A 113554-nucleotide genomic window follows, 5' to 3' on the forward strand; every position below is an offset into this window, starting at 1 on the left:
GGTGTGGATGACTCGGACACAATTTGCCCGTCTATCGTGATCTTGTAGTAATCCAGCGTGGTAGACCAGCCTGCCACCGGCTCCAGTATCAGCCCCAACGTGAACGACTTGGACTTCTCGGGTTCCAGCGTCTTGGAGGTTGTTTGCAGGTAGGTGGGGTTGAAGTTACAGAACGCCGGTACGTTGCCGCCTGATGTCAGGTTAGGCGTGCCATTGGCATTGCTGACGGGGCACAACAAGGGGTCGCGTATGGTGTTGAACGCAAACTGCGAACCCGCGTCACCGTTCTCCGATGGGCCAGGTGCCCGGAATCCCCAGGCGGCGGTTCCCCGCACGGTGAACATTTTGGTGGGCGCAAATTTGAAAGCCACCTTGGGTGTGGTGGAGTTGCCGTAGGTGTCAAATTTGTCGTGGCGCAGGGCCGCACCCAGCTCCAGGTTCTTGGCTACCGGGGCCACCACTTCTACAAACACCGAGTTGGATGTTTCTTTGCCCGCCGAATACGCGCCAGGCAACGCCATGGCGCCGGTCGATGTTTCCGTGGCGTTGGGTGCATAACTCTTCTTGTAGGTGTAGGAGTAGCCCACCCCCACACCCAGAGGGCCACCGTCCAGCTGCGCCAGTTCACGCGAGGCCTTGGCATCCACAAACGTGAGCTCCGACGTGGTGGTGTTGTTCACCTCGGGGGCGACCCGGTTCAGCATGGCCTGGCTGTTGCCACCTGCCAGCAGGAAGGGGTTGCTCAGGTCATTCAAGGCGGCGGCCAGGTTGGCAAAGTGGATGTAGCCCTTGAACTTTTGCGTAGTCTCCACCTTGGAGTAACCCGTGGCGACATCGACATCCCAGCCGGCAACATTGCCATTGAGTTCAGCAGCGGCACGTGATGCAACCGTCTTCACGTCGATGTGGCGTGTGTCGAAATCCGGCATCGCACCGCGGATGTTGGCCGCCACACCCAAGGTGTTACCGGGGTAGTTGGCGGGCACACGGAAGTTGGGATTGGCGCCCACCACAGCGGGTGTCTGGCCCAGGCCAATGGCCGTCACACCCGCGAAGGTGCCGGTTGGAATGGCGGCCTGGGTATTGGCGATCAGCGTGCGGCTCTCAAAACGCGAGCCCGTCAGGCGCAGGTCCCAGTCGTTGCCGAGCTTGCTGTTCCAGCGGCCCACCAGGTTCAGGTTGTCGGTCTCGGGTTGCAGCTGCGACCAGGTGTTTTCGTACTGGCAGGCGCTGGCCCGCCATTGGGCATGGGTGCAACCGGGCAGGAATACAAAGTTGGCAGCATCTGCAGTGGAGGTGCCGGGTGCCTGCAGCATGGGGCGCGAGACGCGGGGGCTGGGCACGGCGTCATTGCGTGCGCCAGGGCGGAGGTCCAGACCACCCTCTGGGCGCCAATCAAAACGTGTCCAGTCGCCCGAGCGCTGGTTCAACTTGACCGCGTCGCCATGGCGCGCTTCCAGCGCGATGTAGCCGCTGTTGCCGCTGTCCATGTCACCAAATCCGTGGGAGAGGCTGACGCTGCGCGTGGAGCCACCGCCGCGCTGGGTGGTGCCCGCTTCGGCCGAGATGTTGGTGCCCGACACATGCTTTTTCAGGATGACGTTGATCACGCCCGCAATCGCGTCCGAGCCATAGACCGCAGACGCGCCGTCCTTTAGCACTTCAATACGCTCCACTGCCGCAAAGGGAATGGACGAGATGTCGACAAAGGAACGCTGGGCGTCGTCTGCCAGCGGGTAGGGCGCCATGCGGTGTCCATCCACCAGGATCAGCGTGCCGCCCAGGGACAGACCGCGCAGCGAGACGCCGCTGGCACCGGATGCAAAGGCACCGGAGAAGCCCTTGCTCAGCGTGCCCTGGCCGTTGGCGGTCAGGTTTTGCAGTACCTCGTTCACCGTGGTGTAGCCCGAACTCTTCAGGTCTTCCGCGGTCAACACCTGCACCACGCTGGGTGTCTCACGGTCGCCGCGCGGGATGTTGGAGCCCGTGACCTCCACCCGCTGCAGGCTATTGGTCGTCTGGGAGAAACTGGTGGTGGGCGCCAGCGCCATCGCTCCGAATGCGAGGGTCAGTGCATGGGCCATCAGGGTCTTGTGCAGGGTGGGGGCTTTAGGGTACTTATTACGTTCCATCTTGTTTCCTTTGAACACAGGTCAGCAGAACGGCGCGTAGGTTGCGCCGCTGAAGTCCCTTGGCACACACGCATTTGTGGCCAAGGTCTGCAACCGAGAAGGCACTCTAGGTTGCGGATACTTAGCACTTACTTAGCGTGGCGCGGCCACGTTGTTGCAAAGGTACTAAGCGCCGGACCGAAAAAGCTAAGCGCTTTCTAAGCTTGGGCTGCGTACACTGGGTGATGAATCTCAGTTTTCCTTTCCTCTCTCTACACCAGGCCCTTGCCATCCTGCGTATCGGCACGGCGCTGCTGTTCATGGCCCACGCGGTCACACGCATTGCCAATGGCACCATCCCCCGGTTCGCGGGCTTTATGACCAACCTCGGTTTTCCGGAGGGGCTGGCGGTGGTCTGGGGTATCACTGCTGTAGAAATCGTGGCCGGTACGCTGCTGATCGTGGGGTATAAAACGCGGTATGCAGCCAGCGCACTGTTTGCCATCGCCCTGGGGGGCGTTTTCCTCATCCACCGGCACAAGGGCTGGTTCGTGGGTGAACATGGATCGGGCGGCTGTGAATACAGTGTCAGCCTGATGATGGCCTTGCTGGTCATTGCCGCGGCAGACCCCACACGGCTTGCAAAAGACAAGGCCTGAGTGATGCATCTCTTGCTGGTGGAAGATGATCTGGAACTGGGCACGGAAATGCTGCACGCCCTGGTGGCGCGTGGCTTTACCAACGAATGGGTGCGCACGGCGCGTGCCGCGCTGGACCTGGTGGACCAGGTGGATACCCTGTTTGCCTGCGCCGTGCTGGACCTGGGCCTGCCCGATAGCGAGGGCCTGGACGTGCTCAAGGAGTGGCGCCGCCGGGGGGTGAAGTTTCCAGTCATTGTGCTGACGGCGCGGGACGCCTTGCAGTCCCGTGTGTCCGGCCTGGATGCCGGGGCCGACGACTACGTGATCAAACCCGTGGAGCCCGAAGAGCTGGTGTCGCGCATCCGCGCCGTGACGCGGCGTGCCGGTGGGCACACCAGTTCGTTGTGGTCGGTCGGCTCGCTGCAAATTGATTTGAATGTGCGTGAGGTCCACCAGCAGGGCCGACCCGTCGACCTGTCGCGGCTGGAGTTTGATGTAGTGGCCGAGCTGGCGCGCCATGCGGGCAAGGTGGTGTCCAAACACCGGCTGGTGCGGGCGCTGGCGCCGCTGGGTGACCCCATGGAGTTCAACGCGCTGGAGGTACACATCCACAACCTGCGCAAAAAAATGGGTGCCAGCAGCATCCTTACCGTACGCGGCGTGGGCTACCGTATAGGCCTATGACCGGCGGCTTTAGCTTCGGCTTTTTCAAACCCTCCCTGCGCCGGCGCATTGCTCTTGTACTGCTGGCTGCCTGCCCGCTGGTCTGGGGTGCGGTGTACTTGCAGGGCATCTACCTCACCCATAGAAACGTGACGGGTGTCTATGAACGGGCGCTGGTGCTGATGGGCGACACGGTGGCCGGTGTGGTTGACCAGTGGCCCGATCCCGAACGGATGCCCGTGGCCCTGGGGGGCCTGGAGGCCTTTGTGGACGCGGACAACCGTGTGGCCGACGTGCCGCATGAGTTCAACCTCTTTTATGTGTGGGATGCCAAGGGCAAACTGGTTCAGGCACGCCGGGGCGCCGATACCAGCCGCAGCCAGATGTTTGGGGTGGTGGGTTTCAGCGACCAGCACTTTGGCGGCAAGGTGTTGCGGGTGTACGGACTGTGGTCACCCAGTTGCCGCTACTTTGTCGAGGTCACCCAATCCACCGAAAGCCGCCGTTCCTTTTTCCACACCATCATGTTGAGCGGCGAGAGTGTCAATATTCTGGTGTTTGCGATGTTATGCCTGTTGCCAGTCCTGCTGGTGGTGCAATCGGGCCTGCGCCCGCTGACTGTGTTGGCCAAGGAGCTGGCCCAGCGCCGCCCCGGCGACCTGAGCCCCATCCGGTCACCCTCGCAGTACCTGGAAATCGCGCCGCTGGTGGACGAATTTAATGCGACGTTGGCCAGGCTGGGGGCCTTGCTGGAGCGGGAGCGCAATTTTCTGGCCGATGCCGCCCATGAGCTGCGCACACCCCTGGCCGTGGTGACGGCCCAGGTGGATACGCTGATCCTGGCCCAGGACCCCGCCGCGCGCGAAGAGGCGGCGCAGCGTCTGCGCCGCGGCCTGACCCGCGCATCACGCCTGGTCAACCAGCTGCTGGCCCTGGCCCGCCTGGAGGCCCGGCTGGAGGCGCAGTCGGGTGAGGTGGATGTGGCCGACGTCATCCGCGATTGCCTGGCCGCCCATGCCCAGGCTGCGGGTGCGCGGCGCATGGAGTTGTCCTACACCGGTGCGGAGCACCTACCGCTGAAGCTGCCCATACAGGCCGTCGAATCCATACTGGACAACCTGATTGGCAATGCCGTGCGGTATGGGCGTGATGGGGGCGTGGTGGAGGTCCGTGCCAGTCGCACCCCAGACGCCTTGCATTTGGCCGTCTTGGATGACGGACCTGGCGTGGGACCAGAGGACCAGGCCAAACTGTTTGAACGATTCCACCGTGGCAACCACCAGAACATTTATGGGTCGGGACTGGGCCTGGCCATCGTCGCCTCTGCGGCCAAGCAGATTGGTGCCCAGATTGCCGTAACCGAAGGGCTGGGTGGGCAGGGCATTGGTTTTTGCATTGATATTCCCTGCTGATTACCCACCGCCTCAAGCAATATAATTGCTATATTTTAGATAGCAATACAGTCATATTTATCGGGGGCTAGAGGCTGTTTTTGCTCATAACGGTCCCGCCAAAAGGGCTTTCCTGTCGGTGCACCCAGGCCAGAAGGGCACACAGTGACACCCCTGCGGCCACCAGCCCGGCCGTGCTCATGGCCCAGTAACCCTGGGCGCCCTGCAGGGCCGGCGGCGCCCAACGGCTGGTGGTGACCCAGTAGCCACCCAGCAGGCCTACGCCCCACAGGGATGTGACGTAAATGACCAGCGGCATCAGCGTGACGCGGTGGGAGCGCAGCACAAAGTTCGCCATGGTCTGCGCGGCATCGGCCACGTGGAACCACCACACCCAAACCAGCAGCGGCAGGGCGCTGGCGATGATGGTGGGGTTGTCGGTGTAGAGGTGGAGTACAGGCTCGCGCAGCAGGTAGACCAGCGCCCCAATCACTGCAGCAATACCCACCCCTATCTCCACCCCATGCCAGCCGAGGCGGCGGGCCTCCGCGTGGTCGTGGGCACCCACCCGTTGCGCCACCAGCGTGGCCGTGCCATTGGCCAAGGCCAGCGGCACCATGAACATCATGGACACCAGGTTGACCGCCAACTGGTGGCCGGCCACGGCTTCACCACTGTGGCGTGCAATCAGAAAGGCCATGGAGCTGAAACCCGTCACCTCGATCATGATGGCCGCCCCCATGGGTATGCCCAATTTGAGCTGCGCCCGGATGGCCGTGAAATTGGGGCGGGAAAAACCCTTGGCATGCAGGCCAAAGGGCGCGTAAAACGGGTCGCGGCGCATGATCACCCAGGCACTCAGGGCCTGTGCCCACATCACCAGCGCCGTGGCCAGCCCACAGCCCACCACCCCCATGGGTGACACCTGCCAGGTTCCCAGACCACCGGGCAGTGGCAGAGTCCAACCGTAGATGAACAAGGCGCTGAGCGGAATCTTCACGGCCAGGCCGCCGATCTGTACGGCCATGACTGCCTTGGGGCGCGACACGGCGGTGTTAAAACCGCGGTACACCGTGAACAGCAGCGAGGCGGGTAGTGAAAACGCCAGCGCCGCCAGGTAGCCACGTACCTTGTCCGAAATCTCGGGGCTGGTCTTGGCCAGAGCCAGAAACGGCCCGGGCAACAGCAGCAGTGTGCTGCCCACCATTGCAAGGCCCAGGGCCAGCCAGATGGCCTGGTGCACCTGCTGTCCCGCTGCCTGCAACTTGCCCGCGCCAAACAGCTGCCCCGCCATGGGGCTGATGGCCAGGACCATGCCCATGAAGCCAATAAAAATCGTGATGTAGGCCGCTATGCCAATGGACAGCGCGGCCAGGTCGCTGGCCGCAAAACGCGCCACCAGTATGGTGTCTACCGTGCTGAAACCCAGCACCGCCAACTGGCCCACCAGCACCGGCCAGGCCATGGGCAGGATGCGCGAAAAACTGTCGCGCAGTGACGCGAAGTAGCTGGCGTGGGTGGGAGGGATTGCGGTGGTGTTTGGCGTGTCAATCATTGACGTGCAAGTATCGCTGATGGGTGACGCTGGCATCAATCGGGTAGCAGGTTTTGCTCCGTGTCCCCCGGCCTTCGGCCTCCTCCTTTACCTACGCAAAACCCACTACCCGATCGATGCCGTGTGGCTTACCGCTTAGTACCCGCGTACTGCAGAAAGTTTTCCGGACTGACCCGCAGCGCCGCACCGGTGGGGCAGGCGCGCACGCAGGCCGGGCCGGCCTTGAGGTCCTTGCACATATCGCACTTGACGGCCTTCTTCTGGCTGGTCTTGTCACTGTGGTCCACGCCGTGGTCGCTGCCGGGCGACTGGCCTATGCCAAACAACAACCAAGCCAGCAGACCCGCACCACCACTGCTCTTTTTCTGGGCCGACAGCGGTGCCATCTGGATCACGTCATAAGGGCAGTTCTTCTCGCAGTTGCCGCAGCCTATACAGGCGTCGCTGATGTAGACCTCGCCATTGGGCGAGCGGTGGATGGCGTCGGGTGGACAGTCCTTCATGCAATGCGGGTGCTCGCAGTGCCGGCAGGACGTGGGCACATGCAGGTTGGCAAAGGTGGGGCCAGCCTCACGGTCCAGGCGGGAGAAACCGTCGTGGGTGCTGGCGCAAGCCCGCTCGCAGTGGTCGCAGCGCACACACAGGGACTCGTCGATCAGCAGCACATCGGTGGCTTCGCCCACACCCTGCTTCAGCAAAAACGAGATCAGGTTGCCCGACTGCGCATCGTCAGCCACGGCCTGGTTGGCCTGGACCCGCTGGTTGTACTGCGCATTGAGTTGATGGCGCATGCCGGTGTTGCGCGCCAGGATCTCCATGAACTGCTTGGGGTCCAGCAGAATGGCCTCGGTGGGCACGGCGGCACGCACCGTGGCCGAGCGGGGTGCGTTCATCATCAGCGCCATTTCGCCCACATAGTTGCCGGCCGACACGTAGGACATCACTACCTCGCGGCCGCCCAGCACGTGGGAGACCATGACCGAGCCGCGGCGTATCAGGTACAGGCCGTCGGCCACATCACCTTCGTTGAACAGGGCCTCGCCGGTTTTGTATTGTTTGATGCTGGCACTGGCAACCATGGCGCTGAGGTCGGCTTCGGTCACGTTGCCCGCCACGTATTTGCGCACGGCACGGCGCAGGGCCACCAGGTCCAGGTTGCGGCGCACCGCATCCACCGTGGCCAGCAGTTTGAGCATGGCGCGCCGCGGGGTCTCTACCAGCATGCAGTCCAGCCCTGCAACCGCGGTGGCGGAGCGCCGCCGCCCGGAGATCAGTCCCATCTCGCCAAAAAACTGCCCGTGTTCCAGCAGGATGTCGTTGGCCTGGGTGTCGCCCAGGATTTTGACGGTGCCGGAGACGATGGAGAAAAACGAGTTGCTGTAGTCGTTGCGTTTGAAAATTTCGGTGCCGGAGCGCAGCAGGCGCAGCTCGCTATCCAGCATCACATCGCGCAGTTGCAGGGCGGTGAGGCCCTCGAACAGGGGCACACTGCGGGCCACCAAATCCAGCACACCGCTGACACCGCCCAGGTCGGGGAACTGCTTCAGGATTTCGGCAAACTTCTGGCGCAACAGGGGTTCGTCGGCCGACTCCACGGCGCGGCCCATGATGGTCTCCACCACCTCGTAGCCCTGGTTCATGGCCTGTTTGATCAGCGGGTAACCGCCCAGCGCACCAATCACATACAGGCCCGGCACACTGGATTCGTAGGTGGTGGACAGCTCGGGCAGTGCCGTGGCCTCGGTGCTGGTAAAACGCACACCAAAACTCTCCACCAGTTTGCGGGGTGGTGTGGCACCCAGGCGCGCAATGACGCGGTGGCACTCCACCCGTTCTTCACCACTGGGGGTGTTCAGCACCACAGAAAGTCGAGGCTTGCTGCGCTTGCCGGCCTGGCGCCGGGACAGGTCCACATGGGAGACCATCATGGTCTTGTTCATGTCGGTATCACCCATGCTTTGCTGCACGGCTTCGATATGGTCGACCTGGGTGCTGAAGCGGCAGCTGACCAACTGGCTGCGTTCGGCGGCCTGGATGGCGGTCAGGTTGCCGTCCTTGCAACGGGTGAACTCTTCGTTGCGGTTGAGCAGGATGACGCGGTTGGACGCCTGGGCCAGGGCCAGCGCGTTTTCAATCGCCGCGTCCCCTGCGCCGACCACCAGTATGGTCTCCTCACGGTATTCCTCAGGGTTGTCCAGTTGGTACTGGATACCCGGCAGGTGTTCGCCGGGTACGCCCAGCGTGCGCAGGTTGCCTTGCAGGCCTATGGCCAGCACCACGTGCGCCGCCGACACAATCTCCGAACTGGCCAGTTCGATCTGGAACAGGCCTTTGGCGCCGGTGATGCTGACCACCTGGGCGTTGTGCTGCACCTGCACGCCGAGCTTGACCACCTCGTCGTTCCATTGGCCCAATATGCTCTCGCGCGAACCGGCCGCAAAACTGACCGGGCTGCGCAGGCCCAGTATGGCGGGCTCGGCCATCACGTGTTTGCCCTTTTGGTATTTGTAGATGGTGTCGGCCAGATGGTCCTGGGCCTCCAGCAGAATGTGGCGTATGCCCAGTGATGCGCAGTGGCCAGCGGCAGAAAGACCGGCGGGGCCGGAGCCGATGATGGCGATGGTGAAGTCAGCTTCCATGGCGCATCCTTGTTAACGTGCGGCAACCAGGCTGCGAAATTCGCGCAAGCGCGACACAAATTCAGCGGGCTTGTAGGCCTCGTCCTTGACCAGCACCGCACGCAGCTGGGCCAGGCCCTTGTTGTAGGCCGCTGGGTTCTTGATGCTGCCAGTTTGCTGCATGGCGCTGCTCAGGCTGCCCAGCGCCATGGTGGCCTGTTCGGCGCCCACATAGTCGGGGTACAGGCCGGCCAGGCCGTCGTCTACCAGTAACAAGGCCATGGCGCGCAGGGTGTTGCCGTCAAAGCTGGACATGTTGATCTTTTCACTAGCGGCCTGTGCCTGTTGGCGCAGTGCCAGGGCTTTGTCGTTCAGCTTGCCACTGCCCGCCAGGGCCTTGTTGAGATCCTGTGCGGCCTGGTTGAAGCGGGTGTACAGGTCGGCATCCAGCTGGCGCAGGATCAGGCGCAGCATCAGTGCATTGGCATCGTTCAGCCGTATCAGACCCGGTGCAATGCTGGTACCAAAGGCCGTGCGGGGTTTCCAGCGCTGGTCAGCCATGGGGTGGTGGCAGGCGTGGCAGTCAAACAGCGTGGGCTCGGGGAACACACCGTCGCGGCCGCGCACCGGGTCCACCAGAATGTCCATCTGGGTACTGACCGCCAGCGCCTGGCCCAGTGCCCAGATCTTGGCATGGTTGCTGGCACCGGCGCCTTTGCGCAGGGTGTAGTCCTTGTCCGCGGTGAAGTGTGCCGGTTGCAAGTTGGTGAAAGTGGTCAGCTCAAAACTCAGGCGCGGGTGGCCGGCGGCCATGGTGCGGTGGTTGACGTACTTTTCAGCCGTGCCGAAGTGGCAGGACATACACAGCTTGGCCCGCGCCTGCGGCGCTGCCGCAGGGTACAGGCCGTGGGCCAGGTTGTCCGCATGTGTGACACCGGGCGCGGTGTGGCTGGCGATCCATTTTTCGGAAGGTCCGTGGCAGCCTTCACACGCCACGCCGTCGGTGATCTTGTGCCGTGCATCCACACGTTCGGGCATCGGGTTGTGGGCATGGCAGCCCAGGCATTCACTGGACTCGTGGGCCGGTTTGGCCAGGCCCAGCTTGCTGGCAATGCTGCGCGAACGTTCGTTCAGCAGCACGTGGTAGGCCCGTGCGTGTTTGTCCAGCCGGGACCAGACCACGTATTCGTTTTGTGCCACCGGCGAGCTAGGCCAGGTATTGACCGAACCGTGGCACAGGGAGCTGGCGCAGTTCACCACGCCCAAGGTCTTGTCGGGCGATTGGTCGGGCAGGGGCTGGCCGTGGCTGGTAGCCGAGATGGCCAGTACCAGGAACAGGGCAAGCCGTCTTGCCAGGGAAGAGATCAGGCCAGTCATCGTGTGGCTCCCAGAGGTGCTGCTGACAGGGCTTTGCTGCCGGGTTGCGGTGTGTCCGCCACGGTCCATACGCTGCCATCCTTGCGCAGGTAGAGCTTGTGCATTTCCGGCAGCGTGAAGGGGCGCGAACCTATGCGCCCGAACACGGCTATCTGACCGCCGGTCTCGTCCACCGCGCGGTCCCGGTCCAGACCCTTGGACAATGCCAGCGCACGTGATGCGGTGGGCCGCCAGGCCACCACCTGCGGTGCGGGGGCTGGCGAAAAGCCGTAGAACTTGGGCTGGGTATCGGGTGCGGTGAGCTGCACCACCTTGAGGCCGTTCACACCGTCAGCCACATAGGCAAACAGCGAGGCATTGGTGGAGCCGACGACCACATCCTGCGTGTCGCTCAACGTGCCGCCCATGTCCGCCTTGCCTGTTGTATCGGTGTTGGTAAAGCGTTGTGCGACCAGTGGTTTTTCGGGCCTTTCTATATCGACCACCACCAGGCCCTCGGCGCCTGCCGCCACATAGGCATAGGTGCGGGCCAGGTAGACCTTGCGGGCGTCGCGCAACCCTACCCGGGCCTCGGGCACCAGGCGCGGTTTGGCGGGGTGGGTGATGTCCACCAACTCCAATCCCGCAGCCGTGGTCACCCACAGATAACGAAATTGCACGGCGCTGGCGCGCGCATCCTGCAGCGGCACGACGGCGGCCACGCTGGGTTTGAGGGGGTCGTCCACGTTGACAACGACAAGCCCTTTGTCGGCTGTGATGTACAGGTAGTGGCCGGCCACCACCACATGGCGCGCACCATCCAGAATGCCGGGTTTGCGGGTGTCGCCGTTCCAGGTCAGCGCACGCTGCAAGAAGTTGTTGCGGAACTCCCCGTCGGCCAGCGTGTCCACGTTCACAACAATCAGACCTTCTTTCGCATCGCTGATGAAGGCGTAGTGGTAGATGGCATGGAAAGGCTGCTCCTGGTTGGTGCTGCGCATCAGCTCACCCTGGTTGCGCAGTGGTGCGATGGGCTGGTTGGTCGGCAGGGCGACGCAAGTGGCGTTGCTGGAGGCGATATGGGTCTGCTGGCCCAGCTTGGAGAAGGGGGCGGAAATGATGCGCTGTGAGACGCCTTTGTTGGCGATGGACGCCACGTCATAGACCCTCATGCCGCCTGCGCCCTCGGCTGCATACAAGTACTCGCCACGCAGGCTGATGCACTGGGCGGCCCCCCCCGTGCCGTGGCTGTGCGCCTCTTGTAGTTTGCCGTCGGCCTTCTGGTGGTTCTGGTACCAGTCCGGGTAGGCGTAGCGGTGCAGGTAGCTGCCGATCACGGCCTGCGGTTCATCCCATTCGGTGACCTGCACGGCCTCCACATGTTCTGCCTCGCCCACCCAGGTGTTGTGGCCTATGAAGTTCACGAAGTTGGTGCCTTGCAATAGCAGCTGCGCCATGATGGCGTTGTTGTCATTGGCCTGGCTGATGTGGCAGTCGGAGCAGGTCTTGGTCTCGGTCTTGCGCTCGGTGTGCGGGTAGTGGGGCGCAAAGGCCTGTGACGAGAATCCGCTGGCCGCCACCGGTGCCTGCTGGATATAAATCTTTTCGCGGTTGGCATTGGTGGACGACAACACCAGCGCGGAGCTGGAGCGTATGGGTGACACCTTGGCACCTTTGACGGGGCCGTGGCGCCCTAGTTGGAACACGTCTTCGCGCACCACCTGCGGGTTGTAGGTGGCGTAATTGCGGGTTTCGCCACCCTCGTAGTGCAGGCGCTCGGTCTTGGCATTGGCCTGTATCGGCAGGTGGCAGCCGGAGCAACTGGTGGTCCACGACAGGTGGCAGCTGTAACAGGTCATGTTGTCGTCACCGTGGGCATACGCCTGGCCGGTGGCGGCGGCGCCCCATTTGCCGTTTTGCCCCGCTTCGCCGGCATGCATCAACTTGGCACGGGCGGCCTTTTCGTTGTACTGCGCGTGACCTGGCGTCACCGAATCCTTGACCAGGGACATTTCCCACTCCAGCGCCGGGTCGACCGCCGAGCGCTGGAACAGCTTGCCCCCGCGCCACTCAAAACGCTTGCGCCCGTCCTGCGTGCGCAGCAGGGCCATGTCCATGCCGCCGGGCCGAGCGGCCGGGCCGGTGGTGAAAAGTTTGGGGTAGGCGTTGGCGCTGCCGTGGCAGTCCTTGCAGTCCACTTCAATGGCGGCGGCCACTTCGCCATAGATATGGCCGTTGCCGTGGTTGTCTTGCGAGAAATGGCAGTCCACACAGTGCATGCCCACGTCCAGATGAACCGAAGTCAGGTGCACGGCCTTTTTGAATTTTTGTGGATCGGTGTCGGCAACGGGCTGGTTGTCGGTATCCAGCAGCGTGCCTTTGCGGTCGCGCTTGAACACCTGGCGAAAATTCCAGCCGTGGCCGTGGTAGTCGGCAAACTGCGTGTCGTTGAGGGTCGGGTTCAGCTCCGACACTTTCTTCGAGAACTCAGGATCGCCCCACAGGCCACGGGTGGCGGCTTCTTCGGGGTTGCGTGCCAGTATCTTGCGGGACTCTTCGGCGGAGGGGTATTTCTGTTGTTTGGGCCACATGCTGGGGGCGTCGGTCTCGTAGTCCCACATGGTGGTGCCGTAGAAAGAGTTCACAAACACATTGGGCTGGTGCATGTGGCAGGTCATGCACTGTGAGGACGGTATGGCACGTGTGAACTGGTGCGAGATCGGGTGGCCGGATTGATCCTTGGGAATGGTGGCGTCGCGTGTGGCCGCTTTGCCCTCGTGGCCAAAACGCGCATACGGTCCCGAATGTTTGGGGTCCCTATCGTTGGCATAGGGGCTGTGGCAGGCAGTGCAACCGGAAGAGCGGTAGTCGCCAGGCTGCTCGTTGGTGCCTAGAAACCACAGGTGAGGGTCATTCAGCCGGGTCTTGGTGATGTTGATCAGCGGCACGGCGATGCGGCTGCCGGTGCCGGGTCCGCGGTTGGATTGTTTGATGTCGGGGCGGCCCGGTTCGTCCAGCTTTTGCAGGCCACCACTCAGGTTGGGCTGGCCGATTTCGGGGAACTGTGTGCCGATGACGCGGCCCCCACGTTCAAACACGCGGAACACATCGGCGGGCGGCACGGTTTCCCAGGCGGGCAGGGGCAGCAGCATGTCCAGGATGCCCATGCCCACCATATGCGGATTGGTGGGCAGGGGGTTCTTCAGCAATGCGGGTTCGCTCAGCGCGGTGTAAGACTCACCCAGCCGGTAACGCTTGTAGGGCAGGATGCCGTTGTTGTACGACGCTCCACCCCACAGCATGGCACTGGTGGCCATCAGGCTGCGTTCACTGGCCTGCACGGTGGCCAGGTGGCAGGCACCGCAGGCCTGGCGCGCTACCCGCATATCGCCGGGGTTGATGAAGCGTATGAAGGCGGGTGACTCGCGGTTGAGCTGGGTGAAGCTGCCCGGCGGATTGGCCGACGACGGGTAGTTCCACTGGATGGGAAAACGTGGCAACACATGGGCTGCCTTTAGTGCGCTTTGGTACGGGGCATCGGCTGCCTTGGTTTGGGCTGGCTTTTGGATGGAGGCATTGCCGCCGTGGCAATCGGTACAGCCCAGCACCACGCCGGGGTTGGCATGCATGCTGCGGTGGTCTTTGGCGGCGCTTGCATTGGTGTCGCCCAGGCCGGTATGGCAGGACTCACAGCCCACCGACTTCTCCAGTGCCTGGGCCAGGGTTTGGCGTGCCGGTGCATCGGGTGCAACCATCGGTGTTTCGCCGCCTTGAACCGCCCACAGCGACGCCGCGACCGTGACCATCAGCAAGCCGCACAACCACAGAGCAGATTTGAAGGGCGTGGTCATTGTGGTCTTGTGCTGTTAGAAGGTGAGCAACAGGTTGACCAGCACCGAGTAGGGCCGCTCGCCGCTATCAAACAATTGCCTGTAGCCCCGACCGGGCTCCAGCGTGGCCACCGACGCGTTTATCACCACGTTTTGTGTGCTGAAGGGGCGGACCTGCACACCCACGGAGAGGTCGGTGCCCAGGTGGCGATCCACCGGCCCTTGGTTGCGCAGGTACTGCAACACGGAGGTGTCGGCAAAGGAAATGCTGGACAGGTTGACGAGCACCCGCACCTGCGGCGTTATGTCCATGTCTGCGCCCACACCCAACAACTGCAGGCCAGGGTTCACAAAATTGGATTGCCCCTGGTCCTTGCTGGAACGCAGGCTGGGCAACACACCATTGCGCCCGGACAGGGCCACACCACCACCGCCGATCAACGGAATAGCCTGGCGTATCCAGTAACTGGTGTCCGCCCCGGCAATTTGCGGGTTCTCGAAGATGGCATCAAAGCCGGTAGCGCGGCCGTCAAACGGGTCTTTGTCACCGGTGGACAGGATGCAAGTGGCGCGCAGGCGCAGCCAGTCAAAGTCGCGTGACAGTTCGGCCGCCGCAAAACCGGCTTCAATGCGCTGGGATTGTTGGGCGATGGGGTCGTAGCTGGCGTTACCCACGGCGGCATACAGCGCGGTCGTCAGGTTCCAGCGGCCAAAGTGGCCATCGCCGTTGGCGCCGAGGTAGGTCACGTCGTAGTCGCGGCCACGTACATCGCCGGTGATGGCCGGGCGCACCTGAAAGCCATTGCGGTCGTAGTAGTCATCGCCACCCTCGCGGTTGCGGTTGTGGGCGATGGTGAGTTGTGTGGTGTGGCCCAGCACCGGCCAGTCCTGCTGGTAGGCATTGGCGACAAACGTGTCGTCGCGGCGCATGCGCTGGGACACATCGTTCAGCCCCGAATTGGTGTCCTTCTCAAAGCGCCGCAACCAGGCCAGGTTGTACTGCAGGCGATTACTGTTGCGGTTGCCAAACAGGCGCGCACCCAGGGCCTGGTCATTGAACAGGAAGCCGCGGAAATCGGTGGTGAAGGGCTGTATGCCAACGCGCAGCGAGTCAAAGTCGTAATGGTCCGACACATTGCGCAGGTGCACATCGGCAAAGGCCTCCTGCACACCAAAGTGCCGGTCCTGGCGCGTGGTGCCTGTGCGTGGATCAACGTTCAAGCCACGCACTTCTTCTAAGCGGGCATCGGTCGCGTTGAAAGCGCCGGTGAACTTGAACTCGTAGTCTGGTGGTTTGAAGGTGGTGTTGCCCTTCACCACCGAGGCGCTAACGATGACGGTTTGTGCGAATACGGTCTGGCGGCCCTGGCCAAACACATCGTTGGCCTGTGGTCGCGCCGCCGACTGCGCGCCTACGGGTGTAGGCAGGTTGCGGGCTTCGACCAGGGTGTCCGACACCACACCCAGGTTCAAAAACCAGTCCGGCCCCCAACGGCGAAACGGTTCAAACGGGCGGTCACCTTTGAGCGTGTTCTGGTTGTACGGGTCCCAGCGACGATCCGGCACGCCCAGCTGTTCCACCAGCCGCCAGCGGTCGGGAATGGGCAGGCTGACGCGTGGGTCCAGCCGCTCGGGTGGGGGTACTTGGCGGGGGTCGATGTCGGGCAGTGTGAAGGTAAGCGGCTCGGACTGGGCACGTTTGAGTTCGATGGCGGGCTCGTTCTCAGATGGTGGTGGTACAGCCTGCGCGCAGGCCCAGGACGCCGTCAGCGCAGAGACCGCCAGCGACAGGGCGGTGCGCCGTGCTGGGCCCGGTTTCAAGAAGGGTGTCACAAGCCGGCGCATACGTTTTGTGCGTCGCTGTTGTTATACGGGGCCTGCGGGCATTGCACATAACGCAGCGGTCCGCCGGGCAGGGCCAGGCTGTCGGCTCGCATGTTGGTGGGGGCGTGGCCCAGCCCTGTACCCAAAATGCGTGATGCGTTGGCAATGCCCAGGAAGGCGACCATATCGTCCTGGTCCACCCCGTCACCCGATACACCGACTGCACCAACCAGCTGTGCCGTACTGCCGCTCACACGGTACAGCGGAAAGCCACCAGGAAAGATCTGCAGCCCATTCTTCAGGTTGGGTAGGCCAGTGCATCCTACGGCGGGCAGGGGTGGTGTGCCGGTAATGGCATTGATGGAGAGGTCCAGCTGCAGGCCGGTGCTGAAGGGGCTCCACGCCGGAAGCGGTTTGGACAGGGGCCCGTTGCCGGTGGCGGTTATGCCGTCAGGGAAGAGTGGGCGGGCTAGGTTGCCCACGCTGCGGGCACTAAAGGCCAGGCCGTCCGACAGCGCAGTGGGTCGGTTCAGAAAGTTGCGCAGCTGGGTCACATAGCTGCCTATGGACGATGTGGCGACAGGATTCAGGTAGCTGGCATCGGGCAATGCCTGCAGTGCAGCGCCACTGCCGGGGTTGGAAAAAAAGGCGGCGCTGCGGGCCTTTTGCACAGATACATCCAAGGAGAAGACCGGTGCATCGGGGGAGCGGGCAATCCCCAGTATGTCGCCATCCACACCCACGACCGAGACGGTAATTTGGGCGGTGGAGCCGGAGGGTTTGCGAATCTGTGCACGGCTGCGGTTGGCCACGTCCAGCGCAGAAGCCAGCAACTGGCGGGCTTCGGTGGCGGTAACCAGGCCGTCGGTGCTTGCACGGGGCGGGTACAGGTTGTTGTTGGCTCCGTCCACCACGATATAGGCGTTGTGTGTGGCAAAGCCTGCGCTGTCCGCACGCAAGCCCGAGTCCACACTGCCAAAGGCCACACCTGGCCGGACGGGTGGATCGAAATAGCCCGCCACCGCCAGCAGGCTGCCCGGCAGTGTGGACAGCCCGGGTGTTGCTGTGCTTGCACCGCCGGCGACTGCATCCACATAACGCAGGCTGCGCCCATCCAGTGTGATGCGGTTGGCGGTGATGTCGGCTGGCGCCTCGAAGCCCCGCACCGCAGCCAGCGCGAGCTGTTCATCGAGGTCGTTGTCGATATTGCGGATGTCCACATCCAGCCCGTACACACCATCGGCCATTACACCCACGCCGCCGACCAGGCGCCCACCCTTGTACACCGGCAGCCCACCAGGATCGGCAGACAGGCCCAGGGGGGCACGCTTGGGTCCCAGGCTGGCGTCGGACTGCTTGCGCATCAGGTCAGAACAACCCAGCTGTGAAAACTGCACACCAAACAAAGGCCCCGACGGCTGGTTGGCCTCCTGCGGGTTGAAGTTTTGCTGCACGATTTGGCTGGCAGTGCGGGTGGAAAAAGCATTGCCCGCGCTGGACAGATAGGCGCCGGTCAGGGCCTTGCTGATAGCGGCCAACGTGCTGGGCAATGTGTCCACCTGCTCCAGCCCGCCGCGCACGCCGCGGCCACCGTTTATGCGAAAGGTACTGGCCGCGCCGGGCATGCTGAACACCGCCAGCACATTGCCCACGCGGTCGGTCACCGCAATGGTGGCGCGTGCACCCAGGGCCTGGGCTTGCACAACGGCCTGGGACACCAGGGTTTCCACCTCGGCAGTACTTAGTGTGTCGGCGGCACAGCTATTGCCGCAGCCGGGCACGACCGCAGGCGCCGCTGCAGGGGCGCTACCACCGCTACCACCGCAGGCCAGCAGCGTCAGGGCCAGTGCCCAAACCAGCCATTTCCCACGTTGGGCCCATGGGGGCTGAGTGATGGGCGTTGTCATGGCGCAGAAGCCGCTGGGCTTGGGCGGGCCTGCCCGGTCTTGGTGGCAGCAAAACTGGCATGTACAACGGGGCTGTGGAAGTCATGGCAGCTGTTGCACTGGCTGATTACCTTGTCCGGCAGGGCCACGTTCAGGTTGAGCCGGTGGGTGCCGATGTGGCAATTGCGGCAGGTGGTGATGGAGGGAATCAGGATATCCGTGCTGGCCTTGGATTGTGCGGCTGCGTGGCAACTGCTGCAGGTGGCGTTGGCGTGTTGTGCATGGGCAAATTTGGATTTGGGCAACCAATGGTCATTGCCCAAAACCGGCTGCACCTGCCAGTCCGGCAGACTATCGGCGCCCGGGCTGGCCCCGCGGGTGATGCTGTGGCAGGTCAGGCAGGTGCCTTTGGGGTTTTCAAACATGTCGGTGGCGGCGGCCAGCGTCTTGTCCTGCACCCAGCGTGCGGCGGTGCTGGAGAGGGCGCGTGTTGCAGGGATCTGTGGGCCCTGCAGCAAGGAGTTGACGGTGACCACCTGGGAGGGCGTTTTTTCCAGCACCAGCGCAGAAAAGCGGTCGCGCAAAGCCTGGGTGACCGGCGCGGGCTTGGCATGCGGCACCTGGCGGGCGGGGCTTTGGGCGTCCATGCCCAATTGGTGGCAACGGATACAGGCCTGCTCCATTCGGACCGGCTGGAAGCGGACCTGGGCGCTATCGAGCAGGTGGCAACTGTTGCACTGCAGGACAACCCGCCCGCCCTTGCCGCTGGGGCCATCAGGGCTTCTGACGCCCAGGATGGACAGGTGGACGTCGTGCGGAAATTTGAGGCCGCTGGCCTCCTGGAGCGTAGGCGTGTGGGCGAAGCGCTGTAGCACATCCGGGTTGGCGCTGACCTTCATGGTCAAGCGAAACTCGGGGTGGGAGGTTGCAAAGTCGCCCACATTGGGCAGGTTGCTGGTGGGGGCCACGGTCTGGACATTGCTGTGGCATTGTTCACAGCCCACCGCATCAACCTTTTTCATGCTGTCCTCGCCCTGGTGCTCCTTGTGGCAGTTGGCGCAGCGCTCAGCGCCAAAAACCTTGGCCTGCAGGCTCCTGTGGGACGGTATGTGTGGCCCCGCAGACTGGTGGCACGAGACACATGCCAGGTCACGCACCCGTTCAAACGGTTTGGTGTGGCAGTTCTGGCATTGGTTGCCAATGGGTTTATGGGCCGAGGAGATGGGGCCAGGGTTCCAGATGGCGTCCAGCTTGACAGGGGCCGGGCCCTCCAGCGTCAACACCATAGGCTCGTAAGCCTGCCAGAGTGGCAGTACCAGCAATACCAGGCCCAGCAGCAGTGCCGCCAACCACGACAGGCTGCGCAGGCCGACCAGCGACCGGCGAAAGCCGCCTTGTGAGGGGGCCGTGTCGGCACGGGTTTGGCGCACCGGTTTGTGGGTGAACTGCAGCTTGAGCAGGGGCTGGGTGATGTCAGGCCCGTGGTCCACTTCCGTGACGACAAACTCAAACGGCCCGATCAGGATCACCTGCCCGGGTGCCAAGCGCACTAGGTCTGCCGCGCGGCCGTCTACCTGTACCGTGCCACCCACACCTTCCAGAATCAGGTAGCCGTCCTCGGCGCGGCGGATACTGGCGTGCTCCAGCCGCACCTGGGGCTCTGGCAGGTAAATCTTGCAGGCGGCGGCGCGCCCCAGGCTCAGGGTCTCAGATACCGTAGCCCGTGCCACCCGGGAGGCGGTTTCTCCGCCCTGCGCCGTGGTTTCTACGATGGTGCAGCGGATCATGCGGTGCTACCAGTAAATGAATACTGACACGATGTGCGCCACCAGCGCCACCAGCAGCCCCATGGACAGCGGAACATGCAGCCACAGCCACAGCCGCAGCTTGGCCGTCAGGCGGTGGGCCTTGCGGATCCGGTCAACCAGGCCTTTGCGCCGCACCATTTCGCCATAGATCTCGCGGCCTGCGCGGGCAGATGCCGCGTCTATGTTCTGGTTCAGCCGCTCCATAACGCTGATGGCGGCCGTCGTCGGACAGCCTTTGGCGACCGTGCCTAGCAGGTTCTCCAGTGCGGTACCCTGCAGCCGGGTGTTGTTGGCGGCGTCCAGTATCAGCGTGTTGTATTGGTCGGGCAGGGTGAGTGCCAGGCGCTGGGCCTGCGCGTCGATGTCCTGCAACTGCAGCATCATGGACGACAGGGTGTCGTCACCCATGGTGGCGGTCAGACGCGAGGGCACACGGCTGAAAACTACCACTCCATAGATGCCGCTGCCAACCACCACCCACATCAACAGGTAGGCTGCGGAGTGGTTGTTCCAGCCCAGCTCAAAACCGCTGTGCAGGGTGGCCACAATGACCACGGCGCATCCCAGGTAGACATGGGCCGACAACCAGCCCTGTGTGTTGGAACTGCTGGTGTAGTGGCGCTTGCGAATCCCCAGCCACGCCAGCCAGACCACCATGCTGGTGGCGACCACTCCGAAAAAATAGCCGGGCCAGGTTCCGCCGTAACTCATCTTTCCCGGTGTGTGGAAGACATACAGGCGGTGCCACACATAAAACAGGGTGCTCAGGGCAACCAGCCACCACGCCAGCTTGAGGTAGCGGAAATGCCGATACTCCAGAAAACCCAGATGTTTCATGCAGGCCCCTGTCAGATCCCGCACGGTGTACGGAGGAAATGGGATTTCAGATCATACGGGCAGACCACCAGCCAGCGGTACATTCGTAACAATTTGATGCACGGACGCGACGGCGCTGCGCGGTTGGGCATTGGGTATAGTGCTGCGGTGTTCAACCGTCCACTGAGGAGCCGACCATGGTCAAGAAAATTGTTGTGGGGCTATTGGCCGCCATTGCGCTGCTGCTCATCTTTGCCGCCACCCGCCCTGACAGCTTTCGCGTAGAGCGCCGCATTGCCCTCCAGGCGGACCCTGCCAAGGTCTATGCCTTGCTCAATGACTTTCACCATTTCCCTAGCTGGTCCCCCTGGCAAAGCCTAGACCCTTCTATGAAGGTCACCTACAGCGGTGCCGCGAGTGGGCAGGGCGCGGTCTACGAGTGGTCGGGCAATGACGCCGTGGGTGCAGGGCGCATGGAAATACTCAAAACCGTGCCCAACACCAGCGTGACCGTCAAGCTTGACTTTCTCAAACCCTTTGAAGCCCGCAACACCGCCGAATACACAGTGGCCGCTGCCGGTGGCACGACAACGGTGACCTGGGCCATGTACGGCCCCAGTCCCTTCATCTCCAAAGTCATGGGCGTGTTTGTTAGCATGGACAGCATGATTGGCAAAGACTTTGAACGCGGTCTGGCCAATCTCAAGGCCGTTGCCGAAAAGCCAGCCGCTGCCCCCTAACCCTTTGGGTTTCCACTTTAGATTTTTCGACCCGAGACCACGATGCAACCCACGGTTAAACCCCAGAACCCCCACTTTTCTTCAGGCCCCTGCAGCAAGCGCCCGGGCTACGATGTTTCCAAGCTGCAACTGGATACGCTGGGCCGTTCACACCGCTCCGCGATAGGCAAGAAGGCGCTGGGTCTGGCCTGTTCCGAGACGGCCCGTATCCTGGGCCTGCCTGCCGGCTACCGGGTGGCGGTGGTGCCCGCATCGGACACCGGTGCGGTGGAGATGGCGTTGTGGTCCCTGCTGGGGCCACGCGGTGTGGATGTGCTGGCCTGGGAAACCTTTGGCGCCACCTGGGTCAACGACATCGTCAACCAGCTCAAGCTGCCCGGTGTGAATGTCATCGACGCGCCCTATGGTGTGCTGCCGGACTTGGGCCGCGTGAACTTTGACAACGATGTGGTCTTTCCCTGGAACGGCACCACCTCGGGTGTGAAAGTGCCCAACGGCGACTGGATTCCGTCAGACCGTGCCGGCCTGAGCATTTGCGACGCCACTTCGGCTGTATTCGCGATGGAACTGCCCTGGGACAAGCTGGACGTCGCCACCTTCTCCTGGCAAAAGGTGTTGGGTGGTGAAGGCGGGCACGGCATGCTGGTGCTGAGCCCACGCGCCGTGGCCCGGCTGGAAAGTTACACACCGCCCTGGCCCCTGCCCAAAATCTTCCGCATGACGGCCAATGGCAAGCTGATGGAAAGCCTGTTCCAGGGTGACACCATCAACACACCGTCCATGTTGTGTGTGGCTGACTACCTGGACGCACTGGCCTGGGTGGACAGCCTGGGGGGTGTGCAAGCCGTCATGGCGCGCAGCCAGGCCAACCTGAAGATCATCGAGGACTTCGTCGCCACCCACGACTGGATTTCCTTTTTGGCCCAGGACCCGGCCACCCGCTCCAACACCAGTGTGTGTTTGACGCTGGCCGTCAGCGATGCGCAGGTCAAGCAAATGGTGGCCCTGATCGAGGCCCAGGGCGTGGCCTATGACATTGGCGCCTACAAAGACGCACCGGCGGGCCTGCGTATCTGGTGCGGCGCCACGGTGGATGCGGCGGACCTGCAGGCCCTGCTGCCCTGGTTGGTCTGGGCCTATGCACAGGTGACTGCAACCTAAGCGGGCCGCTGCAGAGCGGAAAATTGCAAACAGTGTCAACTAATATGCTATAAATAGTATAGCTATTAAGTGAGTGTTCACGGGGGCTGGAGGCATATTTTGCTAACAAGAGCCCGGCCAGTCAGCCTAGCAGGATCTCTACCTCGGTTTTTCCGGCCTGGCTGCTGATATGCAATTGCGCACCGATGGCAATGGCTCGGTCTTCCATGGATGCAAGGCCTTTGCGCGTCACCGTCCGGGTATCAAAACCCAGACCGTTGTCGCAGACACGGATGCTCACGCCACCGGCGCTGTGCAACGCAGGGGTGGCCTCAATACGCAGCACACTGGCCTGTGCATGCTGCATGGCGTTGGACAGGGCCTCGAACAGGATGTACTGCAACTGGCGCATGGCGCTGGCGTCCAGACGTGGTACGGTGGGCAGCGGTACTGTGGCCCACTCCAGCGACAGGCCCATGGCCTTGAAGCGTGGTTCCAGCCGGTAGCGCAGGTTGGCCAGCAAGGCCGTCACGTCGCCCGGTGGCAGGTTCAGGGCATCGATGGACAACTTGAGCTGATCCAAAGAGTCCTGCAAGGTCAGCAATATCTCGTCGGGGTTGGCATGGCCCGACCGCAACTGCCGTATGGCCGACGTGATGTGGGAGCCCACGCCGTCGTGCATGTCCCGCAGGATGCGGGCGCGTTCCTGTACACGTTCTTGCTCGCGCGCAATCGCCTCCATGCGCTGGTAGGTGCGGGACAGTTCCTGCTCCTTGTCCAGCACCCGCACGGCCAGCGAATCCAGCATGTCACGCACCCGCAGGTTGGCGCTGCGAAAACGCTCGATCGCGATAGCCCCCAGCGCCAGACCAAACAGGGTCGCCGTGTAACGCAGATAGGCCTGGTTCCCAAAGGCTTCGCCAATGCGCATCACATAGAAGTCATGCACACCCACTGGGACATTGATGACAAAGGCCAGTGCGACCATGCGCTGCATGCCACCTCTGCCTTTGCGCAGAGCCTGGGTCACAAACAGCAGGCTGGAGGGCACAAAAATCAATGCAAACGCCGCCTGCCACAGTGTCAGCAGCAGCGGCTTGTGCAGGGAAATGGCGAAGTAGGCCACCAGGGGCCCTGCCAGTAACAGCCCACCCAGTATGGCCTGCACCCATTGGCTGGCAGGCCGGCCTGCCCAGCCCGCAATGGTGTGGCAGAACATGAGCAGGGCGCTGAGCCATACGGCGAGCGCCGTATTGATCGTGACGGACCACCAGGCCCAGGGCAAGGGCGGGCGCTCAATCAGCGTATCACCGATGAAGAAGGCCCAGGCAAACTCGGCCAGTGCAGCAAACAGGTACAGCCGGTCCCGCACACCACGGCGCTCCGGCCGTGGGTCTGTTTGTGATACCCAGAGCACAAAGGCAAAAACGCCCACAACCAGGCTGAAGACGGTAAAGACACCAGAGCCCCCCACGCGGATGGCGTACTCTCGCTGGTACAGGGGTTCCAGTTCGTCCTTGGGGCCGACCCAAACCGCGGGTACGCCAGAGCGGCGCCCGCTTTCGGAGCGAATGGTGACCTCCAGCTGGTTGTGCGGCAGCAGCACACCCGCCGGTATGCGAACAAAGCGGGGAACCTTGGCGTAGTCGCTGCCGGTGGCTTCGCTGATGGACCCATTGGCATCCAGCACCACACCATTGAGTTTGACCTGGTAGGCGTTGCCCAGGCGGTGAAAGTACAAGGCCCACGGTGAAGGGACGGTGATAGGACCTTCAAAGGCCATCACAAATCGGCCTACACCGGCCTGACCCTTGTGGTGAAAGTCCCATCCATAGGGCAGTTGTACGTCGACTGACTGGGTCTGCTCGCCTAGCGTGAGCGTAGCCTGGGCTGTACGCAGTTGGAGCACCGCCGCATGCGACACCGTAAGCCAGGCACAACACAAGACCGACAGCAGGCACCGCGACGAACAGGCAATAACGCGCATCGGTTGATCGTACCCGCATGCCATGGGCCTGTCGTTGCAGATTCACGAAAACGTCATCGATTCGACACGGAGACGTCACGGCCGCTCACTATCGTTGGCGATCGCTTAACCAACTACCTTAGGACACGCCCCGTGAGCACACTGAACGACTTCAACAACGAGAATTCCAACACCTCGGACAACCCCACATTTGACAGCGTATTAAAGGCCCGCCTGAGCCGCCGCGGCATGTTGCTGGGCAGCATGGCCTCGGTTGGCACCGCCGTTCTGGGTGGTACTGCGCTGACCGCCTGCGGTGGTGGTGGCACAACAGCCGTGGCAGCTACCACACCGGTTGCCGCAGCCATCACGCTGGGCTTTGGCGCAGTGGCCAAGAGCCTGGCCGACAAAGTAACCGTGCCCGCGGGCTACACCGCAAGTGTGATCTACGCCCTGGGTGACCCCATTTTGAATGGCGCCTCCGCCTTCAAGAACGATGGCAGCGACAGCGACTTCGAGAACCGCGGGGGTGACCACCACGACGGCATGGAGTGGTATGGCCTGAGCGCCACCGGCCAGCCATCGCTGACATCCACCGACCGCGGCCTGCTGGCTATCAACCACGAAGCCACTACGGACGAGACCCGCAGCTCCTTCTTCCTGCACACCAACGGTGGTACATCCACGCTGCCACGGCCTGCCGCCGAAGTGGACAAAGAAGTGGCCGTACACGGGATTGCGGTGGTCGAGGTCAAAAAGACCGGCGACAGCTGGGCCTATGTCAAAGACTCGGCCTTCAATTTCCGCCTGACACCTTTGAGCGATGTGGAAATGGCCGGCCCCGTGCGTGGCAATGCGCTGATGGTGACCAAGTACTCCACCAATGGCACCCGCACCCGTGGCACGTTGAACAACTGCGGGACCGGCAAGACCCCTTGGGGCAGCTTTTTGACCGGTGAAGAAAACTGGGCGGGCTACTTCTTCCGCAACGCCACCGACAACACGGCCCGCGCCAACGACAAGAGCGTGACCGCGCTCAACCGTTATGGCCGCGCACAGGGCGCCGCTTCACGCCACGGTTGGGAGACCGGTGGCAGTGCCGACAAGTACATGCGCTGGGACAACAGCAAGCTGGGCACCAGCACGGACGGCAGTGACGACTGCCGTAACGAGATGAATGGCATGGGCTACATCGTCGAAATTGACCCGTACGACAAGACCCGTACCGCCAAGAAGCGCAGTGCCCTGGGCCGCTTTGCGCATGAAAGCGCGGCCTTCAGCGTGCCCACCGCCGGCAAACCGCTGGGCGTCTACATGGGTGACGATTCCCGCAACGAATACATCTACAAGTTTGTGTCCGCTGCCAACTGGGATGCCGCCGATGCCGCCCCCGCGAACCGCATGGCCGCTGGCGACAAATACCTGGACAACGGCAAGCTTTACGTAGCCAAATTCAACAGCGATGGCACTGGCCAATGGATTGAGTTGTCCATCAGCAACCCGACGATTGCAGCGTACGCCGGCTACAAGTTTGCCGACCAGGCCGATGTGTGTGTGAACGCCCGCCTGGCAGCCGATGCCGTTGGCGCCACCAAGATGGACCGCCCTGAGTGGTGCGCGGTGAACCCCGCCAATGGCGAAATCTACTACACGCTGACCAACAACAGCAACCGTAATGTCAACGCTACCGGCAGCAGCCAGTTGGTGCCCGACAGCACCAACCCCCGTGCCTACACCGACATGAAGGGCAGCAGCGCCCAAAACGGCAACCCCAATGGTCACATCCTGCGTGTGAAGGAAGGTGCCGCCGGTGCCGCCGCCACCACGCTGACATGGGATATTTACGCCTTTGGTGCTGAGTCGGGTGCCGATACCAGCAAGGTCAACCTGTCCAGCCTCACCAGCGACCAGGACTTCTCCAGCCCAGACGGTCTGGTGTTCAGCCCCAGCACCGGCATCATGTGGATTCAGACGGATGACGGCGCCTATACCGATGTGACCAACTGCATGATGCTGGCTGCCCTGCCAGGCCAGGTGGGTGACGGTGGCAAGAAGACCCTGAACTACACCAAGACCGATGGCAGCACATTGGCGGTCGATACGTATGTGGGCAAAACCCCCACCGCGACCACACTGAAGCGCTTTTTGGTGGGCTCGGCCGCCAGCGAAATCACGGGCCTGTGCGAAACGCCAGACGGCAAGGCCATCTTCATCAACATCCAGCATCCGGGCGAAAACACCAAGATGGCGGATATTGCAGACCCCAGCAAATACACCAGCCAGTGGCCCAGCAACGCGGGTTATGGTGCGGGCAAACGCCCCCGCTCCGCCACCATCGTGATCACCAAGAACGACGGCGGCAAGATCGGCACGTGATGTAGGCGTGGGGGCTAACGAGCTTCCACGCGCCCATCGGCATGTTTGGCAAAGCGCCCCTGCTCGCGGGGGTGCACCGGGTCGCTGGCGGGCCAGGGCCAGCCACCGAATTCCGTGCGGCGGTAGTCCAGAAAGGCCTGCTGGATCTCGGCCTGCGTGTTCATGACAAAAGGACCGTACTGCGCGACCGGTTCGCCAATGGGCCGACCCTGCAGTACCAGCACCTCGGTCAGATCGTTGCCGCAGACCAGCTCCGCGTCGGCTCCCGCCCGGAGTTCGACTGCGGACGCCGGCGGCACCGCCTGTCCGGCGATGGTTAGTGCTGAGCCCTTGAAGAAATACAACATGCGCCGCGTGCCCTGGCCCGTGGCGGCGGGCAGCGTCCAGCGGGCGCCAGGCTGCATCTTGATGGTCCAGATGGCGAGGTCGGCGTCGGGCTGGGATGCCCATGAATCCGGCGGTGGTGGCAGGCCCCGGGCATTGCCCAGGCTGCCGGCTACGCAGGCTACATCGGTGGCCTTGCCGTTGGTATCCACGGCGTTGACATGGGCAATGTCTTCGTGCCAGAACATCGTGAAGTGGGGTTGCACCATCTTGCTGCGAGCGGGCAGATTCAGCCAGATCTGAAACAGCTCCGCCGGGTTGGGTTGGTCGGTGTGCACCAGCGGAAACATTTCGCAGTGCACGATGCCCTTGCCGGCCGTGAGCCACTGCACATCTCCGACACCAAACCGTGCGGTAGCGCCTAACGAGTCGCTGTGGTCAATCAAACCTTGGCGGGTGATGGTGACCGTTTCAAACCCGCGGTGCGGGTGGGACGGAAAGCCGGGTATGGTGTCGCCGTGGTACATGCTCCAGCCATCTTTGCCCGCAAAATCCTGGCCGATATTGCGCCCGGCCAACGATGCCGCCGGTCCCATGGCGGCATTGCCCTGCGGGTAGGCGTCGTTGTGGTGCACACAAAAAAGAAATGGGTCCAGGGTCTGCCACGGAAAGCCCAGAGGCTGCATGCTGAGGATGGTGGGTGTAGTCATGCCCATGATTTTCACCGCAAGGTGATTCGCGCATGAGGGGCGGGGCTTTGGCCAGCACCTGCCACTCACCACCTGCCACTAAGATACCGGGGTTCCAACCACCCTGAGCGCCACGAATTGTTTGTATTGACCTTAGTCCAATCTGCCTACTGGCGCCTGTTGTGGGCCGTGGTGGCCGTGGGTGTGGTGCTGGTGGCGGACCTGTGGCAACGCCCCCGCCCGCCGTCTATGGCGCTTGCAGCGCCCCCCCAGTCCACCGCACCTGCTGACAGTGCGCAACTGCAAGTGGTTGCCAAAGGTGAGATTCCCATGCCAGCCGGCATGGCTGCCGCCCATGCCAGCAGTTTGTTGCCCATGCCCGCGGGCCACGCGGCGGCGCTCACCATCTTCTGGTTTTCGGGTGACCGTGAGAGTGGGCCCAATGTGCAGATCGCCGCATCGCAATACCTGCGGGCCACCGGGCAGTGGACCCCGGCACGGTTTGTCGTGAACCGTTTTGTGGCCGGTGAACAGTTGGGCCACGGCCTGCGCCGCCTGGGCAACCCGGTGGCCTGGATGGATGGCAAGGGCCGGGTCAACCTGTTTGTGGTGGCGACGGGTTGGGGGGGCTGGGCCGCGTCACGCATCCTGCACCTGCGCCAGAGCAGTGTGGGTACCAGTTTGGCCGAACTGGCGTTTGAGCCCGTGCGTGTGCTGCCGCTGTCGTGGTTGTGGAACACCAGTTTTTTGGTTCGCAACGCGCCGCTGGGCTTGCAAGACGGGGGCATGGTGTTGCCCGTGCATTTTGAGCTGGGCATCAAATACCCCATGGCTTTGCGTTTTGACCACGAAGGGGGCTACCGGGGCATGGTGCGTATGTCGCGGCGGCCCTATATGCTGCAGCCCAGTGTGGTTGCACAGACGCCCCAGCAGTGGCTGGCCTTTATGCGTGATGGTCGCCCCGATGGCAAGGTTGGCGTGGCACACACGATGGATGGTGGCCAGCACTGGACGGAACTGCCGGACCTGGCGTTGGACAACCCAGACGCAGCCGTGTCCGGCATAGCTGCAGCACCCGGCGAGATGCTGCTGGCCCACAACTCGTCCATTGCATCCCGCGGAACGCTGGACCTGAGCGCCTCCCGCGATGGCCGCAATTGGACCTTGGTCAAGACCCTGGAGCAGGGCGGGTTTGACGACGAGTTTTCCTACCCCGCACTGCTGTGGGCTGAGGGCAGTTTGTGGATCAGCTACACCGTGGACCGCAAGCGTATTGCCTGGCAACGTATGGCGTCGGTTGCTGCACCGGCGGGGGGCAAGCCATGAGTGGGCCTATGAATGACTGGCTGGCACACGTGCTGGCGACCAACACCCCCGCTCTGCCGTCAGCCATGGCCCTGCAGATCTGGTTGCACCTGGGCTGGAGTGTGGTGCTAGCCTGTCTGGGGGCCAACTTGGTAGGCCGGTGGCGGGTCGGCAGGCCGGGCAAGCTGGATGGATTGCAATGGGGCGTGGCACTTGCCCTGGGGCTGTGGGCCTGGCTGCCTGGCCCCTATTCACCCGCCTACTGGTTGGGGCTGGCGTTTCAAGCCCCCAGCATTGCTGTGGTGCTGTTGTGTGATGCCTTGCTGCGCAGCCGGTTTTTCTCCACCCGAACGGGGGCCAGCATCAACGAGCCCACCAACCCCGTAGCCTTGGCGCTCGCGGTAGCGGGCGTGTTGCTGGGTTGGGCGCTGTTGCTGGACAGTTTGGCCTTGCTACCGGTGCAGCTATATGCCTGGGGCTTCAGCCCGGCTGCCTTAGGGCTGGTTCTGTTGGCGGGGCTGGTGCCATGGGTAGTCGGCGCCGGAAAACCTCCCATGGGTCGTTCCCGGATGTGGGTGCTACCGGTTGCCGTGCTGGTGTTTGTGGTCTGGCGCCTACCCTCCGGCAATGTGTGGGATGCCGTGTTGGACCCGTGGTTGTGGTTGGTACTGCATGTTTTTGTGGCACGCGCGTTGCGCCGGGCATGGCGCCGTCACGGGGCCTCAAAGCGGTAAACAGTGCGGGTGCCAAACAGCACCCCACACTCCACAAACGGTTCACTGGCCAGCTCTAGGCGCAAGGTGTCTGTCGCCAATATTTGCCCGCCCTTGGCCATATCTTCCCCCAGCTTGGAGGCCGCGTTGACCTCGGCTCCCCACACCTCGTTGGCGCCTACACGCAGCACGGTGCCATAACCCAGGCCTATGCAGACTTCTATACGGTCCTCGGGTGCCCGCCCGGGGTTGACGGCCGCGGTGGCCGCCACCATGGCCCTTGCAGTGGCCAGCGCCTGGTGCGGGGCGTCGAAAACCACCAGCAGTGAATCCCCCTCGTGTTTGATACACACACCGTCCTGTTGAGCGATCAGTGGCATGAACAGCGTCTCGGACTCCTGGATCAGCTGCAAAAAATGCACGATGCCAAATGCCTCCACCACGCGTGAAAACCCCACCAGGTCGGTGAACATCACCGCCTGCACCCGCCCAAAGCGGGCGAAGATTTCCGCGTCTACAGCGGCACGGTCTGCGCCGGTCTGGCGTCGCCGGGTCAATAGGGATGCAAGTTCTTGTGCGTCAGTCATGTTCTGCATTTTTACACTGCTGCAGGTACACCTCAAGCCTCAGTGCCTACATACAAGGTCTGGCAGTTGCTGTATCCATTTGTTACGAACTATTGGCGATAAAAGGATTAACCTGCCCCATCGGTAAACCGAAGGAGAACCTATGAACACGTGGCAGGGTGACTTGCTGGGCATGGCTGACACGGCCTGTACCGTGGACCAGGTTTTTGAAAAAATCACGCACGCCTCGCAGGCTTTGGGCTTCGAGTACTGTGCCTACGGTCTGCGCTTGCCGACCCCGATTTCCAACCCCCGCACCATGATGCTGAGCAACTACCCGTTGGCTTGGCAGACGCGTTATGCAAGCCAAGGCTACCTGGCAGTGGACCCCACGGTTGCACATGGGCGCCATTCGCAATCTCCACTGGTCTGGTCCCACGCGGTGTTTGCCGCAACCCCTGATTTGTGGGACGAGAGCCAGTCTTTTGGCCTGCGCTTCGGATGGGCCCAGTCCAGCCTGGATGCGGTGGGTGTGGGTGGCATGTTGTCGCTGGCACGCTCAAGCGATGCCTTGTCGGGGGCGGAGTTGGCCACCCAGGAGGTGAAGATGCGTTGGCTGGTCAATATTTCACACCTTGCCCTGTCCCGTCTGTTTGTGTCTGAGCTGGTCAAGGAGGCGCAGCCCGATCTGACCGGCCGGGAGATTGAAGTTCTCAAGTGGACGGCAGATGGCAAATCGTCCAGCGAGATTGCGGACCTGCTGTCCATCTCGGAAAACACCGTGAACTTCCACATCAAAAACTCTGTCATCAAACTGCGCACGGCGAACCGCACCGCCGCAGTGGTGCGCGCTGCCATGCTCGGGCTGCTGAACTAAGGGCACTTGTCCCATGCACCTGTCGCCCGATGGACTGATACGCCTGACCGTTGACCAGTTGTTGTCAACGCCGTTGGAGCACCTGGTTTCGGGCGTGGACCTGGATGCCAATGGCCAGGCTGCAAGCTGCGGTACACAGACGTCGCTTTCGGGTTATACCGAGTGGATCAGTACCCGCGACCCCACGATTTCCATCGGTTGGGACTGGCGCCTGCAAACCCTGGCATCCGGTGTGCGCTGGGTGCGCGTGGGCTTGCCACGCAGCAACCTTATGTTGACGCAAGACACCGGCGCCGACACCTCCTGGCACGGCAACCTGGAAATCCTGGGCACCATCGTCGACGCCCTGGCGTGGCGCGAAATCTTGCCCGATGTGGTGGCCGCCCGTTACGCTTGATTACTTATTTTTTGAGAACCTACCAAATCTGGTAGTTACCCCGTAAAGATAGCCGCGCTTCAATGAATCTCCTCTTGTGAAAAAGGAGATGACGTGAACATCGTGACCGGAACACCCGCAGATCTTTCGGTAGAGATCATGGCCGGCGTTGCACGCTACCGCCACAGAGTCTTTGTAGAAAAACTGGGCTGGCAGCTACGGTGCGAAAACGCATTGGAATACGACCAGTTTGACCGGGATGACACGGTGTATGTTGTGGCCCATAACGCACACCACGAGGTGGTAGGCACTGCACGCCTGCTGCCCACCACACGCCCCTATCTGTTGGACGAGGTTTTCCCCCAGTTGCTGCATGGCATGGCGCCACCCCATTCACCCGACGTTTGGGAGTTGTCGCGGTTTGCGGCGGTGGACTTTAGCGTGCAGGGTAGCTCGGCCCTGGCGCAGTTTTCGTCACCCATTGCGGTTGGGCTGTTGCAGGCCTCTCTGGAGTGTGCCGCACGCCACGGTGCCAAACGTTTTATTACGGTTTCTCCCCTGGGCGTGGAGCGCCTGCTGCGTATTGCGGGTTTTCGGGCCCACCGCCTGGCGCCCCCGATGATCGTGGATGGAAACCCCGTATTTGCTTGCTCGATTGGCTGCGAGACCCACGGTGCCCCTACGGCTGCCAGAGAGTTGGCCTTATGCTGAACCTTGGCAAGTACCGATTGGTCATTCTGCTCACCGGATTGTTTCTGGTGATCTTTGGTGCGGTGATGGTGCTGACGTTTGTGATCTCGCGCCAGATTGCCACCGACGCGGTGTCGCTCAATCTGGCCGGTCAGCAGCGCACCCAGGTGCAGCAGTTGGTGAAGACCGTGCTGTTGCTGGAACAGGGCAACACCCAGGGTGTGATCGACAGCAATGGCGCCACCAGCTTTTCGGAACTGAAAGATCTCTACTCCACGGTAGATGCATTGAACGCCGCGCTGACTGCTTTTCGCGAAGGCGGCATGCAACTGGAGAGCGGAGCGCGGGTAGCGTTGACCCCACAAGACGACGTGCAAGCGGCAGCGTTCTTCAAACTGCTGGATGAGTTGTGGGCGCCCATCAACCAGCAAGTGCAGGCGTTGCGCAAGAAAGAAAACCCCACTTCCGATGATTTTGGCGCCCTGCTGCAGGTGCTGGTGCCCGACAACCTGAACTTGCTGGAGACCTCGAACCTGCTGACCTCGCGTATGGAAGCCTTGTCGGCGGGCAAGGCTGCCACCTTGCGCCAGATTCAGACCGGCGGGATTGCGCTGGCTTTTCTGAACTTTGCGCTCATCGTGTACGTTTTCTTGGGCCGCCTACGTGCCAGTGATAGCGAAGTGGAGCGTATGCAGGTGTAGACCGAGAACATTCTGCGCACCATGCAGGAAGGCCTCTTCCTGCTGGACAACAACTTCCAGATCGGCAGCCAGACCTCCAATGCGCTGAGCCAAGTGATGGGCACCACGGTCAAGCCCGGTGGCGATTTCCTGGCATTGCTCAAACCCATGGTGTCGCAAAAGACGCTGGACACCACCAAGGAGTACATCGAACTGCTGCTGCGCTTTGATGTGAAGGAAAAACTGGTTGCCAGCCTGAACCCGCTGGATGCGCTGGAGATCAACACCACCCGCGAGAACGGAACGGTGGAGACCCGCTACCTGAACTTCCGTTTCAACCGTGTGGTGGACAAGGGCAAGATCACTCACCTGCTGGTTACGGCATCCGACATTACACGCCGCGTCAAGCTGGAGCGTGAGCTGATCAACAGCGAACGCCAAGTGCAGGACCAGATGGCCATGATGGTCTACATCCTGCAGGCCGATCCCGGCCAGATGCGGGACTTTCTGGAAGGGTCGGTGGCCGGCCTCAACCGCATCAATGAGGCACTCAAGGGGGGATCGACGTCCGGCGTCGCCACGGCGGATATTGACCACTTCTTCCGTATTGCGCACCGCATCAAGGGCGACGCCGCGGCCCTCAACCTGCAGGCCATTGCAACATCGCTGCACAGCTTTGAAGACCTGTTGCAGGGCCTGCGCAACAAACCACAACTGCAGAACGAAGACCTGTTGCCGGTGATTGTGCGGGTGCGCTCCATCTATACCGAGCTGCATGCCATCCAGGAGGCGATGGCGCGGATTGCCCAAGTGCGGGGTGTGGTGAATGTGGAGCCACCCAAGCCGGCGCACGACCCGGTGCGGCAAAACTCGCCCTTTGTGGCCCATTGGCGCAACCTCACACAGCAAATTGCCAGCCGCAAAGGCAAGAAGGTGGATCTGACCTATCAGGGCGTAGACCTGGAAAAGATCACCAAAGCCATGCGCGAGACCATAGACACCATCGTCACGCAGTTCATCCGCAATGCGGTCACCCACGGTCTGGAAACCCCCCAAGAGCGGGCACACCAGGGCAAGCAGGAGCAGGGTGCTATTGCCGTGTATTTGTCGGAAGCCGGTGACGGTGCGCTGGAGCTGAGCTTCCGCGATGACGGCGCGGGCATCAATGTCGAGAAGCTGCGCGAGGCCGCGGTACGCATTGGCGCCTTGAACGCCGAGAAGGCCAAGGTGGCAGACGTGCGCCAGTTGACCGAACTCATTTTTAAACCGGGGTTCTCGACGCACGAATCGGTCGATGAGGACGCGGGGCGTGGTGTGGGGCTGGATGTGGTCAGAGACCTGGTGGCGCGGGTGCGGGGGCGCATCCATATCGGGACCGCGCCCGGAAAGTACTGCCACTTCCGGGTGCAGATTCCGTCGCACCTGTTTGCCTCATCCAATCTGGCAACACTGGCATTGCAGGCGGAGGCACATAGCTGATGGAACTCAAACTCATGATCATCGACGACTCCAACGTCATCCGCGGCAAGATCTCGCGCGCCCTGACGCGGCACAACATGCGTGTGGTGGCCACCGCCGCCAATGGAGAGGAAGCTGTGGAGCGTTTCCTGCCGGAGAAGCCCGACATCGTCACCATGGACCTGACCATGCCGCGCATGGACGGTCTGGAGTGCATCCGCAAGCTCAAGAAGATCAAACCGGATATCAAGATATTGGTGGTGTCCGCATTGGCCGACAAAGCCACCGCCATCCAGGCGCTGAAAGAAGGCGCACAGGGTTTCCTGTGCAAACCCTTTTCGGATGACGATTTGACCGAAGCGATGGACGAACTCTTATCAGGGGCTTGACATGGACGAAGACCAGCTACGCATCTTTGTGGGAATCGTTCAGAAGTACTTCGAGAGCGAGACCGGTAAAGGGCCGGACACCGGCAGCCCTTACCTGGGCGACGTGACCGACCTGCCCATGCTCGACTTCACGGGTGTCATTGGCATATCGGGTGTGCGCCAGGGCTGTGTCTACATCACGGCTGGGCCGGACCTGCTGCGCGCCTTGCTGCTGCATGTGGGGGAGACCGATGTGTCGGACCACAACCTGTGTGACCTGGCGGGTGAGATTGCCAACACCATTGCCGGCAATGCCCGTTTGCACTTTGGCCATGAATTCATGATCTCGGTCCCGGTCATTGTGCGGGGTGCCGCCCAGGCCATCCACATGCAGCGCAATTCCAAGGCCTATGTGATTCCGTTCCGGTGGCGTAAGCATCCGGCTTCGCTGGTCGTCAGTCTGCAGTGATGGGAGAGCCCCTTTTATGAATGCCTTGATCGTTATGCGCGCTGCCATAGCAGCGGCCCTGGTCCACGGACTGACGCCCGCTTGGGCAGACACGGTTTTGACCAATGCCTCCTACACCGCAACCAAGGAAATGTTTGCCGCCTACAACCCGGCGTTTGCGCGGTATTGGAAGGCCAAAACAGGCGAGGGGGTGCAGATCAACCAGTCCCACGCCAACTCCAGCACACAGGCCAGTCTCATCAACAGTGGATTCGCTGCGGATGTAGTGACTTTGTCCGTGCCGCTGGATGTGGACGAGATTGCCAGCAACCGCCTGGTGCCCGAGAACTGGAAACAGCGCCTGCCACAAAGCTCTACGCCCTATTACTCCACCATCGTGTTCCTGGTGCACAAGGGCAACCCCAAGGCCATCAAGGACTGGCCTGATCTGGTGCGCTGGGGTGTCCGTGTGGTCATGTCCAACCCCAAGTCGTCGGGCGGGGCGCGTTGGAGCCATCTGGCCGCCTGGGGTTATGCGCTCAAGAAGCCGGGCGGCAGTGAGGCCAGCGCGCGCGACTACCTGAAGCGGCTGTACAACAACAACAAGGTTCTGGAGTACACCGCGCGCGGCGCTTCCAATACCTTCGTGGGTCGCAAGCAGGGGGATGTGATGGTGTCCTGGGAGAACGAGGCCTTCCAGATCGTGGCTCAGTTCCCTGATCTGTTCCAGATTGTGGTCCCCTCCATTTCGGTGATTGCCGAGCCACCGGTTGCCGTCATCGACAAGGTGGTGGACCAGCGCGGATCGCGAAAGGTGGCAGAGGCCTATCTGCAATACCTGTACAGCGCGGAGGGGCAGTCCATTGCCGCCAGCCACTTCTATCGGCCGTCCGACCCGGCTGTGGCCAGCCAGTTCGAGAAGCAGTTCACCCCGCTCAAGCTGTTCAAGGTGGGCGACCTCTACAAAGACTGGCAAACCATAGACCGTGTCCATTTTCAGGACGGCGGAATTTTTGATCAGGTCTATGACCAGTACCGCAATGGATCATGACCGTTGCATAACTTTTGGACCCCGTTGCATGAAGGAGTTTCTATGAAAACCGCAAAGCCCGGCTTCATTAAGTTATTGCCTGTTGCCGCCTGCCCCTTGGTCCTGCTGGCCCACTCTTCGTTGGCAGTTGCGCAGGACCGGGCGGTAGAGGCCGCCATCACGCGTGACGTAGGCTTGATGGCCGCCCGCCTGGCGCAAATGTGCCCCGTTGCAGAGGCCTACAGCCAAGATGCCTTCGATACCTGCCGCAAGGGTCTCTTTGTCAGCCCGCAGGTACAGGCCATGCTAGGCCCCATCACCCTGTGGGGGCGCCAGCGCGAGCAAGGCGCTTTGTTGAAGGAAACCCACCTGACCCAGTTTGCGCCGGAAGTACTCACGGGTATGTATATGCCCTTGTTCATGTTTGATGGCAGCTACTCGGTCAGCTACTCGGTGCCCAATGCCATGTATGTGGCACGGTTGGGTGTTGGGTTCCGTAACAGGCTGCAGCCAGGGCAGTTTCCCTATCCCTTCTGGCATGAGGCCAACAAGTGGAATACCTATGAAAACGCGAAAGCCATGTTGTTTTGGTTTGATGCCAAATCCCTTAAGGCCCGCGTCGTTCAGTTCACGCAGCTGGGGGAGGGGGCGCCCTTGGTGGCGGTACAGCCTGTAGCCACGCCGGCATTCGAAGGCAAATGGATGTGGACCGACGCGCAAGGTAAAACGCAGCCTGCGGTCACGCTGTTTGATGGACTATTCAGTGAATCCAATCCCTATAAGCGCGATCTGGATGCGTCTTACCGTGTGTTGGCGTTGTCACTGCGAGAGAGCCAGTGTCTGCAATGCCATGTGCCCAACAACCCCCAGCGCTCGACCAAACTGGTGTTGTTGCAGTCTCCAGCCCATGCGGCGGCAGAGATCAAACGTTTGCTGAAACAGGTGCAGACCGACCGGATGCCCGTGGATGACTATGGCGTGGAGGAGTCGTTAACCGCAGAGGCCAAGACACTTCTGCTGGAGCGGGGCCGTGTGTTCGAGCAATTTGTTGACAAGGCCCATGCCTGGGAGCGTACACAGCGGCTTTCCAGCACAACAGCGGCCACAGGCAGCGTGCAGTAGTTTCTTATCTGGGGGATGTATGGGATTGAAATTTCCGCTCTCACTGTGTACCGCCTTCGCGGTGGTGGTGCTCGCCGTTCCTGGTGCGTGGTCTGCTGAGGTACTGGGTGCCGGTGCCTCGCTTCCCGCGCCGGTGTATGCCAAGTGGGCCAAGGCCTACAAACAATCGTCCGGTACCAAGGTGGTGTACCAGTCCATAGGTTCCGGCAGCGGCGTGGCGCAGATCACGGCCAAGTCCGTTGACTTTGGTACCTCGGACAGCCCCTTGTCGAGTGCCGTTCTCGAAAAAAATGGTCTGCTGCAGTTCCCCACCATGCTGGGCGGCGTGGTGCCCATCGTTAACCTGCCCAACACCAAGCCGGGTGATGTCAAACTCACCGGCCCTGTTCTAGCGGACATCTACTTGGGGAAGATTGTGGTCTGGGATGACAGTGCCATCACCCAGGTCAACCCGGGTGTTTCATTGCCCAATCTGGCCATTGCAGTGGTACGGCGTTCCGACAGTTCCGGCTCCACCTTGCTCTTCACCGACTACCTGTCCAAAGTCAGCCCTGAGTGGAAGACTCGCCTGGGCCGCGGTGTCACCGTGCCGTGGACGGTGGGGCTGGGTGGCAAGGGAGACGATGGCGTCAGCAAGTTTGTACAGCGGTTGCCGGGTGCGATTGGTTTTGTGGACTATGGCTTTGCCCTGAACAACGCACTGAACTACACACAGCTCAAAAACCAGAGTGGTGTGTTTGTGGCCCCCAACCCCCAAAGCCTGGCTGCAGCTGTCAGCAGCAACTGGGAAAACTCAGGCTTTTCAGACATCCTGACTGAAGAGCGCAGCCAGGGTGCCTGGCCCATCACCGGGGCTACGTTCGCGTTGATCCGCAAGGTGCAGGACAAACCGGAACAGGCCCGTGAAATCATCAAGTTCTTCAATTGGGCTTTCAAGGAAGGCGGCAAGTCGGCCACGGAGGCGAACTACGTGCCGCTGGCCGATAGCACCGCCAAAGCAGTCACGGCCCAGTGGCAGGTGGTGCGCGACGGTACGGGCAAGCCGTTGTATGAGTAGTGCCAACGCTGGGTAACATAAAGAAGGCAGAAGGCGTGCTAGTGGTTTTCCCTCGATTGCTTGACATCTAAAGGTTTAAGCCTAAACTAATTGCAAATCCCACCCCGAGTCGCAAGGCTTCCTGGAGTTGCAATGAATATCGTGTGCATAGGCGGCGGCCCCGCTGGGCTGTATTTCGCACTGCTGATGAAGCAGGCCAACCCGTCACATGACATCACGGTGGTGGAGCGCAACAAGCCTTATGACACCTTCGGCTGGGGTGTGGTGTTCTCCGATGCGACCATGGACAACATGCGTATCTGGGACCCGGCCAGCGCGGCCGAGATCGAACAGGCCTTTAACCATTGGGACGATATCGAACTGGGTATCAAGGGCGAAGTTATACGCTCTGGCGGCCACGGCTTTGTCGGTATTGGTCGCAAAAAGTTGCTCAACATCCTGCAACGCCGTTGTGAGGCGCTGGGCGTCAAACTGGAGTTTGAGGTCGATGCCGAGTCCGACTCGCAGTACCCCGATGCCGACCTGATCATTGCCAGCGACGGCATCAACTCCCGCATTCGCAACCAGCACGAAGACATCTTCAAGCCCGATATCGTGGTGCGGCCCAACCGATTCATCTGGCTGGGCACCCAGAAACTGTACGACGCCTTTACCTTTCTGTTCGAGAAGACCGAGCACGGCTGGTTCCAGGCCCATATCTACAAGTTTGACGAAAACACCACCACTTTTATCGTGGAGTGCCCGGAGCACGTATGGCAGGCCCACCGCCTGGACCTGGCGGACCAAGAAGAATCCATCGCCTTTTGCGAGAAGGTTTTTGCGAAGAACCTGCAGGGCGCCAAGCTGATGACAAACGCGCGCCATCTGCGCGGCTCGGCGTGGTTGAACTTTCAGCGCGTCAAGTGTGAGCAGTGGTCGTTCTTCAACGGCCGCAGTCATGTGGTGCTGATGGGCGATGCGGTGCACACGGCGCACTTCGCCATTGGCTCGGGCACCAAGCTGGCGATTGAAGACGCGATTGAGCTGGCCCGCCAGTTCCGCGACCAGGGTGACACGGCCGAACACATACCCGCCGTGCTGGCGCGTTACCAGGCGCTGCGCCATGTGGACGTGTTGCGCCTGCAAAACGCCGCGTGGAATGCGATGGAGTGGTTTGAGGCCTGTGGCGAGCGTTACTGCGACCAGCTGGAAGGTCCGCAATTCATGTACTCCATGCTGACCCGCAGCCAGCGCATCAGCCACGAGAACCTGCGCTTGCGCGATGCCAAATGGCTGGGCGACTTTGAGGCCTGGTTTGCCCAACGCGCCGGTATGCAACTGGCGCCTGGCCAGACTGCACCACCGCCCATGTTCACACCTTACACCGTGCGCGGTCTCACGCTGAAGAATCGTGTCGTGGTGTCCCCCATGGCCCAATACTCTGCGGTCGATGGCGTCGCTGGTGACTACCACCTGGTGCACCTGGGCGCCCGCGCCATGGGTGGCGCAGGCATGGTGTTTGCCGAGATGACCTGTGTCAGTGCCGAAGGCCGCATCACGCCCGGTTGCCCTGGCCTGTATGCGCCCGAGCACACCACCGCGTGGAAACGTATCGTCGACTGGGTGCATGCGAATAGCGATTGCAAGTTTGCGATGCAGTTGGGCCACGCGGGCGCCAAGGCGTCTACTCGCGTGGCGTGGGAGGGTATAGACCAACCGTTGCCCGCTGGCAATTGGCCCATTGTGTCGGCCTCCGAGCAGCAGTATCTGGAATGCGTGAGCCAGACCGCACGCGCCATGACCCGCGCTGACATGGACGAAGTGACGGCCCAGTTTGTTGCCAGTACACAGGCCGCCGCTGAGATTGGTGTGGATTGGCTGGAGCTGCACTGCGCCCACGGTTATCTGTTGTCCAGTTTTATCTCCCCACTGACCAACCAGCGTGATGACGCTTACGGTGGCAGCCTGGAAAACCGGCTGCGGTATCCGCTGGAGGTATTCACCGCCGTCCGCGCCGCCTGGCCCGCGGACAGGCCCATGTCGGTGCGTATCTCGGCGCACGACTGGGTGGAGGGTGGAATCACGCCCGATGACGCGGTGGAAATTGCCAAGGCCTTCAAGGCTGCGGGTGCCGACCTGATCGACTGTTCATCCGGCCAGGTCAGCAAAAAAGAGAAGCCGGTTTATGGACGCATGTTCCAGACGCCCTTTGCCGACCGCATCCGCCAGGAGGCCGGCATTGCCACCATCGCGGTGGGTGCCATCAGCGAGGCGGACCACGTGAACAGCATTATCTCCGCCGGCCGAGCCGACCTGTGCGCCGTGGCGCGTCCGCATCTGGCAAACCCCGCTTGGACGTTGACCGAGGCCGCAAAGATAGGCTACACCGCACTCGCGTGGCCCAAGCAATACGTTTCGGGAAAGGCCCAGATGGAAGCCAACTTCCAGCGCGAAAAGGCGCAAGCCGCAGCGGCCGCCCAGTCCCCTGCACGTGCGGCCGAGGCGTGAAGACCATGCACGTTGCTGCCAACACTTTGCAGAGCCGCCACGCCGTGGTCACCGGTGGCGGTCAGGGCATAGGCGCGGCCGTAACCCGCCTGCTGGTCGCGCACGGCGCAAACGTCACCGTGCTGGGCCGTAAGTTGGAGACGGTGCAGGCTCTTGCCGCCGAGCAACCCGAGCGTATGCATGCGGTCACCGCCGATGTGTCGGATGCCGATCAGGTACAGGCCGCATTTGCCAGTGCCCGCCAGCGGTTTGGCCCCATCACCATCCTCATCAACAACGCGGGCCAGGCCAGCAGCGCACCATTCCTCAAAACCGATGCCACGCTGTGGAGCCAGATGCTGGCCGTCAACTTGACCGGCACCATGTTGTGCACACAAGCCGCCGCGCCGGACATGCTGGCCGCCCAGTGGGGCAGGGTTGTCAACATCGCCAGCACAGCTGGCCTGACCGGTTACGCCTATGTGGCCGCCTACTGTGCCGCCAAACATGGCGTGGTGGGTTTGACGCGTGCACTGGCTTTGGAATTCGCCAAGAAAGGCCTGACCGTCAACGCAGTCTGCCCCGGTTATACCGAGACCGACATCGTGCGCGACAGCATTGCCAACGTCATGGCCAAGACGGGCCGTACCGAAGAGCAAGCCCGCGCGGAATTCACGGCCGGCAACCCCCAAGGCCGACTGGTGCAGGCCGATGAAGTAGCCGACACCGTGGCCTGGTTGTGCGGCCCCGCGGCCAGCGCCATCACCGGCCAATCCATTGCTGTCTGCGGCGGGGAAGTCATGCAATGAGCAAAACTGATCACAGCCGCACATTACTGAACGACGCCGACGAATTGGGCCACGAAGCCCGCTCCAGCGGTGGTGACCATGCCGCGCTCAAACTCTGGCTGCGCATGCTGGCTTGCACCACACAAATCGAAGACGAAATCCGCAAGCGCCTTCGCACACGCTTCGACATCTCATTGCCACGCTTCGACTACATGGCCCAGCTCTACCGCCAGCCCGAGGGTCTGAAGATGAGCGAGCTGTCGCGCTTCTTGATGGTGACCGGCGGTAATGTGACTGGCGTGACCGATGAGCTGGAGCGCGAAGGCCTAGTCTCGCGCATCAACAACCCACAAGACCGCCGCGCCTGGATCGTGTGTTTGACCGCCAAGGGCCGCGACACCTTTGAGGCCATGGCCCAGGAACACGAGCAGTGGATTCTGGAGTTGTTCGCCGGCTTGCCTGCCAACACCGTGCAGCAGCTCTACAACCAGCTCGGCACCCTGCGTGTGCAGCTGGTGCGCCAACAAGATACCCCCATCAAGGAGAACAACAAATGACATCAGACGCCAACACCTCAGTGCTGGACCCCGCACTCCAAGCCGGCAACCACAAACCCCTGGCGGGCTACCAGCCGCTGCACTTCTTGTGGACGCTCGAAGCCGGAGTAGCCACCATCACGCTGAACCGCCCGGACCGCAAGAACCCGCTGACCTTTGATTCCTACGTGGAGTTGCGCGATTTGTTTGGCCAGTTGAAATACGCCACCGATGTGCATGCCGTGGTTGTCACCGGCGCGGGCAATAACTTTTGCTCAGGTGGCGATGTACATGAAATCATTGGCCCGTTGATCCAGCTGAAGGCGCCCGAGCTGCTGATGTTCACCCGCATGACCGGTGATCTGGTCAAGGCCATGCGCGCCTGCCCGCAGCCTATCATCGCCGCGGTGGACGGTGTGTGTGCTGGCGCCGGCGCCATCATCTCCATGGCATCCGACATGCGCCTGGGCACCGAACGCAGCAAGACAGCCTTTCTGTTCAACCGCGTGGGCCTGGCCGGCTGCGACATGGGTGCCTGCGCCATGTTGCCACGCATCATCGGCCAGGGTCGCGCCAGCGAATGGTTGTACACCGGCCGCTCCATTGGCGGTGCCGAGGCCGAGCGCAGTGGTTTCTTCAACCGCCTGTGCGCGCCCGAAGAGCTGGCTGCTGCAGCGCATGCCTTGGCCAATGATCTGGTTGCCGGCCCCACCTTTGCCAATGGCATGACCAAGACCATGCTGCACCAGGAATGGTCCATGTCCATAGACCAGGCGATTGAAGCTGAGGCCCAGGCCCAGGCCATTTGTATGCTGACGCAGGACTACCACCGTGCGTACGCAGCTTTTGTTGTCAAGCAAAAGCCTGTCTTCCAAGGCAACTAAGAGAAACACGATATGAGCGACACCGCATACCTGGACTGGCCCTTCTTCGCGCCTCAACACGGCGACCTGGCCCGCACGCTGGACGTCTGGGCCACCGAGCACATTTCACAAGCGCATGGCCACGATGTGGATGCCGAATGCAAGGCCTTGGTGCGCACGCTGGGCGCTGCCGGTTGGCTGAAGTATGCTGTGGGCGGAACAGCCTACGGTGGCGTGGCCGATGCTATCGACACCCGCTCGATCTGCCTGATCCGCGAGACGCTGGCCCGCCATTCCGGCCTGGCCGACTTTGCGTTTGCGATGCAGGGCCTGGGCTCTGGCGCCATCAGTCTGGCCGGCACACCGGAGCAGAAACAACGTTACCTGACCAAGGTTGCACGCGGTGAATCCATTGCCGCATTTGCGCTGAGTGAACCCGATGCCGGTTCCGACGTGGCCGCCATGCAATGCAGCGCCCGCATCGAAGGGGACCATGCCGTGCTGAACGGCAGCAAGACCTGGATTTCCAACGGCGGCATTGCCGACTTTTATGTCGTGTTTGCCCGCAGTGGTGAGGCTGCTGGTGCCCGTGGCATCAGCGCCTTTATTGTGGATGCCGACACGCCAGGATTTGAAATCGCCGAACGTATAGACGTGATCGCTCCCCACCCCTTGGCCACATTGCGTTTCACCGAATGCAAGGTGCCGTTGACCCAGCGGGTGGGCGCGGCGGGGGAGGGCTTCAAGGTCGCCATGCGCACGTTGGACGTGTTCCGCACATCGGTGGCAGCCGCCTCCCTGGGTTTTGCCCGCCGCGCTTTGGACGAAGCCCTTACCCGCGCAACCACACGCAAGATGTTCAACCAGACGTTGGCGGACTTTCAGCTGACCCAGGCCAAGCTGGCTCAGATGGCCACCACGGTAGACAGCAGTGCTCTGCTGGTCTACCGCGCCGCGTGGCAGCGGGACCAGGGTCGCAATGTGACACGCGAGGCGGCCATGGCCAAGATGGTGGCCACAGAAGGTGCACAACAGGTCATTGACGCCGCCGTGCAGATCTGGGGCGGCATGGGTGTGGTCAGCGGCCATATTGTCGAGCGCCTGTACCGAGAGATACGCTCATTGCGCATTTACGAAGGTGCTACGGAGGTCCAGCAGTTGATCATTGCCAAAGACTTGCTCAAGGAAAAATCGTCTTAATTCCGAAGGTTTCTGTCCCGCAAGAACGCAGTAAGAGATTCACCATGCCCAGTGCCCACATCGACACCTTCGCCCGCGACAACCTGCCGCCCGTTGAACAACAGCCGCAGTTCATCTTTGACCTGCCGGAGCTGCAGTTCCCGCCCCAGCTGAATTGCGCGTACGAGCTGCTGGACCGGCATATCGCAGAAGGCAACGGTGCCCGCATCTGCATTCTGGCCCCCGGTGGTCTGAGTTGGACCTATGCTGATTTGCAAGACAAGGCCAACCGCATCGCCAACGTGCTGGTGCAAGACATGGGTGTGGTGCCCGGCAACCGTGTGCTTTTGCACGCCCCCAACAACCCGATGATGGTGGCCTGCTGGTTTGCCGTCATCAAGGTGGGCGCTATTGCCGTGGCCACCATGCCGCTGTTGCGCGCCAAGGAGTTGAAACCCGTCATCGACAAGGCGCAGATCCGCCATGCGCTGTGCGACTTCCATCTGGCCGCTGAAGTGCAGAGCGCGGCCCAGCAATGCCCCACATTGCAGAGCATTCGCTACTTCAACGATGGCAGCGCGGACGGGCTGGACGCCGCCATGGCCCGCCACAGCCCGGTGTTTGCCAATGCCAACACGGCGTCGGACGACACCTGCATCATTGCTTTCACCTCGGGCACCACCGGCATCCCCAAGGCCACCATGCACTTCCACCGCGACGTGATGGCCATCTGCGCCTGCTGGCCGCGCCATGTGCTGCGCGCCACGGCCGACGATGTGTTTATGGGCAGCCCGCCGCTGGCATTTACCTTTGGCCTGGGCGGTTTGGTGTTGTTCCCCCTTTCGGTGGGGGCGTCCACCGTGTTGCTGGAGAAGGCCGGTCCACCCCAGTTGCTGGAAGCCATACAGGCCTTTGGCGCCACCGTATTGTTCACCGCCCCCACGTCCTACCGCGCCTTGGCGCCGCAGGGTGAAGGCTTGCGCAATGGCAGTTTGCGCCACTGCGTGTCAGCGGGAGAGGCCCTGCCGGTTTCCACTCGCACCTTGTGGCGTGACGCCACCGGCATCGAGCTGATAGACGGCATTGGTGCCACCGAGCTGTTGCATATCTTTATCTCGGCGGATGAAGAACATGCCCACCCCGGCGCTACCGGCAAGGTCGTGCCCGGCTACCAGGCGCAGGTGCAGGACGATGATGGCAACGCAGTGCCCGTGGGCACGGTGGGCAAGCTGGCTGTGCGCGGCCCCACCGGTTGCCGCTACCTGGCCGACGAGCGTCAGACCAAATACGTGCGCAACGGCTGGAACCTGACCGGCGACGCCTACAAGATGGATGCCGACGGCTACTTTATCTACCAGGCCCGCACCGATGACATGATTGTCTCCAGCGGCTACAACATCGCCGGCCCCGAGGTCGAAGACGCCTTGCTGCTGCACCCGGCCGTGGCCGAGTGCGCGGTGATTGGTTGCCCAGATGACGAGCGTGGCCAGATCGTCAAAGCCTTTGTCACGCTGCGTGCCGGCCATGAAGGCAATGAGGCCATGGTCAAGGCGCTGCAGGACTTCGTGAAAAACACCATTGCCCCCTACAAGTACCCGCGGGCCATCACTTTTGTCAGTATGCTTCCCCGCACCCAGACCGGAAAGCTGCAGCGTTTCAAGCTGCGCGAGCTGGCCTGAGCGGACCAACCCCTTCCCTTGTTCTCGTCCATTTGTTTCACCAAAGGAATCACTGTGAACCGTAAACCCAACTCCTCGAACTTCCTGCGTACCCTGGTCGCTACCGCCGCCGCCGTGACCGCGCTGTCTGCAACGGCGCAGACGTCCGAACCCGTCAAGGTGGGTCTGCTTAGCACCTTGTCTGGCCCGGGTGCCGGGCTGGGTGTGGACATTCGCGATGGCTTCCAACTCGCGGTCAAGCTCGGTGGCGGCAAGCTGGGCGGCCGTGCGGCCGAGGTGGTGATCGCCGATGACCAGGCCAGCCCCGACGTGGGCCGCCAGACGGCAGACCGCCTGATCAAGCGCGACAAGGTCGACTTTTTGACCGGCATCGTGTTCTCCAACGTGATGCTGGCCGTGGGCGCACCCACCTTCCAGTCCAAGACCTTCTACATCAGCGCCAATGCCGGTCCCTCGCAATATGCGGGTGAGCAGTGCAACCCCTACTTCTTCAGCGCATCCTGGCAGAACGACAACCTGCACGAAGCCGTGGGCAAGACCGTGGCGGACAAGGGCTTCAAAAACGTGGCGCTGATCGCCCCCAACTACCCCGCAGGCAAGGACGCGCTGACAGGCTTCAAGCGCTTCTACAAGGGAGCCATCGCGTCCGAGAGCTTCACCCAGCTCAACCAGTTGGACTACGGCGCGGAGATCTCGCAACTGCGCGCCACCAAGCCCGATGCGGTCTATATCTTCCTGCCCGGCGGCATGGGCATCAACTTCATCAAGCAGTTTGTTGGTGCGGGCCTGTCCAAAGACATGACACTGTTTGGCCCCGGCTTCTCGGCCGATGAAGATGTCATCAAGGCCGTGGGTGAACCCATGCTGGGCATGTTCAACAGTTCGCAATGGGCGCACGACCTGGACAACGCGGCCAACAAGACCTTCGTGGCTGCGTTTGAGAAAGAATACGGCCGCATCCCATCGCTGTACGCAGCGCAGGGTTATGACGCGGCCAAGCTGATAGACGCCGCCGTGCGCGACAGCAAAGGCATGCTTTCTGACAAGGCCGCCGTGCGCAAAGCCCTGGAAGCGGCCAAGTTTGACTCGGTGCGTGGCGCCTTTAAGTTCAACACCAACCACTTCCCCATCCAGGACTACTACCTGCGCGTGGTCACCAAAAACGCCCAGGGCAAGGTCACCAACCGCACGCTGGGCACGGTGTTCAAGAACCAGCCCGACGCCTACGTTGGCAGCTGCAAGATGGCTTCGTAAACACAGGAGTAGCCGCGCGCCATGAACACCATCCTGATCCTGGAGCAAATGCTCAACGGCCTGCAGTTCGGCTTGATGCTGTTCCTGCTGGCCGCTGGGCTCACCTTGGTGTTCGGCATCATGGACATGATCAACCTGGCCCACGGTTCGCTGTACATGGTGGGCGCGTATCTGATCGCGTCCATCGCCCAGGCCACCGGTTCATTCTGGCTGGGTTTAGGCTTTGGCATTGTGGGTGCTGCTGTCTTTGGCATGCTGCTGGAGATGACGGTGTTGCGCCGCCTATACCAGCGGGACCATGTGTCCCAGGTACTGGGCACGTTTGCCATTTTGCTGATGTGCAATGAAGGCGTACGCATGATCTGGGGCTCGCAACCCCTCTCGCTCAACCCTCCAGCGGCCTTGTCCGGTCCGGTGGAGTTGATGGCTGGTTTCTACTATCCCGCCTACCGCCTGTTCATCATTGGGGTGGGCCTGCTGGTGGCGGGCTTGCTCTACCTGCTGATTGCCCACACCCGTGTTGGCATGCAGGTGCGCGCTGGGGCCGCCAACCGCGAGATGGCCATGGCCATGGGCACGAATGTCAAGACACTGTTCACGGCCGTGTTTGGCTTGGGTGCCGCGCTGTGCGCCGTTGCCGGTGGCATGCTGGGGCCGCTGCTGGCGGTGCAGGTGGGCATGGGTGAAAGCATCTTGATCCTGGCCTTTGTTGTCATCGTCATTGGCGGCATTGGCTCCATACGCGGCGCTCTGCTGGGTGCTTTGCTGGTGGGCATTGTGGACACGGCAGGCCGCACGCTGATACCGCCTTCGCTGGGTTATCTGGTCGGGCCCGAGGCTGCTTCCAATGCCGGCCCGGCGGTCGCCTCCATATTGATCTATGTGCTGATGGCCGCCGTGTTGTTCTTCAAACCCCGGGGCCTGTTCCCCACCCACGGCTAAGCCCTACGACCGCATGCAGACCCAGAACCCCTCTGTGCCCAGCCTGCTGGACCATTCGCTGCAACTGCGCTGGTCTGTGCCTGTGCTGGCCTTGTTGGCCGCGCTGCCGGTATTGGCGTCACTGGCTGGTGACACGTTTTACGTGGGCCTGGCCACCCGCATCCTGATCTTCGCCCTGGCCGCCACCAGCCTGAATCTGATTTTGGGTTTTGGTGGCATGGTCAGTTTTGGCCACGCCGCCTTTGTGGGCCTGGGTGCCTACACGGTGGCCATACTGATGCAAGGCGGCACGGTGTCGGCCTGGGCGGCTTGGCCCATTGCCATGCTGGTCAGCGCCGTGGCCGCACTGCTGATTGGCTGGGTCAGCTTGCGCACGCAGGGTGTGTACTTCATCATGATCACGCTGGCCTTTGCGCAGATGTTGTACTACCTGGTGGTGTCGCTGAAGGCCTATGGGGGTGAAGATGGCATGTCGCTGGCCGGCCGCTCCAGCGTGGGTGCGGGTGTTGACTTAAGCAACGACACCCATTTCTACTACGCCACCTTGGCGCTGCTGGTGGCCGCCATCGTGCTGATCACCCGTTTGCTGAACGCTCGTTTTGGCCATGTGCTGCAGGCCATTCGCGAGAACGAGGTCCGCATGACGGCCATCGGCTTCCCCGTGTTCCGTTACAAGCTGGTGGCCTTTGTGCTGGCCGGTGCGCTGGCGGGCCTGGCCGGTGCGTTGTTGGCCAACCAGGGCAGTTTTGTCAGCCCGGCGCTGATGCAGTGGAGCCAGTCTGGCATGCTGATGATCATGGTCATTCTGGGTGGTGTGGGCCATCTGTATGGCGGTGTGCTGGGTGCCATTGTTTTCCTGCTGCTGGAAGAATTTTTAAGCCACTACACCATCCACTGGCAACTGGGCCTGGGGGCTGTGCTACTGGGTGTGGTGCTGCTGGCGCCCAATGGCCTGACCAGCCTGCTGCGGCGCAAAGGAGCATCAGCATGAGCGGGGCTGCGAGTGAACTGATGTTGCAGGTGCAAGACCTGGTCAAACGCTTCGGCGGGTTGACCGCCACCGACCACGCTAGCCTGGACGTGCGCAAAGGCGAAATCCACGCATTGATTGGCCCCAATGGTGCCGGCAAGACCACGCTGATCCACCAGATATCTGGCGCGCTGCAGTCCGACAGCGGCCGCATTGTTTTTGCAGGTGCCGACATGGCCGGTTTGCCCATGCACCAGCGCGCACTCAAAGGCCTGGTGCGCTCCTACCAGATCACCAGCATCTTCAAAAAGTTGTCCGTGCTGGACAACATCGCGCTGGCCGTGCAGGCAGTGGACGGTAGCAGCATGTACTTCTGGCGCGCCGCGCGCAGTGAGCAGGCGCGTTATGCAGCCGCCGCTGCAGTGGCTGAGCGTGTGGGCCTGGGCGCGCATGGGAATCGCCTGGCAGGCGCCCTGTCACACGGCGAGCAGCGCCAATTGGAAGTAGGCCTAGCGTTGGCCACCAAACCCCAATTGCTGCTGCTGGACGAACCCATGGCCGGCATGGGTCCGGATGAATCCGAACGCATGGTGACGCTGCTGCAAAGCCTGCGCGGCGAGACCACGATATTGCTGGTGGAGCACGACATGGACGCGGTCTTCCGCCTGGCAGACACGATTTCGGTTCTGGTGTTTGGCAAGGTCATCGCCAGCGGCCACGCACAGGCCATACGCGATAACGCCGAGGTGCGCAAAGCCTACCTGGGTGATGAAGTGGAGGCTTCTGCATGACCGCCTTGCTGGAAATCGACGACCTGCAAACAGCCTACGGCCCCAGCCAGGTGTTATTTGGCATCAGCCTGCGCATAGAGCAGGGCGGTGTGTCCACGCTGCTGGGCCGCAACGGCATGGGCAAGACCACCACCGTGCGCTCCCTGCTGGGCCTGACGCCCAGCTTGAGCGGCACGGTGCGCTTCCGCGGTGAACGCATCGAGCGGCTCAGCGCCGACCGCATCGCGCGTATGGGCATGGCCGTGGTGCCCGAAGGCCGCATGATCTTCCCGACACTCAGCGTGGCCGAGAACCTGAGCGCCTTTGCCGGCAACCGCAACGCATCGAGCAACCCGTGGACGCTGGACCGCGTCTATGCGCTGTTCCCCCGCCTGGCCGAGCGTGCGCGCAACATGGGCAACCAGTTGTCGGGTGGTGAACAGCAAATGCTGGCCATAGGCCGCGCGCTGATGACCAACCCGCACTTGCTGGTGCTGGACGAAGCCACCGAAGGCTTGGCCCCGCTGATACGCGAAGACATCTGGCGCTGCCTGGCCACGCTGCGCGCCCAAGGCCAGAGCATTCTGGTCATCGACAAATACGTGCAGCGCCTGGTGCAACTGGCCGACCAGCACACCATCATCGAGCGCGGCCGCGTGGTGTGGGCGGGCAATTCGCAGCAACTGGGGGCGGACCCTAGCCTGTGGCACCGCTACATCGGCGTCTAGGCCCATTCAAAAGACAGAGAGCGAGACCACCATGACTACAACATCAACAACAAACAAGGTACTGCAGCCCGCCGACTGGGCCCGCCCCCGCGGCTATGCGAACGGCGTCATGGCCCGCGGCCAGACCGTGTACGTGGCCGGCATGATCGGTTGGGACGCGCAGTGCCAGTTCCACACCGACGATTTTGCCGGCCAGGTGCGCCAGGCGCTGCTGAATGTGGTGGCCGTGCTGAACGAGGCTGGCGCCAAGCCCGAGCACATCGTGCGCATGACCTGGTACGTGACCGACAAGCGCGAGTACCTGGCCGCCGGGCGTGAGATCGGTGTGGCGTTCAGAGAGATCATCGGCAGCTTCAACGCGGCGATGACAGCGGTGCAGGTGTCGGCGCTGATCGAGGACCGGGCCAAGGTGGAGATTGAGGTGACGGCGGTTATTCCGGAGTGAGTGCTGGTCAAATGTGCCTCTAGCCCCCGTGGAATATAGGTTGTTCGCTATACATTTTGTATTTTCGGTGAGTACCCTTGTTTTGGTCCCAATTTGGGACTATCATCCAAGTGATGCGAGTCATTGCCGTATCAACCCTCAAAGCCTTTTGGGAACAGCCCATCTACCGAGACGCTGAGCAGCCCCTCAAGGCATGGTTTGAAGAGGTCAGCCACGCGAACTGGCAGCAGCCTTCGGACATCAAGGCGCAATACGGCAATGCCAGTATCTTGAAAAACCGCCGGGTGGTATTCAATATCAAAGGGAACGATTACCGCTTGGTAGTGGCTGTGTCGTACAAGATGCAGTTGGTTTTTGTGAAGTTCATTGGCACCCATCGGGCGTATGACGCCATTGATGCCGAAACGATTGAGTTGGCCTAAATCGGCCTAAGGAGTCATCACCATGGAAATTAGTCCTATCCACACCGAGGCAGATTACAAGGCCGCCCTGCGCGAGATTTCCGCGTTGATGGACACAGACCCGGACCATGGAACTCCCGATGGGGATCGGCTGGATGTGCTGGCCATCTTGGTACAAGCCTATGAGGCAAAACACTATCCCATATCGGCTCCCGACCCCATTGAAGCGATCAAGTTTCGCTTGGAACAAGGCGGTTTGAGCATCAAAGACCTGGAGCCCATGATTGGCCGCAGCAACCGGGTGTACGAGGTGTTGGGCCGCAAACGCCCGTTGACGCTGGGCATGATCCGTCGCTTGCACAAAGGGCTGGGCATTCCGGCTGAAGTGTTGATAGCCGAAGCGGATGGCAAGTTCGCGTTGGCTGCTTGATGCACCACCGTGCGGAAGGTATGTGGAATCAGGATCTTTGCGCAGAGCGTTCAGCCTGAAGCTTTAAGCAAAATGAGCCTATAGCCCCCGTGCATATTGCCTGAATAGCTATCTATTTAGTAGCGTGTTTCTTGCCTTCCCCCGAGAACACATCCCCAATCGCACCCCCAATCCGCGCACCAATAGCCGTGCCAATACCCGGCAACAGCACCGTACCAATAGCAGCCCCGGCGTAGAAGCCGGGCGGCACCGATACCTTGGGCTTTTGCACCGGCCCACTTAACGTGATGGGCACGCCTACTGCACCCTCAATCCAGTCCAGGTTGCCGCTGGCTTCGATCTGGCCGTGGTAGACCATGGCCTTGCCGGTGGCGGTGAACTTGCCTGCGCGGGCGCGGATGTTGGTTACGGTCACGCGCATGCCCTCCGCACCGTTTTGTGTATCCAGCTGGCCGGTCAGCTCCTGCAACGCGGTTTGGCCATCGTGTTCTTTGCCGCGGGTGCGTATAGCCTTGTCCAGGTCAAAACGCAGCACCGTGGCCGGGTTCACCGTGAAGCGGGTTTGGGTGTGCAGGGATCGGGTCAACAGGCCCACAGACTTGCCGCTGGCAGACAACACGGTCTGGCCGGTGGCTTTGCCGGATACGGGGGAGCGCCGGTTGAAGGTCTTCAGTGCGCTGGCCACCTCAACATCACGCGGGGCCAGTTGGCCGCTCAGCTGCATGGTGCCGTCCTTGGTTGTCTTTAGCAGCACGTTGCCATGCGCAGTGCCACCGCCCACCACGATCTGTGTCTGCCAGCGGTCTGCGTCACCTTCGCGCACAAGGGTCAAGGTAAAGGGCGGGGTATGGCCAGGGCGGCGCAGTGTGGCATGGCGTGGCCGCCACTGCGGGTCAAAGCTGATGTCGCCATCAAAGGCCACCGCGATGCCGCTGTACGAGATCCAGGTCAGGTTGCGAAACGCCAGGTGATCCAACGACGGCATACCAACAGCAGCACCGTTTTGCACGGCACCCGGTTTGGCCAGCAGCGCATGCACCGAATTGCGTGGAATAGTGGCGTCATCCACCTGGATGCGGTCCAGTACCAGCTGGCGCTGCAACAGCTTGCGGATATTGGGGTATGCGCTCAGCGTGCCAATGACCACCGGCTGCGCCTGCTGCGTGCGAAAGTCATGGACGGTGATGGCAGGCGCGGGCAGCAGTGACCAGTGCACCGCACCCATGTTCACCTGCACGCCAAGCATGTTGCTCGCTTCGGTGGTGAGCCGCCGGGCAAGCTCTTCGTCAGAAGGCAGCCACCAGGTGAGGGCAAGCATGGCGGTGCCCAGCACCACAAGGGTGGCAATGCTGAACCTGAGTGCCCACTGTTTCCAAACTTGCATAGGGGGCCTCAGGTGGGGAAGGGTGTGGTAGCTACGAGGGCACTGTAACGGTCAGACGGTCCATGTCGTGGATTTCGCGCCCCGCTTTCGGGGCGCCTTGCAGCGCTATGGTCTGCCTGCCATCGTCATAGTCTACCGACGTAAATTGACGGCCAGGCAAATGCCCGTCGGTCGACGCAAACAACGCAAACACCTGGTCGCCCGCCAGCACGGCGGCCACGGCGTCCGCAACCGGTGCCACGGATTCGGCGCCTATCCACAGGTTGGTGGTCGTGTCCACCCGGCCCCACTGCACGTGGGTGACGCGGCCGTCTGCATCCAGCCCGACCTTGGACACGGCGATCACGCTGCGCGCGCGTCGGCGCGACGAATAGCTCGATATGGATTTTCTGGGTTTGGCGCGGGTGTCCAGAGTGGCGATGTCGTGCAGGCTTGCCTGCGGTGCACCCGCCAGCCCTGGCCGCTTGGCCAGTGCCACCGTGTCGCTGCCGTCGGCGCGGCCAATGACCTCCAATGTCTGGTCCGGCAGCGGGGTGTGTGCAGGCGCAAACACCACACGCACCTGAGCGCCATCACGCAGGGCGTCCACCACATCGCTGATGGGCACCATGACGGGCTCGCCCACGTCCAGGTTGGTGCGGGAGTCGACCTCGCTCCATAAAACATGGGTTGCAAACCCATCGGCGTCCAGCCGGATTTTGGAAACAGAGAAGAACCGATTTGTCTCGCTCTCAAGTGGGCGAGACCGTGCGCCTTGGTATGTCATGGCGCCATCGTGGCGGCGGCGCAGGGCTTTGTATGTGCGCAATCGCACATTGCACAGGCATAGCCGCCTCTGTACAAATGAAACATCCCCTTACCAAAAACGGAGCCCTTTTGGCACCGGGCCAAGTCAGAATCGCCCAGGTTTGAAAAGAGCCTCACACCTTGCAACTTTTAGGAAACACCCATGCTTACAAAGATCGCAGTCGCATCCCTGATCGCACTACCCATGCTGATGGCCTGTGGCACCACATCGCAAGCCCCCGTGAATGACAGCACTGCACAGAAGGCGCCTTCGCCAGATGCCAACGTGGCGGTTCGGCAATTCGTCAGCGCCCACGCCGAAGTGATGGGTGGCCTGGCAGACATCAAGACGGCCAACCAGGGCATGAAGGCTGACCTGGATGTGATCAAGACCACCAGTCAGAAGTCTCTGGAGACGGCGCAGAACTCGCTCAAGATCATTGAGGAAATGTCCAAGCTGCAGGGTACCGGTGAACTCTCGGTCTTCTTCCCCAATGGGTCGGCCAACCTGGCACGTGGCAGCCTGGAGCATGACCGCCTGGTCCGCTTTGCCGATTTTCTGGCTCGCGAGAGCAAGGGACGCAAGGTGATCCTGCTGTCCATCGGCAGCGCGTCGGCCTATGGCAAACAAAAGACCAACACCGACCTGGCCAAGAAGCGCTCTGAAGTGCCGCTGGACATCATGGACAAGTACCTGGTCAACGTGCCCCACGAGTTCCACAAGGTGTTTGGCAATGGTGATCTGAACAGCCCCAAAGACGTGAAGATGAAAGAGCACCAGCGTTACCAGCACACCCGCATCATTGCCGTGTTCGACAAGGAGCGGGTGGCCAATATCAACCAGGTAGCGAGCCAGTAGTAAACAACGCGTTCATCGCGTCGTACCCCACCGCGTTGTTAAACAGACCGGCAACACGGTGGTCCACCACCAGCGCCTGCGCCAGTGTGCGTGCATGGCCATACGCCGTTTGAAAGTTCGCGGGCCCGGCGGTCAAACGGCGGGCACCCGCAGTGAACAGGTCCGAGATGGTGGGCATGCTGGGCAACAGCATCAGGTTCAACGGCAGTGGTGTCTGGAGGGCCACGCGCGCCGTGTCTTCAACACTCGACATGCCCGGCACAAACAGGCCGTCTGCTCCGGCGGCGTGGTACAGCGCGGCACGCTCCAGTGCCATGGTTACAGCGTCATCGCCCGTGGCCATGCCGCGCAGGTAGACGTCGGTTCTGACGTTGATGAACAGGGGCGTGTTGCCCAGCGCCTGGCGCGATGCGGCAATCTTGTCTGCCAGCAGGGCGGGGGCCTGCGCTCCATCCTCCAGATTGATACCGGCCACACCCAGTGCGGCCACGTCTGCCACCAGGGTGGCGACGGCCTGTGGGTCCTTGCTGTAACCGTCTTCCAGGTCAATGGTGAGCGGGATATGGATGACGCGCTGGATGCGCCGAATGGCGGCCAGCAGCTCGTCGCGCGGCAAGGTGCCACCATCGGCATACCCCAGCGACCACGCCAGTGACGCACTGGACGTGGCAACGGCGCTGGCGCCTGCGTTCGCAAACAGGGCTGCGCTGGCTGCGTCCCAGGCGTTGGGGATGACGAGTGGCTGGGGCGCAGTGTGCAGGCTGGCGAACAGCGTGTGCAGAGTGGTGGTCTGTGGCATGGGAAACGGTCGTGATTAAAGACCCGCATGGTACGCAGACCAACTCGCCGTTTTCGGACCTATGCCCCTGATTGCTATATAATTTGTAGCTATATAGTGAATAATCGCGGGGGCTACAGCCCCATTTCGTTCAAGTCATTCCGTTTCAGGCAGCGTCCTTGCTGAGAAAGTCCACCAACGCGCCATTGACCCGGCGCAGGCGCTGGCTCAGCAGCCGCGTCACCCGCAGCAGCAGCTTGATGCCCAGGGCCTCGTTGACCATCAAAATGCGTTCAAACTGGGCCTTGGGCAGCAGGGCCAGCACACAGGCTTCGGTGGCGGAGCAAGAGGCAGATCGCTTCTCACCGTCAATAGCGGCCATTTCACCAAAGGTGCGCCCTGCCACGATATGGGTCACAAACTGGGCAACCCCTGCGGCATCCTGCTTGCGCACTTCGATCTGGCCGGACAGCAGCAGACCCATGGCATCACCGTCGTCGCCTTCTTCAAACAAGAGGTCGCCCGCTTTGGCGCGGTAACCGGCCATGTGGGAGCTGAGCGTGTCGAGCTCTTCCCACGACCAGTCCTTGAACAGCGGTGAACGCGACAGCGATTCGCAAACCTCAATGCGAAACGCGCGGGACTTGGGGATGGCTTCGAGTGTGTGGGTGTGCATGGGGGAGCAGTTTATCGGGTTGATCCGCTAGGGGGAAATTTTGCGGATGCGCTTGTTGCCCGAGTCCGCCAAGTAGATGTAACCCGCCCCGTCTACCGTTATGCCAGACAGTTTTCCGAAACGGGCGCCGTCGGCCGGTCCGTCGGTGTTGCCGAACTTGTTGAAACCGGTCAGGCTAAAGGAAGTACCCGTGCTGTCTACCGCGCGCACATAAGCCCATTGATCCAGATTGTTCCATCGCACACTGCCTGAAACGGCATATTCAGCCGCATACACATTGCCATCGCGGTCGACTGCCACATGGAATGGGCCTCCCATTCCCCGCCCAGGATCCAGGTAGAGGCTGTCCAAAGTGCTGACCAAGCCCTGCGAAGTGATCTTGCGAAGCCGTGATGCCTGTAGATCGGCCACATACACGTTGCCGCTGGCGTCCACGGTCAGCCCCTGTGGAAAATAGAAACCGGCTTGTGTGCCCTGGCCGTCGGCAAAACCGGACATGTCACTACCAGCGAAGGTGGACAGCACACCCGCCGGTGACATCTTGAGCACCTTGTGGCCCACAACAAAGTACAGGGCGCCCGCGTTATCGGCCGCAAAGCCCGCGATGAAGTCGTTGAACTTGGTGAGGGTGGTGACCACGCCCGCGGGCGAGATTTTTCGAATGTAGTACGTGCCAGTGCCTGGGATGTAGTCCGCCACATAGACGTTACCGGCTTTGTCGGTGCTTAGAAATGAGAGCACCTGGAAGCGCGCAGCCGCCCCTGTGGCGTCTACATAACCCGCCTCACCGCCCCCCGCCAGCAATGTGATGGCTCCCGAGGGTGCAATCTTGCGCACGGTGCGATCACCATTGTCGGCAACGTATAGGTTGCCGGAATTGTCAGCGCCAATGCCGACCAGTTCCTTGAACTCCCAGGGCATGGTGCTGACGGTGTAGCGGCCTTTGTACTGGCCTGCGAAGGGGCGCGGCGCGCAGTTCACCGCGACCGAGAGAATGTTGGACTGCGCCACGGTGCCTTGGGGATTGTTGACTGTGCAGGCCAGCTTGCCGGCTGGCTGCTCCCCCACTGTGACGTTGTAGCTGGCGCCTTCGGCTGCCGCAGCGGCAAAGGCGAAGCTGGTGGCGTTGGCCGCAATAGCCAATACCTCAGACCCATTGACCAGTGTGAGGCCGGTGCTGTTGTCCAGGCCGGTAATGCTGCCACCGACGCTGAGCCCCGTCGGCGTAGGCGGGGGCGCTGGTGTGGGTGTTGGTATGGGGTTTGGAGTTGATGTTGGAGCAGTGCCGGTGCTGCCACCGCCACCACACCCCGCCAGTAGCAGTAATGTCCCGCACACAACCATAGCTGCGCGCGCAAATAGTGAGATTCGCATAGTAATTTTGACTTGTGTCCCTGTGTGTTATTCACACGCAGTCCTCCCTGGATTGCGTCGCAGTAGTCTACCGTTACTCCGTTGCTGGAAGGGTAGACACCATGTAACCGAAACCCTGTGCGTGGGCGATGGAGTGGGCCTTGTCCCGCAACACCTGTGCGATAACCCGGTCCGTGCACGCTCGCGCTTGCAGCAGCAGAGCATCGGCAAGCATCTCCAGCAGGCCCGCGCCGTCCGCGATACGGGCCTGGCGCTGCGCCGCATGTTCCGCTGCCGTGTGGTCGCCATCCTGCAGCGCGATCTCGGCCTCTATGCCCGCCAGGCGCAGGTGCAGCAGTGGGTGGGCGCTGCGCTGGGTTATGTCGCGCAGTTGTTTTACAAATCCGCGGTCCACCGTTTGGCCCAGTTCAATCTGGGCTCGCACACGCAACCAGGCGTACAGCGATACACGCATGGGGTCGGCGCTGCCCCGCAGCATCGGCTCCGCGTAGTCTAGGTCATCACCGGCCAACGCGCCGTTGCCGCATTGCAGGTGCAGTCGCGCGCGGCGAACCAGGGCCTCTGCCTCAAACAGCGGGGAGGCCTGGGCCCGGCCGAGAAGTAGCGCGTTATCAAACGCCGCCAGTGCCTCGTCATGTCGGCCCGCGCTGGTCAGTATGGTGCCCAACACCAGCCAGGACAGTGTTTCGGTGTGTGCCACACCGGCCCAGCTTGCCAGGCTGCGCCGTGCCATCAGCTCGGCGCGCGGCAACTGGCCCAGTGCCTGCAGCATCACGGCCAGATCGTTTTCTATCGTCAACCCGCTGCAGTAATCCGGGTGCGCAGACAACAAGGCTTCAAACGCAGCACAGGCGGCTCGTGCATCACCCGCAAACCAGTGGATCTGTGCCGCAAAACTCAGTGTGGAGGGGCGGGCCGGGGCCAGGCGCTGCATTTGTTCCAGCAAGGCCCAGGCCGCCGGGATGTCGGGTTCACGCATGGCCAGTTCGATCAGCACCTCGCAGGCGTGCACGCGGTCATCCACGCGCAGGCGCGGCAGCAACGGGCGCAGGCGCTCGGCCGCGTCGCGCGCGGCAGCCAGGTCTCCCGAGAACACGGCGTTGTCCACCAGGCCAGCCAGTGTTTGCCCCTCAATCTGGTCGCGCTGGGCGGGTTCGGCCACTGCTGATACCTGGGCCAGTACCTCCAGCAGGGCGGTGCGGCCGCGCGCCAGGTCGGTCAGCAGTTCACACTCGGCCAGGGCCAGGCGCGCCTGCAGGGCCTGGGTGGCGTCCAGCGATTCGTCGGCCACCCGCGTCCACAGCGCACGGGCCTCGTCAAAGCGGCCCCGCATCTTGAGCTGCACGGCGCCGCGCTGCATCCAGGCCAGTGCGGTTTGTGGTTCCTGGGCCGCACTCCAGTGGGCGGCGACGGCCAGTGGTTCGGCGTTGCCTTCGGGGCGCCCGCCCAGGGCCAACGCGGCGCGCCGGTGCAGGGTTTGCCGGGCCGTTACGGTCAGGCCTGCCTCTACGGCCTGGCGCACCAGGTCGTGGCGGCACTGCAGGCCGTCGCGTTCTTCGCGCAGCATTTCGGCGTGCAAGGCGGTTTGCACCGCATCCAGCAGCGTGGTGTCGGGCCAAGCCGAAGCGCCATCCGCCAGCTGGGTCAGCACGTTCAGCGGCAGGGGGCGCACCGCCACGGACGCGGCTTCCACCAGTGCGCGCGCCGCGGCGGGCAGGGCGCGCAGCCGGCGCTGCAGCAGCTCCCGCACACTGCGGGGCAGGCTCAGCGTCTGCGCACCACCATCCGGCTCCGCCGGTGCGTCTGGCAGGGCCAACAGCAGCTCGTTCAGCACAAAGGGGTTGCCGGTGCAGGCGGTGTGCAGGCGTTTCAGCTCGGCATCGCTCCAGGCCTGCTGGGGGCGGCGCTGGCGGCAGCACTGTGCCACCGCGTCCAGGCCCAGGCCCTCCAGTGGCAGCAGCGTGAGGTGGCCGGTTTGCTCCAACTGCTGCGCCCACTGGCGCTGTGCATCACTGAGTTCGTGGCCGCGCGCAGCCGCACGCCAGCGCAACACGCCGCGGTGGGTGAGCAGGCTCAAAAGCTCCAGGGTGGAGCTGTCGCACCACTGCAGATCGTCCACCAGCAGCCAGTCGCCCAGGGATTCGAACACGCGCGCCAGTCCCTCCAGCAGGCGCGACTTGGCGGTCATCATGTCCAGCGGCGGCAGGGGGTCGTCAGGCGCCAGGTCGGGTAGCAGGCGGGCCAGGTCCAGTCGGTACGCGCCCAGGCTGTTGCCTCCCCGCTGCAGTAATGCGCGCAGGGTGCCCATGTGCGACAACAGGTACTCCGCCACGGGGCGGTAAGGGATTTGCTGCAGCCCCTCGCGCCCCTTGAGCAGCGGGGCTTGCGCCAGCGCCGCATGCAGCAGCGAGCTTTTGCCCATGCCGGCTTCACCCACCAGCACCATGGCGCGCACGGCGGGTCGGCGCAGGGTTTGCAGCGTGGCCTGCCGGCCAAACAGCGGTATGGCCGAGGCCGGTGGATGGGCCAGATGGTCATCAGCCCCGTCGCCCATCCCGTCGCCCATCCCGTCGTTATGGTCCACCGCGCCATGGAGCAGGTTGTGCAGCGGCACCAGCCAATGCGGTGCGGGCTGTGTGGCGCCGTGGGTGACAAGGGCGCGCTCGCCGGCTGCACGCCATTGCGATTGCAGCTGGGTGCTCAGTGCACGTGACCAGTCCCAAAATGCATCAAACCCGCCCAGCTGAAACCCCTCCAGCCAGCGCGCCGGCTGCAGGCGCAACAGCGCGGCGCCGTCGGCCTTGCTGATGGCGGCGCGCAGAGCATCGAGGTCCAGCGGCAACTGCAGGCACACACGGGAGCGTTCGCTCTGCAGTGTGTGGCCTTGTGCAAAAGCGTCCAGCAGCTGGCGCACGCGGTGCAGGTTGACGCGCAGGTTGTGCCGGGCCTCGTCGCGCGGGCGCTGGGGCCAGAACACATCCGCCAGCACTTCGCGCTCCACCCAGCGGCCCTGGCAGGCCAGGTACACCAGCAGGCAGGCGGGCAGGCTCACGGGTATCCGGTGGTCCGGCGCGCCGGCCAGTTGCCATGTGGGTACACCAAGCAGATTCAGCATGGGGCGCAGTGTGCCAGAGCACGCGCACCGCCCCGGGGCCGTGAGAGACGGTTCAGAGACGCTGCGTTTTTAGCATCCGTTCACGTTTGGAGGCAAAGGCTTTGACCGTGATCCAGGCGTATCTGTCCACATCCATTTCATACCAAGGGGAAATCACATGAACATCATCAGCACCAACGACAAAGACCTGCCAGACGACCTGCAGGGCGTTGCCAATGAAGCGGCACGCATCACCATTGCGGCCATTGAAGCGGCCGCCGCCCATATGGGTGACCCAGCCAAATTTGCGCTGCCAGCCAGCGGTGCGCTGGAGGCGGCGTCGCTGGCATTGCTCAAACAGCGCCAGACCGCCAAGCCGCGGCAGATGCGTGCCTTGCAGCTGCGCTCCATCGCCAAGCTGGGCGCGGCCAGGGCACCAGCAGTGTCTGCGGCACCCTCGCTGCTGACACACCTGCGCGCGCAACCCACCTTGCTCAGTCGTGGCATGCTGGCCGAACTCAAAGCCCTGAAACCTGCGGTGGGCGCCCTCAAGCTCAATGCGGCCACTTCGGCAGCGATCAAGGACGCCGTGGCCAGCAAGGATTCGGAGAAGATGCTCGATGCACTGGGCCTGTCCTACGCCATCGTTCCTGGCGCGACCGCCACGGCTCTGGCCACCACGGCGGCTGCACCGCGCCCCGGCTTTACCAAGCTGGTGCTCAACATCGACCGGGTGAAATGCCAGGACGACGTGGGCCTGGAGTTCACCGACTTCCTGGAGGACAACATCCGTCTCGGCGGCCTGGGCGCGGATTCCACGGGGCAGCAGCGCAATGTTGCTCCGTTCAAGGTGGGTGACTTCCGCAACGGCGAAACCAAGCGTTTCACCCCCAACCGCAAGTTTGTGGAGTTTGACCTGACCCGCTCCGGCAACTGGCCGCGCGCCTTCAGTACCACCTTTCTGATGGCCGAGTCGGATGGCTCTGGTGCCTTTATGGACGCGCTGCGTGCGCTGTGGGAGGCCGTGGGTGAAGTGGTGGAAGAGTTGGTGGTGGCGGCCGTGGTGGCAGGGGCCGGGCTGGTCGGCATTACGGTGGGCGCACCGGGCGGCCCGGTGGGCATGATCATTGGCGCCGTGGTCGGCGCCGCGGTGGGCCTGATTGCGCACTACCTGTTCACGTCGCTGGAAGACGATGTGTTCGAGCCCACCACCGTCAGCCTGCTGCTGCCCGATGCCCACACGCTGTTTTCGTCCGGCCAGCGCAAGAGCGGCAAACGCACCGAGAACCTGACCCACCCCTCGGCCAGCTACACGCTGAAATACGAGTGGGAACTGGTGCAATAGTCTGACGACAGACTGCTATAAATATAGTAGCTCCCCAGGTAATACCGACGAGGGCTACAGGCCAATTTGGCTTAAGACGTTGGTGCCGCAATGGCCGGCGTGGCCTGCCCGGCCAGGTGCAGGGACTTCTTCTGCATGATGGCCGACAGCGCATCGCCGTGTGCATCCACGATCCCCTGGTAGGCCTCGGCCGCCAGGGCGTACTCCTTCGCCGCATACAGCCGGTAGGCCGCTGTGGTGCGCTGACACAGGTCCAGCTCCTGCGCCGTGGGTTGTGTGTCCGGGTCGTCGCCAAAGACGGCTAACAACTCATAAATCTGCAACTCGCCCTTGCGCCCCTTCACGGTGGTCACGTCCATGGGCCGGGTCAGCAACCGTTCACCGGCTTCCTTGTATGTGGCATGGCTGATACAGATGGACGTGCCATATTCCTTGTTGATACCCTCCAGGCGCGCCGCCACGTTCACGCCGTCGCCCATCACCGTGTAGCTCATGCGTTCTTCGCTTCCGATATTGCCCACCAGCACCGCGTCGGAATGGATGCCGATGCGCACCGTCAGCGCCGGTAGCCCTTCGCCGACCTGCTTAGTGTTGAGCCCGGCCATTCTGCGCTGCGACTTCACCGCCGTGGCACAGGCGTGAAAAGCATGGTCCTGGTCCAGCAGGGGGGCGCCCCAAAAGGCCATCACCGCGTCGCCGATGAATTTGTCAACGGTGCCACGCTCCTCCTTGACCGCCAGCGACACCAGCGCAAGATAGGCCGACACACACCGCAGCAGCGCACGCGACGGGGTCACCTCTGAAATGGACGAAAAGTCCTTCAGGTCGGTGAACATCACCGTCAGGTAGCGGCTCTCGCCACCGGGCTGTATGGCTTGCCCGGACTTCAGCAGGTCATTGACCAGGTCGCGCGGCACATAGCTGGTAAACGCACGCAAGGTTGACCGCAGTTTGCTGACGGCATCTCCGAGGATTTTGATCTCGTAGATGTTGGAGCGCAGGTTGTGTTTGGAGGTTTCAAACTCCAGCAAATCGCGGATGATTTCGGTCAGGTACTCGATCGGCCGTGAGATGGACCGCGACAACACATAGGTCAACAACACCAGCAGCAGGCAGGCCAGGCCACCATAGATGATCAGCCGCTGGTTGATGGCCTTGAGGCCCACCAGAAAGTCGTTCACGGGTGCCAGCGTCAGCACCACCCAGTCCTTGTGGAAGGCATTGGGAAAGGGCGTGATCTGTGCCAGGTAGATTTCCGAGGTGCCCGCGCCGGTAAATTCAAACCGAACCTCTTTGGAGTCTTTGAACCGGCTGAACGCCTGTTTGGCGGGTGTGCCGTCAGACGCCTGGATGTTCTGCTTGACCAGGACATTGTTCTCCAGCTTGTAGCCACTGTTGGGGCCGGTGCTGACGATGATCTTGCCCTCGCTGTCCACAATATAGGTCTCGCAGTTCTGGCTGATCTGGATGGACTTCAGGTAGTTGGAGATGGCCTCCAGCTCAAACGACTCGCCCACCATGCCCTTGAACTTGCTGCCGATCATCACCGGTGTCGAAAGATTCATCGTCAGGCGCTGTGTGCTGGCCGCCGTGTAGACCTCTCCCACATACACATGCCGTGCCAGCTCTGCGGGGCTCAGCTTCTCCACACTTTTGGCCAGGTCCTTGTAAAACGGCCGCTCCCGGGGCTCGTAGTTGTTGGGGACCACAAAGGTCTCCAGTACGGTGTCCCGGTTTTTGAAGAAGGTGAAGGTGGAGTTGACCGTGCCCGCCTTGGCCGTTGCGGGTGGTGCACCCGCCCGGTCCACCACCCAGAAATTGAACTTGGCATCGGCCGGTGGTATGCGGTTGGCAATCACCATGTTGTCCCGCGTGCTTTGCGCCTGGTGGAAGGAGCCGCGGTCTGAAGCGACAAACACACTGGCCAACGTGGGGTTGTTTTCCAGGTGCAGCAGCAGGGTGTCCAGAATGGCCGTGCTCTCCAGCAGCTTCGGGTCATCCCGGACTTGTTTGGCCAGCGTCAGCAGCGAGTCGCTAATGGGGTCGAACAGCGCAATGAGCTTGTCCCGCGTTTGTGCATTGTGGGTTGTGATCAGCTCGGCCGCGTTGTGTTTGTAGATCGCGTAATTCGTGCGGTAGATGTAAACCACAAAGGTCACGAACGACGGCAGGATCAGGAACAGGAACAGTGTGCTGATGCTCAAACGCAGGCGCACCGCAAAGCGGGTCGCCTGGGGTGGGGGCTTGGGTGCCGAGGCGTCTTCGTGCAGAGCGATGTTCGCGGGGGTGTGGTCTGTCATCGTGTACCTCGGCGTGTTCAGGGGGCTGTTGGAGCGGGGGCGCTCAAAGACCATTTGGTGTCTATGTGTTGTGGCAGGGCGCGTATGGTTTCAGAATGTCTGAGCCGCTTCATCAAGGCCATCCAGGCCAGGCAGGCCACCACAAAAAAGCTGGCGCAGTAGATATAGACCGGAAACAGCGCATCGGTCCCGGTTGCGGCGATGATGGCGTTGCCCCTGCCCACCAGCTCGCTCACGCCCACCAGCGATGCCGTGCTGGAGGCGATGAAAGAAATCATCACGCTGGAGCCCCAGGTGGGCAGAAACAGCAGGCTTGCCGCGTAGTCCTTGCGGCGCAGGTTTTGGTAGGCAACCAGCAAACTCTCGGCCGTGAAACCAATCACCGAGGCCGACATACCCAAGGCGGCCTTGAGCCATAACGGAAACGCAATGCCGACACCCCACACGGTGAGCTCACGGGGAATGGCCATGGCGGCAAAAAACAGGAATGCCAGGGTAGGGACATTCCTGAAAATTCTGGAGAGCACATCACCCACCCTGGATGCAAGCCCGGTCTGCTTCACCCGCATGGCGGCCAGGCCTGCGCCCACCACGGTGCCGATCACCACCGCCAACAGGGTGACCAGCACATTCCACATAAAGCCGGTCAGCAGGAATGGCGTCCAGGTGTAAAGCAGGGTGAAGGTTTCGCTCATGGCTGCACCCTGCTGGGGTAAAGGCGGTGTTCCAGCCAGGTCAGTGAACGGATCCAGAAGCTGGTGACCATGTAGTAGACCGTTATCAGGGTCAGCATCATGACCACCAGGTTGCCCTTTTCGGCAATGATGAGGTTGATCTGGCTCAGCAGCTCGGGAATGGCAATGGCGGACGCGATCATGGACATCTTGCTCACGTTGATCAGGGCCTGCCGCACCGGCCAGCGGGCATGCTCCATCGACACCCGCAAGGTGCTGAGCCGCAGGCGGTACGCCGGGTTCTCGCGGCGCAGGTGCTGTGCGGCTTCGTCAAACGCATTCATCACGATGGCGCCGCTGTAGTAGCCAATACACAGCACGGTGACCAGCAGCGCCGGCAGGTGGATGGCAAACTCCCGCAAGAGGATGCCGCCGATCCCGAAGTAGACGCCATACATCATCAGCAGGGGTGGCACCAGCCGGCCAAAACCCATCACACCCGACACCGCGCGGCTCAGGTAAGGGACTTTGGACTCGGTGATGGTGGAGGCGACCACGCCAAATGCCAGGCTGGCGAAGATGCTCAAGGCGGTGACCAGCATGGTGTACAGCAGGCCTTTCAGAAACAGCTTGCGGTCATACGCGTCGTAGACATAACTGAGGTCTACGCCCGAACGCTCCTTGATCGCAATGCCCAGCGACTGCAGGCCGCTGACATCAACGGACCGCACAAACTCGATGTGCCGGCATTCCGGCGGCCACAGGCCCTTGGCATTGCGCAGGCAGGTGTAGGCGCCGCCGGCCTCCTTGCGGTTCCACAGTTCCAGTTCATCGGCGGGCCAGCTGGTGCTGCTGACCTTCCAGGCCTGGGCCGTGCGGGTGATCAGGCCATTGCGGTACCAGTCGGCGGCGGTATCGCCCAGAAACGCTTCCAGCTGTGTGCCAGCCTCTGCCTTCTTGATGAACATGGCCCAGGGCGTGACCAGTGCCTCATGGAACGGGGCGCTGTAGGCGCGGAAGTCTTCCCGCTTCAGGATATTGCGGATGGCCGGCCCGTTGTACAGAAAACCTTCGCAATACCCGCCTTCCACCGCCAGCAGTGCGTCACGCACGGTCTTGTAGGTTTGCAGGTTCAGGATGTAGCGTTCTGCGGTGGGCCGGTTGAAGTAGGCGCCTTGTAATGCACAAATGTCCTTGCCGCGCAGCGCATTCCAGTCCTTGGCGCTTTGGCCCGGGCGCAGCATCACCGTGACGCCCGCCTCAAAATACCCCGGCTCAATGGCCGTGGCAATGGCGCGGCGCTCCAGCGAGTCGGCCACGGTGGCCAGCAGCAGGTCAACCTCACCCAGCTCCAGTTTCTGGAAGCGGTTCTCGGTGCTGACCGGGATTTTTTGAAGCCGCACCCCCAGGCGCTTCGCAATGTCCTCTGCTAGATCGATCTCAAACCCGACCACCTCGCCTGCACTGTTGACGTGCCCAAACGGCTGCACATCTGTTTTCACGCCGATGCGTACCGTCCCCGCCTGCTGGATCGCCTGGAGCACGGGGCTGGGACGGGCCTCCAGGCTGTGCGCAAGACCCGTGCAGCACAGCCAGGCCAGCACCAGGCACCAACGCTTCAGGGCCGTGCAGCAATCAGGCATGGCGGGGCTGGCCTGTGGTGATGATTCTGCGCAACTCCCGGCTGGCCAGCTGGGCCGCAGGGTAGGCGGTGATCTTGTGCATGTCGGTAACGGTGGTTTCGTCCGGCAGTTCTATCCTGCCGGTGCGCGCCACAAAGGGCCCGGTGTCGAAGCCCTCGTCGATGGCGTGCATCACCACGCAGGCGTAAGGGCTGCCGTCCTGCATCAAGGCCTCAAACGGATTGCCGCCAATGTATTTGGAGGGCCATGCATCGTCGATGCAGGGGTGCAGGTTGTAGAACCCCAGGCTGGGGCCATCTATGAGCCGCTTGCCGATGCGCTGGCCAAACGTTCCCATCACGCAGAGGTCTGGCTTCCAGGTGTTCTCGAAGACGCCGTAAAACGGCTCAGCGTTCACCCGCCCGCGGTACACATCGATGCCGTGTTGGCGCGCGCGGGCCGCCACCATGTCTTCTTCGTAGGCGGTGTGCGGATACTGCCAAACGCGTTTGTCGGCGGAGATGAAGTTCTCTGCCGGGTTGTCCGTTGCCACACCCACCACGGTTACCAGCTCGCTGATGGGGCCTAGCAAGAGTTCGTTGAGCAGATAGAAGCCCCTGTAAAAACTGCCGAAGACAGCTACCCGCGTTTTGGTTTGGCTAAGCTTCACGGTCGGCGAAGTGGTGGGCACGGGGTATCCAAGGGTAGGTGGCCAAATGCAAGTGAACGCAGGAGACCAGGGCCGTGCCGTCTGGTGGGCTCTCCTTACAAATAGTAAGGAAATGTACAGGGCGTGTCAACGCGGAACATGCGGCTGGATGCTCAGAACATCACCGACTGGTGTGCACCGGCCCCATGGAAGGGGCGGGCGAAGTGGCACCCTAGAATAGGCGCACCCTCCGTCCTGTCTATCAAAACCATCACATGCACATCATCGTCGTCGGGACAGGAAAGCTGGCCACTGAGCTGCTCAGTTCGCTCAAAGTGGACAGTGAGAGTCTGGTCACATCGTGGGACAACAGAACCCAACGCGCGGAAAAGTCAGTGGTCATCCATGCTGGCTCTGGTAGAGAGCTCCGTGCGGTTACCGCCTTCTGTGCGGCCTCGCAGTCGCCGCTCGTCGAGCTGTCCACGGGTTCTGAGTTGGAGTCCACGCAGCACACTTTTCCGGTCGTCGTGTGTCCCAACACCAACATCCTGATGCTGAAGGTCATGGGTATGTTGGCAAAAAGTGGGCACCAGTTTCGCAGCTACGACATCCAGCTCACAGAGTCACACCAGGCGAGTAAATCGTCGGTGCCAGGCACAGCCGTCAGCATGGCGCGTGCGCTGGGTATGAACGACAGTGACGTTCGCTCCGTACGAGAGGTAGATGTCCAACGCGCGGAGCTGCAGATTCCTGAAATCCACCTGGCGCGCCACGCGTACCACCAGATTCGCATCAGAGACGGTGCGTGCAGCCTGCTGCTGGAAACACGGGTGTACGGTGAGTCAGCCTACGCAGACGGTGTGGCCCGCATCGTTGCTGCTGTGAAGGCCCACACGCTGGAGAACCGCACCTATTCCGTCATGGAGTTTGTGGACCTGGGCTGGCTCTGAATTCCTGCTACTCCGTTTTATTCTTTACAAACAACCTGCCACGCCCATGTCCTCTACTGATCACATTTCCACCCGCGCCACCTCCGAAGCCCAAGCCTGGCAGGCGCTCAAAACCCTGGGCGATGCCGCACTGGCGCAGGGTGGCCTACAAGCGGTGTTGCAGATGTTTGTGGGCACGCTCACCGGTGCCGAAGAAGTGGCACGCGTGAGTGAAGAGGCAGGCCACCCCGAGACGTTGACACCCGAGGTGGTTGCACAGTGGATCAGCACCGACTACGTGCCCGGCATGCAGCAGGCCCTGGCCCAGACCCCAGGTGGCGCAGAGCAGCAGGGCACATGACAGGCTACACCCTGCCACCCACCACCGCACAAGACTACGCGCGCCAGGGCGCCGTGGTGCTGCGCGGTGTGCTCACAGCCGATGAAGTGGTCACTCTGGCGCGTGGCATAGAGCACAACCTGGCCCACCTGAGCCCGCTGGCCCTGGTGGCCAGCCAGCCGGACGACCCGGGCCGGTTCGTCGAAGACTTTTGCACCTGGCAGCACAACCCCGACTACGCCACGGTCATGCAACACAGCGCCTTGCCCCGCGTGGCCGCGCAGCTGATGCACAGCGACAGCGTGCGCATCTACCACGACCACCTGTTGGTCAAAGAACCCGGCACCCGCCAGGCCACACCCTGGCACCAGGACCAGCCTTACTACAACGTGACCGGGCGGCAGAACGTGAGCTTCTGGATTCCGGTGGACGCTGTGCCGCTGGTGAGCACGCTGCGTTTTGTGGCCGGCTCCCATGCCAACGGCACCTGGTACATGCCACGCACCTTCCGCGACCAGCAGGCCAGGTGGTTCCCGGAAGGCGCCTTGGCTGAACTGCCGCAGATAGACGCGCACCCGGAGCAGTTTGAACAACTGGGCTGGGCGCTGCAACCGGGTGACGCGGTGGCTTTCCACATGCTGACGCTGCATGCCAGCAGTGGCGTGGGGCCCACCAGCCGGAGGCGCGTGTTCTCCGCCCGCTACCTGGGCGACGACGCCCGCCACGCGGTGCGCAGCTGGCGCACATCACCCCCCTTCACCGGCCTGGCCGAGCGTCTGCAGGATGGGGCGGTGATGGGGGATGCTTTGTTCCCGCTGGTTACTATCAAATAGATAGCGTGTTTGTCAGTAATCGCGGGGGCTAGAGGCTAGTTTTGCTTAAGGCCTTTCCTGTACAGCTCAGAAACGGGCCGTCAGCGTCAAGCGCAGGCTGCGCGGCTCCACCGGGTGAAAGTGGCGGTCGGCCACACCCTCGGCCGCTTCTCCGGGCAGGCGCGAGGCATAGTAGTAGTCAATGTCGCTGGCTTTGCGGTCAAAGAGGTTAAACACGTCCAGGGCCAGTTTGGTTTTGGGGTTGATCTGGTAACCCACACGCAGATAGGCCAAGGTGGTGCCGTCAGAACGCTGGCTGTTGTCCTCAATCAACGGGCGCGGGCCAAAGTAGCGCAGCTGGAACTGGCCCGACCACGGGCCCCGGTCGCTGATGACCGCGCCCAGCGAGACCACGGTTTCGACTGATCCAGGAACGTGGCGTCCGGCGTTGGGTGCATCGCCCTGAACCGTGGTGAACTCTGCGTGTGAGACGGCAATGTCGGCATCCAGCAGCAGCCAAGGTGTGGCGCGGTAGTGGTTGTTGAACTCCACACCCCAGCGTCGGCTGGCGCCGCTGGCACCGGTGTCGCCGGCGTCACCCGCAAACACCAGTTCCGAGCCCATGTCGAGCTGCCACAGGGCCAAAGAGCTTTGCAGCCCGGTGATGGCTTCGGTGCGCAGGCCCAGCTCGCTGCCGGTGGTGCGCACCAGGGCGGGGGAGGGGTCTATGGGTGTGCCTTCTTTAGGTGCCAGCCGGGCGGTTACGCCACGGGCGTCGTTACTGTGGAAGCCGCTGCCGATGTTGACGAAGTATTCGGTCTTGTTCCATGGGCCCAGGATCAACGACAGCTTGGGGCTGGTGAGGTCGGCCGTGTGCTGGCCCGTGTTGTCGGTTATGGAGCTGCGCACATCCACCGCCATACGGTCGTAGCGCGCCCCCAGCAGGGTGCGAAACGTGGGGGTCCAAGCGGTGGTGTTTTCGGCGTACAGGCCCACCAGGCTTTGGCTGACCTGACTCTCTTGCAGGGTGGCGGTGCGCTGCCCGCCCAGACCGCGGTACAGGCCCACCGGCTCCAGACGGTCCATGCGTATGCTGGTACCCACGGTGGTGCTGCTGTCGAATCCGCCAAACGGGGTGGCAAAGGATTGGCTTACTCCGCCACCAAACACCTGGCGGCTCTCGGCCTGCACAAACTGGTCACCATTGACCGGGGGTTCTGCTTGCTCCAGGTTGTAGGTGAAGTTGGACACCAGGTTCAGCTTGGAGGTGATGGCGTAGGCATTGGCTTTGAAGTTGCGTGTGTCTGCCTTGCGCTCGGTCTGCCAAGACAGGCTGTAGCGTTCAGTGTGGCCCCCATCCGTCGGGTCCAGGGTGCCGAAGCGGCCCACCAGGCCCTGGTCCACCGCACGCTGCGGAATTTGGTCGGTGGAGCGCCACGCGGCGCTGTAGGCCATGGCGGTGAGGCTGGTGCGGGCGTTGTCACTGGCAGTGCTGTAGCGCAGCACACCGTTGGCGCGGTGGAAGCGCTCGGGTTGCTCCCACGGGCCGTTGTTGTGCGCGGTCTCCACGGCGTACAACACCGTTGCCCCTTGCCAGGGCACAGATTGGGTCAACAAACCCCGTGCGTAACCGTTGTCACCCAGCGTGAGGGATGCAATGCCCTGCGGCAATGTGTCGAACAGGCCCAGACGCGCCACGCCGGCGGAGCTGAAGTCGCCCTCGTCGGCAAAGTAGGGCCCTTTTTTGTAGCTGATGCGGCTGACCAACTCAGGTATCAACCAGTTCAAGTCGCTGTAGCCATGTCCGTGGGCATGGGTGGGCATGTTGACCGGCATGCCGTCGACAAAGGTGGCGAAGTCGGTGCCATGGTCCAAGTTGAAGCCGCGCAGAAAGTACTGGTTGGCTTTGCCGTCGCCACTGTGCTGGGTGACGATGACACCGGGCACAAACTCCAACACCTCGGCCGGGCGCAGGGTGGGGCGGTTTTCGATCAGCTTGGCGGTGACCACGCCCTGGCTGGCCGCGTTGGAGGTGCCGACCGCGTTGTCGTAGGTGCCCTGTACCACCACGGGTGGCAGCGCTTCGGCGGGGTTGGGGGTGGTGTTTGCGGTGCTGGCCGACGCCATGCAAATAAGGCAGGCCACCGAGAGGGCGTTGCGCGTGGGTGCCACCGGGCGGCGCGCGCGCTGTGTGAACGGGGAGTAAGTTCCCATAGGTATTCCTGAAGATGATTGGAAGGGCGGTCGTGGAGCCGACCGCGGCGGGGCGCCTAACGCGCCGCCATGCAGAAAAGACGCTTGCTCTAGAAGGCAGCCGGAGGACGCAGCGGCGGGGCGATGCTGCGGGATACAAAAGCTACGGCGTGCCCGACTGGCCAGGGGCCGCGGTGCGCAGCAATCACCCGCCAGGACAACCCGCTGCCCGTTGCACCCAGGACCGGGAGCAACACCGACGCTCCGCCGGCCGGACTATCGGCAGCGTCTGCCGCCACTGCCGCACCATCCAGCGCCACAACGTTTGCAGCGTGGGGCGCGTGGTGGTGCCGCTCCAGCGTGTGGTGGTCATGGGCATGGGAGGGCGAAGGGGCGGGGGCGGGGAAATGGGCAGCAGCCAACAACAACTGCCCGTGCCCACGCACTTTTTGCTGTTGCCAACGGACAGTCCAGTCACTGACCAGGCTGGAGAAGGTGGCGGTTACTGCAGAGGGCATGTGCAGGCTGTGGTCGGTATGCCGGTGCAAGGACCCCAGGGCCTGCTGGCGCGTGATGGTCAGCCCCATGAGTGCAACCGCGATCAGCAGCAGCCATGCCAGGCACTTTTGGCCGACAGTGTGTGCTGCGCGTGGTGGGGTCATGGTGTTGTTTCCGGGCCTGATAGTAGATCTATCCAGGCAATACGTACACCGAGACGTTTTGGATTCAGGTCTTGCCGTTGTTACGCCAGCGGCATCAAGCCCGAGGTTTTGCAGGTGTACATGGCCTGGTCGGCCACTTCCAGCACGTCTTGCAGGTTGTCGCCATCTCTGGGGTACCAGGCATACCCCACACTGGCACCCACAGCCACGGTTTCGCCAGAGTCCAGCACCAGGCTTTGCGCCACCACGTCCATCAGTTTTTGGCCCAGTGCCTCCAACTGTGCCCGTTCGTTGATGGACTCTACGATCAGCACAAACTCGTCCCCGCCCAGGCGCGCCACCGTGTCGGACTCGCGCACGATGGACACCAGCCGTTGCGCCACGGTGACCAGCACCCTGTCGCCCGCCGCGTGGCCATAGGTGTCGTTGATGGCCTTGAACTTGTTCAGGTCCAGCATCAGCACAGCAAACTTCTTGCGGCTGCGCTTGGCATGGCGCATGGCCACTTCAAAACGGTCCATCAGCAGGAGCCGGTTGGCCAGCCCGGTCAAGGGGTCCAGGAATGCGCTCTTTCGCAGGGCACGCTCGGCATCCTTCAGCTTCAACAGGTATTTTTTCAGCCGCGCCTGTTTTGACAACGTTCGCTGCAGCCGCATACCCAAATACACCGCCAGCAGTGCTAACAGAATCGATAGCGCTGTGAAGAAATTGGGGGAGAAAAAGTGCTGCATGGTGTGCAAGCATTCTGGGTGCGACGCTTTGCGTTATCTCTAGCGTAAACACTCTTTTACAAATCGCTTGACTTAGTGTAATTACTACACCGATACTTAGCGTATGAATTACACCTACGAATACGCCCGAGCAGCCCTTACCGTCGATTGCGTCATCTTCGGCTTTGACGGCGAGCGTATGCAGTTGTTATTTATCAAGCGTGCGCTCGCCCCGTACCAGGGGACCTGGGCGCTGCCCGGTGGTTTTGTCCATGTGGATGAGTCGCTGGACGACGCTGCGAAGCGCGAACTGCAGGAAGAGACGGGACTGACCGACGTCTTCCTGGAGCAGCTCTACACTTTCGGCCAACTGGGGCGTGACCCGCGTGAACGGGTGGTGAGCGTGGCCTACTTTGCACTGGTCAATCGCTTTTCCCACACGCTGCAGGCGGCCACGGACGCGGCAGATGCCCGGTGGTTTGCAATGCAAGAGTTGCCCGTGCTGGCGTTTGACCACGCACATATTGTGGAAGTGGCTCTGGCGCGCTTGCGTGGCAAGTTGCGGTATGAACCGATTGGCTTCGAGCTGCTGCCCAAGAAGTTTCGCCTGTCGCAGCTGCAGGCGCTGTATGAAGCGGTCTTAGGGCAGACATTGGACAAGCGGAACTTTCGCAAGAAGGTCTTGGGCTACGACCTGCTGATCCCTCTGGAAGAAACCCAGCGCGACGGCGCCCACAGGCCCGCGCAGCTTTTTCGGTTTGACACCAAACGCTACCAGCAACTCAAAAAGAAAGGCTTCAGCTTCGAGTTATGAACACAGCACAAAGCTTGGAGCGTGCACTGGTTGGCTCAATGCTCGGAACGGCTGTGGGCGACGCACTGGGCTTGGCGTGTGAAGGGCTGAGCCCGCAACGGCAGTTGAAGATGTTCCCGTCGCTGGACCGTTACGGGCTTTTGTTCGGCACGGGCATGGTCTCCGACGATACGGAGCATACGGTGATGGTGGCGCAGTCGCTGATCGTGTCGGGCGGTGATGCAACACGTTTTGCGCGCAACTTCGCATGGCGTCTCAGGGCTTGGTTGGCAGCGCTACCTGCTGGTGTTGGCATGGCAACCGGGCGTGCCATCCTCAAGCTCTGGTTGTTTTTTCCACCGTCGTACAGCGGCGTGCGCTCCGCGGGTAATGGCCCTGCGATGCGGGCTGCGGTGATGGGGGTTGCATTTGGCAATGACCGGGCCGCGTTACTGGCGTTGAACCGTGTATCGGCCCGTATCACCCACAGGGATGAGCGGGCAGAAGAGGGTGCATTGACAGTGGCCATTGCCGCCCACCTGGCGGCCACGTCCCCCTCCACATTGTCCGGAAAGGAGTTTGTGGCGGTGATGGCAGAGCGGTTACCTGCGCATAGTGCAACTCTGGCGTCTATCCGTGCGGTGGCGGCCAGCTTGGCCGCGGGTGAATCTGCTACCGACTTTGTGGCTGGCCTGGGCTCCAAAAATGGCGTCAGCGGCTACATGCTGCACACCTTGCCAGCCGTGTTGCATGTCTGGCTGCGCCACCAGGATGACTACATTGGTGGTGTGACGGAGATGATCCGCCTGGGGGGTGATTCGGACTCCACCGCCGCCATTTTGGGCGGCATCATCGGCGCCCGGGTAGGGCGCGACGGCATACCTCCTCACCTGTTGCGCAACCTGCGCGACTGGCCACGGTCGCCGCGGTTCATAGAGCGGGTCGCACGGCGGTTGGCGCAAAGCCGCGTTGCAAGTACCCGCATGCCCGCGGTGTTCTCGTTGGTTATCGCCACGCCGCTGCGCAACCTGCTCTTCTTAGGGGTTGTGTTGTTGCACGGTTTTCGGCGCCTGCTGCCACCCTATTGACCACAACATCCATACCGAAGTATCCCGCCGATGAAAGCCATACTCCAAAGCGCCTATGGCGAACCCGCGCAGGTTTTGTCACTGGGTGAAGCTGATAAACCGATTCCGAACAAAGGCGAAGTGCTCGTGCGCGTGAAAGCCGCATCCGTGCATGCCGACGTATGGCACGTCGTCAAAGGTTGGCCCTATGTGTTGCGTGCGATGGGCAGCGGCCTGGCCAGACCCAAGAACCCCATCCCTGGCACTGACATGGCGGGTGTTGTGGAGGCTTTGGGCGAGGGGGTGACCCGGTTTCAGGTGGGTGACGCTGTGTTCGGCGAGTGTGCCAAGGGCTTTCAGTGGGCCAATGGTGGTGCGTATGCGGAGTATGTGGCGGTAACCCAAGATGCTCTGGCGCACAAACCGGACACCGTCTCTTTTGAGCAGGCGGCCAGCGTGCCAACACCGGGCCTGATTGCCTGGCACAACCTGATGGGCCCCCGGCCCTGGCGTGCCGGCCAACATGTGCTGATCAATGGTGCCGGTGGCGGAGTAGGCGCCGTTGCGCTACAACTGGCCAAGGCCCATGGCGCTACCGTTACGGCCGTGGAACACACCAGCAAACTGGCTATGGTGCGTGCGCTGGGTGCAGACCATGTGCTGGATTACACCCGGGACGATCCGACACAAGGCGGCCCGCGTTACGACTTCATACTGGACGTGGCGTCCAATCTGAACATCCGCGACTGCGCCCGCGTCTTCAACCCCGGGGGTGTCTACATTCTCATTGGCCATGACCACTACGGTGCATCGGGTTCTAAGTGGCTGGGCAGCGGCATCCCTTCATTCGTGAAGCTGCTACTGCGCACCGCCTTTGACCCGCACCTGGTCAAACCCAATATGGCCGCGCCGGACCGACTCGCAGGCATGGCGCTGTTTGCTGACCTGATGGACAAGGGGCAGTTGACACCGGTGGTGGACCGGGTCTTTCCCATGGCCCAAGTTGTTGACGCTATGGCCTACCTGGCTTCTGGGCGGGCCATGGGGCGTATTGTTGTGGTTCCGTAAACTTGGCACCCCAGAAATCCCTATAGAAAGTCTTGCATGGATATTGTTGCGCTGTTGACCACCAGCTTTCAGCTAGGGCCCGCCCAACTCACCGTGGGGGATGCACTGGGCTTTGCCACGGGGCTGTTGTGTGTGTGGCTCACAGCCAAAGCCAGCATCTGGAATTTTGGCTGGGGCATTCTCAACAGCATGATTCTGGGTGTTGTGTTCCTCGACCAGCGACTGTTTGCAGAGTCGGCCCTGCAAGTGATGTTCATCGTGTTGTCTGTGCAGGGCTGGGTGTATTGGGCCAGCGGTCGGCGTGCGGTGGCGCCGGCCTTCAGGGCCACCAGCCTGCGCGAACAGGCGGTGTTGTTGTTTGCGGCGGCGGTCATGTCGCTGTTGCTGTGGCAGGTGCTGCTGCAACTGCGCGGCAGTGCACCACCCATTGATGCGGCCATCACGGCACTGAGCCTGTGTGCGCAATGGCAGCTCAACCGGCGGCAGGCCTCCAGCTGGTACTGGTGGATCGGGGTCGATGTGGTCTCCATACCGCTGTACTGGAGCCGCGGCCTGTACCTGATTGCCGGGTTGTACGTCATCTTTTTGGTGATCTGCGTGTACGGTCTGTACAACTGGCGGCGGGCGCAGAGCCAAGCAGTCAGCGGCCCGCAAGAGGCCAGCACATGACACGCCAGCCGTTTCGGCATGGCTTGGTGATCGGCAAGTTCTACCCGCCGCACTTGGGGCATGAATACCTGATCCGAAGCGCGGCCCTGCATAGCCGCGCGGTGACGGTGGCCGTACTCGGTTCCAGTGCAGAAAGTCTCAGCATCGCGCGGCGTGTGCAGTGGCTGCAAAGTGCTTTTGCGGACAGTCCCCATGTGCGCGTCATAGGCGCGGTCGATGATGTGCCGGTGAACTATGGGGACGAGGGCATATGGCGGGCCCATGTCAACATCATGCGGGAGGCTGTTGCGTTGGCTGATAAAACTTGCGCGCCGCTGCCTCCGGTGGATGCCGTCTTCACCTCAGAGCCATATGGCGACCGCTTGGCCAGTTACTTCCAGTGTGCACACGTTTGCCTGGACCATAGCCGCGCGCTTTACCCCACATCGGGCACTGCCGTGCGCAGCAGTGTGCCGGGCCAATGGCACATGTTGTCGCCCACCGTGCAAGCGGGCTTGGCGATGCGTGTGGTGGTGTTGGGGGCAGAGTCCACCGGCACCACCACCCTCAGCCAAGACCTGGCCCAAGCATTGCGGGCGCGTGGTGGGGTCTGGGCGAATACCCAGTGGGTGGCAGAGTACGGGCGGGAATACAGTGCCAACCTGCTGGCACTGGCCAAAGCTGCCGCGCCTGGGGCCACGGCCCAAAACATCGCATGGCACACGACCGACTTCACACATGTGGCACACGAACAATGCCGCAGAGAAAATGCGGCTGCGGCCCGCGGAAGCCCGGTGCTGGTCTGTGACACCGACGCCTGGACTACCCGCATCTGGCATGTGCGCTATATGGGCAGCGCCAGCGCAGCGGTGGATGCGACCGCCGCCAGCATGCCACCGCGTGCACTCTACATTCTCACCAGCGCGCGCGGCGTCCCCTTTGAGGACGATGGCCTGCGCGACGGGGAGCACCTGCGCAGCTGGATGGAACAGCGCTTCCGCGACGAGCTGCGTGCCCAAGACGTGCCCTGGATCGAAGTCCACGGCACACCGCAAGCGCGTTGCCAAACCGCGTTGGACAGCTTGGACGCGCTGGCGGCACGGCACTGGCGTTTTGCCCCACCATTGCCGACGGTGGCTGCCGAATGACTACTCGCTCCTTCAAGCTGCTTGTCGGGCTGAGTGTGGCCATTCTGGTGGGGTGTGCAACACCCCTGCCCACACCCGAGCCACCGCCCGCAAGCCGTGCGCCGGCGCCCCTTGTCGACACTCCACCGGCCGCATCGACAGCTCCGGTGCAGCCCATAACACCCGAGGCCAGCGACACCACCGTGCTACCGGACGATCCGACGCAAACACCTCTGGTGGCCGATGTGCCATGGAAGCAGCGGGGGCTGGCGTCCTGGTACGGCAAAAGATTCAATGGCCGGCGCACGGCCAGTGGCGAGCGTTTCAGCGCTGGGGGCTTTACCGCGGCGCACCGCACCCTGCCCATTCCCAGCTACGTGCGGGTGCGGCGGGTGGCCAACGGCGATGAGGTGATTGTGCGTATCAATGACCGAGGCCCGTTTCATCGCGGGCGCGTGCTGGATCTCAGTTACGCGGCAGCCAACAAACTGGGCATGGTAGCAGTGGGCAGTGCCGAGGTGGAGATGGAGCTGTTGACCGAGGAAGAGTGGCGCGCCTCGGGCAAATAATCTACCGGCACCGGACTACAGCGGGCGAGCTGGAAAGCGGGCAAGGGTGCAAGGGGGATCATCAACGCAATGTCGCAAACCCGACATTGGCCTGCAAAACACCCTTCGCAGGGCGACTGAAAGTGCAGAAAATAGGCGCAAGCCCACTAGCCCGAACGCTCCGACCGGGGCGTCATTTTTGTCGAGGTTCCCCATGCAACAATCCGCTGCCGAACGCCCAGACCCCACCGTCCAACGCAAGGCCGCCATCGCCCGTGGCGCCGCCCTGGAGCACACCGGCAAGGTCCAGATCAAGCCGATCCGAAATTTTGACCTGGACCGCACAATCTTCAAGACCCTGGAGGGCCGTGCCGCACGGTATGTGATGACCACCCGAGTGGGCAAGGAGGCCCACTTTGACCCCGCTGCGGCTCAGGCCGTGCAGGCCGACTATGCCGCCGCCCGCGCGGCGCACCCGCTGCCCGCGGTAAACCCCGAGCTGATGAATTTTCTGGTGCGCGAGTGTGATTTCAATGTGGAGCACGCCGACGGCTCGTTCCTGGACCATCTGTACTTTTGCTTCGAATACAGCGCGCAGCACTACCCCCAGCACTCCGCGCTGGTGATGCTGCTGCACTCCATCCTCGGCACCGGCACCAACACCTTTGCGATGACCGCCGACAAGATTCCGGCGCTGCGCCCGCTGATGACGCCCTGGGAGTGGACGCAGGTGGAGGCCTTTCCGTCGGTACTGCGGCTGCTCTACGCAGGGCCCTTGCGCAAAGAGCTGAGAGAAAACGCACACCGCGCCGATGCCATCGCATCGATCACATTCCACCGGGTGATCGACAACGCGCCCATCACCCTGAGCGGCGCGGACTTGTGGATCGCGCTGAACTACCAGCTCATCCATTTGGTGGACTTTCTCCCGGCGGCCAACTGGTCTTCGCACCAGAACGACACCTCGTTCATTTTGTTCCGCGATCTGTATGACCTGCTAGGCCTGGCCGGCAAGCGCGAGGCGGTCGTGGGCTACACATCCAGCGCCGGCCCGCGCACGTCCGAGGGTGAGCCCCAGGGCGTGGGCGAATGGCTCACCACCTTGATACCGGTGCCCGTCAGCGAACGGATGGCGGCCAAGTCGGTTGCACGCTTCTCCGAGCGCATAGGGCACGCGCTGGACTACCAGATCACCTGGGCCTGAGCCGGCGATGCGGTACACCCGATGGTTGCTACCAAAGTGATAGCTTCTTAGTGAGTATTGACGGGGGCTAGAGGCACATTTCGCTTGCAGATGCTGCCCGCAGCGACCAGACCTAGAGCCAGGGCTATCGGTAACGGTCCGGCTTATTTGGCAGCAGAGACCGCGCCGAATATGCGGCGGTAAGTACCGTCTACACGCATCTTTTTGAAAGTCTGGTCTAGCCGGGAAATCAACTCAGCCCGGTTTCCGTGCATGGAAAACGCGACAAAGGCTGCCCCTTCTGAAAGGTCCGAATACAGCAGCTTGATAGAGGCGGCTTCGTTGATACGATGGGCGGCGTCTTGCACCAACAGACGTGGGCCGACCACGATGTCAAGGTGCTTCGCTACCAGCTTGCGTACGTTCTGTTCCTGGTCTTTGGTTTCTTCGATCTTCAGTTGATAGGTCTGTATGGCCTGCATAAAAGCGTCGCCCTGGTAGGTACCGCGTGGCATACCAATGCTGAAACTGGCGAGCTTGGCAAAGTCGCCGTCAAACGTGAGGGTTGAGTCTGCGCGCACAAACAACGCCCCGGGGTCGGACAGTAGTTTCTCCGTGGTGTAGTTGAACAATTGCTTCCGCTCCGGCCGCAGCGCAAAAGGGAAAATGGCGTCCGCCTGGCCGGTTCGCACCATGTCGATGGCGCGTGCAAACGGGACAAATACGATGGTGATGTCTTGCTGCATACGGGAAAAAGCCTCCTTCACCAGCTCTACCGCAACACCTTTGGCTTGGCCACCCTCTTCCATGCAGTAAGGCGGATAGTGGGATGTGACAAGGGTCAGCGGCGCGGCGCCAGCCACTGGCAGCGCCAGACCCAGCGTCAGGGTTACCAACAGCCTACAAAGCGCAGCTTTCATCCGGGAGGCCTCATGCAGATTGGGGGGCCTGCAGAGCTTGCCACCATTTGCTGGATTACTCAAGCCCGCAACACCAGACTCAAAGTTACAAGCATGTATGCGGCGTGTGCACCAAGATGCGGCACCACGGCACCGATTGCGCTGTTCTCGCTATTTGCTACCAAATATATAGCTCAGCAATCAATAATGACGGGGGCTGGAGGCACTTTTCGATTACAACTACCGTCCGTAGCGACCATATCTCCGGGAACAGCACCACACCCAGCATCTTGCGCAAGTAATTCGCGCCACCCGTGCCACCCGTGCCGCGCTCGAAGCCTATGACGCGCGCCATGGTAGTCACATGGCGGAAGTGCAAGAGGCGCAAGGCGTCCTCCGGGTCGACAAGTTCTTCGCCCAGTAGGTCAGGTTCCCAAGCACATTGGGGTGCGGTAGGCTTGTAACGAGGTTTACATCTGAACCCAGGTGGTCATCGCACCGTACGCTGCGGCACAGACGGCATAGCTACCGCTGGAATACCGTCCTCCAACAGTTGAAAGCCCGAGCCTTCTGCTCATTTTTTTCTTCAACTGCACTGGAGCAGCCAATGAATCGATCGACCACCCCATTGTCAAATGCCCTGCCGGCCGACGCAGACATGACAGAGCAGGCTAACCCCGGCCATGGCATTCCGTCGCAAGACCCCGATGCAGCGGCGCAGACTCCGCTGGAACCCCACGATGTCGACCGCGAGGCCAACTCCGTGCTGGTTGGTGGCGGCGTGATGGCGGGTGCGGCCACGGGCGCCGCCATCGGTGTTGCGGTGGCCGGACCGGTTGGCATACTGGCTGGAGCCTCGTTGGGTGCCGTTGTTGGTGCATTGGGGGGCGCCGCCGTTGGCGCCTCCGTGAACGCAGAGGAAGCCAGTAGCGATGACATTGCATCAGCGGCCAACGTGCACCTGCACATCCACGACAGTGGTGGCAAGGGCCCAGCCGTGGTGCTCATCCATGGTTGGCCGCTGTCGGCTCAGGCTTGGGAGCCGCAGGTATCTGTGCTGGAAGCCGCCGGCTATCGCGTAGTGGCGTACGACCGACGGGGCTTCGGGCGTTCTGACAAACCGGAGACTGGCTATAGCTTTGACTCACTCGCCGACGACCTGCATCGCGTCATGGATCAGTGTGGACTGCAGGATGTGACCCTTGTGGGCTTCTCCATGGGCGGGGGCGAGGTGGCAAGGTATGTCGCCCGCCACGGCCAAGCTCGTCTGCGCAGTGTGGTGTTTGCTGCGGCCGTGCCTCCCTGCCTTATGAAGACGGCAGACAACCCCGAGGGTCCACTTACACCCGAGAAGGCGCAACAAAAGAAACTTGCACTTGAGCAAGACCGAAACGCCTACTTCGACGCGTTCACCACAAATTTTTTCTCGGCCAACGGAGTGCTCCAGGTCACCGAGTCCCAGCGCGGCGAGGCGGTGGCTATCTGTCGTCAATCAGCACAGCATGCAGCGCTGGCGTGTATGGACTCGTTCAGTACCACCGATTTCCGCGAAGACCTGAAGAAGCTGACGGTGCCAACGCTGGTGATCCATGGCGATGCCGACGCGATCGTGCCTATTGAGGGCTCGGGTCTGCGCACCCATCTCGCAGTGCCCCACAGCCAATTGGTGACGGTAGCCGGTGCACCACACGGACTGAACGTGTCGCACGCAAAGCAGTTCAACAACGCACTGTTGTCGTTCCTGCGGGCGCATCCCTAGAAGACATTCCTCAATCAAATCAGTTGCCTAGATCGACGAGATACTCTGACGATACCCACGAACGCCGGATGGGTGGCTGAATTAGCCGTCTTGGGAAAGAACCTGGCTTGCAGCGGACCGGATGCGCCGGGTAACCAGCTTTTCCGCGCCAAGAGCCACCAAGAAGCCGCCTCCTACGCAGACGATTGCCTCGGTGCTCCAGTTCAGCATCACTAGCCCAACCGCACTTGAGACGACGCCAAGTAGCACGTACCCCCAGAGCAACCAAACGGGTTGGAGTCGGAGGTCTTTGAGAAGTAGCTGATCGTGTTCAGAGAGCATATTGCGCCATTTGCTATTTAATAGATAGCGTAGTATTCAATAACAACGGGGGCTAGAGGCACATTTTGCTTAGAGCTCTGTCCGCAGGGACCATATCTCCGGGAACAGCACCACATCCAGCATCTTGCGCAGGTAACTCACGCCACCCGTGCCACCGGTGCCGCGCTTGAAGCCTATGACACGCTCCACCGTGGTCACATGGCGGAAGCGCCACAGGCGGAAGGCGTCTTCCAGATCGGTGAGTTCTTCGCCCAGTTGGTACAGGTCCCAATGGGCCTTGGGGTCGCGGTAGACCTGCAGCCAGGCCTGCTCGACTTCTTTGTTGGCCACGTAGGGTTGTGACCAGTCGCGCTGCGTGTGCGATGCCGGCACGTTTATGCCGCGGCGCGCCAGCAGGCGCAGGGATTCGTCATACAGCGACGGCGCCACGTAGGCTGCCTGCACCAGCGCCAGGCGTTCGGGCGCGTGGGCGTGAGGCTGCAGCATGGCGGCGTTCTTGTTGCCCAGCGCGAATTCGATACAGCGGTACTGGAAGCTCTGGAAGCCGCTGCTCTGGCCCAGGTAGGGTCGCATGGCGGAATACTCGGGCGGCGTCATCGTGGCCAGCACGTCCCAGGCGTGGACGAGCTGCTCCATGATCTTGCTGACGCGGGCCAGCATCTTGAAGGCAGCGCCCAGTTCATCGTTGGAAATGCTTTTGATAGCGGCGGTCAGCTCGTGCAGCATCAGCTTCATCCACAGCTCGCTGGTCTGGTGCTGGATGATGAACAACATCTCGTCGTGTGTGGGCGAGAGCGGTTTCTGCGCCGAGAGGATGGTGTCGATGTTCAGGTAGTCGCCGTAGCTCATGCTTTTGCTGAAGTCGAGCTGGGCTTTTTCTTCGGCGACGATGGATTCGCCTACGGATGCAGGTGCTGCTGCGTGCATGGGGCAACCGGAGGGGGGAGAGGCTTGTGTCATATAGGTGGTTCCAAACGGGGCGTGTTCAACAGTGCTGGCAGACGCAGTGGGGGCAGAGGGGGCGGCCGATTTGTGCGCATTTGGCACCATGAGGTCGCCGCCTCTGCCCCCATTGCGTCCTACGTAACCGCGTGCTTTTGGTTGAACTCCGGCTTCTTCCACTCTGCGGTCTCCAGCACCTGGCGCAGATGTTCCACCGCATTCCACACGTCTTCAAAACCGATGTACAGCGGCGTAAAGCCAAAACGCAGAATGTCTTTGTGGATGCCACCATCACCCGCGCGGAAGTCACCAATCACCCCACGGGCGATCAGGGCCTGCACGATAGCAAAGGCACCCGATCCCGTTGCGGAGTGTTCGCGGGTCAGGCAAACTTGCGAGCCGCGTTTGGCGTGCTCGCGCGGTGTAGCCAGGCCCAGGCCGTAGCCCTGGCAACGCTCCTCCACCAACTGGATATACAAGTCCGTCAGCGCCAGTGACTTGGCCCGCAGCGCCGCCATGCCACCCAAGGCTTCGGCTGCCTTGAAGCCATCCAGCCCACACTCCAGCAACGACATGCTGACGATGGGTTGCGTGCCGCAGAGGTAACGGGTGATACCGGCGGCGGGTTGGTAGTCGGCCGTGAATTCAAACGGCTTGGCATGTCCCCACCAGCCGGACAGCGGTTGCCAGAAACGGTCCGCATGTTTGGGGTTGACCCATACAAAGGACGGTGCGCCCGGCCCGCCGTTCAAATATTTGTAGCCGCAGCCAATGGAGAAGTCGGCTTTGGCGCCGGTCAGGTCCACCGGCACGGCACCGGCGCTGTGCGCCAGGTCCCACACCACCAGCGCGCCGGCTGCGTGGGCTGCATCCGTAACGGCAGCCATGTCGTGCATGGCGCCGGTGCGGTAGTTCACGTGGGTCAGCATCAGCACGGCCACGTCGGCGGTCAGCGCGGCGGCGATTTCTTCGGGCTCCACCAGTTGCAGCGTGTAGCCGCGCTCCTTGCACAGGCCTTCGGCGATGTACAGGTCGGTGGGGAAGTTGCTGCGTTCGCTGACGATGACTTTTCGCTGTGGTGCGTCCTGCGCAGCGATGGACAACGCGGCGGACAGCACCTTGAACAGGTTGATGGATGTGGTGTCGGTGGTTACCACCTCGTCTTTGCCTGCGCCTATCAGCGGCGCGATCATATTGCCCAGGCGCTGTGGCAGGTCGAACCAGCCGGCCGTGTTCCACGAGCGGATCAGGCCCGTGCCCCACTCTTGCGTGATGACCTCGGCAGCGCGTGCGGCGGCGGCTTTGGGCATGACGCCCAGTGAGTTGCCGTCCAGGTAAATAACCCCGGCTGGGATGGAGAACAAATCGCGCAGGCCGCGCAGAGGGTCGGCCGCGTCGCGCTGTTGGCAGTCTTGCAAGGTGATTGTCATGGTGTTTCTCAGTGTGTCGGGCACAGGATTGCGGGGGAGGACGCAAAGTTAACACCGGGCAAAAAGCCGTGGTGTCGGTTATTTCCAACAATCACGAAATACTTTAGACCTAAAACATATCCTTGTCTAGGAGCTGCCTGGGCGGCGGCACGTTCTGCTCCGTGTCCCCGCCCTGGCGGGCTCCTCCTTTACCTGCGCAGAACGCACCACCGCCCAGGCAGCTCCTAGACCGTGCGCACGTACTCCTCGTCATCCACCGGCTCACCGCGCAGTACGTCGTTCTCAGGAATGATGCGGGTAAAGGCAAAGCCCGCCTTCTTCAGCACCTGGGCCGATGCGAGGTTGCCCACGGTGACGGTAGCCACCAGGCGGTGAATACCCTTCTGGATCAAAAAGTCCGCAATGGCGCGAATGGCTTCGCTTGCATAACCTTGGCCCCAAAAGTCTGGATAGAAGAAGTAGCCCAAGTTGGTACACACCAGCGCGTCATCAACAGACGCATCCACCTGGCCAATCAGTGTGCCGTCCACTCGCGTGGTCACCGCCCATACCGGCCAGGCCTCGGTGCCGTCGTTAGACAGGCGTGACTCGATGCGCGTCCAGTGCGCCCGCATGGCGTTCAGGTCAGTGGGTTTGTCCAACGAGATCCATTCGTAAATGGCGTCGTCTTGTAAGGGTCCGAACGCGGCATCGGCGTGGACACCCATGCGTGGTGTCAGCAGCAGTCGTGGAGTTTCGATGGGAGCGCAAAGTTGGTGGGCAAAGTCGGCTTGCATGGCCGCATGGTAGCGGGCTCTTTCAAGCTCTGTTTTCTGGTGCCGATGTTTGTGGGCTCTGCAAACGCGCAAGTGCGGCCTCCAGCTCCTGGATGCGCGCATCCCGCATGTCCAACGCACGCTGCACGTCTCTGGCTTCCAGCCGCACCGGTATGTGCTGCGGGCAGTTGGCGTCCCAAGCCTTGACAGTGAAAACGATGACCTGTTCTGCACGGGCCGCGTAGTCCTGGGGCATCAGTTGCGCGGTCAACGCCGCATCGCCTTCCACCACCTGCGCCTCGCCCCAGATCTTGATGCGCTGGCGGTGGGCGTAGTCCATCAGAAAGAGATGAGCCTTGGGGTTCTCGGCCAGGTTGCCGCTGCTGATGTATTGGCGGTTGCCGGCAAAGTCCACAAACGCGATGCGCTGGGCATCCAGCACCCGTAGAAACCCGGCCGGGCCACCGCGGTGCTGGATATAGGGCTGGCCGTCCGCCGAGGCCGTAGCCAGGTAGAAGCTGGTTTGTTGGGCGATGAAGCTTTCCAGTTCCGGCGTGATCTCTGTTTGCCAGCCGCAGCCTTGTTCCATGCGGGCATACCCATTGCGTGAGCCCTTGCGGGACTGGATGGCTTTGACGGTAGGCGTAAAAGCGATGTCGCTGGTGTAGTGGCGCTCAGGCATGGTCAGTGGCCTTTCGCAATTGCAGAAACGCCACGCTCAGCGCACTGGATGCCTTGGCATATGGCGTTGCTGCGCCCAGCAGGCCTTCGGCATGGGCATAGCGCTTGGCATTGACGGCAGCCGCCACCTTGGCCACTTCGTTGTGGAAGGCCTGGTGTTTGTGCACGCAGTCGGTGTGCGCGGTGAGCATGCCATAGCGCGCCTTGGCGTCGCCATGCAGCCACTGGCCCAGCTCACAGCAGTCGTCGCGCGCAAGCGTGACTACATCCATCTGTGTTTGCTTGGCAATGGCAGAACGGAGCTTGGTTTTCCATTCGGCGTGTTTTTGTACGGCGGTGTTGAGGTCCATAGCTGCGTCCTGCTTGGTGTGTGTAGAGCGGGTTGGATCAGGCGGCTAAACGTGCGCTGACCTTGGGAAAATCAATGTCGGTCTGGGCCACGTTGTTGACGTAGTTGGTCAGCACGTTCAGTGACACATTGACCACGATCTCCAGCACACTCGCTTCGTCAAACCCGGCCAGGCGCACGGCGGCCAGGGCGGCGTCGGACACATGGCCGCGGGTCTGCAGCACCTGCAGCGCAAAGTGCAGGGCGGCCTGGGTGCGGGCATCTTCCGATTGGCCGTCGCGGGCGGCGTTCAACTCGGCATCGCTGATCTTGGCCAGGTTGCGGCCCAGGTAGTCGTGGACCGACAGGCAGTAATCGCAGCCGTTGAATTCGGCCACCGCCAGGGCAATGCGTTCACGCAGTTGCACGGACAGCTTGCCTTTGCCGGTGGCACCGCTGAGCGCCAGGTAGCCGTCCAGCGATGAGGGGCTGTGGCTGACCAGTTTCATCAGGTTGGGCGTGACACCCAATTGCTTGTGCACGGCAGCCAACAGGGGCTTGGCGGCGTCCAGGGTTTGGTCGGCGGTAGGGATGCTGATACGGGACATGGTGGTTTTCCTTTGGGTTTGACGTTTGGTTTCTTTCCGGTATTCGCCGGGTTGGCAGCGAATGGATGAACTGTATTGATGTTGTTAAAAATATAGAATCACAGAAAAAGTTAATTAACTATTCCAGTTAAAGGAATAATGTGGACCGCTTTCACCTGATCAATGTTTTTGTGGCCGTGGTCGACACCCAGGGCTTTGCCGGTGCCGCGCGCAAGCTGGCCATCTCGCCACCGGCGGTCACGCGGGCCATCAACGAGCTGGAGGCGCACTTGGGCCTGCGGCTGTTGACCCGCACTACGCGCACGGTGCGGGTCACAGACGCTGGCGAACGCTATGCGCAGGACTGCCGCCGCATCCTGGCAGAGCTGGCAGAGGCAGACGAGTCAGTCAGCGGTCAGCATGGCGCGCCGCGCGGTCGCATCACGCTGACGGCGCCCGTGCTGTTTGGAGGCATGGTGGTCACCCCCATCGTTACCGGGTATTTGCAGCGCTACCCCGAGGTCAGCGCGTCCTGCCTGTTTTTGGACCGTGTGGTGAACCTGGTGGATGAAGGGGTGGATGTGGCCATCCGTATCGGCGAGTTGCCAGACTCCACCATGCAAGCGATTCGCGTGGGGCAGGTGCGGCAACTGATTTGCGCCGCGCCCGACTATCTGACGGCCCACGGGATTCCATTGACCCCCGACGACTTGTACCGGCATACCATCGTGTCGGCCAACAGTGTTACCCCCAACCCGGAGTGGCGCCTTGTGCACAACGGCGAGCCGCGCAGCGTGCGCTTGCAGGCCCGCATGACCACCAGTACCAACGACTCGGCCGTGGCCGCCGTGGTGGGCGGCTTTGGCATAACGCGGCTACTGTCGTATCAGGTGGCCGCACACCTGCGCGACGGTCGGTTGAAAACCGTGCTGACCGAGTACGAGGCACCGCCATTGCCGGTGCATGTGGTCCACCGCGAAGGCAGGCAGGCGCCGCAGCGGGTACGGGCCTTTATTGATATGGCAGTGGAGAGGCTGCGGGCGGAGGTGGCTGTGCAGTGAGGGGGCTACAGCCCATTTCTCTGCTGCTGCAAGTACCGCCGCACCGCCGGGTCCAGTTCCAGACCAATGGCTTGTGCATAAGCCGCATCGGCCGCTTCTCGCGCGCCACTGCGCTGTAGCAGATGGGCGCGTGCGGCCCAGTAGGGTTGGTAGTTGGCGACGCGCGGATCGTCGGCAACACTGTCCAAAATCTCAAGCCCACGCGCCGCGCCTTCACATTCGGCGACAGCCACCGCGCGGTTGATTTCCACCACTGGCGAGCCGGTCAACTCGGCCAGGGCGCCGTAGAGCTGGGCTACGGCGGGCCAGTCGGTGTGGCCGGTGAAGCGGCGGATGACGTGGGCGGACTGCACGGCGGCCTCCAGCTGGAAGCGGCCTATGACGCGTAAGGCGCTGGCCTGGTGCAACAGGCGTTCTGCTGCGTCGATCAGGGTCGTGTCCCAAAGCCTGGGGTCTTGTTGGCCCAGGGGCACATAAGCACCGCTGGCGTCGCGCCTCGCCGCGCGCCTGGCGTGGGCATGCAGCATCAGCGCTAGCATGCCCAGGGCTTCGGGCTCGTTCGGCAGCAGGGCTGCAACCAGCTGGCCGAGCCATATGCCTTCATCACTTAGATTGTGGTGGCGTGGGTCCAGGCCGGCGGGGTCGGACCAGCCCTGGGTGAAGGCGGCGTAGATGGCCTCCAGCACGGTGTCCAGGCGCTCGGGCAGGTCTTCGCGTTCGGGTAGCTTGAACGGAATGCCAGCCTGTTTGATCTTGGCCTTGGCGCGCGACAGGCGCTGGCCCATGGTGGTGGGTGGCACCAGAAAGGCGGAGGCTATTGATCCGGCGTCCAAGCCCAACACGGTTTGCAACATCAGCGGTGCGCGCACGCTGCGTTCGATGGCCGGGTGGGCGCAGGCGAACAGCAGGGCCAGACGGTCGTCGGGGATTGCCCGGTCTGCGTCTTCCCTGTCTTCGGTCGATGCGGGGGTGAGCAGCAGCAGGTCGTCCGTGGCCGCGTCGCTGGTGGCGGTGCGGCGCTGGGCGTCTATGGCCTGGCGCTTGGCCACGGCCATCAACCAGGCTTCGGGGCTGGCGGGCACACCCTGCACGGGCCACTGCTGCAGCGCGGCCTCAAACGCGGCCGACAACGCGTCCTGCGCCGCCGCCACATCGCGCGTGCGCCGGCTCAGGAACGCGACCAGCTTGCCGTAGCTGTGGCGGGCAGCGGTCTCAGCCGCCCATCGTGCGGCATCTGCGCTAGCAGTTACATCTCCCAAATCGGCCGAACCTCAATCGTGCCGTAGGACGAGCTGGGGCAGCGCGCGGCCCAGACCAGGGCGGCGTCCAGGTCGGGTACGTCGATGATGTAGTAGCCGCCCAGTTGCTCTTGCGTATCGGCATAGGGGCCATTGAGTACTTCGGATTTGCCATTGCGCACACGCACCGAGGTGGCGTCGGTGACCGGGCGCAGGCGCTCGCCGGCCTGCAGCGCGCCGGCCTTGACCAGGGCATCGGTGTAGGCGCCGTAGGCTTGCATGATGGCGCCCATTTCGGCAGGGGGCATGGCGTTTTCAGCGGCTTCACTGGCGTAGATCATCAGCATGTATTTCATGGGAACTCCTTGAATGCGGTTGTGATGTGGCAAATGCCCCATCTCCACCATGACGTTTGAGTCTTGCAGATTTCGACAAGCAGGGCAAAAATATTTATGCGGGGCTGGCCATTGCCCTGGTGTCCGCGCGATGATGCGGCTTCAAACCAAACAAGGGTCGCAGCCACGGCGTGCGTACGATCAGGCCCGAAGTCAGTATCCAGCAGCCCAGCACGGTGCCCACGCCCACCAGCAGAGGTTCGGCCACCGGCCCGATGTGCAGTGGCACCAGCCAGTAGGCCAGCAGCACGGTCAGGCTCTGGTGCAGCACGTACCAGGGGTAAACCGCTTCAGTAGCCCAGGGCAACCAGCGAAACGGGCGATTCAGCAGCGCATAACTCCAGCCCAGAATGGAGCAGAGTGTGGTCCATACATAAACGTTGCGCAACGTCCAGATCAGCCACTGGGTGGCGGTGGAGACCTCTTCATCACCCTTGAACCGCAGCACCAGGGCCAGGTAGATGGCCCCCATGCCCAGCGCCAAGCCCAGCGCCGGTTTGCGCAGGCGCAGCAGTTCGGCCCACAGGGCGTCCGAGCGTGCCAGGCACCAGCCGTAGGCAAAGACGGTGAAGTACACGGCGTGCATGTACCAGTCGTGGATCAGATCGTTGGTGCCGGGAAAGTGCGGTTGCAGCACCACGGTGTACAACAACAGCGGCAGCGCAGGCAGCAGCAAGAGCTTGGTGCCGCGCAGGCCGGTGAAGGCCGCCTGCAGGCGCTGGCCGGCACGTGTTGCCAGCGCGGGCTGCAACAGCGCCATCAGCAGGGTGTAACACCACAGGTAGGCCAGGTACCACAGGTGGTTCCAGGTGTAGCCGTGCTGCCAGCCGGCAAAGGCGTTCTCGGGCCAGGGGGCGGCGGTGTAGTAGCGCGCCAGGAAATCCACAAAACCGGGCTGCACCACGCCATTGACCACACCCTCGCAATAGGGTTGGATGGGCACCACGACCACGATGCCAAACGCCAGCGGCAACAGCAGGCGCCAGTTGCGCTGACGCAGAAAGTCGCCGATGCGGGTGTTGTGCATCAAAAAGGCCGTGGAGATGCCGGATATCAAAAAGATCAGGTCCATGCGCCAGCGGTTCAGCATCAGCATCGGGATTTGCAAGGCCTCGGACAGGTAGCTGCTTTTGACATGCCAGGACCATTCGGTGACGTAGAGCATGGACAGGTGGTACAGGATCAGCAGGCCAAAGGCCAGGGCGCGCAGGGCGTCGATATCGTGGCGGCGGTTCATGGGTGGATGGAGGTTGAGGTGGAAAAGGACGCGAGATTAGGGGCGGCTGGACCCTGGCGGGGCCAAATGTGACGGTTTGGGGGCTCAAAGGGACCAGTGGAGGGCGCTGGGGGACGAATTTCGGCGCTTGCGGGCTAGTCGTCGCTACCATCGCCCGCATGGCAAACCATTCAAATCCTCCACCCGCAGACGCCCAGGCTTGGCTGGCGCGTTATCGGCCTTGGCAACATGTTGTCGAACCGGCGCTTTGGGTCCTGCTGTTTTGCGGCCAGGCCACGCTGAACAGCCTGACCGTCTGGCTGGACATTTCCCGCATCGGCCTGGGCTTTGCGCGCTGGGAGCCGGTGGTTTGGGAGTGGAGCAGCAACCTGGTGTTGTTGGCTCTGGTGCCGGCGGTCATCGCTTTTGAGCGGCGTTTCCCCTTCCAGTGGGAGAGCTGGCGGGCCAATTGGCGCTGGCATGTGATGGCCAGTGTGGTTTTCAGCGTTGTCCACGTGCTGGCCATGGTGGGCCTGCGCAAGCTGGCTTATGCCAGTCAGGGTGCGGACTATGGGTTTGGTAACTGGCCGCTAGAGCTGTTTTACGAGTACCTGAAAGACGCCCGCAGCTACAGCTCCATATTGATACTAGTGGCCCTGTACCGTCTGCTGCTGCTGCGTCTGCAGGGAGAGGCCAGCTTGCTCGATGCTCCAGACGACGGTCCTGCGGTGGAGCCGGTGGAGCGGCCGGAGCGTTTTCTGGTGCGCAAGCTGGGCAAGGAATACCTGCTGCCCGCCGCCGAGGTGGAGTGGCTGCAGGCCTGGGGCAATTACGTCAACCTGCGGGTGCGGTCCCATGACTACCCGTTGCGTGCCACGATGGCCGCCATCGAGGCGCGGCTGGACCCGGCGCGTTTTGTGCGCGTGCACCGCAGCTACATCGTCAACCTGGACTACGTGCAGGAGATCGAGCCGCTGGATTCGGGGGATGCCCGCGCCTGTATGCGCGATGGGGGGCAGGTGCCGGTGAGCCGGCGCTACCGGGACAGTTTGCGCAAGCTGGCGCAGACGGGGAGTGTTTGACCGACCGCGTTCGTCATTTGCTTTCGGCTGCGCAGCTGCAGGTCGTCCGCAATGCCCCTGGATGGCAAGTAACAATCAACACCAGAATTCCGGCATTGTCAAAGCCAACGTTGCGCCACATGCACATAGAGTGGTATGCCGACCAGGATGTTGAACGGAAACGTCAAGCCCAACGACAGCCCGAAGTACAGCGTGGGATTGGCCTCTGGAATGGCATGGCGAATGACTGCTGGTACAGCGATGTAGGACGCACTGGCCGACAGCACCATCAGCAGCGCTACGTTGCCACTCGACATGTCCAACGCCCATCCCAGGCACAGTGCAATGCCCGCATGCACCAGGGGTGCGGCAATGGCGTACACCAGCAGCCAGGCAGACTGCTCTTTGAGTTTGCCCATGTTGCGCGCGGCCAGCAGGCCCATGTCCAGCAGGAAGAAGGCCAGCATGCCCTTGAACAGGTCAACCGAGAAAGGCTTCATCGCGGCTTGGCCCGCTTCGCCGGTCAGCATGCCGATTAGCATTGCGCCGAGCAGCAAGAGTTGGGCCCCGTCAGTCAGTGCTTCGTGGAGGACGCGTCCAAGCGGTGGAGGGTTGGCGCCGAGCACGCCGATGGAAGTTGCTGAGGCATTTCTTTGGCGTGCATGGTTGGCCAGCACTACAGCCAATACGATTGCAGGGGACTCCATGAGTGCCATGGCCGCCGCCATGTGGCCGCCAAACTGGATGCCATGGTTGTCAAGGTACTGTACGGCGGTGATAAACGTAACCGCACTGACAGATCCGTAGGTGGCTGCGATGGCTGCGGCGTCAAAGCCGCTCAAGAATCTGCGCAACACCATGTACCCCAACAAGGGCACCGCAATGGCCATACCCAGTGCAGCGCCCAGGCTTATGAGCACGTCCGCCGTCAAACCGGACTGCGCCAGGGCAAAACCACCTTTGAGCCCCAACGCCATGAGTAGGTACAAAGAGAGGAAACGCGATATCTGCGGCGGTATTTCCAGATTGGATCTCAACGAGCCGGCCAGAATGCCAAAGACAAAGAACAGAATGGCGGGATCGAAAAAGCTTTGCACCTACGTTCTCAGTCAGTCAAAGATCTCGCTCAACCACGACTTTTTGCGATCCCGCGGGTGGCGTTGAATCCCCCGGTAGTCTGAATCTTCAAAGTCGGGTTGGTGGGTGCGCCGCGTCGTGTGCACTGCCGCTGCGGCGGGGGCAGGCGCGGAGGCTGCTCTATCCAAGAGCTTGTCGAGTTCTCCGCGGTCAAGCCAGATGCCCCTGCACGTGGGGCAGTAGTCAATTTCAACGCCTTGCCGATCGGTCATTACCAATGTGGAGTCGGCGCAGTGAGGACATTTCATGTGTTGTACCTTCTGTCAAATCAAAGGCGCAACGGTATTCTGTAAATCAATTCCTAAAAAGCAGATAATTTCTTATCGTTAATCCCAAAAAAACTGACCATGAGTGCCCCTTTCAATTACAAGCATCTGTACTACTTCTGGGTAGTCGCCAAGGAAGGTGGCATCTCGCGCGCGGCGGAAAAGCTGGACATGGCGGTGCAAACCGTAAGTGCACAGGTGCGTGAGCTGGAGCGATCACTGGGGTATGCCCTGCTGAAGCCGGCCGGGCGTGGGTTGGTGCTGACAGATGCAGGGCGGGCGGCCATGCAGCAAGCGGACCACATCTTTCAGTTGGGCGAAAACCTGCCCGCACGGATACGTGACGCGGTCAGCGCGCCCTCTGTGCGTCTGTCTGTTGGCATTTGTGATGGACTGCCCAAGCTGGTGGTGCGTCGCCTGATCCAGCCCGTGGTAGCGGAGCCCCATTTACATCTGTTATGCCACGAGGGGAATTTTGGCGATCTATTGGGTGACCTGGCCCTGCATCGGCTGGACGTCGTTTTGTCAGACCGTCCCGCGCCCGCCAACCCCAACATCAAGCTATACAGCCACGCACTGGGGTCCTCCACCATCGCGTGGTACGGAACGCCGACCATTGCCACTTTGGCGCGGAAAGACTTTCCGGCCTGCCTTGCTGAAGTGCCGCTGTTATTGCCCACGGCCCATACCGCATTGCGTGACCGGCTGGACCTTTGGTTTGAACAGCGTGCGTTACGGCCGCGCGTAGTGGGTGAATTTGCCGACAGTGCCCTGCTCAAGACCTTTGGGGCCAGTGGCATGGGCGTATTTCCGGCGGCCGAATGGGCCCACGACGATCTGCTGACCCACTACGCCGTGCAACGTATTGGACCGTGCGACGGTGTCATCGAGCACTTTTTCGCCATCGGCACAGAAAAGAAGGTGCAACACCCGCTGGTGCAGCGGTTGTTGCAGCCCGCGCTGTAGCCCCGTTTCAGGCCTTGGTACTGGACTTGGCACTGCGTACGCTCAGCACCATAGTCAGCGCCAGGATACCGACCACAACTCCCAGTGAGACCAGTACCGGTATTTTGTAAAAGTCGACGATACACATCTTGGTACCAATGAACACCAGGATCACCGCCAGGCCGTAGTTCAACAGGTGGAACTTGTTGGCTACGGCTGCCAGCAGAAAGTACATTGCGCGCAGGCCCAAGATGGCGAATATATTGCTGGTCAGCACAATAAACGGATCACTGGTGATGGCAAAAATCGCCGGGATTGAATCCACCGCAAAAATGACATCGGTCAATGCAACCATGCAGATCACCATGAAGAGTGGCGTGGCAACTTTCTTGCCGTTTTCTACCGTCCAGAACTTTTCGCCATCGTAGTTTTTGCTCACATGCATGAATTTGCGCAGCAGCTTGAGCGCCGGGTTGTCGTCCAATTCTGCTTCGTGGTCAGCCGCCAGCCACATCTTCACGCCGGTCAGTATCAGGAAGGCGCCAAACACGTACAAAATCCAATGAAACTGGGCCAGCAGCCATCCACCGACCAGAATCATGATGGACCGCAGAACGATGGCTCCGACGATGCCGATCATCAGCACGCGCTTCTGGTACTGCGTGGGCACCGCAAAGTAGGTGAAGATCATCAGGAACAAAAAGATGTTGTCCACGGCCAATGATTTTTCAATCAGATAGCCGGTCAAAAATTCCAGCGACTTGGTGTTGGCTATTTCGGTTGAGCCCGTACTGTCCTTCACCGCCCACCAGAAAAGGCCGTTGAACAGGAAACTGAGTGCGATCCAGACCATGGACCAGTTCAGCGCCTCTTTGACACCAATGTCGTGCGAGCCCTGCTTCTTGAGCACGACAAAGTCGATAAACAGCGACACCAGCACAATGCCACCAAAAGTGGCCCACAGCCAGAGGGGGGCGATCGTTTGCATATAGGACCTTTGAAGTTAGAGATTTGCCACCCAAACAGGGCGACCTACAGGCTGCGTCTGCAAAGTGCGAGCGCGCAGCATGGGCAAAGTCTAGTGTGGTCTCGCCATGTTTACGCTGATGAAATCGTCTAAATACTTCGCAAAAACAAGAATGTTTAGGCGAGTTTTCCTGATGTGCAGGAGTGTCCGGGCGCAGTGTTTACGGCTGGGTGCGGGTGATCAGCCATTCGCGCCGGAACAGCCATTCATTGGGTTGCCACAGATTCTGCAGCGTGACTTCGCCGGCCTTGTGCCGGCTTTTGACATGCCAGCGCGAACCCAGCAGCGTGCAGCGCGGCAGACAGCTCGGTTGGGGCTGGTCCAGGCCTTCTTGAATCCAAACCACGGCGTCAAACTGGTTCAGCAAAAAGTCGAGCCGCTCCACGGGTGGCATCTCGGGTCGGAAGGCCCCGGTGTTGCGGCCCTCTGCGTCATACGGTGTGATATGCGCGCCGGGCAGGACGAAGTGGAAGCGTTCAAACTGTCCGGTAAAACCGTTGGGCACGGCCACGCGTTTGTTTTTGACCAGGTCCTTGACCGCCGCAGCGTAGCCCGCGGTACCGGTGCCCAGGGGTTGCACCATCAGGCCAAAGCTGGCGTACACGGCCAGTACCACCAGCAAAGTAGCCGGTTTGGACCAGCGGCTTATGAGAAATCCGGCGCTAGCCCCCGCCAAACCTATACCTAACGCTATCAAAGTCATAGTAACTTGTTGGCCGGTGGCGATCTGCAGGTCCCCCATGACCCAGGCCACACGCGCAAGCATCACCAGTGCCGGTACCGCAAAGGCTAGTGTGATCCAGAACCAGGCTTTGGCCAACCGGTCCCAGGCCAGTGCCATCGCAATGGCGATGGCGGGCATGGCGGGAATCAGGTAACGCTCGGAGCGCTGGCTGGGGATTGTGAACACGATGAGCCACACCACCAGCCAGGCCAGCAGTACACGCGCGGTGGGTGTCAGTTGCACATAGGTCTGGCGTTGGAAGGCCACCTTGAGCGCCACCCAGCCCAGGCCTAGCACGGTGAAAAACAGCAGACCGGCGTTGACCGGGTAGGCCAGCAACTGCGTCCACATGGGGTAGGCGCCAAACAGCGCAGCGTGCCAGTAGCCCTGGGTGTTCGACATCTTGCCGGCGTTTTCGGCCAGCACAAACTCCTGCCACACCGAGGCCGGGTCCGGGTCCAGCACAAACCACAGCGCAAAAATGCCCAGCGCCAGCGCCGTGCTCCAGGCCAGGCCCACCGTGGCGCGTATGACGAGTGGCCAGGTCAACCGTGGCGCACTGGCCAGCCAAGCGCACCACACGGCCGCGGCGGCAGGTGCTACCAGCGCGAAGGATTTGTAGGCCGAGCCTAGGCCCATGGCAATACCGATCAGCGTGAAGGCGCGCCAGTTGAGGTCGAGGGTCAGGAGTGTGTGCGCCAGAGTGTTCTGCGCAGGTAAAGGAGGAGCCCGCACAGCGGGCGGGGGACACGGAGCAGAACACTCTGGCGCACACACTCCCGTGGGGGAGCCGCGCACGCGCAGCCACAACACCCACCACATGGGCAGGGCCAGCCAGAAAGTCTCGGGCGCTGAGGTCAGGTAGGCGCGGCCGTAACGGAAGGTGGAGAAGAAAAAAAGGTACAGCGCCGCCGCAATACAGGCCGTGCGCAGCTGGCCACTGATGCGGTGGGCAAAGAATGCCAGCAGCGCAGCCGTGGCAAAGGTATAGGCCACACTGGGCAGGCGCAACGCGAACAGGCTCCAACTTTGGCCCCAGTTGCCGGCCACCATGGCCTGCCAGAACAGCAGCGGCGGTTTGGTGTTGCGCGTGTCAATGATCTCGGACTGCAGCGGCAGCCAATGGCCACTCTCCGCCGTCATGCGGGCGATGTGGATGTAGACCATCTCATCACCATTGGTGGGCACATAAGCGCCACCCAGGCCCAACAGGTATGTCAGCGCCGCCGCTGCCACAAGGGCCAGCCAGAGCCAGGGGAGGTGGGCGCCGGGTCGTTGCACGACCTACTCCTTATGGCGCTTGAAGGTCCAGCGGTCGTTCGCCAAAAAGTTGCTGACGCTGGCGGCCAGGATGGCAATGATGTTGGCCACGCGGTAGTCCATGGAGCCCGACAGCAGCAGCGTCAACACATACTGCAGGCCGCTGCCAAAAGCGGATGCCGTGGCGTATTGGCCGAATTCGGTGGCCAGCAGGCGCAGGCTGACGGGGCCGGGGCTTTCTTCCTGCTCCAGCGTCTTGACCCGGTCCGACCAGGTCCACAGGCGGTTCCAGGTGAAGTTATTCAGCGTGGCCAGGCTGATGGCAACGGCCAGCGAGATGTAGGGCTTGTTGTAGGCCGCTTCGATGTGGTTGAAGATGTACTCGTGCCCAATGTGCAGCATCGTCAAATTGACCACCGTGCCGCTGGCACCGACGATGCCGAACTTGATATAGCGGTAACGCTCCAGCAAACCCAGTGCCCACAGTACGGCGCGTTGCAGCGCCGTTGCCTTGCCTGCGCCGCTCATGCCAGGGCGGCTGCGTCGGTGTTGCCGCGCAGAAAGGCCAACGCATCAGCCAGCACGGGGTCTGGTTTGATCCGCTTGAGGCATTGGTTGTCGCCATCGCAGAAAGTCAGGCGGTGGTTGTAGGCTGACAGGCACGGCGAGCAGGCAATGCCGCTTTCCAGTACCGTGTTGCGCGAGCCCAGCGGGCCGTATAACTTGCCGGTCTCGGGACCAAAGAAGACCATGGTTTGTATCGGGGTCAACGTCGCAAAGTGGCCGGGGCCGCCGTCGTTGGTGATCAGCAGGTCGGCGGCGTGCATCAGCATCAGCAGTTCACGGATGCTGCGGGTGTAGCCGGTCAGGTCTATGCAGGCGTCGTTGCGGATTTTGGAAATGAGGTCTTTGGCGAGTTGGGCATCGTCCTTCAGACCGATCAGGCCTACGGCGAATCCTGCAGCACACAGGCCTTGGGCGACGCGTGCGTAATGTTCGGCGGGCCAGGCCCGCTCGGGCAGGATGCCACCGCCAGCGTACATCAGCACCAGTTTTTTGCCGGACTTCACGGGATGGTCGGTGACCAGCTTGGCAGCGTAGGCGGCCAGTTCGTCTTGCGTGAAGGCCACGGACAGTTCGGTGTCCCTGGGCAGGCTGCGAATGGGCGCCGCCTTGTTGCGCGGCATGCTGCCGGCCGAATCCAGCGCGTCCACCAGCGACAAAAACTGCTTGCTGATGTGCTGGTAGGGGTTGTACGGAATGGCGTGGTTGATGAAACTGCCGCGGTACAGGCCCTCTTGGGTGTGCGGCGTAAAGCCCACCCGCACCGGCGCGCCGGTCGTGAAGGACAGCAGGGCGCTGACGCGGGAAAACAGTTCGCAGTCGATCACCGCATCCAGGCCCAGGCGGCGCATGGCCAGGCTGACTTTGATGATGTCGCCGATCAGTGATCCACCCGAACTGTCGTCCAGGCTGTGCATGTACTGTGGCTGGGTCAGCTGCAGCAGCTTGGTCACTTCCTGGTTTTTCTTCAGCTGCAGGATGTGGATGGCCGCGCCCGGGTACTGCCGGCGCAGTTGCGCAAACATGGGTCCGGCCAGCACGATGCTGCCCATCTCGGACAGCAGGATCACCAGGATGTTCTTGGGTGAAATCGCCAGTTGGGGCGGCGCACTGAAGAGCCCCGTGAAGCGCACCCAGGCAGACACCGCACCGCACAGAAGCTGGCCTACCCAGCGATCAATGAAGCGTTGTGTCTGGAGTTTCATGGGTGCGTGAGTGCCCGTCAATGGCCGATTACAAGCCAGCGGCTGCACGCAGCGCTGCGGCCTTGTCCGTACGTTCCCACGTGAAATCAGGCTCTTCACGGCCAAAGTGGCCGTAGGCCGCGGTCTTTTCGTAGATGGGGCGCAGCAGGTCCAGCATCTGGATGATGCCCTTGGGGCGCAGGTCGAAGTGTTCGTTGACCAGGGCGGCGATCTTGTCATCGGAGATCACGCCGGTGCCTTCGGTGTACACGGTCACGTTCATGGGCTTGGCCACGCCGATGGCATACGCCACCTGGATCTGGCACTGGCGTGCCAGGCCTGCCGCCACGATGTTCTTGGCCACATAACGTGCAGCGTAGGCGGCCGAGCGGTCCACCTTGGAGGGGTCCTTGCCAGAGAATGCACCACCGCCGTGGGGGCAGGCGCCGCCGTAGGTGTCCACAATGATCTTGCGCCCGGTCAGGCCGCAATCACCCTGCGGGCCGCCGATGACAAAACGGCCGGTGGGGTTGATCAGGTATTTGGTGTCCTTGAGCCACTCTTTGGGCAGCACGGGCTTGATGATTTCTTCGATGATGGCTTCGGTGAACGAGGCCTTCATCTTGTGCATGGTCTCCGACTGGTCCGGGCTGTGCTGGGTGGACAGCACCACGGTGTCAATGCTGTGGGGCTTGCCGTCCACATAACGCATCGTGACCTGGCTCTTGGCGTCCGGACGCAGAAAGGGCAGACGGCCATCTTTGCGCAATTGGGCCTGGCGCTCCATCAGGCGGTGGGCGTAATAGATAGGCGCTGGCATCAGCTCGGGGGTCTCGTTGCAGGCGTAGCCAAACATCAGGCCTTGGTCACCGGCGCCGGTGTTCAGGTGGTCGTCGGACGCGTGGTCCACGCCCTGGGCGATGTCGTTGGATTGTTTGTCATAGGCCACCAGCACGGCGCAGCCTTTGTAGTCGATGCCGTAGTCGGTGTTGTCGTAACCGATGCGCTTGATGGTGTCGCGCGCCACCTGGATGTAGTCCACATGGGCATTGGTGGTGATCTCACCAGCCAGCACGACCAGACCGGTGTTGGTCAGGGTCTCGGCGGCCACACGGGACTTGGGGTCCTGTTTAAAAATCGCGTCCAGGATCGCGTCAGAAATTTGGTCCGCGACTTTGTCGGGGTGGCCTTCAGAAACAGACTCGGAGGTAAAGAGGAAATCGTTCGCCATGGTTGCTTGCTCCAAAAAAACATCAAGTCGCGTTGCTTGGGCTTTGGGGCTTCGGCGAACGCTTTAGCAGAATTGTCGATATTGACAAGGCACAATGGCAACCCAATCCAGAATCACCACCGTGTGTGTCGCCCTGCAAGTAGTTCCGTAACTCAGCGACCGCGCGATTTTATCCCAGTCCGATTGCCCTGTAAAAAATGCTGTCCTTCTTTTGTATGCCAGTGATAACCCTGAGTAGGGGTGCGCGCACGTGTTGACCCGTGCTGTCTTGCGGCTGGTGGTCTGGATGGGTTATCTGCCGCTGTTTGTGCTGCGTGCCCTGGGAACTGCGCTGGGCTTGTTGCTGTATGTGCTGGTTACATCCCGGCGGCGGGTGGTGGTGACCAATTTGCATTTGTGTTTCCCTCAGTGGTCCGCGGCCGAAGTGCGCGCCCAGACCCTGCGGGTATTCATCCATTTCACGCAAAGTTGGCTGGACCGTGGTTGGCTGTGGTACGGCCCGGCACGGTACACACGCAAGCGCTTGAAGCTAACCGGTGCGATTGAAGAACTGGACGGCAATGCGCCAACGGTCATCTTTTTGCCCCACTTTGTTGGGCTCGATGCGGTGGGCATGGCATTGACCCAGCAAACGGCGCGCCGGTACACAACGATCTACACCAACCAGGCCAACGTGATTTCTGACGCCTGGATTCTGCACGGCCGCAAACGTTTTGGTTCCATGCGACTGTTTGGCCGTGTGGACGGCGTCAAACCCATCGTGGAGGCGCTGCGCAAGGGCGAACCCTTGATCCTGCTGCCTGACATGAGTTTTGGGACCGAGGACTCGCTGTTTGTGCCGTTTTATGGCGTGCCAACGGCCACGGTTCCGTCCTTGTCCCGGTTTGCAAAACTGGGGCGGGCCAAGGTGGTGCCCATCCTTTCCAGGATGACCTCTTACGGTTATGAGATTCAGGTCTTGCCGGCGTGGACCGATTTTCCGTCGGGTGACCTGTTGGCCGATACCGCATTGATGAATGCGCGGCTGCAAGACTACATCGACACCATGCCGTCCCAGTATTACTGGGTGCACAAGCGCTTCAAGGACAGGCCGAATGGGGAAAAGCCGCCGTATTAAACGTTGCCCAAGAAGTCCTGCAGCAACCGGGTCACCAAAGCCGGTTGTTCATGGATGATCCAGTGTGTGGCATCGGGGATTTTGTGCAGCGTCAGATCGGGCACATATTCCTCCAGTCCCTCGATCAACACGGGCGGCAGAGCTGTATCGTCCATGCCCCAGACCACCAGGGTTGGCAGTGTGATGGTCAACATGCTCTGTGGCAGGTCAACGGCCGCAGCGGCCGGGTCTTCGGGCCGGGGTGGCCGCAGAGGGGATGACCGGTAGTAGTTGCAACCGCCGCGCAGGCCATGTGACCACACCCCGCGGTATTGGTCTTTGACCGCTTCCGTCAACCACGGCGTTGCCCGGTTACCTGCAAATTCGTGGGTTAGGAAGTTGAACAAACGGGCGAAGTCGTTTTCTGTCAGCGAGGCTTCTGCATCGTCGCGCACCAGGAAGTTCATGTAGGCGCTGGCCGCTTGCTGCGCCGTATTGTTCTTGAGCTCGCGCAAAAAAGTGCCGGGGTGCGGCGAATTGATGATGGCGAGTTTGCAGGTCAATTCTGGAAGTTGGTTGGCAAAGTTCCATGCCACCGCACCGCCCCAGTCGTGGGCGACAAGACATGCCAAGGCTTGTGTGCCGCCGGTCTCTGCCGCCACCAGGGCCGCTATGTCCTGTACCAGGAATTTGGGGCGGTAGGCGCTGACCTCGGTTGGGCTAGACGACTTTTCAAAGCCGCGCATGTTGGGCGCCACGCAACGGTAGCCGCCGTTCTCAGTTTTGGAGAAATGTTCCAGCAGTGCGTCCCAGACAAAGGCGCCTTCGGGAAAACCATGCAGAAAAATCAGCACCGGCCGCCCGGGCGTTCCGGCAGCCCGGCAACTCAAGGTGATGCCGTGGGGCAATGCCTGCTGGTAGGTTTCAATCATTCGTCCGTGTCGGCTGCGGCTTCTGGAATTTCAGCTTTGGGTGCCTTTTCGGCCTTGGCCACCGGATGCGCCCATTTCCACAACAACTGGGCCACTTCGTCTATGCCCTTGCGTTTTGGGGCAGAGAACAGCATCACCTCACCCCCACCGGCCTGCAGCTTGGTGATCGACAGGATCTTGGTGGCTTCACTGCGGGTCAGCTTGTCGGATTTGGTCAGGATGATCAAAAATTTGAGTCCTTCCTGCACGCGGGGTCGGATCACGTCGAGCAGGATCTCGTCCAACTCGGTCAGGCCGTGGCGTGGATCACACATCAGCACAATGCCGGTCAGGTTCTTGCGGGTGATCAGGTAATTGGCCATGACCTGCTGCCAGCGGATCTTGTCCTGTTTGGGCACGGCTGCGTAGCCGTAGCCGGGTAAGTCGGTCAGGATGGCGTCGGTCACACCCTGCTTGCCCAGGGCAAACAGGTTGATGTGCTGGGTGCGCCCCGGCTTTTTGGAGGCAAAGGCCAGCTGCTTTTGTTGCGTCAGCGTATTAATACAGGTGGATTTGCCCGCGTTGGAGCGGCCCACGAAGGCGATTTCGGGCAGGTCCAACGGTGGCAGAAAATGCAGTTCTGGAGCAGTGGTCAGAAATTTGGCGGTGTGCAGCCAGCCCAAGGCGATGGCCGCAGGGGTCTTTTCACCATCCCCAGCCTTGGGTGCGGGGGGGGTAAAGCTAGTGGAGTTTGTGTTGGTAGTCATGGAATAAGGCGAGAGACCCGAGCCGCATTGTAGAATGCCCCCTGTTTTGCCCACTAGACCTACAGCAGCACCATGAAGTTGATCGCCCAATTGCTCATCGCCGCCACTGCGGCAGCCTCGCCCATTTTTGCCTTCGCTTCTACAGCCGCTGCGCCCGCATCGGCACCCGCTGCACAGGCTGCAGCGCCGGTGGTGAAGCCAGACCTGGCCAAAGGTGAAGCGGCTTTCGGAACGGTCTGCGCGTCCTGCCATGGTGCGGATGGCAATTCCGGCACCCCGGCCAACCCCAAGCTGGCGCAACAGCACCCTGAGTACCTGGTCAAGCAACTGCAAGAATTCAAATCGGACAAGCGCAGCAACCCCATCATGAAGGGTTTTGCCGCTACGCTGTCCGACCAGGACATGAAAAACATCTCCTACTGGCTGGCCAGCAAGCCTGCCAAGAATGGCGCTGCCACCGACAAGACCATGGTGCAACTTGGTGAGCGTATCTACCGCGGTGGCATTGCCGACCGCCAGGTGCCTGCCTGCGCTGGCTGCCATAGCCCCAATGGCGCCGGTATTCCTTCCCAATACCCCCGTGTGAGCGGTCAACATGCGGACTACGCTGTAGCGCAGTTGATTGCCTTCCGCGACGGTGGCCGCAAGAACAGCCTGCAGATGAGCCAGATCGCTGCCAAGATGAACGACCGTGAAATCAAGGCGGTGTCTGACTACATCGCCGGTTTGCGTTAAGACCATCGGTTGATACGGCTGCGCGGGGTTCTTTGCGGAACCAAACGCCAGCAACCATCCCTAAAGGGGCAGATGCATCGCAGGATGGGTCTGCCCCTTTTGCTTAGGTGTAAGAAATGGGGCCTTCAGTCGACTAAGTTTTAGCCGACCAAGTTCTAAACGAGGAAATACCCCATCATGCTGATCAAAACCCAAGGCAACGGTTTCAACCACCCACTCTCCAGCGAAATCACCGCGCAATCCCACTACGAGAAACGGCGCGACATCCTGAAACTGATGGCTACGGGTGTGGCTGGCGGCGCAATGGCTACCTGGGCGTCCCGCCAAGCATTGGCACAGGCTGCATCACCGATACCGCGACCCGGCAAACACGCTGTTTTGAGCGCACGGGCTTCTACGGTAGCGGGGGCCACAACCATGGAAAAGGCCACGGCCTACAAAGACGCCAGCAGCTATAACAATTTCTACGAGTTTGGCACGGACAAGTCAGACCCCGCGGCCAATGCGCACACGCTGAAGACCAGTCCCTGGTCTGTGGAGATCGAAGGTCTGGTCAAGAAGCCCGGCAAGCTGGCGCTGGAAGATTTGCTCAAGCTCAGCCCGATGGAAGACCGTCTGTACCGCCTGCGCTGTGTGGAGGGTTGGTCCATGGTTATCCCCTGGGTGGGGTATTCGATGGCCGATCTGATCAAACACGTTGAACCATTGGGCAGTGCCAAGTATGTGGAGTTTGTGACACTGGCCGACCCCAAGACCATGCCTTTTGTCGGTTCCCGCGTGCTGGACTGGCCCTATGTGGAAGCCCTGCGTTTGGATGAGGCCCTGCACCCACTCACCTTGTTGACCTTTGGCATGTACGGCGAGGTGTTGCCCAACCAGAGTGGTGCACCGGTGCGCCTGGTCGTGCCCTGGAAGTACGGTTTCAAGAGTGGCAAGAGCATTGTCAAGATCCGCTTCACCGACAAACAACCGGGCACAGCGTGGAACAAGGCTGCCGCCAACGAATACGGCTTCTACTCCAACGTCAACCCCAATGTGGACCACCCCCGCTGGAGCCAGGCCACTGAGCGACGCATCGGCGAAGACGGCTTGTTCGCCAAGAAGCGCAAGACGCTGATGTTCAACGGCTACGAAGCCCAGGTTGGCCAGCTGTATGCGGGCATGGACCTGAAGAAGTTTTTCTGATCTGCACCGTGTCCATGCGCGCACGCATCAACCACTACTTGTCCAGCCGGTTTGCCAAGCCATTGGCATTTGTTTTGGGGTTGCTGCCGTTGGTCTGGCTGGTGATAGCGGCAGTTTTTGACTGGCTGGGCGCCAATCCGGCCGAGGCCCTGGAGCGGTCCACGGGGGACTGGACCTTGCGTATGCTGTGTGTGGTATTGGCGATCACGCCCCTGCGCACCGTGGCGGGTTTACCGCCGTTGGCAAAGTTCAGGCGCATGGCGGGCCTGTTTGTGTACTTCTATGCGGTGCTGCACCTGTTGGCGTACAGCTGGTTTGATATGGGGTTTGAGGTGGCCGAGATCGCCAAGGACATCGTCAAACGGCCCTTTATTCTGGTGGGCTTCACCGCAGTGGTACTGCTGACACCGCTGGCGTTGACTTCCTTCAACCGGGCGATCAAGGCCTTGGGGGGACGCCGCTGGCAGATGCTGCACCGGCTCGTGTATGCGGTTGCAGTGCTGGCCGTGGTGCACTTCTTCTGGATGCGGGCCGGCAAGAACGATTTTGCGGAGGTGGCCGTTTACGCCGTCATCCTGGGCAGCCTACTGGCCTGGCGGGTGGCGCAATCCATAAAGAAAAAAGGCCTTAAGCCCCCGTCAGTACTACGTAGTCAGCTATAAAATATATAGCTAATGCCAGTGGTGGCCAATGGCGCACTCGCCGCCGGTTTGGCGGGCTTTGGCGGTGGGGGCAAATACAGCGATCCCGTCTGGCCACAACCCGTCAGCGTTGACATACAGGCACCAAGGACAAGCGCACTGACTAGAATTTGCTTTGCGATCAACATGGTGAAAATTGTACGTAATGACTGATTCTGAATACATGGACCGCGCCGAAGCATTGCTCAAGGCGGTGGAAACGGGTTGTGATCGCATCAACGACGAAACCGATGCGGATCTGGACAACCAGCGGGTAGGCGGCATGGTAACCATTACCTTCGCCAACCGCAGCCAGATTGTCATCAACCAGCAAAAGCCCTTGCACGAAATCTGGATGGCCACCAAGGCCGGTGGCTTCCACTACCGTTGGCTGGATGGCGCCTGGCAAGACACCAAGGGGCAGGGCGAGTTCTTTGCGGCGCTCACCCAGCACGCAAGTGGTCAGGCTGGCCAAAGCTTGCGGTTTGCAGCCTGATCAATTGCGAAACAGATCCAGAATCCTGCTCTTTTCTTCTGCCGGTGGCAGTGGAACCGTCAAGGGTTCAGTTTTCTCATCCATGCCCACGCCTGAAACACCAGAACTTCTGGCGTATTCCTCGTAAAACCACTCATTGCCCACATGGATCACACCTTCTGGTGCAGTGGGCTCGCTGACCGGAACGCCCTTGAGTGCGGTTTCCATGAAAGAAATCCATACCGGCAAACTCAATCCCCCTCCCGTTTCCCGATCGCCCAGTTTTCTTGGGGTGTCGTAGCCGATCCAGGTGACTGCGGTGAGTGTGGGGTTGTAGCCTGCAAACCAGGCGTCCATGGAGTCATTGGTGGTGCCGGTCTTTCCATACACGTCGGGGCGCTTGAGCGTGGCTTGCGCGCGCGCAGCGGTGCCTGAGCGGGTGACTTCCTGCAGCAAGCTGGTCATCAGAAAAGCATTGCGGGCATCAATGACCCGCTCAGAATCCGCCAGGCTTGGCGGTTTGGACTCAACCAGGACTTTGCCGCGCTGCTCAGTTACTTTGGAGACCAGCCATGGGTTCACGCGGTAACCTCCATTGGCAAAAGTGGAGTAGCCGACCACCATTTGCATGGGCGTGACCGAGCCGGCGCCCAAGGCCATTGTCAAATAGGCGGGATGTTTCTCTGCATCGAAACCGAAACGTGTCACCCACTCTTGGGCGTACTGGGTACCGATGGAGCGCAGGATCTGGATGGAGATCATGTTTTTTGACTTGGCTAGGCCTCGGCGCAGGCTCATTGGTCCTTCAAATGTACCGTCGTAGTTCTTGGGCTCCCAGGGTTGGCCGCCGGTCACGCCGGCATCAAAAAACAAGGGCGCGTCATTAACAACGGTTGCGGGCGTAAAGCCCTTCTCTAGCGCGGCAGAGTAGATGAACGGCTTGAAGCTGGAGCCGGGTTGGCGCCAGGCTTGCGTCACGTGGTTGAACTTGTTTTTGCGGAAATCAAAACCGCCCACCAGGGCCTTGATCGAACCATCGCGTGGATCAAGGGCGACAAATGCGCCTTCTACTTCGGGAAGTTGCGTGATTTCCCAGGTGTCTTTGACGGTCTTGGCGACACGGATGACGGCGCCTCTGCGCAGTTTGATGTTCGGAGGCGCTTTTTCCGAGAGGCCGGACTGTGCGGGTTTGAGGCCGTCGCCCACTATTTCCACCAAAGCGCCACCCTGGCGCATGGCCTTTATTTTTTTGCTATCAGCCTCCAGTACAACAGCCGCCATGACATCGCCATTGTCCGGGTGGTCTTCCAGCACCTCGTCTATGGTCTCTTCCATTTCGGTTGGCTTGCTCGGCAAGACCACAAATTTTTCCGGTCCCCGGTAAATCTGCCGGCGCTCGAAGTCCATGATGCCGCGGCGCAGTGCTTTGTAAGCGGCATTCTGGTCGGCGGTGCGCACCGTGGTGCGTACATCCAGGCCCCGTGTGTAGGTTTCGTCGCCATACTGGTTGTACATGAGCTGACGCACCATCTCGGCGACATAGTCCGCATGGACATGGGTATTGCCGTTGCCGGACTTGATCTTCAACTCCTGCTCTTTGGCGGTCTCCGCTTCTTTGGCACTGATGAAACCGTTCTCCAGCATTCTGTCGATGATGTGGCGCTGCCGTATACGCGCCCGTTGCGGGTTGCTGATAGGGTTGTACGCGGAAGGTGCCTTGGGTAGGCCCGCCAGCATGGCGGCTTCTGCAACCGTGATCTCTTTCAGCGGTTTGCCGTAATAGGCTTCGGACGCCGCTGCAAAGCCATAGGCTCGGTTGCCTAGGAAGATCTGGTTCATGTAGATTTCCAGAATCTGGTCCTTGCTCAGCATGTGCTCCAGCTTGAAGGTCAGCAGAATCTCGTAAATCTTTCGGGTAAATGTCTTCTCAGAGGACAGGTAGACATTGCGCGCCACCTGCATGGTGATGGTCGATGCACCCTGACTCTTGGCCTTGCCAACGTTTGCCAGCCCGGCGCGTATGACACCCAGATAGTCCACACCACCGTGTTGGTAAAACCGGGCATCTTCAATGGCCAACACCGCATTGGTCATCACCTTGGGAATTTCAGCAATCGGCGTCAGGTTGCGCCGCTCTTCACCAAATTCCCCCATCAAATCTCCCTCTGCAGAATAAACACGCAATGGAAGCTTGGGGCGGTAATCGGACAGGTCGGTGATGTCCGGCAGATTGGGGAATGCCACGGCCAGCGCAATGGCAATCATCGCCAGCACAGAAAACGCGCCCGCAAGCATGACGCCCAGGGCCCACAACACCGAACGAACGAGCCAGTGCGTGGAGCCCTTTTGTTTATGTGGGGTCGATGGGTCTTTGTCAGATTGGCTGGAAGTGGAGGGCATAAGGGGCGGGTAGGGGTTGCCGTTGCATTATAAAAATCCGGTCCTGGACAGTCCGGCGTACGGGCCATACGCATTGTTGCCCGTTCCAGTCCTGGCTGGAAAATCTGCGGTCAGATTTTGGTAACGGGTAAAAACCGTCTGCTTTTGGCAACGCTTGAAACAGCTTAAAACAGAAAAAACCTTTGCGGGACAAGGTGCTTACTGATAGCATTGAAGTGATTTCTTAAGTCTGTCCGGTGCTTGACCGGTATGTTTCAGGGGACCGTTTTGATCTCATTGGGGTCGTTTTTCAGTCGCCAACCGGCTTCCATGTTCGGGTTGGATATCAGTTCCTCCAGTGTAAAGCTGGTGGAGTTGGGGCGTGACAAAGCCGGTAATCTGGTGTTGTTGTGTTGTGCCATCGAGCCGCTGGAGCGCGGATGGATCACGGACGGCAATATTGAAAAGTTCGAAGAAGTGGCCAATGCGCTGAAGCGGCTGGTCAAAAAGAGCGGTACCAAGACCAAGAATGTGGCGATGGCCTTGCCACCTTCTGCCGTCATCACGAAGAAGATCGTGTTGCCCGGCGGCATGTCCGACCAAGAATTAGAGCAGCAGGTTGAAAACGAAGCGAATCAATACATCCCCTTTCCCTTGGACGAGGTGAGTCTGGACTTTTGTGTCATTGGCCCCAGCGCTACCTCCGCAGGCGATGTCGAGGTGCTGATCGCAGCCTCCCGCAAGGAAAAAGTTCAGGACATCCAGGGCTTGGCAGAGGCTGCCGGGTTGACCCCCGTGGTTGTAGATGTCGAGTCTTATGCGTCTCGCCTCGCGGCAGGGCGTCTTATTGAAAATTTGCCCAACAAGGGCGCCGGTTTGATCGTCGCCCTGTTCGAAGTGGGCGCGCTGACCACCAGCATGCAAGTGCTGCGGGACGACGAGGTCTTGTACGACCGGGACCAGGCCTTTGGTGGTGCACAGCTCACGCAATTGATCGTGCGCCAATACGGCTTTTCCCAGGAAGAAGCCGAAAGCAAAAAGCGCAGTGGTGAGTTGCCAGAAGACTACGAGGCGGCTGTTCTGCGTCCATTTATCGAGACCATGGTCCAGGAATTGGGTCGCGCACTGCAGTTCTTCTTCACCAGTACACCGCACAACAAAGTGGACTACATCATGCTGGCGGGTGGGTCCGCAGCCTTGCCGGGACTGACCGCGGCAGTGACACAACACACGACATTCCCTTGCAGTCTGCTCAATCCTTTTGACGGGATGGAAGTAGGGGATGGTGTGCGCTTGAAGAAAATGACCCGTGAGGCGCCGTCGTATTTGACGTCGTGCGGTTTGGCTCTTCGGAGGTTTGCGCAGTGATACTGATTAACCTCTTGCCGCACCGCGAGGCGGCACGCAAACGGCGTAGTGATGTTTTTAATGCTTCGCTGGCGGCGTCTGCACTTTTTGGTGGTTTGATTGCGGGTGCGGTGTTTTTGTGGTACCAAGCAGCCATTTCTGCCCAGCAGGGTACCAATTTGACGCTGGAAACCGAGATCAAACGCTTGGAAGGTCAAATTAAGGATATCAGTGGACTAGAAGCTGAAATTGCCGCCTTGCGTGCGCGCCAACAGGCCGTTGAGGATCTGCAGTCGGATCGCAATTTGCCAGTGCATTTATTGACAGAAATGGTCAATCAATTGCCAGATGGTGTGTACATCTCCAAATTGGTGCAGGTCGACCAAGTTGTGACACTCAATGGCGTAGCGCAGTCCAATGAAAGGGTGGCGGAGTTGTTTCGCAATCTATCCTCCAACACGCCTTGGTTTACCAAGCCTGAATTGGTCGAGATCGTCACGGGAACTGTTGCGCTGGCGCCTAAAGACCAGCGTCGAGTGTCCAATTTTACGATCCGGGTTCGTTTGGTCCGGGCAAGTGATGCAGCAAAGGCAGCCAAGGCTGCTGCAGCCTCTGCTCCTTTTGCTGGTGCGTCCGGTCCAGTACAGGCTGCCTCAGCCACGGCAAAGAATTTGTAGGAATCTAAATGGCTACCAAAACATTAGGTTCAATTGATTTTGCGGAAATTCAGCGAACGCTGGCCGCTCAGTTTAGCGGGTTGGATCCCAAGGACCCTACTTCTTGGCCCTCAATACCACGCTACGCACTGTTTCTTGCGGTTGCAGTGTTAATTGTTGTTGCACTCTGGTTCGTCTGGTTGACGGGTGAAGATGACATCCTGAAGCAAGAAGAGGCCAAGGAGGTCAAACTTCGTGCGGATTACAAGGTAAAGCTTACCAAGGCCGTCAACCTGGAGGTGCTCAAGAAGCAGCGTGAGCAGGTTCTCCAGTATGTGACGCAGCTCGAAAAACAGTTGCCCAGTAAGGCGGAAATGGATGCTTTGCTCTCCGACATTAACCAAGCTGGTTTGGGGCGTAGTCTGCAGTTTGACATTTTTCGCCCGGGCCAGGTTGCGGTAAGGGACTATTACGCTGAACTTCCTATCTCGATCCGTGTTACTGGTAAATACCACGACATTGGTGCGTTTGCATCGGATATTGCAAATCTGTCCCGGATTGTCACGCTCAACAATCTGGCAATAGCGCCCAGAACAGATGGTGTGCTAGTTTTGGATTCCACTGCGAAGACCTTTCGCTATCTGGACAAGGACGAGGTTGCAGCGCAGAGCAAAGCTACCAAGGGGGCCAAGAAATGAAACGGTTGCCCTATTTTTTCATGGCTGTGTGTGTGTCGTCGGCGTTGATGAGTGGATGTGGCGCGTCAAAGGATGACGATATTCGACAGTGGATGGTTGATGAGAGAAATAAGACGCGCCCCAAAGTAGATCCTATTCCTGCGCCCAAGCAGTTCAAGCCAGAATCTTATACAAACGCAGCCACGACAGAGCCATTCAGTAAGGAAAAGTTGACGCAGGCGCTGAAACGGGACTCTGCGCAGGTCGTTGCCAACGGGGCGTTGGTAGCTCCGGAGTTGGCTCGCCGAAAGGAGCCGCTGGAGGCATTTCCCGTGGACTCAATGAGCCTGGTGGGGAGCATCGTAAAAGAAGGTCAACCGGTCGCGTTGGTCAAGGTCGATAACTTGTTGTACCAGGTCAAGCAGGGTAACTATTTGGGGCAGAACTTTGGCAAGGTCGTGAAAATCAATGAGACCGAGGTGACGCTGCGTGAAATCGTGCAGGATGCAGTGGGCGAGTGGATAGAACGCGTGGCGACATTGCAGTTGCAAGAGAGGTCTAAATGAAAAATCAAAATCAGCGATTGGGTTTGCACATGTTGCATAGGTTTGTATTTTTGGCCGCACTGGCATTGGGTGTTAACGCCCAAGCGCAGACCGTGATTGAGTCTGTGACAGCATCCGTTCAAGGCGGCACCGAGGTCGTTCGTATTGACCTAAGTAAAGCCCTAGCAGCAGTGCCGACCGGGTTTTCCATACAGTCTCCTGCGCGAATTGCCCTGGATTTTCCAGGTGTTACAAGCGCAGTAGGGCGCTCCAATATTGACATTAATCAGGGCAATTTGAAGTCCGCTAGTGTGGTGCAGGCTGGCGAGCGCACGCGTGTTGTCCTGAATTTGAAGTACCCCACGGCCTACACGGCTGAGATTCAAGGCAAGTCTCTCTTAGTGGTGCTGGAGACTGTCTCTCCAAGCACGCCTGCTGCGACAGTTGCGTCAACCTTTGCAGAAAGCAGAAGTCGAGATTCGGCGCCATTGAAAGATCTGGACTTCCGTCGTACAACCGATGGGGCAGGGCGTGTCGTCGTTACGCTGCCAAATAATCAAGTAGGTGTTGATATCCGTCAACAAGGTCAAACTCTTGTGGTGGACTTTATGAAGTCGACGTTGCCCGAGGGAATGCGTAGACGGTTAGACGTTACTGACTTTGGTACGCCTATCAAGTCCGTAACAACAACACAGACTGGCGATAGGGTGCGCATGGTCATTGAACCGGCGGGTCAATGGGAGCACAGTGCCTACCAGAGTGATGAGCAGTTCGTTATTGAGGTCAAAGAAATCAAAATCGACCCCAAGAAGTTGACGCAGGGCGTAGGCTACACCGGACAAAAGCTGTCTTTGAATTTTCAGAACATTGAAGTACGCTCACTGTTGCAGGTTATTGCAGATTTCACGAATTTCAATATTGTCACATCAGACTCTGTTTCGGGATCGGTCACGCTGCGTTTGCAGGATGTTCCCTGGGATCAAGCGCTTGACATCATATTGCAGGCCAAGGGATTAGGATTGCGCAAGAGCGGGAATGTACTGTGGGTAGCACCAAAGGACGAAATTGCGGCTAAAGAAAAACTGGATTTGGAGTCAGTTGTTGCTGTTCAAGGTTTAGAACCATTGCGGACACAGTCTTTCCAGATTAACTATGCAAAGGCTGAAGAAATCGCAGCCTACTTCCGTGCAGATGGTGGCGGTGAGAAGGGCGCTGCGCGCATCTTGAGTACCCGCGGTAGTGTGATTGCAGAGAAGCGTACCAATCAGCTGTTTGTGACCGACATTCCCAGCAAGCTGGAACAGATTCAGGTGCTGATTGCCAAACTGGATATTGCTGTCCGTCAAGTATTGATTGAGGCTCGTATCGTGGAAGCGACCGATACATTTGGTAAGTCATTAGGCGTCAAGCTTGGCGGGTATGACGCACGGGCAAAGTCAGGAGGCGATGGTGGATATCAGATCAACGGGGACAACCGAGTGGCGTTTGGCGCTAGCTATGCTAACGTCACCAAAACTTCTGATGGCTTAGTGGAGGGAAGAATTGTGTCATCGGGGCCGGGTGGTGAGTTCCTGACAATGCCCGCGGTGGTTAA

General features: G+C 61.3%; 104 protein-coding genes and 1 pseudogene (2 of these 105 only partly in view). 58 read left to right on the forward strand and 47 right to left on the reverse strand.

Annotation, left to right across the window (positions count from 1 at the left end; translation table 11 throughout):
- Positions 1 to 2132: the 5' portion of a TonB-dependent receptor domain-containing protein gene (locus tag HZ993_RS20310; RefSeq protein ID WP_209394512.1), read on the reverse strand. It extends 736 nt beyond the left edge of the window; 2132 of the gene's 2868 nt are visible here — the first part of the coding sequence; it begins with the start codon at positions 2130 to 2132; the stop codon falls past the left edge of the window.
- 224 nt (positions 2133 to 2356) lie between these two features.
- On the opposite strand from HZ993_RS20310, the gene HZ993_RS20315 reads away from it, so the two are divergent.
- Genes HZ993_RS20315 through HZ993_RS20325 form a run of 3 tightly spaced genes read left to right on the forward strand, consistent with a single transcriptional unit; the run spans position 2357 to position 4827 of the window.
- Positions 2357 to 2770 (forward strand): DoxX family protein, encoded by a 414-nt coding sequence (locus HZ993_RS20315; RefSeq protein ID WP_209394513.1) that lies wholly within the window; start codon positions 2357 to 2359, stop codon positions 2768 to 2770.
- A gap of 3 nt (positions 2771 to 2773) precedes the next feature.
- Complete coding sequence (locus HZ993_RS20320; protein ID WP_209394514.1) at positions 2774 to 3436, forward strand: response regulator; 663 nt, start codon at positions 2774 to 2776, stop codon at positions 3434 to 3436.
- The gene (locus HZ993_RS20325; RefSeq protein WP_209394515.1) at positions 3433 to 4827 is read left to right on the forward strand and encodes a HAMP domain-containing sensor histidine kinase; all 1395 of its coding nucleotides are present in this window, start codon (positions 3433 to 3435) and stop codon (positions 4825 to 4827) included. Before HZ993_RS20320 ends, HZ993_RS20325 begins: the two co-directional genes overlap by 4 nt.
- A gap of 67 nt (positions 4828 to 4894) precedes the next feature.
- On the opposite strand, the gene HZ993_RS20330 is transcribed toward HZ993_RS20325, so the two are convergent.
- The 8 genes from HZ993_RS20330 to HZ993_RS20365 all read right to left on the reverse strand — a co-directional run bounded on the left by HZ993_RS20330 (position 4895) and on the right by HZ993_RS20365 (position 20520).
- On the reverse strand, positions 4895 to 6361 hold the full coding sequence (locus HZ993_RS20330) for an MATE family efflux transporter (protein WP_209394516.1): 1467 nt from the start codon (positions 6359 to 6361) through the stop codon (positions 4895 to 4897).
- A 128-nt stretch (positions 6362 to 6489) separates the two neighbouring features.
- Positions 6490 to 9000, reverse strand: a complete 2511-nt coding sequence (locus HZ993_RS20335; protein ID WP_209394517.1) for a cyclic nucleotide-binding domain-containing protein — start codon at positions 8998 to 9000, stop codon at positions 6490 to 6492.
- 12 nt (positions 9001 to 9012) lie between these two features.
- Complete coding sequence (locus HZ993_RS20340; RefSeq protein ID WP_209394518.1) at positions 9013 to 10356, reverse strand: multiheme c-type cytochrome; 1344 nt, start codon at positions 10354 to 10356, stop codon at positions 9013 to 9015.
- Positions 10353 to 14186 carry a hypothetical protein gene (locus HZ993_RS20345; protein WP_209394519.1) on the reverse strand — a complete coding sequence of 1278 codons (3834 nt, stop codon included), beginning with the start codon at positions 14184 to 14186 and terminating at the stop codon, positions 10353 to 10355. Before HZ993_RS20345 ends, HZ993_RS20340 begins: the two co-directional genes overlap by 4 nt.
- Before the next feature lie 15 nt (positions 14187 to 14201).
- Positions 14202 to 15998, reverse strand: coding sequence for a hypothetical protein (locus HZ993_RS20350; RefSeq protein WP_209394520.1), 1797 nt, complete (start codon positions 15996 to 15998; stop codon positions 14202 to 14204).
- Positions 15995 to 17896 (reverse strand): heme-binding protein, encoded by a 1902-nt coding sequence (locus tag HZ993_RS20355; RefSeq protein ID WP_209394521.1) that lies wholly within the window; start codon positions 17894 to 17896, stop codon positions 15995 to 15997. Before HZ993_RS20355 ends, HZ993_RS20350 begins: the two co-directional genes overlap by 4 nt.
- Complete coding sequence (locus tag HZ993_RS20360; RefSeq protein WP_209394522.1) at positions 17893 to 19662, reverse strand: cytochrome c3 family protein; 1770 nt, start codon at positions 19660 to 19662, stop codon at positions 17893 to 17895. Before HZ993_RS20360 ends, HZ993_RS20355 begins: the two co-directional genes overlap by 4 nt.
- 6 nt (positions 19663 to 19668) lie before the next feature.
- Complete coding sequence (locus HZ993_RS20365; RefSeq protein ID WP_209394523.1) at positions 19669 to 20520, reverse strand: hypothetical protein; 852 nt, start codon at positions 20518 to 20520, stop codon at positions 19669 to 19671.
- A 176-nt stretch (positions 20521 to 20696) separates the two neighbouring features.
- Here HZ993_RS20365 and HZ993_RS20370 point away from each other — a divergent pair, with 176 nt between their 5' ends.
- Entirely contained in the window at positions 20697 to 21239 is a 543-nt protein-coding gene (locus HZ993_RS20370) for an SRPBCC family protein (protein WP_209394524.1), read from the forward strand.
- 42 nt (positions 21240 to 21281) lie between these two features.
- Positions 21282 to 22400: a phosphoserine transaminase gene (locus HZ993_RS20375; RefSeq protein WP_209394525.1), complete on the forward strand. Its 1119-nt coding sequence runs from the start codon at positions 21282 to 21284 to the stop codon at positions 22398 to 22400.
- Positions 22401 to 22521: 121 nt separating this feature from the next.
- Here HZ993_RS20375 and HZ993_RS20380 read toward each other — a convergent pair whose 3' ends face one another.
- A complete protein-coding gene (locus HZ993_RS20380) occupies positions 22522 to 24366 on the reverse strand; it encodes a histidine kinase (RefSeq protein WP_245213710.1) in 1845 nt (614 codons plus the stop codon).
- 132 nt (positions 24367 to 24498) lie between these two features.
- Between HZ993_RS20380 and HZ993_RS20385 the strand changes: the two genes are divergently transcribed.
- A complete protein-coding gene (locus HZ993_RS20385) occupies positions 24499 to 26721 on the forward strand; it encodes a PhoX family phosphatase (RefSeq protein WP_245213711.1) in 2223 nt (740 codons plus the stop codon).
- Between the two features lie 14 nt (positions 26722 to 26735).
- On the opposite strand, the gene HZ993_RS20390 is transcribed toward HZ993_RS20385, so the two are convergent.
- Entirely contained in the window at positions 26736 to 27755 is a 1020-nt protein-coding gene (locus HZ993_RS20390; RefSeq protein WP_209394528.1) for a pirin family protein, read from the reverse strand.
- A 126-nt stretch (positions 27756 to 27881) separates the two neighbouring features.
- Between HZ993_RS20390 and HZ993_RS20395 the strand changes: the two genes are divergently transcribed.
- Together HZ993_RS20395 and HZ993_RS20400 are read left to right on the forward strand one after the other, a co-directional pair.
- Entirely contained in the window at positions 27882 to 29060 is a 1179-nt protein-coding gene (locus tag HZ993_RS20395) for a sialidase family protein (RefSeq protein ID WP_209394529.1), read from the forward strand.
- Positions 29061 to 29068: 8 nt separating this feature from the next.
- Positions 29069 to 29773, forward strand: a complete 705-nt coding sequence (locus HZ993_RS20400) for a hypothetical protein (protein ID WP_209394530.1) — start codon at positions 29069 to 29071, stop codon at positions 29771 to 29773.
- Here HZ993_RS20400 and HZ993_RS20405 read toward each other — a convergent pair.
- On the reverse strand, positions 29752 to 30339 hold the full coding sequence (locus tag HZ993_RS20405) for an adenylate/guanylate cyclase domain-containing protein (RefSeq protein ID WP_209394531.1): 588 nt from the start codon (positions 30337 to 30339) through the stop codon (positions 29752 to 29754). The genes HZ993_RS20400 and HZ993_RS20405 overlap by 22 nt on opposite strands.
- A 142-nt stretch (positions 30340 to 30481) precedes the next feature.
- On the opposite strand from HZ993_RS20405, the gene HZ993_RS20410 reads away from it, so the two are divergent.
- The 24 genes from HZ993_RS20410 (at position 30482) to HZ993_RS20525 (ending at position 51875) form a co-directional block, all read left to right on the forward strand.
- A complete protein-coding gene (locus tag HZ993_RS20410; protein WP_209394532.1) occupies positions 30482 to 31195 on the forward strand; it encodes an autoinducer binding domain-containing protein in 714 nt (237 codons plus the stop codon).
- Positions 31196 to 31208: 13 nt separating this feature from the next.
- Entirely contained in the window at positions 31209 to 31592 is a 384-nt protein-coding gene (locus HZ993_RS20415) for a DUF4902 domain-containing protein (RefSeq protein ID WP_209394533.1), read from the forward strand.
- A 93-nt stretch (positions 31593 to 31685) separates the two neighbouring features.
- Entirely contained in the window at positions 31686 to 32282 is a 597-nt protein-coding gene (locus tag HZ993_RS20420; RefSeq protein ID WP_305847090.1) for an acyl-homoserine-lactone synthase, read from the forward strand.
- Positions 32276 to 32962 carry a type IV pili methyl-accepting chemotaxis transducer N-terminal domain-containing protein gene (locus HZ993_RS20425; protein WP_209394534.1) on the forward strand — a complete coding sequence of 229 codons (687 nt, stop codon included), beginning with the start codon at positions 32276 to 32278 and terminating at the stop codon, positions 32960 to 32962. The genes HZ993_RS20420 and HZ993_RS20425 overlap by 7 nt, the downstream gene beginning before the upstream one ends.
- 21 nt (positions 32963 to 32983) lie before the next feature.
- The gene (locus tag HZ993_RS20430) at positions 32984 to 34420 is read left to right on the forward strand and encodes an ATP-binding protein (protein ID WP_209394535.1); all 1437 of its coding nucleotides are present in this window, start codon (positions 32984 to 32986) and stop codon (positions 34418 to 34420) included.
- Positions 34420 to 34788 (forward strand): response regulator, encoded by a 369-nt coding sequence (locus HZ993_RS20435; RefSeq protein ID WP_209394536.1) that lies wholly within the window; start codon positions 34420 to 34422, stop codon positions 34786 to 34788. Before HZ993_RS20430 ends, HZ993_RS20435 begins: the two co-directional genes overlap by 1 nt.
- Before the next feature lies 1 nt (position 34789).
- Positions 34790 to 35236, forward strand: coding sequence for a chemotaxis protein CheX (locus tag HZ993_RS20440; RefSeq protein WP_209394537.1), 447 nt, complete (start codon positions 34790 to 34792; stop codon positions 35234 to 35236).
- Positions 35237 to 35252: 16 nt separating this feature from the next.
- Positions 35253 to 36266: a sulfate ABC transporter substrate-binding protein gene (locus HZ993_RS20445; RefSeq protein WP_209394538.1), complete on the forward strand. Its 1014-nt coding sequence runs from the start codon at positions 35253 to 35255 to the stop codon at positions 36264 to 36266.
- 42 nt (positions 36267 to 36308) lie between these two features.
- Positions 36309 to 37367 carry a hypothetical protein gene (locus HZ993_RS20450; RefSeq protein ID WP_209394539.1) on the forward strand — a complete coding sequence of 353 codons (1059 nt, stop codon included), beginning with the start codon at positions 36309 to 36311 and terminating at the stop codon, positions 37365 to 37367.
- Between the two features lie 19 nt (positions 37368 to 37386).
- The gene (gene pstS / locus HZ993_RS20455; protein WP_209394540.1) at positions 37387 to 38424 is read left to right on the forward strand and encodes a phosphate ABC transporter substrate-binding protein PstS; all 1038 of its coding nucleotides are present in this window, start codon (positions 37387 to 37389) and stop codon (positions 38422 to 38424) included.
- 132 nt (positions 38425 to 38556) lie between these two features.
- A complete protein-coding gene (locus HZ993_RS20460) occupies positions 38557 to 40911 on the forward strand; it encodes a bifunctional salicylyl-CoA 5-hydroxylase/oxidoreductase (RefSeq protein WP_209394541.1) in 2355 nt (784 codons plus the stop codon).
- A 5-nt stretch (positions 40912 to 40916) separates the two neighbouring features.
- Positions 40917 to 41699, forward strand: a complete 783-nt coding sequence (locus HZ993_RS20465; RefSeq protein ID WP_209394542.1) for an SDR family NAD(P)-dependent oxidoreductase — start codon at positions 40917 to 40919, stop codon at positions 41697 to 41699.
- On the forward strand, positions 41696 to 42235 hold the full coding sequence (locus tag HZ993_RS20470; protein ID WP_209394543.1) for a MarR family winged helix-turn-helix transcriptional regulator: 540 nt from the start codon (positions 41696 to 41698) through the stop codon (positions 42233 to 42235). The genes HZ993_RS20465 and HZ993_RS20470 overlap by 4 nt, the downstream gene beginning before the upstream one ends.
- Positions 42232 to 43098 (forward strand): enoyl-CoA hydratase family protein, encoded by an 867-nt coding sequence (locus HZ993_RS20475; RefSeq protein WP_209394544.1) that lies wholly within the window; start codon positions 42232 to 42234, stop codon positions 43096 to 43098. The genes HZ993_RS20470 and HZ993_RS20475 overlap by 4 nt, the downstream gene beginning before the upstream one ends.
- A gap of 12 nt (positions 43099 to 43110) precedes the next feature.
- Positions 43111 to 44277, forward strand: coding sequence for an acyl-CoA dehydrogenase family protein (locus HZ993_RS20480; RefSeq protein WP_209394545.1), 1167 nt, complete (start codon positions 43111 to 43113; stop codon positions 44275 to 44277).
- 44 nt (positions 44278 to 44321) lie between these two features.
- Entirely contained in the window at positions 44322 to 45935 is a 1614-nt protein-coding gene (locus tag HZ993_RS20485; protein ID WP_209394546.1) for an AMP-binding protein, read from the forward strand.
- Between the two features lie 93 nt (positions 45936 to 46028).
- Positions 46029 to 47189, forward strand: a complete 1161-nt coding sequence (locus HZ993_RS20490; RefSeq protein WP_371817008.1) for an ABC transporter substrate-binding protein — start codon at positions 46029 to 46031, stop codon at positions 47187 to 47189.
- A 21-nt stretch (positions 47190 to 47210) separates the two neighbouring features.
- Positions 47211 to 48131, forward strand: a complete 921-nt coding sequence (locus HZ993_RS20495; RefSeq protein WP_209394547.1) for a branched-chain amino acid ABC transporter permease — start codon at positions 47211 to 47213, stop codon at positions 48129 to 48131.
- 13 nt (positions 48132 to 48144) lie between these two features.
- On the forward strand, positions 48145 to 49122 hold the full coding sequence (locus tag HZ993_RS20500) for a branched-chain amino acid ABC transporter permease (protein WP_209394548.1): 978 nt from the start codon (positions 48145 to 48147) through the stop codon (positions 49120 to 49122).
- Positions 49119 to 49892 (forward strand): ABC transporter ATP-binding protein, encoded by a 774-nt coding sequence (locus HZ993_RS20505; RefSeq protein ID WP_209394549.1) that lies wholly within the window; start codon positions 49119 to 49121, stop codon positions 49890 to 49892. Before HZ993_RS20500 ends, HZ993_RS20505 begins: the two co-directional genes overlap by 4 nt.
- Positions 49889 to 50599 carry an ABC transporter ATP-binding protein gene (locus tag HZ993_RS20510; RefSeq protein WP_209394550.1) on the forward strand — a complete coding sequence of 237 codons (711 nt, stop codon included), beginning with the start codon at positions 49889 to 49891 and terminating at the stop codon, positions 50597 to 50599. Before HZ993_RS20505 ends, HZ993_RS20510 begins: the two co-directional genes overlap by 4 nt.
- 31 nt (positions 50600 to 50630) lie before the next feature.
- Positions 50631 to 51044: a RidA family protein gene (locus HZ993_RS20515; protein WP_209394551.1), complete on the forward strand. Its 414-nt coding sequence runs from the start codon at positions 50631 to 50633 to the stop codon at positions 51042 to 51044.
- A 113-nt stretch (positions 51045 to 51157) separates the two neighbouring features.
- Positions 51158 to 51466, forward strand: a complete 309-nt coding sequence (locus tag HZ993_RS20520) for a type II toxin-antitoxin system HigB family toxin (protein ID WP_209394552.1) — start codon at positions 51158 to 51160, stop codon at positions 51464 to 51466.
- Positions 51467 to 51488: 22 nt separating this feature from the next.
- Positions 51489 to 51875 carry a type II toxin-antitoxin system HigA family antitoxin gene (locus HZ993_RS20525; protein ID WP_209394553.1) on the forward strand — a complete coding sequence of 129 codons (387 nt, stop codon included), beginning with the start codon at positions 51489 to 51491 and terminating at the stop codon, positions 51873 to 51875.
- 112 nt (positions 51876 to 51987) lie between these two features.
- Here HZ993_RS20525 and HZ993_RS20530 read toward each other — a convergent pair whose 3' ends face one another.
- Both HZ993_RS20530 and HZ993_RS20535 read right to left on the reverse strand, forming a co-directional pair.
- Positions 51988 to 53259 (reverse strand): AsmA-like C-terminal region-containing protein, encoded by a 1272-nt coding sequence (locus HZ993_RS20530; protein ID WP_209394554.1) that lies wholly within the window; start codon positions 53257 to 53259, stop codon positions 51988 to 51990.
- A 31-nt stretch (positions 53260 to 53290) separates the two neighbouring features.
- Positions 53291 to 54067 carry a hypothetical protein gene (locus HZ993_RS20535; RefSeq protein ID WP_209394555.1) on the reverse strand — a complete coding sequence of 259 codons (777 nt, stop codon included), beginning with the start codon at positions 54065 to 54067 and terminating at the stop codon, positions 53291 to 53293.
- Between the two features lie 141 nt (positions 54068 to 54208).
- Between HZ993_RS20535 and HZ993_RS20540 the strand changes: the two genes are divergently transcribed.
- Positions 54209 to 54904 (forward strand): hypothetical protein, encoded by a 696-nt coding sequence (locus HZ993_RS20540; protein WP_209394556.1) that lies wholly within the window; start codon positions 54209 to 54211, stop codon positions 54902 to 54904.
- Here HZ993_RS20540 and HZ993_RS20545 read toward each other — a convergent pair.
- The 4 genes from HZ993_RS20545 to HZ993_RS20560 form a co-directional block, all read right to left on the reverse strand.
- Positions 54882 to 55703, reverse strand: coding sequence for an isocitrate lyase/phosphoenolpyruvate mutase family protein (locus HZ993_RS20545; protein WP_209394557.1), 822 nt, complete (start codon positions 55701 to 55703; stop codon positions 54882 to 54884). The two genes, HZ993_RS20540 and HZ993_RS20545, sit on opposite strands and share 23 nt — an antisense overlap.
- 145 nt (positions 55704 to 55848) lie before the next feature.
- Positions 55849 to 56358, reverse strand: a complete 510-nt coding sequence (locus HZ993_RS20550; RefSeq protein WP_209394558.1) for a Crp/Fnr family transcriptional regulator — start codon at positions 56356 to 56358, stop codon at positions 55849 to 55851.
- Positions 56359 to 56385: 27 nt separating this feature from the next.
- A complete protein-coding gene (locus HZ993_RS20555; protein WP_209394559.1) occupies positions 56386 to 57732 on the reverse strand; it encodes a hypothetical protein in 1347 nt (448 codons plus the stop codon).
- Positions 57733 to 57805: 73 nt separating this feature from the next.
- Positions 57806 to 60847: an AAA family ATPase gene (locus tag HZ993_RS20560; protein WP_209394560.1), complete on the reverse strand. Its 3042-nt coding sequence runs from the start codon at positions 60845 to 60847 to the stop codon at positions 57806 to 57808.
- Positions 60848 to 61004: 157 nt separating this feature from the next.
- Here HZ993_RS20560 and HZ993_RS20565 point away from each other — a divergent pair, with 157 nt between their 5' ends.
- Positions 61005 to 62171 (forward strand): hypothetical protein, encoded by a 1167-nt coding sequence (locus HZ993_RS20565; protein WP_209394561.1) that lies wholly within the window; start codon positions 61005 to 61007, stop codon positions 62169 to 62171.
- A gap of 71 nt (positions 62172 to 62242) precedes the next feature.
- On the opposite strand, the gene HZ993_RS20570 is transcribed toward HZ993_RS20565, so the two are convergent.
- From HZ993_RS20570 to HZ993_RS20585, 4 genes are read right to left on the reverse strand one after another with little or no spacing between them, the layout of a single operon-like run.
- Positions 62243 to 64471 (reverse strand): adenylate/guanylate cyclase domain-containing protein, encoded by a 2229-nt coding sequence (locus HZ993_RS20570; protein WP_209394562.1) that lies wholly within the window; start codon positions 64469 to 64471, stop codon positions 62243 to 62245.
- A 17-nt stretch (positions 64472 to 64488) separates the two neighbouring features.
- Positions 64489 to 65166: a polar amino acid ABC transporter permease gene (locus tag HZ993_RS20575; protein ID WP_209394563.1), complete on the reverse strand. Its 678-nt coding sequence runs from the start codon at positions 65164 to 65166 to the stop codon at positions 64489 to 64491.
- Entirely contained in the window at positions 65163 to 66788 is a 1626-nt protein-coding gene (locus tag HZ993_RS20580) for a transporter substrate-binding domain-containing protein (protein ID WP_209394564.1), read from the reverse strand. Before HZ993_RS20580 ends, HZ993_RS20575 begins: the two co-directional genes overlap by 4 nt.
- A complete protein-coding gene (locus HZ993_RS20585) occupies positions 66781 to 67437 on the reverse strand; it encodes a formyltransferase family protein (RefSeq protein ID WP_209394565.1) in 657 nt (218 codons plus the stop codon). The genes HZ993_RS20580 and HZ993_RS20585 overlap by 8 nt, the downstream gene beginning before the upstream one ends.
- 254 nt (positions 67438 to 67691) lie before the next feature.
- Between HZ993_RS20585 and HZ993_RS20590 the strand changes: the two genes are divergently transcribed.
- The 3 genes from HZ993_RS20590 to HZ993_RS20600 are packed head-to-tail and all read left to right on the forward strand — an operon-like array spanning position 67692 to position 69518.
- Entirely contained in the window at positions 67692 to 68366 is a 675-nt protein-coding gene (locus HZ993_RS20590) for a dihydrodipicolinate reductase C-terminal domain-containing protein (RefSeq protein ID WP_209394566.1), read from the forward strand.
- Between the two features lie 46 nt (positions 68367 to 68412).
- Positions 68413 to 68706 carry a hypothetical protein gene (locus HZ993_RS20595; protein ID WP_209394567.1) on the forward strand — a complete coding sequence of 98 codons (294 nt, stop codon included), beginning with the start codon at positions 68413 to 68415 and terminating at the stop codon, positions 68704 to 68706.
- The gene (locus HZ993_RS20600) at positions 68703 to 69518 is read left to right on the forward strand and encodes a phytanoyl-CoA dioxygenase family protein (protein ID WP_209394568.1); all 816 of its coding nucleotides are present in this window, start codon (positions 68703 to 68705) and stop codon (positions 69516 to 69518) included. The genes HZ993_RS20595 and HZ993_RS20600 overlap by 4 nt, the downstream gene beginning before the upstream one ends.
- A gap of 66 nt (positions 69519 to 69584) precedes the next feature.
- Here HZ993_RS20600 and HZ993_RS20605 read toward each other — a convergent pair whose 3' ends face one another.
- The 3 genes from HZ993_RS20605 to HZ993_RS20615 all read right to left on the reverse strand — a co-directional run bounded on the left by HZ993_RS20605 (position 69585) and on the right by HZ993_RS20615 (position 73083).
- Complete coding sequence (locus HZ993_RS20605) at positions 69585 to 71711, reverse strand: TonB-dependent receptor (RefSeq protein WP_209394569.1); 2127 nt, start codon at positions 71709 to 71711, stop codon at positions 69585 to 69587.
- 89 nt (positions 71712 to 71800) lie between these two features.
- On the reverse strand, positions 71801 to 72352 hold the full coding sequence (locus HZ993_RS20610; protein ID WP_209394570.1) for a hypothetical protein: 552 nt from the start codon (positions 72350 to 72352) through the stop codon (positions 71801 to 71803).
- Between the two features lie 80 nt (positions 72353 to 72432).
- Positions 72433 to 73083, reverse strand: coding sequence for a GGDEF domain-containing protein (locus HZ993_RS20615; RefSeq protein WP_209394571.1), 651 nt, complete (start codon positions 73081 to 73083; stop codon positions 72433 to 72435).
- A 103-nt stretch (positions 73084 to 73186) separates the two neighbouring features.
- Here HZ993_RS20615 and HZ993_RS20620 point away from each other — a divergent pair, with 103 nt between their 5' ends.
- From HZ993_RS20620 to HZ993_RS20650, 7 genes are all read left to right on the forward strand, one after another.
- Entirely contained in the window at positions 73187 to 73876 is a 690-nt protein-coding gene (locus tag HZ993_RS20620) for an NUDIX domain-containing protein (RefSeq protein WP_209394572.1), read from the forward strand.
- Complete coding sequence (locus HZ993_RS20625; protein ID WP_209394573.1) at positions 73873 to 74943, forward strand: ADP-ribosylglycohydrolase family protein; 1071 nt, start codon at positions 73873 to 73875, stop codon at positions 74941 to 74943. The genes HZ993_RS20620 and HZ993_RS20625 overlap by 4 nt, the downstream gene beginning before the upstream one ends.
- A 30-nt stretch (positions 74944 to 74973) precedes the next feature.
- Positions 74974 to 75990 (forward strand): NAD(P)-dependent alcohol dehydrogenase, encoded by a 1017-nt coding sequence (locus HZ993_RS20630; RefSeq protein ID WP_209394574.1) that lies wholly within the window; start codon positions 74974 to 74976, stop codon positions 75988 to 75990.
- Positions 75991 to 76026: 36 nt separating this feature from the next.
- A complete protein-coding gene (gene pnuC / locus HZ993_RS20635) occupies positions 76027 to 76659 on the forward strand; it encodes a nicotinamide riboside transporter PnuC (protein ID WP_209394575.1) in 633 nt (210 codons plus the stop codon).
- Positions 76656 to 77786 (forward strand): AAA family ATPase, encoded by a 1131-nt coding sequence (locus HZ993_RS20640; RefSeq protein ID WP_209394576.1) that lies wholly within the window; start codon positions 76656 to 76658, stop codon positions 77784 to 77786. Before pnuC ends, HZ993_RS20640 begins: the two co-directional genes overlap by 4 nt.
- Positions 77783 to 78334 (forward strand): septal ring lytic transglycosylase RlpA family protein, encoded by a 552-nt coding sequence (locus tag HZ993_RS20645; protein WP_209394577.1) that lies wholly within the window; start codon positions 77783 to 77785, stop codon positions 78332 to 78334. The genes HZ993_RS20640 and HZ993_RS20645 overlap by 4 nt, the downstream gene beginning before the upstream one ends.
- A 193-nt stretch (positions 78335 to 78527) precedes the next feature.
- Positions 78528 to 79517 (forward strand): hypothetical protein, encoded by a 990-nt coding sequence (locus tag HZ993_RS20650; protein WP_209394578.1) that lies wholly within the window; start codon positions 78528 to 78530, stop codon positions 79515 to 79517.
- Positions 79518 to 79660: 143 nt separating this feature from the next.
- Here HZ993_RS20650 and HZ993_RS20655 read toward each other — a convergent pair whose 3' ends face one another.
- A complete protein-coding gene (locus HZ993_RS20655; RefSeq protein WP_209394579.1) occupies positions 79661 to 80416 on the reverse strand; it encodes an ABC transporter substrate-binding protein in 756 nt (251 codons plus the stop codon).
- 223 nt (positions 80417 to 80639) lie between these two features.
- A pseudogene (locus tag HZ993_RS20660) lies at positions 80640 to 80822 on the reverse strand (tryptophan 2,3-dioxygenase family protein); the annotation flags it as partial.
- Positions 80823 to 81002: 180 nt separating this feature from the next.
- Here HZ993_RS20660 and HZ993_RS20665 point away from each other — a divergent pair.
- Complete coding sequence (locus HZ993_RS20665; protein WP_245213712.1) at positions 81003 to 82154, forward strand: alpha/beta fold hydrolase; 1152 nt, start codon at positions 81003 to 81005, stop codon at positions 82152 to 82154.
- Between the two features lie 390 nt (positions 82155 to 82544).
- On the opposite strand, the gene kynA is transcribed toward HZ993_RS20665, so the two are convergent.
- The 6 genes from kynA to HZ993_RS20695 all read right to left on the reverse strand — a co-directional run bounded on the left by kynA (position 82545) and on the right by HZ993_RS20695 (position 87219).
- Positions 82545 to 83402, reverse strand: a complete 858-nt coding sequence (gene kynA / locus HZ993_RS20670) for a tryptophan 2,3-dioxygenase (RefSeq protein WP_245213713.1) — start codon at positions 83400 to 83402, stop codon at positions 82545 to 82547.
- A 152-nt stretch (positions 83403 to 83554) separates the two neighbouring features.
- The gene (kynU, locus tag HZ993_RS20675) at positions 83555 to 84847 is read right to left on the reverse strand and encodes a kynureninase (protein WP_209394581.1); all 1293 of its coding nucleotides are present in this window, start codon (positions 84845 to 84847) and stop codon (positions 83555 to 83557) included.
- 224 nt (positions 84848 to 85071) lie between these two features.
- Positions 85072 to 85623, reverse strand: a complete 552-nt coding sequence (locus tag HZ993_RS20680) for a GNAT family N-acetyltransferase (protein WP_209394582.1) — start codon at positions 85621 to 85623, stop codon at positions 85072 to 85074.
- 22 nt (positions 85624 to 85645) lie between these two features.
- Positions 85646 to 86284 carry a pyridoxamine 5'-phosphate oxidase family protein gene (locus tag HZ993_RS20685; protein WP_209394583.1) on the reverse strand — a complete coding sequence of 213 codons (639 nt, stop codon included), beginning with the start codon at positions 86282 to 86284 and terminating at the stop codon, positions 85646 to 85648.
- A complete protein-coding gene (locus HZ993_RS20690; RefSeq protein WP_209394584.1) occupies positions 86277 to 86633 on the reverse strand; it encodes a CZB domain-containing protein in 357 nt (118 codons plus the stop codon). The genes HZ993_RS20685 and HZ993_RS20690 overlap by 8 nt, the downstream gene beginning before the upstream one ends.
- A 37-nt stretch (positions 86634 to 86670) precedes the next feature.
- A complete protein-coding gene (locus tag HZ993_RS20695) occupies positions 86671 to 87219 on the reverse strand; it encodes a carboxymuconolactone decarboxylase family protein (protein WP_209394585.1) in 549 nt (182 codons plus the stop codon).
- A 140-nt stretch (positions 87220 to 87359) separates the two neighbouring features.
- Here HZ993_RS20695 and HZ993_RS20700 point away from each other — a divergent pair, with 140 nt between their 5' ends.
- On the forward strand, positions 87360 to 88259 hold the full coding sequence (locus tag HZ993_RS20700; RefSeq protein WP_209394586.1) for a LysR substrate-binding domain-containing protein: 900 nt from the start codon (positions 87360 to 87362) through the stop codon (positions 88257 to 88259).
- Positions 88260 to 88264: 5 nt separating this feature from the next.
- Here HZ993_RS20700 and HZ993_RS20705 read toward each other — a convergent pair whose 3' ends face one another.
- The 3 genes from HZ993_RS20705 to HZ993_RS20715 all read right to left on the reverse strand — a co-directional run bounded on the left by HZ993_RS20705 (position 88265) and on the right by HZ993_RS20715 (position 91129).
- Complete coding sequence (locus HZ993_RS20705; protein ID WP_209394587.1) at positions 88265 to 89518, reverse strand: RNA polymerase sigma factor; 1254 nt, start codon at positions 89516 to 89518, stop codon at positions 88265 to 88267.
- Entirely contained in the window at positions 89506 to 89853 is a 348-nt protein-coding gene (locus HZ993_RS20710) for a YciI family protein (protein WP_209394588.1), read from the reverse strand. The genes HZ993_RS20705 and HZ993_RS20710 overlap by 13 nt, the downstream gene beginning before the upstream one ends.
- A gap of 94 nt (positions 89854 to 89947) precedes the next feature.
- Positions 89948 to 91129: an acyltransferase family protein gene (locus HZ993_RS20715; protein ID WP_209394589.1), complete on the reverse strand. Its 1182-nt coding sequence runs from the start codon at positions 91127 to 91129 to the stop codon at positions 89948 to 89950.
- 158 nt (positions 91130 to 91287) lie between these two features.
- On the opposite strand from HZ993_RS20715, the gene HZ993_RS20720 reads away from it, so the two are divergent.
- Positions 91288 to 92190 carry a LytTR family DNA-binding domain-containing protein gene (locus HZ993_RS20720; protein ID WP_209394590.1) on the forward strand — a complete coding sequence of 301 codons (903 nt, stop codon included), beginning with the start codon at positions 91288 to 91290 and terminating at the stop codon, positions 92188 to 92190.
- Positions 92191 to 92288: 98 nt separating this feature from the next.
- Here the strand turns inward: HZ993_RS20720 and HZ993_RS20725 are convergent, their stop codons facing one another.
- Entirely contained in the window at positions 92289 to 93266 is a 978-nt protein-coding gene (locus HZ993_RS20725) for a sodium-dependent bicarbonate transport family permease (RefSeq protein WP_209394591.1), read from the reverse strand.
- Positions 93267 to 93278: 12 nt separating this feature from the next.
- Positions 93279 to 93554 (reverse strand): zf-TFIIB domain-containing protein, encoded by a 276-nt coding sequence (locus HZ993_RS20730; protein ID WP_209394592.1) that lies wholly within the window; start codon positions 93552 to 93554, stop codon positions 93279 to 93281.
- Positions 93555 to 93653: 99 nt separating this feature from the next.
- On the opposite strand from HZ993_RS20730, the gene HZ993_RS20735 reads away from it, so the two are divergent.
- A complete protein-coding gene (locus tag HZ993_RS20735) occupies positions 93654 to 94538 on the forward strand; it encodes a LysR family transcriptional regulator (RefSeq protein WP_209394593.1) in 885 nt (294 codons plus the stop codon).
- A gap of 7 nt (positions 94539 to 94545) precedes the next feature.
- Here the strand turns inward: HZ993_RS20735 and HZ993_RS20740 are convergent, their stop codons facing one another.
- The 5 genes from HZ993_RS20740 to metK form a co-directional block, all read right to left on the reverse strand.
- Positions 94546 to 95505, reverse strand: a complete 960-nt coding sequence (locus HZ993_RS20740; protein WP_209394594.1) for a TerC family protein — start codon at positions 95503 to 95505, stop codon at positions 94546 to 94548.
- A 199-nt stretch (positions 95506 to 95704) separates the two neighbouring features.
- Complete coding sequence (locus HZ993_RS20745; RefSeq protein WP_209394595.1) at positions 95705 to 97549, reverse strand: hypothetical protein; 1845 nt, start codon at positions 97547 to 97549, stop codon at positions 95705 to 95707.
- A 3-nt stretch (positions 97550 to 97552) separates the two neighbouring features.
- Entirely contained in the window at positions 97553 to 98056 is a 504-nt protein-coding gene (locus HZ993_RS20750; protein ID WP_209394596.1) for a GtrA family protein, read from the reverse strand.
- Positions 98053 to 99297 carry a glycosyltransferase family 9 protein gene (locus HZ993_RS20755; RefSeq protein ID WP_209394597.1) on the reverse strand — a complete coding sequence of 415 codons (1245 nt, stop codon included), beginning with the start codon at positions 99295 to 99297 and terminating at the stop codon, positions 98053 to 98055. The genes HZ993_RS20750 and HZ993_RS20755 overlap by 4 nt, the downstream gene beginning before the upstream one ends.
- A 28-nt stretch (positions 99298 to 99325) precedes the next feature.
- Positions 99326 to 100507 (reverse strand): methionine adenosyltransferase, encoded by a 1182-nt coding sequence (gene metK, locus HZ993_RS20760; RefSeq protein WP_209394598.1) that lies wholly within the window; start codon positions 100505 to 100507, stop codon positions 99326 to 99328.
- Between the two features lie 250 nt (positions 100508 to 100757).
- Between metK and HZ993_RS20765 the strand changes: the two genes are divergently transcribed.
- A complete protein-coding gene (locus HZ993_RS20765) occupies positions 100758 to 101624 on the forward strand; it encodes a lipid A biosynthesis acyltransferase (protein ID WP_209394599.1) in 867 nt (288 codons plus the stop codon).
- Here the strand turns inward: HZ993_RS20765 and HZ993_RS20770 are convergent.
- Both HZ993_RS20770 and yihA read right to left on the reverse strand, forming a co-directional pair.
- Positions 101621 to 102535 carry an alpha/beta fold hydrolase gene (locus HZ993_RS20770; RefSeq protein WP_209394600.1) on the reverse strand — a complete coding sequence of 305 codons (915 nt, stop codon included), beginning with the start codon at positions 102533 to 102535 and terminating at the stop codon, positions 101621 to 101623. The two genes, HZ993_RS20765 and HZ993_RS20770, sit on opposite strands and share 4 nt — an antisense overlap.
- On the reverse strand, positions 102532 to 103281 hold the full coding sequence (gene yihA / locus HZ993_RS20775; RefSeq protein ID WP_209394601.1) for a ribosome biogenesis GTP-binding protein YihA/YsxC: 750 nt from the start codon (positions 103279 to 103281) through the stop codon (positions 102532 to 102534). The genes HZ993_RS20770 and yihA overlap by 4 nt, the downstream gene beginning before the upstream one ends.
- 72 nt (positions 103282 to 103353) lie before the next feature.
- On the opposite strand from yihA, the gene HZ993_RS20780 reads away from it, so the two are divergent.
- From HZ993_RS20780 to HZ993_RS20790, 3 genes are all read left to right on the forward strand, one after another.
- Positions 103354 to 104016: a cytochrome c gene (locus HZ993_RS20780; protein WP_209394602.1), complete on the forward strand. Its 663-nt coding sequence runs from the start codon at positions 103354 to 103356 to the stop codon at positions 104014 to 104016.
- Between the two features lie 177 nt (positions 104017 to 104193).
- Entirely contained in the window at positions 104194 to 105201 is a 1008-nt protein-coding gene (msrP, locus tag HZ993_RS20785) for a protein-methionine-sulfoxide reductase catalytic subunit MsrP (protein ID WP_209394603.1), read from the forward strand.
- A gap of 14 nt (positions 105202 to 105215) precedes the next feature.
- Positions 105216 to 105863, forward strand: a complete 648-nt coding sequence (locus tag HZ993_RS20790) for a sulfite oxidase heme-binding subunit YedZ (protein ID WP_209398662.1) — start codon at positions 105216 to 105218, stop codon at positions 105861 to 105863.
- Here the strand turns inward: HZ993_RS20790 and HZ993_RS25130 are convergent.
- A complete protein-coding gene (locus HZ993_RS25130; protein WP_371816946.1) occupies positions 105854 to 106084 on the reverse strand; it encodes a lipoprotein in 231 nt (76 codons plus the stop codon). The two genes, HZ993_RS20790 and HZ993_RS25130, sit on opposite strands and share 10 nt — an antisense overlap.
- Between HZ993_RS25130 and cyaY the strand changes: the two genes are divergently transcribed.
- Positions 106048 to 106377, forward strand: coding sequence for an iron donor protein CyaY (gene cyaY, locus HZ993_RS20795; RefSeq protein ID WP_209394604.1), 330 nt, complete (start codon positions 106048 to 106050; stop codon positions 106375 to 106377). The genes HZ993_RS25130 and cyaY overlap by 37 nt on opposite strands.
- Here cyaY and HZ993_RS20800 read toward each other — a convergent pair whose 3' ends face one another.
- Complete coding sequence (locus HZ993_RS20800; RefSeq protein ID WP_209394605.1) at positions 106378 to 108756, reverse strand: penicillin-binding protein 1A; 2379 nt, start codon at positions 108754 to 108756, stop codon at positions 106378 to 106380.
- Between the two features lie 267 nt (positions 108757 to 109023).
- On the opposite strand from HZ993_RS20800, the gene HZ993_RS20805 reads away from it, so the two are divergent.
- The 5 genes in view from HZ993_RS20805 to pilQ are tightly spaced (at most 8 nt apart) and all read left to right on the forward strand, a layout consistent with a single transcriptional unit that may run on beyond the window.
- A complete protein-coding gene (locus tag HZ993_RS20805) occupies positions 109024 to 110103 on the forward strand; it encodes a pilus assembly protein PilM (protein ID WP_209394606.1) in 1080 nt (359 codons plus the stop codon).
- The gene (locus HZ993_RS20810; RefSeq protein ID WP_209394607.1) at positions 110100 to 110759 is read left to right on the forward strand and encodes a PilN domain-containing protein; all 660 of its coding nucleotides are present in this window, start codon (positions 110100 to 110102) and stop codon (positions 110757 to 110759) included. Before HZ993_RS20805 ends, HZ993_RS20810 begins: the two co-directional genes overlap by 4 nt.
- A gap of 8 nt (positions 110760 to 110767) precedes the next feature.
- A complete protein-coding gene (locus tag HZ993_RS20815; RefSeq protein ID WP_209394608.1) occupies positions 110768 to 111436 on the forward strand; it encodes a type 4a pilus biogenesis protein PilO in 669 nt (222 codons plus the stop codon).
- Positions 111433 to 111981 carry a pilus assembly protein PilP gene (locus tag HZ993_RS20820; RefSeq protein ID WP_209394609.1) on the forward strand — a complete coding sequence of 183 codons (549 nt, stop codon included), beginning with the start codon at positions 111433 to 111435 and terminating at the stop codon, positions 111979 to 111981. Before HZ993_RS20815 ends, HZ993_RS20820 begins: the two co-directional genes overlap by 4 nt.
- Positions 111978 to 113554, forward strand: partial view of a type IV pilus secretin PilQ gene (pilQ, locus tag HZ993_RS20825; RefSeq protein WP_209394610.1) — the 5' portion only. It continues 574 nt past the right edge of the window; only the first 1577 of its 2151 coding nucleotides appear in the window; the start codon lies at positions 111978 to 111980; its stop codon lies off the right edge, out of view. Before HZ993_RS20820 ends, pilQ begins: the two co-directional genes overlap by 4 nt.

The organism is Rhodoferax sp. AJA081-3, assembly GCF_017798165.1.
Classification (GTDB): Bacteria; Pseudomonadota; Gammaproteobacteria; order Burkholderiales; family Burkholderiaceae_C; genus Allorhodoferax.

What these genes read in the sequence shown, in the direction of transcription:
- HZ993_RS20315 (WP_209394513.1), top strand. Translation starts at nt 2,357, where the DNA reads ATGAATCTCAGTTTTCCTTTCCTCTCTCTACACCAGGCCCTTGCCATC.
- HZ993_RS20320 (WP_209394514.1), top strand. Translation starts at nt 2,774, where the DNA reads ATGCATCTCTTGCTGGTGGAAGATGATCTGGAACTGGGCACGGAAATG.
- HZ993_RS20325 (WP_209394515.1), top strand. Translation starts at nt 3,433, where the DNA reads ATGACCGGCGGCTTTAGCTTCGGCTTTTTCAAACCCTCCCTGCGCCGG.
- HZ993_RS20330 (WP_209394516.1), bottom strand. Translation starts at nt 6,361, where the DNA reads ATGATTGACACGCCAAACACCACCGCAATCCCTCCCACCCACGCCAGC.
- HZ993_RS20335 (WP_209394517.1), bottom strand. Translation starts at nt 9,000, where the DNA reads ATGGAAGCTGACTTCACCATCGCCATCATCGGCTCCGGCCCCGCCGGT.
- HZ993_RS20340 (WP_209394518.1), bottom strand. Translation starts at nt 10,356, where the DNA reads ATGACTGGCCTGATCTCTTCCCTGGCAAGACGGCTTGCCCTGTTCCTG.
- HZ993_RS20345 (WP_209394519.1), bottom strand. Translation starts at nt 14,186, where the DNA reads ATGACCACGCCCTTCAAATCTGCTCTGTGGTTGTGCGGCTTGCTGATG.
- HZ993_RS20355 (WP_209394521.1), bottom strand. Translation starts at nt 17,896, where the DNA reads ATGACAACGCCCATCACTCAGCCCCCATGGGCCCAACGTGGGAAATGG.
- HZ993_RS20360 (WP_209394522.1), bottom strand. Translation starts at nt 19,662, where the DNA reads ATGATCCGCTGCACCATCGTAGAAACCACGGCGCAGGGCGGAGAAACC.
- HZ993_RS20365 (WP_209394523.1), bottom strand. Translation starts at nt 20,520, where the DNA reads ATGAAACATCTGGGTTTTCTGGAGTATCGGCATTTCCGCTACCTCAAG.
- HZ993_RS20370 (WP_209394524.1), top strand. Translation starts at nt 20,697, where the DNA reads ATGGTCAAGAAAATTGTTGTGGGGCTATTGGCCGCCATTGCGCTGCTG.
- HZ993_RS20375 (WP_209394525.1), top strand. Translation starts at nt 21,282, where the DNA reads ATGCAACCCACGGTTAAACCCCAGAACCCCCACTTTTCTTCAGGCCCC.
- HZ993_RS20380 (WP_245213710.1), bottom strand. Translation starts at nt 24,366, where the DNA reads ATGCGCGTTATTGCCTGTTCGTCGCGGTGCCTGCTGTCGGTCTTGTGT.
- HZ993_RS20390 (WP_209394528.1), bottom strand. Translation starts at nt 27,755, where the DNA reads ATGACTACACCCACCATCCTCAGCATGCAGCCTCTGGGCTTTCCGTGG.
- HZ993_RS20400 (WP_209394530.1), top strand. Translation starts at nt 29,069, where the DNA reads ATGAATGACTGGCTGGCACACGTGCTGGCGACCAACACCCCCGCTCTG.
- HZ993_RS20405 (WP_209394531.1), bottom strand. Translation starts at nt 30,339, where the DNA reads ATGACTGACGCACAAGAACTTGCATCCCTATTGACCCGGCGACGCCAG.
- HZ993_RS20410 (WP_209394532.1), top strand. Translation starts at nt 30,482, where the DNA reads ATGAACACGTGGCAGGGTGACTTGCTGGGCATGGCTGACACGGCCTGT.
- HZ993_RS20415 (WP_209394533.1), top strand. Translation starts at nt 31,209, where the DNA reads ATGCACCTGTCGCCCGATGGACTGATACGCCTGACCGTTGACCAGTTG.
- HZ993_RS20425 (WP_209394534.1), top strand. Translation starts at nt 32,276, where the DNA reads ATGCTGAACCTTGGCAAGTACCGATTGGTCATTCTGCTCACCGGATTG.
- HZ993_RS20430 (WP_209394535.1), top strand. Translation starts at nt 32,984, where the DNA reads ATGCAGGAAGGCCTCTTCCTGCTGGACAACAACTTCCAGATCGGCAGC.
- HZ993_RS20435 (WP_209394536.1), top strand. Translation starts at nt 34,420, where the DNA reads ATGGAACTCAAACTCATGATCATCGACGACTCCAACGTCATCCGCGGC.
- HZ993_RS20440 (WP_209394537.1), top strand. Translation starts at nt 34,790, where the DNA reads ATGGACGAAGACCAGCTACGCATCTTTGTGGGAATCGTTCAGAAGTAC.
- HZ993_RS20445 (WP_209394538.1), top strand. Translation starts at nt 35,253, where the DNA reads ATGAATGCCTTGATCGTTATGCGCGCTGCCATAGCAGCGGCCCTGGTC.
- HZ993_RS20450 (WP_209394539.1), top strand. Translation starts at nt 36,309, where the DNA reads ATGAAAACCGCAAAGCCCGGCTTCATTAAGTTATTGCCTGTTGCCGCC.
- pstS (WP_209394540.1), top strand. Translation starts at nt 37,387, where the DNA reads ATGGGATTGAAATTTCCGCTCTCACTGTGTACCGCCTTCGCGGTGGTG.
- HZ993_RS20460 (WP_209394541.1), top strand. Translation starts at nt 38,557, where the DNA reads ATGAATATCGTGTGCATAGGCGGCGGCCCCGCTGGGCTGTATTTCGCA.
- HZ993_RS20465 (WP_209394542.1), top strand. Translation starts at nt 40,917, where the DNA reads ATGCACGTTGCTGCCAACACTTTGCAGAGCCGCCACGCCGTGGTCACC.
- HZ993_RS20470 (WP_209394543.1), top strand. Translation starts at nt 41,696, where the DNA reads ATGAGCAAAACTGATCACAGCCGCACATTACTGAACGACGCCGACGAA.
- HZ993_RS20475 (WP_209394544.1), top strand. Translation starts at nt 42,232, where the DNA reads ATGACATCAGACGCCAACACCTCAGTGCTGGACCCCGCACTCCAAGCC.
- HZ993_RS20480 (WP_209394545.1), top strand. Translation starts at nt 43,111, where the DNA reads ATGAGCGACACCGCATACCTGGACTGGCCCTTCTTCGCGCCTCAACAC.
- HZ993_RS20485 (WP_209394546.1), top strand. Translation starts at nt 44,322, where the DNA reads ATGCCCAGTGCCCACATCGACACCTTCGCCCGCGACAACCTGCCGCCC.
- HZ993_RS20495 (WP_209394547.1), top strand. Translation starts at nt 47,211, where the DNA reads ATGAACACCATCCTGATCCTGGAGCAAATGCTCAACGGCCTGCAGTTC.
- HZ993_RS20500 (WP_209394548.1), top strand. Translation starts at nt 48,145, where the DNA reads ATGCAGACCCAGAACCCCTCTGTGCCCAGCCTGCTGGACCATTCGCTG.
- HZ993_RS20505 (WP_209394549.1), top strand. Translation starts at nt 49,119, where the DNA reads ATGAGCGGGGCTGCGAGTGAACTGATGTTGCAGGTGCAAGACCTGGTC.
- HZ993_RS20510 (WP_209394550.1), top strand. Translation starts at nt 49,889, where the DNA reads ATGACCGCCTTGCTGGAAATCGACGACCTGCAAACAGCCTACGGCCCC.
- HZ993_RS20515 (WP_209394551.1), top strand. Translation starts at nt 50,631, where the DNA reads ATGACTACAACATCAACAACAAACAAGGTACTGCAGCCCGCCGACTGG.
- HZ993_RS20520 (WP_209394552.1), top strand. Translation starts at nt 51,158, where the DNA reads ATGCGAGTCATTGCCGTATCAACCCTCAAAGCCTTTTGGGAACAGCCC.
- HZ993_RS20525 (WP_209394553.1), top strand. Translation starts at nt 51,489, where the DNA reads ATGGAAATTAGTCCTATCCACACCGAGGCAGATTACAAGGCCGCCCTG.
- HZ993_RS20530 (WP_209394554.1), bottom strand. Translation starts at nt 53,259, where the DNA reads ATGCAAGTTTGGAAACAGTGGGCACTCAGGTTCAGCATTGCCACCCTT.
- HZ993_RS20540 (WP_209394556.1), top strand. Translation starts at nt 54,209, where the DNA reads ATGCTTACAAAGATCGCAGTCGCATCCCTGATCGCACTACCCATGCTG.
- HZ993_RS20545 (WP_209394557.1), bottom strand. Translation starts at nt 55,703, where the DNA reads ATGCCACAGACCACCACTCTGCACACGCTGTTCGCCAGCCTGCACACT.
- HZ993_RS20550 (WP_209394558.1), bottom strand. Translation starts at nt 56,358, where the DNA reads ATGCACACCCACACACTCGAAGCCATCCCCAAGTCCCGCGCGTTTCGC.
- HZ993_RS20555 (WP_209394559.1), bottom strand. Translation starts at nt 57,732, where the DNA reads ATGCGAATCTCACTATTTGCGCGCGCAGCTATGGTTGTGTGCGGGACA.
- HZ993_RS20560 (WP_209394560.1), bottom strand. Translation starts at nt 60,847, where the DNA reads ATGCTGAATCTGCTTGGTGTACCCACATGGCAACTGGCCGGCGCGCCG.
- HZ993_RS20565 (WP_209394561.1), top strand. Translation starts at nt 61,005, where the DNA reads ATGAACATCATCAGCACCAACGACAAAGACCTGCCAGACGACCTGCAG.
- HZ993_RS20570 (WP_209394562.1), bottom strand. Translation starts at nt 64,471, where the DNA reads ATGACAGACCACACCCCCGCGAACATCGCTCTGCACGAAGACGCCTCG.
- HZ993_RS20575 (WP_209394563.1), bottom strand. Translation starts at nt 65,166, where the DNA reads ATGAGCGAAACCTTCACCCTGCTTTACACCTGGACGCCATTCCTGCTG.
- HZ993_RS20580 (WP_209394564.1), bottom strand. Translation starts at nt 66,788, where the DNA reads ATGCCTGATTGCTGCACGGCCCTGAAGCGTTGGTGCCTGGTGCTGGCC.
- HZ993_RS20590 (WP_209394566.1), top strand. Translation starts at nt 67,692, where the DNA reads ATGCACATCATCGTCGTCGGGACAGGAAAGCTGGCCACTGAGCTGCTC.
- HZ993_RS20595 (WP_209394567.1), top strand. Translation starts at nt 68,413, where the DNA reads ATGTCCTCTACTGATCACATTTCCACCCGCGCCACCTCCGAAGCCCAA.
- HZ993_RS20600 (WP_209394568.1), top strand. Translation starts at nt 68,703, where the DNA reads ATGACAGGCTACACCCTGCCACCCACCACCGCACAAGACTACGCGCGC.
- HZ993_RS20605 (WP_209394569.1), bottom strand. Translation starts at nt 71,711, where the DNA reads ATGGGAACTTACTCCCCGTTCACACAGCGCGCGCGCCGCCCGGTGGCA.
- HZ993_RS20610 (WP_209394570.1), bottom strand. Translation starts at nt 72,352, where the DNA reads ATGACCCCACCACGCGCAGCACACACTGTCGGCCAAAAGTGCCTGGCA.
- HZ993_RS20615 (WP_209394571.1), bottom strand. Translation starts at nt 73,083, where the DNA reads ATGCAGCACTTTTTCTCCCCCAATTTCTTCACAGCGCTATCGATTCTG.
- HZ993_RS20620 (WP_209394572.1), top strand. Translation starts at nt 73,187, where the DNA reads ATGAATTACACCTACGAATACGCCCGAGCAGCCCTTACCGTCGATTGC.
- HZ993_RS20625 (WP_209394573.1), top strand. Translation starts at nt 73,873, where the DNA reads ATGAACACAGCACAAAGCTTGGAGCGTGCACTGGTTGGCTCAATGCTC.
- HZ993_RS20630 (WP_209394574.1), top strand. Translation starts at nt 74,974, where the DNA reads ATGAAAGCCATACTCCAAAGCGCCTATGGCGAACCCGCGCAGGTTTTG.
- pnuC (WP_209394575.1), top strand. Translation starts at nt 76,027, where the DNA reads ATGGATATTGTTGCGCTGTTGACCACCAGCTTTCAGCTAGGGCCCGCC.
- HZ993_RS20640 (WP_209394576.1), top strand. Translation starts at nt 76,656, where the DNA reads ATGACACGCCAGCCGTTTCGGCATGGCTTGGTGATCGGCAAGTTCTAC.
- HZ993_RS20645 (WP_209394577.1), top strand. Translation starts at nt 77,783, where the DNA reads ATGACTACTCGCTCCTTCAAGCTGCTTGTCGGGCTGAGTGTGGCCATT.
- HZ993_RS20650 (WP_209394578.1), top strand. Translation starts at nt 78,528, where the DNA reads ATGCAACAATCCGCTGCCGAACGCCCAGACCCCACCGTCCAACGCAAG.
- HZ993_RS20655 (WP_209394579.1), bottom strand. Translation starts at nt 80,416, where the DNA reads ATGAAAGCTGCGCTTTGTAGGCTGTTGGTAACCCTGACGCTGGGTCTG.
- HZ993_RS20665 (WP_245213712.1), top strand. Translation starts at nt 81,003, where the DNA reads ATGAATCGATCGACCACCCCATTGTCAAATGCCCTGCCGGCCGACGCA.
- kynA (WP_245213713.1), bottom strand. Translation starts at nt 83,402, where the DNA reads ATGCACGCAGCAGCACCTGCATCCGTAGGCGAATCCATCGTCGCCGAA.
- kynU (WP_209394581.1), bottom strand. Translation starts at nt 84,847, where the DNA reads ATGACAATCACCTTGCAAGACTGCCAACAGCGCGACGCGGCCGACCCT.
- HZ993_RS20680 (WP_209394582.1), bottom strand. Translation starts at nt 85,623, where the DNA reads ATGCAAGCCGACTTTGCCCACCAACTTTGCGCTCCCATCGAAACTCCA.
- HZ993_RS20685 (WP_209394583.1), bottom strand. Translation starts at nt 86,284, where the DNA reads ATGCCTGAGCGCCACTACACCAGCGACATCGCTTTTACGCCTACCGTC.
- HZ993_RS20690 (WP_209394584.1), bottom strand. Translation starts at nt 86,633, where the DNA reads ATGGACCTCAACACCGCCGTACAAAAACACGCCGAATGGAAAACCAAG.
- HZ993_RS20695 (WP_209394585.1), bottom strand. Translation starts at nt 87,219, where the DNA reads ATGTCCCGTATCAGCATCCCTACCGCCGACCAAACCCTGGACGCCGCC.
- HZ993_RS20710 (WP_209394588.1), bottom strand. Translation starts at nt 89,853, where the DNA reads ATGAAATACATGCTGATGATCTACGCCAGTGAAGCCGCTGAAAACGCC.
- HZ993_RS20715 (WP_209394589.1), bottom strand. Translation starts at nt 91,129, where the DNA reads ATGAACCGCCGCCACGATATCGACGCCCTGCGCGCCCTGGCCTTTGGC.
- HZ993_RS20720 (WP_209394590.1), top strand. Translation starts at nt 91,288, where the DNA reads ATGGCAAACCATTCAAATCCTCCACCCGCAGACGCCCAGGCTTGGCTG.
- HZ993_RS20730 (WP_209394592.1), bottom strand. Translation starts at nt 93,554, where the DNA reads ATGAAATGTCCTCACTGCGCCGACTCCACATTGGTAATGACCGATCGG.
- HZ993_RS20735 (WP_209394593.1), top strand. Translation starts at nt 93,654, where the DNA reads ATGAGTGCCCCTTTCAATTACAAGCATCTGTACTACTTCTGGGTAGTC.
- HZ993_RS20740 (WP_209394594.1), bottom strand. Translation starts at nt 95,505, where the DNA reads ATGCAAACGATCGCCCCCCTCTGGCTGTGGGCCACTTTTGGTGGCATT.
- HZ993_RS20750 (WP_209394596.1), bottom strand. Translation starts at nt 98,056, where the DNA reads ATGAGCGGCGCAGGCAAGGCAACGGCGCTGCAACGCGCCGTACTGTGG.
- HZ993_RS20755 (WP_209394597.1), bottom strand. Translation starts at nt 99,297, where the DNA reads ATGAAACTCCAGACACAACGCTTCATTGATCGCTGGGTAGGCCAGCTT.
- metK (WP_209394598.1), bottom strand. Translation starts at nt 100,507, where the DNA reads ATGGCGAACGATTTCCTCTTTACCTCCGAGTCTGTTTCTGAAGGCCAC.
- HZ993_RS20770 (WP_209394600.1), bottom strand. Translation starts at nt 102,535, where the DNA reads ATGATTGAAACCTACCAGCAGGCATTGCCCCACGGCATCACCTTGAGT.
- yihA (WP_209394601.1), bottom strand. Translation starts at nt 103,281, where the DNA reads ATGACTACCAACACAAACTCCACTAGCTTTACCCCCCCCGCACCCAAG.
- HZ993_RS20780 (WP_209394602.1), top strand. Translation starts at nt 103,354, where the DNA reads ATGAAGTTGATCGCCCAATTGCTCATCGCCGCCACTGCGGCAGCCTCG.
- msrP (WP_209394603.1), top strand. Translation starts at nt 104,194, where the DNA reads ATGCTGATCAAAACCCAAGGCAACGGTTTCAACCACCCACTCTCCAGC.
- HZ993_RS20790 (WP_209398662.1), top strand. Translation starts at nt 105,216, where the DNA reads ATGCGCGCACGCATCAACCACTACTTGTCCAGCCGGTTTGCCAAGCCA.
- cyaY (WP_209394604.1), top strand. Translation starts at nt 106,048, where the DNA reads ATGACTGATTCTGAATACATGGACCGCGCCGAAGCATTGCTCAAGGCG.
- HZ993_RS25130 (WP_371816946.1), bottom strand. Translation starts at nt 106,084, where the DNA reads ATGCTTCGGCGCGGTCCATGTATTCAGAATCAGTCATTACGTACAATT.
- HZ993_RS20800 (WP_209394605.1), bottom strand. Translation starts at nt 108,756, where the DNA reads ATGCCCTCCACTTCCAGCCAATCTGACAAAGACCCATCGACCCCACAT.
- HZ993_RS20815 (WP_209394608.1), top strand. Translation starts at nt 110,768, where the DNA reads ATGGCTACCAAAACATTAGGTTCAATTGATTTTGCGGAAATTCAGCGA.
- HZ993_RS20820 (WP_209394609.1), top strand. Translation starts at nt 111,433, where the DNA reads ATGAAACGGTTGCCCTATTTTTTCATGGCTGTGTGTGTGTCGTCGGCG.